Below are 115,343 nucleotides of genomic sequence, written 5' to 3'. Positions count from 1 at the left end.
TGAAGCAAACAGAAAAGTGCGCCGAAACCGATCCATGCTTCTCACTCCGTGGCTGTGGTTGCCATCTATCGCCAAACCATAGCTCGGTGTTCTTCCAAACGGCAATCCGACATTTCAGAAGTGCGATTAGGAGCATGGCTTCTCGCACCCATAAGGCGAGGCGCTGCTGGCGATCACCGCCCTTCAGCGCCAATCAGCGAGTCATGACTCAGCGTCTCCGCGTACTGATTGAGAAAGTAGACCGCCGCGAACAAGCCTTCCGTACATCCCGGCGCGAGCGGCCAGTGGCCGGGGTCGGTGGGTTCGTCATGGGCTTGTGCGTCGCGAAACGCATCGCTGTTGGCGAGCAGGCCAGTGATGACGTTGATCGCCATGGCGATGCCGGCGAGTTTGACGAGAACGTGTTGGCCCGGGTCATCCGTCGTGTCCAGATAGAACGGGCGGCTGAGTGGATTGGTGGGTTTGTTATCGGGGGAGCCCGATGGGCGAGCGGGTGCCGTATGATTTGGCTTAGCCATATCAACTCCATCGTAAGTTGGTTTGGTCAGCGGGTCGTATGAGTGACAGCTCATGCGGCCCGCGCTTCTTTCACTGCATCGCTGCAATGGCCTCCCGCGCAGCCGATGAAAGACGGCGCTGACGACTGCCCGAAAGTAGCAAAGGATGGTGCGGCGATATGTAGGGGTTTACCGCCGCAGAATATGCGGTTTGTGGCGACCACACCCATACCATCGCACCGCGGCTCATCAACGCAACAATGCGCACGAGCTGCACGCCTCCCTCGGCGCGAGCATCGCTGCGCAGGACATTTTTAACGAAGCGGGGCCGCTGGTAGCGCGGCCCCTGTCCTCTCGTTAATCCGTCAATGCAACTTCAGGCTCTTCTCGAAAGCTTTCACTTGTTTCTCGGCCTCGTCTTTGGCGACGCCATAGCGCTCTTGCACACGACCGGAAAGATATTCATGGTTGCCTTCGGCGATCTTGAGATCGTCGTCGGTCAATTTGCCCCACTGCTGTTTGATTTGCCCACCAAGCTGTTTCCACTGACCTTGAATGATGTCTTCGTTCATCAGTTATCGCCTCCGCTGGGTCTCGCTGACGCATCACGATGATGCGCTCGAACGATTCAACGCTTAGCGCGGTGAACTAAGTGTTCCAGGAATGTGTGCGGCAATTAAGGTGGTTCATGGTGGTCAATGGGGTGTCGTTATTTTGTTGGCTGGCCGGAGATGCCCCTATTGCTTGCTCAGGCATGACCTGTCCTATCCTTAAGACATGGACAAGGGGATTCATATGGAGCAGACCGAACTGACGTTCAAAACACTGAACGACCGCATCGATGCGTTGCCTGAGCGACCAGGCGCGTCTTTGCAGCTATCAAGGAAGACCAAACTGGCCTACGCCATCGGCCTCGTCGCCATGGCACTCGGCTTGCTCGCCACCAAGCTACTTCCATCAAATCAGCTATACACAGTGGTGATCGCCTTCGTCATGCTGGTCATTGAGTTGATCAGCTTCGCCATCGCGATCATTCCGCAGCTGCCACTGCGCATGCCTGGCTTTCAACGTGAGCGGCGTGAGTACGCCGAAGAGCTCGACTTTGATATGCCGCACCATCTAGGCCTAGTCCAATGGCTGAGCAATTTCTCACCTGAAGAACTACAGAGGCTCGCCGACTATGCAAACTATCGGCACGAGCGCATGAAGGAGAAGCTGCCCCTACTCACTGGCAGCCTAGAGAAGCTGGGCATACTTCCCGTTGTCATTGCGCTGTACATACAGTTCAAAGGCATGCACTGGCCGCCCCAGCCCAGTTGGCCGGAAATTGTCTTTAGCGGTGTGCTTATCTTTTGCTATTGGGCCTGCATGCTTCAGGTCAGTGTCCGTCTTCGTGTCCAGCTCTTTGAGATCTTGCTGAAGAAGGCGGCGACCAAAGCAGAGCTGCGTGTGCAACAGAACACTCAGGCCTCACCTGCTTAGAAAAGTGATGGCCGACCACCTGATCTCTGCGTCAGAAGATGAAATCCCCAACGGCCAACGCAATCACAGGAGCTACGCACATGAGTGCCGCGATTACCGCGCGACGCTTGGCTGCTGAAAAGCTATAGCCCGAAGCCCACAGTGCGCTGAAAACAATGAGCACACCGAGATAGAACAACAACATCTGCGTTAGCCGCTCTGCTTTCAGCGTAGCGACCGGAATGTCTGGATTCGGGTCGCCCATTTGGCTCGCCACACCAATGAAGCAAAGCACCCAGCCCGCCGGGGCCAGAAGTAGTGCCAAGTTTGATGCCGTTGTCTGCTTCATGCATGGACATCCAGGAAAGAGTCAGTTCGCTCATTCATTAGTAGGCGAACGACCCCTACAAGGCAACGGTGGCCCTGGCATCACACGCCATTCGGCGTAGGCTTTGGCACTTACCGCCAGGAGGTCGAACCATGCTTCGCCGCACCTGCCAACGCCTCGCCCTGCTTGCCACTGCGCTGCTGCTTCCCGCCATCGCCAACGCCGCACCCGCCGCCTCGTCCAGCGACACCACTGCGGCATTGCAGCAAGCCGTCAACGGCGCATGGCGTTCCGACGCCAACAAGGCGCGCGACCGTTACCGCCATCCCGTCGAGACCTTGCAGTTCTTCGGCATCAAGCCGGACATGACGGTGATTGAGCTGTCGCCGGGCGGCGGCTGGTACACCGAAATCCTCGCACCCTTCCTCTATGCGCACGGCCATCTAATCGAAGCCGCGCCGGCTAAGGCGGAGAAGTTCGCCGCCAAGCTCAAGGCCGAGCCGAAGGTCTACGGACACATCGCCAAAGTCATTCCGTTCTCGCCGCCGGCGCAGGTGAGCCTGGGCCCCAGCAACTCGGCCGACATGGTGCTCACCTTCCGCAACACCCACGACTGGCTGATCAACAGCCCCGACACTATCGAGGCCGTATTCAAATCCGCCTTCGACGTACTCAAGCCCGGCGGCGTACTCGGCCTCACCGAACACCGCGCCAAACCTTTCTCCGAACCCGTCACTACCGCCGGCGCGCTGCACCGTATTCCCGAGGACTACCTGATCGCGCTAGCGCTCAAGACCGGGTTTCGATTGAGCGGCGTGTCGCAGATCAACGCCAATCCTGATGACCCGGAAGACATCAACGTGCATCGACTCCCGCCTGATTTGGCGGGGCCGGAGGACGAGCACGCGAAGATGAAGGCGATCGGGGAGTCAGATCGGATGACGTTGAGGTTTGTGAAGCCGCGAGAGCAATGAACGCCCTAGTTAGGATGAAATCGAGCATCATCATTCCTGGACGGCACATAGCCACAGAAGGTGCATAGGCATTCGCCGCATGTATTTTCCTGGCAAAAGAACATAGCTCTCCTCGCCACTCGCAATCACAAAAATAGCCCAATACCTCCTAAAAGCGCGACATGCGATCTTGACGACAAATACATTGCCCGCCACACACAAATCACAATACCCCATTAAAAATCGCAGCAGCTCCAATTAATCATAATAAGCGCAACCTAGATTATTAAATGGCCAATATTTTATGATCAAGCGTGATCAATATCAGCCATTAAAAAAATATTCAAGTCACACTCTTCAGATATGACATAAGAATTGTTGTGCGCAACTTGATACTTCCTGCATCATTTGTATTTCGAGCCATCATGTCAAAATTCGACAACCCATGATCACCCGCAATACCCTCAGCCACTCGCCTTTTGTTTTCTTCGCGAATCCGATTGAATCCAATTAAGGCCTCTCGCAATCCGGCAATAGCGCCCATTCGCCTAACGATCTGATAGTAAACCGTGACTGGACCTTGAGAAGAGAGCAGGGGGTCTTTTTCAACAAAAACACTCGCCATAGCATCCAACGTCACCAACACACGACTTGCGGCCTCATCGAATCCCGGAGATTCAGCAGCAACCCCTTCATCAACTAAGCGATCAATTTGAGTTTTCTTGGTGTCCACATACGTGCCGCGAAATTCAAGTAGAAGCAACTTAGCCGCAACCGCCTTATCTTCTCCACGCTTAGTAGAAAATTTCACGCAGGCACTGAAGAACTTGTGCTTGGCAATCTCCGCAATTAGCTTCGGCACCACCCCTTTCATTGCATTCCTGAACTCAGGCGCAGTAAGCGGCTTACTCGAATTCAAACGAATGAATAAATCATTAATTTTAGCCTCATCATCAGTAATGACACTCATTACATCAAGGTTAAATTGATCCACCTTGTCAGCCACGTCCGCATGACTCTGCTTCAAATCCCTATAATAAAGTCCACCAAGCTCAAGTAGAGGATTTAACTCATATAAAAAGTCCGACCGCAGCGGAAATTTATCCGCCATAAAATCAATAATCGCCTCAAGCCTCTGCTTACCATCAATCACAGCATAGCGACGATTTATTGAATTGAGCGGGCTATTTCCAAAAGAAAAATCCGCCAAATATATCTTTGGAATATCGTAATCATTAATTATTGAATCGATAAGATATGCTTTCGCCCCCTCACCCCAGACATTACCTTTTCGTTGATAGGAGGGCGAAAAATCGATTTCATTACGCCTGGAATTCCACCAGGACACAGTCCGGCGATCATGTGCTTGAACCTTGAACATCACCTCACCTCATAACCAGTTGCGCGACGCAGCTCGCGCGCCAAACCGTCTAAATCCGGATACACAGTGGAATCAAGTATTCCAGCACCTTTAAGCTCATTAAAGACCACATCTTGATATGATCCGCGAATCTCAACCTTCATCAACGCATCCTGCTCGAATGCCCCAGATGTGTAAACTTCCTCCATAGGCTCCACTGAGCTTCCAAAGAAAGTAAAAACACCTCTTTGTGAAACTATCCGAGGGCTATTGTGAACGCCATAAACTGCAACCGGCTTCTGCATCAAAGCGGCTCCATTACCAACCTCAACATACCCGTTGGTCAAGCGCGCATCACCCACAGAAAAAGGCTCTCCACTGTAATTAATATGCGACTGGACAGTTTTATTCCATAAAATCGGCTTCAGAAGCCACACACACGACGCTCCTGTAGAGTTCCCGGCACCATCTTTCCTTGCTCCAGACAACGCAAAAAAAAGTGCAATGAAAGCGTTCTCTGACCAGTCGAGGAGCCTAGTTGGCATGCCATGGTGTTGCATCAGAAAGAGCATTTCGAGCTTATCCTCGGGAAGCGGCCGACCGATCATCGGCTGTGCCCGCTCTCGAAATCTTGTCACCAGCTGATGCTCCAGGACCAGCAGTTCCTCGGACCTGTGAGTGGTTGGATGGCGATAGAGCGAAGGAACTAACGCGTGACCCGTGTCACTCGCTCCGCGAAACCATTTCATATCTGTTGGAGCCTGAGATATCAGTTTCGCGTATCCAGCGAGGCTTCGAACCTCTGACACTATTAAGCCTGGCATTGACATTCCCTTTTTCCTACTAAAGCCGGAGCAACACTAATAGACGCCACGGCATCCAAGGCGATGACAACGGGAATCATTGGTTGACCAATCTGCTGCGACCGACACGGCGTCTTGGGGTCGCTGCCATTGATAGTGTGCAGTGGTCGTTAGCGCCTGCGTAAATCAGAGCGGCTAATAGCCAGCGCTGCATGGTCATCCATTCCCCCCGGAAAGTGTGACGAGGATAACGCAACCGTGGCGTGGCGCAATTGCTTGCGTCATCAGCCCGGATTGCCCGTTACGTCATCAAGGATCGGCCATCCCCGGCCCACCTTGAGGAAACCTACACATGTCATGGCCTAGATTCCGCCCGGCGTGAGCCGGCCTGGCCGGACTTCACCCTGGCGGCCCTGCCCTTTGCGTCGACTCCATAGCGCAAGCGACCGATGCCGGTTGGTTCGTTACGACTACCGATGCATGTGAGGAGGGTACGTTGATGACTCGCACCTCTCGTTTCCTGCGCGCTCGCCAGATCATGGTGGCGCTTCTTGCCATGGTGGTATTGGCGTCTTCTCTGCCGGTGGAGGCGCAGCGCTATCGCCCCGGTAATGGCTATCACCATGGGCGGCCGAAACCACCACCGCCGCGCTATGACAACCGCCGGCGCGGTGGCCGCGATAACAGTGGCGCGGTCATTGTTGGCGCGCTACTGGGCGTGGTGGCCGGCGCGGCCATCGCCAACTCCAGTACGCAGCCGCCGCCAGAGGTGGTGTATCGCACGGCGCCTCCGCCACCACCGCCTGGGGTGGTGTACTACGACAACAGCTATCCGTCCGGCTATTAGCAGGCGCGGTCACGCGCCCTCCCCTGATCGTCGTTGATCCGCCCTTGTGATTCGGAGCATCCCACTATGAAGCCCGTGATTCGCACTCTGGCTGTGCCCGCGCTGTTGGCCTTCGCCACGCTCGCCTCCGCCGCCTGGGCACAGACGTCGCCCGCGCCTGCCACTTCCGCCGCGGCGGCGCCCAAAGCTGCCATGACCAAGACGCGCGCTGAGAAACGCGCGGATGCCGTGGAGCAACGCATCAGCGAGATGCATGGCACCTTGAAGATCACCGACCAGCAATCGAAGCAGTGGGATGCGTTTGCGCAGACCATGCGCGACAACGCCAACCGCGCGGATCAGGCGTTTCGCGATCGTGCGCAGAAGTTAGGCACGATGAATGCGGTGGAGGCGATGAAGTCTTACGCCGATATCACCCAGTTGCATGCGGAGAACATGCAGAAGCTCTCTGCCGCGATGAGCGATCTTTATGCGGTGCTCTCTGATGATCAGAAGCACATTGCGGATGATATGTATCGCAATCAGGGTGGGCGTGGCGGCAAAGGTCGCGAGGGGCCGCGGACGCGTAAGGGCAAGGGGAAGGCACCGGCTAGTGCTTCGTCGTCGGGGGCGGCTAGCGGGGGTTGAGGTGTGTGCGGTTTTCTCCCCCCCTATCGCAGGGGGAGGTTGGGAGGGGGGGCTCTTGTGAAAACCTCTCACCGCGGCGCTTTCTCAAGTACTTACCCCTCCCCAGCCCTCCCCTGCTAGCAGGGGAGGGAGCAGGTCAGCGCTGCTTTGATTACCTGCGTTTGCTGGCCGCAGCGTGCTTCGGTCGGCGAATAGCTGTCACCTTTCCCTTGCCGCCACCCCCGCAGAAGAATTGATCGCCGCCATCGGATTCGAGGCCTGATACGTTGAGGCCGGGCGGCATTTCGATGCGCTCCAGCACTTCGCCGGTTTGCGCGTCGATGTGGCGCACGTCGCTCTCGTCGCCTTCCCAGGTGGCGTGCCAGAGTTCGCCGTCGACCCAGGTGACGCCGGTGACGAAGCGGTTGGATTCGATGGTGCGGAGCACTGCGCCCGTGGCGGGATCGATCTGGTGAATCTTGCGTTGGCGGTACTCGCCGACCCAGAGCGTGCCTTCGGCCCATGCAAGGCCCGAGTCGCCACCGCCGCCCGGTGCGGGGATGGTGGCGAGCACATGGCCGGTATCGGGATCGATTTTCTGGATGCGATCCTCGGCGATCTGGAACAGGTGCTGGCCGTCGAAGGCCGTGCCTGCGTGCGCGGCGATGTCGATGGAGCGCAGCGTCTTGCCGCTCGCGGGGTCGAGGGCGTTCAACTTGTCGCCGCTGGCGAACCAGACGTGCTGGCCGTCATAGGTGACGCCAGCCACTTGCTCCACACCCGGGAAGGGACCGTACTCTCGAATAATTTCTGCGGCTGTTGATTTCATGGCTGCATCCTAATCACTCGGTAGTGGCGCTGGGAGTAACAAAGCGGTCGCGAATCCGGGCACGTGCGGCGTCATCCAGCGACGCGCCCGCCCTTGCCCAAATGACTGCACTTTGCCGGCGGCCGCGAGCGCGTCGAGTGCCCGCTGCACGGTGCGCTGGCTGGCGCCGAGCGCCAGCGCCAGGGCGGAGCTCGACCATGATTCGCCGTCGACGAGGAAGGCGAGCACGGCCGCATGCTTCTCTTCAATCGGTCGTGCAAGCACTACAACGTCGCGTGCACTGTGCGGCGCCAGCGCAAAGCCCCGCGGGGTAGCGCTCACATCGGCCAGCGCTCGAAGCGCTTTGCGAAGCCGCCCCATTTCGACACGCAGGCGCGCGCGATGGGATTCATCGGGATGCTTCGCGCGGAAGGCTCGTGCGATGAGTACATCTCTCGGCACGTCTTCCGGCCATGCTTCGCCCAGTGCGCTGGCAAGCTCAAACAATACGGGGCGCCGTGCGAGCGAGACCACGGTGCCGGCGTTGCACACGACGTAACGGCACGCGTCGACGACCAGCGCTTTCGACGCCAGCAAGGTTTCAACGTCTTCGAGTAGAAGTAGCCGCTCCTCGCCGTGTGCCAGCAGACGCGCTGCGGGTGTATGGAGTGCGAGGGATGCGTTGTCGACTTCCGCTGTCAGCGCAGGGATGCCCGCAAGACGCGCGGCCTGCGCAGCCCGGGCAAGCGCCTCGCGCGCCGCCTTCGCGTGCAGGCGGCGCATGGCGATGCCGGCAACGGCCAGCTCGTGGGCGGCGCCCAAGACGGGCGGAAGGAGTGTGGCGTCGAGCCCGGCTAGTGTGCGCTCGGCCTGGTCGAGATGGCCGATCAAAAGCTGGCGCCGGACGTCGAGATAGCGTGCGTGCGCGGCGTTCACCCGGTCGCCGTGTGCTTCGAGTGTCATCCGCGCGGCGTCGAGCGCTTTTGCGGGCCAGCCCAGGTCGCGCGAGACCAGTGCAATCTCCGCCTCGGCAACCACACACCGCGCGCGGGCCACTGCCTCTTTGGAGCCGAAGGCGCGTGCTGCACTGCGTACCAATACTTTGGCGCGAACGAAATCGCCGAGCTGTGCCATGGCGATGCCGCGAAGCGCGAGTGCGGGGGCGTCGTCGCGCAGGGCCACCCGGTTCAGGGCGCCGAGAGGGTCCCCTGCGGCCAGCGCCCGTGCTGCCGCCGTGATCAGCGAGTCCATCGAATCGAGCTCATCTCAATCGCGCCACACTTGTCACTCCCACCCTCCGGTCGGCCGGTCGCAGTCTATCTCACGACCACTCACCCGCACGCCGTATCGACGCGGTTCGAACGGCACCAGACCCACGGAGAAAGGCCATGACCACACATACCACCGGGACTCGCAAAGAATGGCTGGCAGCGCGCATCGAGCTGCTCAAGGCCGAGAAGGAACATACGCGGCGTGGCGACGCGCTGGCGCAGCAGCGGCAGGCGTTGCCGTGGGTGCGGATCGACAAGGCGTATCAGTTCCAGACCGACGAGGGCAGCGTCTCGCTGGTCGAGCTTTTCCGGGGCTGCTCGCAGCTGATCGTCTACCACTTCATGTTCGGGCCCGACTACACGGCGGGCTGCCCTTCCTGCTCATCGATCGCGGATGGCTTCAACGGCATCGCCGTGCACCTGGCCAACCACGACGTCGCGTTCACCGCAGTATCGCGGGCGCCGCTGACCAAGCTGTGGGCATACAAGCAGCGTATGGGGTGGACGTTCCCGTGGGCGTCCTCGACCGAAAGCGACTTCAACTTTGACTTCGACGTCTCCTTCACCGAAGAGCAGCAGCGCAAGGGACTCATCGAATACAACTACGAGAGCGGTGGCCATGCGATGGATGAGGCCGAGGCGCCGGAGCCCGTCGTGCAAATGGCCGATACCTGCGGAACCGATGTGGCGACATATACGCGCGACCGGCCGGGCATGAGTGCGTTCGTGCTGAAGGATGGCGTGGTTTATCACACCTACTCCACCTACGCGCGTGGGGTGGATGGTATCTGGGGCATGTATCAGTGGCTTGATCGTGCGCCGTTGGGGCGCAATGAGACGGGGATTTGGTGGCGTAGGCATGATGAGTACACGCAGGCTTGAGGCTTAGAGCACGCTGCCTTGCTCGTCATCCCGGCGAAGGCCGGGATCCAGTCCAAACAACCGTGCGAAGCACTCAAAAGCGATTTTCGTGTGCTACGCACGCGCACTTCACTGGATCCCGGCCTCCGCCGGGATGACGGGCAAACCGAGCCACATCGTCACTCTCGTGATGCGACGCACATGACTTCCCAGCAAACCTCTCAACAAGCCTTCCTTGGCATCGCCGCCCTGCTCTTCACCACCAGCGCAGCAATCACCATCGCCTGGTGCTCTTCCATGTCAGCCATGGGCGGCATGCCAATGCCCGGCGACTGGACGATGTCGATGGCGTGGATGCCGATGTGCGGGCAGACCTGGCCCGAAGTCACGCTGACGTTTCTTGGCATGTGGGCCGTGATGATGGTGGCGATGATGCTGCCGTCGCTGGTCCCCATGCTGTGGCGCTATCGCCAGGCTGTTGGCAGTACCGGTGAGATGCGACTCGGCCAGCTCACTGCAGTCGCCGGGTTGGGTTATTTCTTCGTATGGACTGCGTTGGGCATCGCTGCGTTTCCACTAGGCGCCCTGCTTGCAGCGGCCGAGATGCAGCAGCCAGCACTCGCGCGCGCGGTGCCGATCATGGAAGGCATCGTCGTGCTGGTCGCTGGTGTACTTCAGTTCACCGCGTGGAAAGCCCACCACCTTGCGTGCTGTCGGGCGGCACCGGGACATGGCCGCCGATTGCAGGCGAACCTAAGCGCAGCATGGCGACATGGTCTGCGCCTCGGCCTTCATTGCAGTTACTGCTGTGCCGGCCTGACAGCGATCCTTCTGGTCATCGGCATCATGGATCTGCGTGCGATGGCGTTGGTGACGGCCGCCATTACCGCCGAGCGTGTCGTGCCGGGTGGCGAGCGCGTCGCGTGGACGATTGGTGCTGTTGCGATTGTGGCGGGGGTGTTTCTGATCGTGCGTGCGGTCGTGCCCGGATGAGGCATCCATCGGGTGCGTCTACGTCGATCCATGCGCCGTTTCTAATGGGTCGCAAGCCTTCAGCGCTCGGTGCCCCTAGAGATCACGAACGGAACAGCTCGACCAACCCCCAACTCACCAGCACGCCGAAGTAACCAAAAAACCGCCAAACCCCAGTTCCGAGCAAGGGCTCCCCGGTCATCTCCGAGGACGGGCTGAAACGGTTGGCAAAGAAGTCGGGGAATATAAGCAGTGCCGCACTGAGCAGCGGTGCGATCAGGACATAGACCGCGCCGCGCCCTGCACGGTAGATGCCGGACGATGCGGAAACCTCAAGTGCGGGCGTCAGGCGATGCAGATGGAACACCAGCCAGAGCCAAGCCACCAACACCATGCCACCGATGATTCGATGAATCATATGCCCCCTATGCCTCGATGATGAGCAACTGAAAAACGGGTATCTGCCTTACGTACGTGCTGCGTTCCAAGGCATGCCCTCGAAGCCTCAACCACTTCGAGGGCACGACATCAACGACTCAGCCTTCCGCACTCGCCTGCGGCTCCGCCGCCTTGCAATACGGCTTCACATCCTGCGGCCAGATGACCTTGCCGCTGCCGTCCACCAATTGATCCGCACCGCAGTCGGTGTGTTTGACGGTGAATAGCGGCTTGCCTTGCAGGTCGTATGCAGCGCGCATGACGCGCACGGCATCGTCGCCGGTGCCGCGCAGGTCGTAGCCGAGGATGATGTTGCGCTGGGTGTCGATGTGCAGCTCGTGCCACTGCGGCGCGATGAGCTGGTTGCCGTCGAGGTCGAGCAAGGCCTCATGGGGCTGTTCCTCGCCATCGTGCGCGCGCAGATAGCGGCCGCCGCTGTCGAGGCGGATGTCGGCGTACTTCTCGGGTTGCGCCAGCACTTTGCCAGTGGCATCCATCACGCCGAGTGCGGGTACCTGCGATACCTGGCCAAGAATGGAAACGCTGACCAGCGGTGCACCGCTGCCGCTGAACACGAAGCGGTCCGGTGTGAGCATGCCGACCTGCGGGTATCGCGCGGGAATAAGTTCGCGCCCCTGGTTCAGATCGAAGATGCCGGTCTGGTAGCTCAAGGGGCCGGCTTCCTTGAAGACGGAGACGTAACCCTGCTTGTAGTCGAACATGCCGAGTAGCGAGCGGCCGGCTTCGCCGACGGCGTCGTAGCTGGGCTGGACGACCCATGCGCCGCTGCGGTCGATCATGCCGAACTTGTTGTCCGGGTGATCGCCTTCGAGCTGCAGTTTGGCCAGTGCGCCCTTCTTGCCGAAGGCGCCGCATTCGATAAAGCGCGGCTCGATAACGACTTTGCCGGTGTAATCCATGTAGCCGCACGGCTGGCCGGATGTTTCGCGGAAACCGACGAGCCCTTCGCTGGGCTTGCCCATCCACTCGTACTTCATCGGGACCACCAGCGCGCCGTTGGCATCCACCAGACCGCTATGCGCGAAGTCGGGCGATGCTGCGACCATATGGCCGTCGTTGATCTCGCTGAGGCTGCTGTACTCCACCTGTTTCTGCGCGCCATCCTTGAGGTTGATGACCCACTGCTCCTTGCCGCGCTCAGCGGTGACCAGGCTGCCGCGTGTGTCCAGATCCTCGTGCACCACCATGCTGTCGTAGAGCGCATCGGTGAGCTGCTTGCCGTGGATATCGAGCACGCCGGACTTATCGCCGAGCTGGTAGCCGATGTACTGGTGCTCGCCGCCCTCGTACACCTCGTCAAAACGCGGCGCCAGCACTTCCTTGCCCTGGTAGTCCATCAGGCCGATCTTGCCGTCGCGCTCAAAGCCGAAGTAGCCCGGCGTGACGGTGTAGATATCGTTGGAAAGCGTCTTGATCGGCTGGCGCGTCTTGGCATCCAGCAGCTGCCACTGCTCGTCCTTCTGAACCAGCAGCGTGTCCTTCATCAGGAAAGGGCTGAAGTTCTGGTAGTCGTTCTTGAAGGGGATGAGCACGCTGGCGGTCTGATCGATCACGCCGCAGTCGTCGTTGACGCAAATGGCGACGTTGAACGGCGCCGGCGCGGGCGGCTTGGCCTGGGCCGCGGGCTCGGTTGCGGCGGGCTTGTCGCCGGAGGAGCCGCAGGCGCTGAGCAGCAGCGCGGCGACGCTGGCGGCGAGCAGCGAACGAGCGAAGGTGTTGCGAATCGGGGTCATGATGTGGCTCCCATGCCTTGGTTTGAAAATGCTTCCGTGGAGCCGCATGCCCAGCGCCGATAGCGCAAGCAGCGGCCATAAAAAAAGATGCCCCTGTTCCCGAACCAGCGCCGACCCATGCCTTTCCCTGTCGGTGCCGCTACCGGTCCATGAAGCTTACCGCATGATTATTCTCAAACCCTAGGCGGTACGGCTCGCGTCGATGGCGCGCTCGTTCCACGCGTGCCCGAGTGCTTCCGCCATGAAGGCTCGGATCATCTGCTCGCTGATAGGCAACGCCCGATCGACAGCGTTCTCCGCATACCGCTTGGACAAAGCCAGCGACGCCACACAACGCTCGACATCTCCGGCCAGCGCGGCGCGCAGTGCCAGACAGCGTGGCCACAGCGAGGGTGCATGCCACGCTGTCTTGGGTGGCAGCAGGTCGTCAGCCAGCACCGTAGCGTCGCGGGTCACGATGGCTTGGGAAAAAGCGATTTCCGTGCGGATGCAAGCGATGAGGTCGGCCAGTTGCGTCGTCTGTGCCCGATCCATCGACAGCAGCAGTGCCTCCAGCGCGGCCTGCTTGCCGGCGGCCGCCTGCCAATCGCCTTTGTTCTGATCGGCTTTCATCCGATACCAGAGCGCGACGAGCGGCATGGGCAATGCCTGCGCCTCCAGCGCGGCAATGTCATCGTCAGGCAAGCGATCCGCCGTGCAGCCGAAAACGGAGAGCGAAACCAGGCGTGTATAGGATGAGTTATCGATGCGATGCCTTAGCGCCCGCAGCAGCGTGAGACCATCGCTGGGAAACCCGCCCTTGCCCAATCGGGGGACGAGGTTGGCGAGGCCAAGGCAGGCATTCATCGCGGCAAAAACCATCCACGCCCAGCCCGCTCCCTGCGGCGGCGACAGCCAGCCCGCCAGCGCCAGCACGGCGGCAACGGCGAGATTCGCGCCCGGGCCGCCAACCACCAGCGCAATGATCTGCTTGCGCTTGGGTAGTCCAGGATCGGCGAAGGCCAGGACATAGCCGCCGATACGCCACTGCTTTTTTAGCGGACTCCAGCACCAGCGGAATCCCTTGCGCTGCGGGACTATTTCGATGGCGCCCAGCTGCATGCGCAACACCGCCATGCCCGCCCGCCGCGCCCCGAAGTAGTGCCCCAGTTCGTGGACGATCATCGCGGGGTAGTAGAGCGCGCTCCATAGCAGGAGGCCGCCGGCAAGCGCCCCGGCCGAATCGCTGAACGCAGCCATGCCGAAGCCAATGCCGACGATGCTGGCGGCGAGCATTACCAGGATCTGTACGCCACGAGCCAGCCAGGAGATGGCGCTGCCGCGCCATCCCGACCAGCGCAGGGAGAACACTGTCGCCACATGCGGCGGCATCGCTGCGTCGGTTTCGTCGAGCGAAGCAGAACGCTGCCGCACGCTGAGGCGTGGACGCGAAAAGACATACTGGATGATCTGTGCGAGGCGCATTGCCACGCAGCTGCACTTGCTATCCATAGCCGCCCCTTGTTGGCCCGGCGAGCTTACTGCATGTGATGCGTCCCGCTAGAACAGCGGCGGAAAGTGACGGAAATCTCATCAGGCGGCCGATGCCTCTAAAGACCCATGACCCGACTCACACGGTCAACATGGATTCGACATAATGCGCGCCTACCTTGGCGGCCTCAGGTTCCCGCAGGCCCATCCGCAGCACTCAAAGGAAGAGTAATGAACGTGATTCGACATATCTCCCTGGCCTTCCGGGGCGCCCCCGCTTTTGCACTCAGCCTGGCTCTCGGCGTGGCGGCCATGTCGCCGGCACACGCGGATGCGCCGCTGGCGCAGGCCGCTGATCAGTACGCGCAGATGTGCGCCACCCAGGGCACCAGCATTCCGGCGCCCCACGGCGAGTCGGATCTGAAGGACAACCCCAAGCTGGGCGAGTACTGCAAATGCTTCGGCGAGAAATTCGCGAAGCGCGCGCTGGCGTCCATGAACGACAAGGCGGCCCCGTCGCTGGAACAGACCGTCTCGGAAGAACAGGCCATGCGTAATGGCTGCCGCAAGCAAGTTGGCCTGCCGCTGCTGAAATTCTGAGGCGGCCACCGATGAAAAGATTCTCGCTTTGCGCACTCGCTTTCTGCGCCGCCCTGCCCGCCTGGGCCGCCGGCCCTGCGGTGCCGGCTGCCGGCACCGCGACACCGCCGGGTGGCGTGTATGTCGGTTACTACCAGGAAGACCCCGCCACCAATCCCGAAGACCCGACCATGGGCTCGGTGTATCTGAACCTGCCGGCTTCCGACAGCAGCTTCTCCGGCACCATGTACTTCACTTACTTCGGCTGCCAGAGCAGCAACGTGGGCACGGTTTCCGGCATCAAGAAAGCCGCATCGCTGAGCGGCAGCTGGAGCGGCACGCTGGACGGCACGCAACAGAAGGGTTCGCTGGAAGGCGCTTACTCCGCGGCAAAGGGTGCCTATGCAGGCACCTTTACTGTGGCTGGCGGCAAGCAGCACATCGATATTCCGTCGTGCATCAGCTACTACATCGCGCCCAAGGGCACGTTTGAGTTGTTTGCGGTAGGCCAGAACGCGCCGAGCAGTTTCTCCGTCGCCATCGACGGCCACGATGTGCGTTGGACGCCGCCGGGCGGCGCGATGATGACGCTGGTGTTTGTGCTCGATCCGGCGGTCGCCAGTTCTGGCCACGGCAATGCCACGGTGTGGCAGACACTGGTGATGGGCCCTCAGGGCTCGGCCGATTTGAGCGATGTGCAGCTGGTCAGTGGTCGCCCCTATGTGCTCGCCGTGAGCGCCGCCGATAGCAAGTTCCGGCGTCTGGGGTTTGCGAGCAAATCGTTTACTGCGCCCTGAGCGGATAGCTTTGCGGTGCCCAAACCCATCACGCCCCGGCTTGACCGGGGCGTGATGGGGGAGCGGTGGACTAACCGGACTCCGCTGCCATGCGATGAGCGCGTCTCAAATAACTCGTCATCAAGCTCGTCATTCCGGCGAAAGCCGGAGGTGCTTCACAACAGCGAAGCTGGTCATCCAGGGCCTTTGCTCTTCAAAGGCTTAAAGTCGCTGGATCCCGGCTTTCGCCGGGATGACGATCGAGGAGAGGTTATTCGAGGTTGGCGATCAATGAGCATCGCGTTCCCTGCGCACAATCGCGACGCCGTTGGTCGTAGCGCTGTTGATGGTGGCCAGCCCTTTCAAAGCGAAGTTGCCGTCGCCGTCCACATCGAAGATGGATACGTGCGAAGCGCTGCCGTTCGAGTCGATCACGGCGGCGAGTTTGCTTCGATAGGTAATGTCGGTTGGATTGCCGTTGAAGGAAGCAACGACGGCCGCGTCCTGGATGATCTTCTGCCCGTACACCGCATAGCGCGATACGGATTTGCTGGGCGAGTTCGCCGAGAACAGGAATGGCCCGTCCAGCGTCACCCAGCACGGTGCGGATTGCGTACCTGAACTCGTGGTGGTCAATACCTGATCATCGCGAACCAGACTGATCTCGTTGGCGTGGGCAATGGTCACGTAAGCGTTATCGCCACGGGTCGCCAGACCGAACGGTGCGTTGACGTTGGTCGGGATATGGGAAACCGTTTGAGTGGTACCGGTGATAGCACCCTGGCCATCCAGCTTGACGGTTTCGATGACATTGTTCTTTTCGCTCATGATCAGCTCGCCCTGAAGCGTGCCGACCTGCGCGGCGGAGCCATCGCCCAACACCAGCTTGGCCTGGCCGTCCGCGGCCCACGCAACACCGTGACGATCGATCCGGTGCGATTCGATATGCGTGGTGGTGAGGATGTAGAGATGATCATGGCCAAAGGCGACGCTTACCGGATTGGCGACAGCCGGGATGAGGTTTTCGACTCGCAACCCGCCATGCTCAAAATCATTGGCGAATACCGAGACGTTGCCCGATCCAAAATTGACGACGGCGAGCCGCTCGCGATCTTGCGCGATACCGCCCGCGTTGCCGCTGACACCACCGGCCCCGCCGGTCGGTAGTTGCCCGAGCAGATTTCCTGACGGACTGTAGATCATGAGTTTGTTTTGCGTGGTGTTCGACGCGGTTACGATCAAAGGCTGATCATCTCCGGAAAATGCTGCGCCTTGTGCGGCGACAGCGCCGGCGATAAGCAGCGAAAGCAGGCCTATGCCACATGCTGACTTTTTCATGCGTACGCCCTCGAAGCAAACAAAAAGGAATGACGACTTGGAATAAAGTCGCCGCGTGATAACCCCAGGCGACCGATGACATCGGTCTCCTATTCCTTCGTTGCGAATCGAGAGTGGTTACGTGTGTTGCGTCGATGGTTTGACGAATGATCTTGCGATCAAGGGAACGCAAGTTATGCGCACAGTCGCGCTTTCAATGCCCGAAGATCACTCTGCCGTAGCTCCTCGCGCATCTCCCGCGGCGACTTGCCCAATGCCTGCTTGAACGCATCCGTCATGTGGCTGTGGCTGCTGAAGCCCACATCGCAAGCAAGTGCGGCGAGATCTTCTTCACCTTCACCCAGACGCCCGAGTGCTGTACCGAGACGTTGCTGCAAACGGAATTGCCGCAGCGACTGACCGGTGCTTTGACGAAAGATGCGGCAGAGATGGAACGGCGAGCAGCCGGCCAGTTTCGCCAGCCCGTCAATGCCGAGGTTTTCTCCGGCATGGCCGATGATGGCTTCTTCCACCCGCGCGACTTGCCGTGCGGTGCCGGCACTCTTTCGCTTCGGGCGTGCGGGGGCATGGATTTGCAGCAGATGGTCGAGCATGCTCAGCAGCACTTCTTCGGCTTCAAGTTTGTCACCGCCGTTGCGCTGCAGGCCCACCAGCATTTCCACGTGGGTTTTCTGGAACTGCAGGTCGTGGGGGAATACGCGGGAGGACTCTGGAGAAGCGCTGGCGATGCCGAGTGCGTCCAGCATGGCGTCGTCGATCCAGATGTCGGTGCAGCAATCGCAGCCGCACATATCGGGGTGGGAAACACGGTATTCGATGTGCTTGCCCAGCAGGATGGCCTGACCGGGCCGCGCCATAAAGGTCTTGCTGCCCACGGTGATAGCGAAGGAGCCGCGCCGGGTAAAGATGAAGCGTGCGGGTTCGTCACCCTTCCCGTAGCCGCAATTGACGCGCGGGTACCTGCACACCTGGTTGAACACCACGAAGTGCGATGACTGCAAGACAGCCTGCATGATCGACATACGCGCAGCCCCCACGGAGCGCCAGTCCAGCGTCGATCATACGCCTGCCGGCAGTGACAGAACCCCGCAGCAGACGAATAGCAAGTTTCTGGAAGCGCGCAAGGCAGAACTGTGACAGGGCTCGGCGGGTAACCACCCGGCGCGCGGCAGCGAAGAAAGGACTTGCCCCCCAATGACCGCCCGGTCAGGAGCCGCTCTGTGCTCGATCCCCTGGATACACCGCCTTCGCCGCGCCTTGCCTGGCGTTGGATCACCATCGGCGTCACGGTTGGCCTGCTGGCTGCCGCCTTTGCCTATGTCGCAGGCTGGCTGACACCGCGGCGACTCACGCCGGCGCGCATCGTGAATGCCTTGCAGGACAACAGCGGCCTGCATCCGGGCTTTCGCCGCAATCACGCCAAGGGTGTCTGCGTGAGCGGGTATTTCGAGAGCACGGGTGCGGCGGCGCCATATTCCAGCGCCAGCGTGTTCGCGCCGGTGCGCACCCCGGTAGTGGGACGCTTTGCGATTCCCGGCGGCAATCCGTATGCGCCGGATGGCGGCACGCCGATCCGCAGCCTGGCGCTACGCTTCAATCTCGCCGACGGCCAGCAATGGCGCACGGGCATGAATAACTCGCCGGTGTTCGCCGTGGCGACGCCACAGGCGTTTTACGAACAGGTGCTGGCCAGCCGGCCTGACCCGGCCACCGGCAAACCCGATCCTGCAAAGCTGGCGGCGTTCTTCGCCGCGCATCCGGAGACGGCTGCGTTCCGTACCTGGGCCAAGACGGCCAAACCATCGGCGAGCTTCGGCACGGAGAATTATTACGGCCTCAACGCGTTCTACCTGATCGACACGGCTAGCCAGCGTCATGCGGTGCGTTGGCGCGTCGTGCCGGAGGCGCATGACGACAGCCCTTCCGCGCATGCCGCCGATGACAGCGATTATCTGACCCGGGATGTGCAGCAACGCCTTGCCCAAGGCCCACTGCGTTGGCATCTGCTGCTGACCCTGGCCGCACCCGGCGACCCGACCAACGATGCCACCCAGGCGTGGCCAGCGGATCGCACGAGCGTAGACGCTGGCACGCTGGTGATCGAACGCGAACAAGCGCAGGACAGCGGCGATTGCCGCGATATCAACTACGACCCGACCGTACTCCCCCACGGCATCGCGATTTCCGACGACCCGCTGCTGCCTGCCCGCTCGGCGGCGTATGCCGACTCGTATCTGCGCCGCACCAACGAAGAGGCCGGTGCGCCAGGCGCGCCGCATGTCGATGCACACTCAGCGGAGCGCAAGCCATGACCACATCCGCGACCTTCCATCCGCTTGCCCGTTTGCTGCACTGGACCATGGCGTTGCTGATCCTGGCGATGCTGTTTATCGGCGTCGGCATGGTCGGCACGGTGTCGCCGAAACACTCATGGCTGCTGGCGATCCATCGGCCGCTAGGCTTGGCGATTCTTCTGCTGGCTGTCATGCGGCTGACGATACGTTTGCGCAGACGGCCACCTGCATTGCCGGGCGACATGCCGCGCTGGCAATGCTACCTGGCGCATGCCTCGCACTGGCTGCTGTACGGCTTGATGCTGGCGATGCCGCTGATCGGCTGGGCCATGCAGTCGGCGGGCGGCTATCCCATCATGCTGGGCGACGCGTGGCGCGTGCCGGCCATCCTTCCCGAGAACGCCGCGCTGTTTGCGTGGCTGCGCGAGGCGCATCGCTATCTTGCCTATCTGTTTTTGCTGACCATCCTGGGGCATGTGGGTGCGGCGCTGTATCACGCGTTGATCCGGCGTGACGGTGTGTTTCAGAGTATGGCGTTGGGTGTGCGGGATCGTGGCCGGGTTGAGGAAGACACGGACCTGGTTGAAGAAGCCGAAGCAACGACGTCACCGCCTCGGCCTGAATAGAGTCGAATCTCAGCTGTGCGCTGTAGGCTCCCTCCCCTGCTTGCAGGGGAGGGTTGGGGAGGGGTAAGTACTTGAGAAAGCACCTCGATGTAAGGCTTTCGCAAGAGCTCACCCCCTCCCAACCTCCCCCTGCAAGCAGGAGGAGGAGAACGCCGCGCATAGTCGAGGTTCGACACTAATCAGGCGCTCGCCAAGCTTGACCTTCGAGCCTCGAGACGCACGTTTCTGGAAGCGCCCCACCCCCTCCTGACAGAAGCTTTGTCCGCCCCCTCCCGGGGCGTCCCTGCATGAGAAACCACCGTCCCCACGCCTGTGTTTCCCGCTTCTCAAACAACTATGGAGGGTTCTATGTACAAGAAGCTCTGCACTTTGCTCATCGCCTGCGGCGTAATGTCTTCGGCCTTTGCCATGCCGCCGCCCGATGCCGATCACGACGGGAATCCGATGCTTTACGGCAGGCATTCGCGCCCGTTCGACAAGAGCATCTACGGCTGGGCCGACCGCTCCATCCAGTGGCTCTATGCGCAACCGTTCGACAAGAATCCGTTCTTCGATCAGACCGGTGCCAACTGCGGTGTCGGTCAGGATGGCCCGGTGTGGTACCTCGCGCCGATCGCCTCGCCCATGATGTCCGGCAGCCTTACACGCAGCTGCACCATTCCGCGCGACAAGGCCATCCTGCTGATGGTCGGCTTCGTCAGCGATACCTACCCCTGCCCCGATCCGAACTTCGGGCCGGCACCAGGGCAATCGCTGTACGACTTTCTGGTCGCCGACAGCAAGAAGTACATGATGATGATGTCGTTGAACGTGACCCTGGACGGACGGCCGATCCACGACGCGCTGGATTACCAGTACATCTCGGAGAACGTGTTCTCGGTCAAGGGCGACCCGAGCCTGCAATCCTCGTTCGACAGCTGCATCACCACGTCATGGCAGCCGGACTTGAACAACGGCTACTACATGCTGTTCCGACCGCTGTCGCCAGGCCAGCACACCATCGTGCGCACCTCGACGGGCATGATGGGCGGCACGGGTATGATGACCATGACGTATACGTACTATCTGACGATCAAATAGAACGCAGCCACCGGTCGTGAGAGCGCCTTGCCGGTCCGGCGAGGCGCTCCTTTGTGCTGCGGACATGTCGATGCATGCCGGAATGCACTGTTGACGGCGAAGCATGGGCGCTTACCCTTCGAACACTCGACTGGGAAGATGGCCTATGAAACACGCTGCCGTTCGCGCGCTGATCGCTACATTTGCACTCACCACGACGGCCATCGCCTTTGCCGCGACCGCGCCCGATCCGCTGACCAAGCCCATCCCATCGCCCTATGCCGACAAGTGGCTTCGACCGCAGGAGCCCGTGCGCATCTACGGCAACACTTACTACGTGGGTTTTGGCGGCCTGAGCCTGGTGCTGATCAAAACGGATGCCGGCCTGATTCTGATCGATGGCGCACTGCCTCAATCGGTGTCGTCGACCGAGGCGAACATCCGTAAGCTCGGCTTTCGGGTGGAGGACATTAAGTTCATTCTCAATACCGAAGCGCATTTCGATCACTCCGGCGGCATCGCCGCACTGGCGCGCGATAGCGGTGCAACGGTAGTGACCAGCCCGCGCGGTGCGCAGGCACTGCGTGACGGCCACGTTGCCAGCGATGACCCGCAAGCGGGAGAGATCGAAGCCTTCGCTCCGGTCGCGAAGGTGCGCGGCATCGGCGACGGCGAAACCCTGCGCCTGGGCAACACGGCCGTGATCGCGCATTTCACGCCGGGGCATACGCCGGGCAGCACGAGCTGGTCGTGGACATCATGCGAAGGCGACAAATGTCTCGACGTCGTCTTCGCTGCCAGCCTCAACCCCGTCGCCGCCGATGGTTTCCGCTTCAGCGGAGATGCAACGCATGGCGATATCACCGAGGCCTACCGCAAAGGCATACGTGGCTTTGCCAACCTACCCTGCGACATCCTGATCTCGGCACACCCGGACCATTCCGGATTCGACGGTAAATTCGCGCTGCTGCAGGCGAAAACAACGCCGAACCCCTTCATCGACCCGAACGCCTGCCGCACCTACGCCGACAAGTACGAAAAAATTCTCGATGCCCGCGTGGTCAAAGAGAAGCCGGCTGCAAAGCCGGCTCTCTGAGTACACGCAGGTGAGCTACAAGCAACGCTATAGCTTGTAGTTCACGCCGAGCATTACCGTGCGGCCCCAGGTGGTGTAATCCAGCGGACGCGCTACCTGCACGTTGTTGGGCAGGCTGGAGATCTGCTGAGTCTTCTGCTCCGAGTTGGTGAGGTTGTTCACCTGCAGCAGCAGTGACAGGCCATCCCAACGGCCCTCGGAGAAGGCGTAGCCGAGCTGGAAGTCGGTCTGTTTGTCGGCCAGCACTTTGACGTAACCGAGCTGATCGAACAGCGGTACCGCTTCGCCGGTGAACGAAGAACGATAACGTTCGGCGACGCGCACCGACCAACCGTACTTCTCGTAATACACCGCCAGGTTGGCGACCTTGCGCGACAGACCGGGCAAGGTTTTCGGACCCCCGGGAATGGACGAGATCGAATTCACCGGGATCGAGCTGTTGGTCAGCGAGAAGTTGGCCTGTACGCCAAAGCCGTCCAGCACCGGAGCGACCAGCCCGCCTTCGAATGCACCTGACAGCTCGAGACCCTGCATGCGTCCGCCCGTGCCGTTCTCGGGCCGGGTGAACGAACCGATGTTGCTCGTGGGCACCAGCGAGGGGGTGTCGTTGATGAAGCCGGCCTTGGCGAAGTCGAAGTCCAGCACCGTCTTGTTGTAGATGTAATTCAACAGGTTCTTGTTGAACACCGCGACGGCCACATAGCTGGACTTGCCGAAGTACTTCTCCCACGACAGGTCCGTACCCACCGCGATATACGGCCTCAGCTGCGGATTGCCGCCACTGCCGGACCACAACACCTGCCCCGCCGCCGGGCCTTCGGTAACGCGTGCCACGGAGGCCGAGCTGGCTACCTTCTCGTCGTCGATGCGTCCGCGCGCCATGGTCTTGGCCAGACCGAAACGCAGGTATTGGCCATCGGCGATCTGCGCCACCAGGTTCAGGCTGGGCAGCACCTTGTTGTACTTGGCGCCGCCGGTGAGCCGGCCGACCAGCGTGTTGCCGTTGGTCTGCAAGGCGGTGGAGGACTGATCCGTGCGCACGAACTGCACGCCCACGTTGCCGCGCAGCGGAATGTCGGCGATGTGCGTCTCGATATTGAACTTGGCGTATGCGACCGGGACCTTCTCCGTTATCGAGTAGTTGCGGCTCCAGTCGGCCTGCCCGTTGCGCTCGGTGAGATAGAACTGGTTCGCCAGCGCATCCAGCACGTTGTAGTTGAGGATGCCCGGAATGCCGCCGTAGCCCAGCGAGGTCGGCCCGCGCAGGTACGACGAACCGATCGGCGTGCCGAAGGTGGGGTCATAAGGGCCGCGACTGCCATCGTCGCCATTGCCGTTGAGCCAGGCGAAAAACACGTCGGCCTGTTTGGTCTTTTTGCGCTCCGAATAGGCGGCACCCACATTCACACTGCTGAAGATCCAGCCCAGCGGATGGCTCACTTCCAGGCGTGCGGCGCGGATCGTGTCCTTCTGCTTGTCGAACTCCTGGCGGCCGTTGTAGCCGTAATCGTCCGGGTCGGTGAACACGACACGCGACGGATCGCTCAGGTTGACGCCGGGGCGGAAGTACGGGTAGCCATCACCTACTGGCGTGTTGAAAGACACGTCCGTGGTGGGGTTGCCCGCCAGACCGCCGAACAGATAGGCATCGCGCAGCTTTTTCTTGGCGCTGGAATACGACAGGTCGCCGGTGACGACCCAGCCGTTGCCGAAGTCGTACTGGTTGTTCCAGCCCACCGAGAACAGCTTGTCGTGTTCCTTGATGTATTCGTTCTGGAAGATGGGCGCGATGTTGCTCATCGTGCCCGAGGTAACGATGGGATATGGCAGCGCCTGTGCCAAGCCCACGTTGCTATACACCGGCACGCCGTTGTGGTTGTACGGGCTGCTCGACCACTGCACGCCGTTCTTGTATTTGCGCTCGTTGAAGGTGGAGTAGTACAGGTCGAGGGTGGAGTGGAAGTGGTCGCCGGGCGCCCATTCCAACACCGTCATCAGGCCGTTGCGCAGCTGGTTCTCCGACTGCGCGCGCAGCTGCATGCCTTCTTGCGAGAGCACGTTGTCCGGCAGGCCCGGTGTATGCGGACCGCCCCAGTTCTTCTCGATGCCAGCCGAGCCGTTGTCCACGCTCCACCACCAGGCCTGGTACTGCTTCTCCTGGATTGGCGAATCGAGCTGGGCGAAACCCACGGCCAGACCCAGCGTGTGATCGAAGAACTGATCGATGTACGAGAAGCTGGCGCGATGCCCCATGTCGCCCACGCCGGAGCCGGGGTTGAGCTTGCCGTTGCTGGTGTGCTCGCCGCGCAGGTTGATGGCGATGGCGCGCTTGGGCAGGTCCAGCGGGTGAATCGTATGCAGATCGACCGTACCGGAAAGCCCCTGCCCGATCAGACCCGCATCGGGTGTTTTGTAGACGGCCGCGCCGCTGATCAGCTCGGAAGGATACTGGTCGTACTCCACACCACGGTTTTCGCCGATGGTGGCCTGCTCGCGGCCGTTGAGCGTAGTACCGGCGAAATCCGGCGACAGACCGCGAATGGAAATGACATTGGCGCGGCCGTCGAAGCGCTGTGTGGCCAGACCCGGCAGGCGGGCCAGACTTTCGGCGATGCTCGCATCTGGCAACTTGCCGATGTCTTCCGCCGAGATCGCCTCGATGATGTTGTCGGAGTTCCGCTTGGCCTTCAGCGCGCCTTCGATACTGCCGCGGATGCCGGTGACGATGACCGCATCCAGATTGCTGACCGAGCCTTGTGGTGGCTTCTTCTCCGCTTTGGCGGGAGGCTTGGTTGCTTGCGCATCGGCCGGCTTGGCCGGTGGTGGGTTCTGCGCCTCCTGGGCCCATGCCCCACTGGAAGCTATGCCGGCCAGCAAGGCCACCGCACATGCCGCCGCCAATGGCCGACGCGACATACCTGCAAAACTTCCTGCCTTGCCCTGCAACGTGTTGCGACTACTCATGCCATCCCTCCCCAGAGAAAAAGCGCCCCTAGCGCCGGCCAGGCAACACACACCCCTGCGTGCCGCACAACACATGCGACTCGCCCCTGTCAGCGGTGTGCCTGGAAACGGCGGAGAGAATGATCGAGAGAATTTGCTGCGTCATCCTGCGACGCAACAAGAATGAAGCGTAAGGTTCAGGTGGATGAATTAAATGTGCATGCGTCAGTGCTGCAGAATGCGCAGGGAGCATGCATGCTCGGCGGCGGTATGCGTCTACGCGGGCAGCGCTTTGAGATGACGGTGAAGCACGCGAACCCTGGTCGACAAACGGTCATAAAAGGAAATTATTTTCAGCCATGCATCTGGAAGTAGCCTTCAACGAAGAACTCCAAAGGCCGATCACCGCCGAAGAAGCCTACGACCTGTTCTGGGACGGCGTGCTTTCCGACAAGCGGGCGTTTAGCTGTCCGGATGAGCAATGCACGGCGCGAGTGACCTGCGCCAACATGGACAAGCCGGAACAAAGTCTTGGTGTGCAGCCGCATTTCCGGCTGTACCCGCCCCATCGGCCCGACTGCCCTTACGATGTGGCAAAACCGTCGAGTGTGGCCTCTTCCGCCAACGTCGGATCGGACCAGGGAAACACGGTGGGTCCGGATGTTTTTGTCCTGCATCGCCCACCCAGCCATGATGTGCGCCTTGCGGGAATCGCCGACGTTCCGCCGGGAGGCGCACCGCGACGCCACAAGCAGGGGCTGTCCCGCGCCGAGGCGGCCACGACCAGCAGGCAGCTGTTTTCGGTCAGCAGCGTTATCTCCCGATGGCTGAAGTATCGAAAAGCCGATGTGGACACGACCCAGACACTGACAGTCGGCGCCGAGACCGCCATCCCGTTCAACGCCTTCTTCGAGTGCATCTACCCCAAACGCAAGGCGCCCATCGGCCAGAAGCCGAGGATCTATTGGGGCAAGGCCCAGGTTTCGGAACTGAAGCCGGGTGGCGACTATTTGTTGGCGTTTAAGTCCCCGGCCCGCCTGGCCGATGAAGAACAGAACCTGCTCGGGGAAGCGAAGCCGTCCTTCTTCATTCGCAGGGACCTCGTCGAAGGCCATCCCAGGAAAAGAATCGGGGCGCGTCTCGAACAAGCCTTGAAGGAAAGCGGCGAATGCATCGCCTTCATCTATGGCACGCCCACCCTGCGCACCCAGACCAAGGATCAAGGCACGCGCACCTTCATCAATATCGAGCTCGGCGGTATCGACATGGTCTGCCTGCACCCACCGAGCTTCTTCGAGGCCATCAAGCGGGACAAGGTCTCCCGGACTTGACGGCATTCCGTTGCGACCGGAACGCTTTCGCTACCGTGCACTTCCATCCGGCGCCTGTGGCAGGCGACTAGTGTCCGCCGGCTTTGCGACTCATCTTGATGGTCTGTGGCGCGACATCACCCATATCCCAGGTTTTTTGCCCCTGGAAGTAACCCGGCGCATCCGCAACGATCAGGTATCCGGGCTTACGCTCATGAACCAGGTCACCGGCCGTCCACAGTACCCACCGCCGAATGACCGGAATCGTGTAGTGACCGTCCGGCCCCGACTTGGTACCGCGTGACGGAAACTCGCTCAGATAGACATCCGCACCGGTCACCGGCGTCCCGTCGGTCGCATTGACGACAACACCCGACACGCTGGGTGCCACACGCATATAGGCCGGTGCGCAGCCGGCCGACAGCAGGCATGCGGCGAGCAGCAGGATCGATGGGATGAATTTCATAGGCGCTCTCTCAATGGCGGACTTCGCGTCGTAGCTGCGCTGCCACATCACAAGGGGCCTTGCGGCCCCTTGTGTTCTCACATGTTGCGGCGGTACTCACCACCCACGTCATACAGCGCATGGCTGATCTGGCCGAGTGAGTTGTACTTCACCGCTTCCATCAACTGCTCGAAGACGTTCTTGCGATCGCGCGCGGTGTTCTGCAGCACCTTGAGGCTTTCCGGTGCGAGCGCGTTGCGCGCATCGCCGTAGCCTTTGACGTTTGCGATCTGCTGACCCTTCTCTTCTTCTGTGGAGCGGATGAGTTCGATTTCGGTGGCGATTTCGCCGCCGTGGTCCTTGGGCAGGAAGGTGTTGACGCCGATCAGCGGGAGGCTGCCGTCGTGCTTCTTCTGCTCGTAATACATCGACTCTTCCTGGATCTTGCCACGCTGGTACATGGTGTCCATGGCGCCAAGCACGCCGCCGCGCTCGCTGATGGCTTCGAACTCCTTGTAGACGGCTTCTTCCACGATGTCGGTCAGGGCATCGACCACGTGGCTGCCCTGCCACGGGTTCTCGTTGAAATTGAGGCCGAGTTCCTTGTTGATGATCATCTGGATCGCCACGGCACGGCGCACGCTTTCTTCCGTCGGCGTGGTGATGGCTTCGTCGTAGGCATTGGTGTGCAGGCTGTTGCAGTTGTCGAACAGCGCGTACAGCGCCTGCAGCGTGGTGCGGATGTCGTTGAACTGGATTTCCTGCGCGTGCAGCGAACGGCCGGAGGTCTGGATGTGGTACTTCATCATCTGGCTGCGTGCGCTCGCGCCGTAGCGCTCACGCATGGCGCGGGCCCAGATGCGGCGGGCGACGCGGCCGATCACGGTGTACTCCGGGTCCATGCCGTTGGAGAAGAAGAACGACAGGTTGGGCGCGAAGTCGTCGATGTTCATGCCTCGGGCAAGGTAGTACTCGACGATGGTGAAGCCGTTGCTGAGCGTAAAAGCGAGCTGACTGATCGGATTCGCGCCGGCTTCGGCGATGTGATAGCCGGAGATGGAGACCGAATAGAAATTGCGCACCTTGTGGTCGACAAAGTACTGCTGGATGTCGCCCATCATGCGCAGCGCGAATTCGGTGCTGAAGATGCAGGTGTTCTGCGCCTGGTCTTCCTTGAGGATGTCCGCCTGCACGGTGCCGCGCACCGTCTGCAGGGTTTCTTCCTTGATGCGCGCGTAGGTTTCCGCATCAATCAGTTGGTCGCCGGTGACGCCAAGCAAGCCGAGGCCCAGACCTTCGTTGCCCTTGGGCAGCTCGCCGGAATACGTCGGGCGCTTGCCGTTGGCGAACAGTTCGGCGATGCGCTTCTCGGCGGCGGTCCAGCGTGCCGGATCTTCCTTGAGGTACTTCTCCACGTTCTGATCGATCGCGGTGTTCATGAACATCGCGAGGATGATCGGCGCGGGACCGTTAATGGTCATGGAGACCGAGCTGCTGGGCGCGCTGAGGTCGAAGCCGGAGTACAGCTTCTTCATGTCATCCAGCGAGGCGATGTTGACGCCGGAGTTGCCAATCTTGCCGTAGATATCCGGGCGCGGCGCCGGGTCTTCACCGTACAGCGTCACCGAGTCGAACGCGGTGGACAGGCGCGTGGCGGCACCGCCCTGGCTCAGGTAATGGAAGCGGCGATTGGTGCGCTCCGGCGTGCCCTCGCCCGCGAACATGCGGGTGGGATCTTCACCGGTGCGGCGATACGGATACACGCCGCCGGTGTAGGGGTAATGACCCGGCAGGTTTTCGCGCATGAGGAAGCGCAGCAGGTCGCCCCAGTCTTTGGTCTTGGGCGGTGCGACTTTTGGGATCTTCTGGTGGCTGAGCGATTCGCGGTAGTTCTCCACGCGGATCACCTTGTCACGCACCTTGTACTCGTTGACGTCGGCGGTGACGGATTTGTAGCGCGCCGGCCACTCGTGCAGCAGGTGGATGGCTTCGTGGCTGAGTTCTTTCAGCGCTTCGTTGTAGCGTTGGCGCAGCGTGAGCAGGGTGCGGTCGACACCCTCTTCATGCAACGCGGCGGATTCATAGCGCGCTAGCTCGCGCGGCAGATGCGTGTCGCCCAGATCCTTCAGCGACTCGTAGTAATGCTGCGCCTTGCTGGCAAAACCGGCTTCGCGCTCGATCTCGCTGTTGATACCGCGGCCCTGCTCCGCGATCTCGGCGAGATAGCGCACGCGGCTGCCCGGAATGAGCACCGTGGCACGCGGCTCCTTGAGCGTGGTGTCCAGCTCCGGCGTCCACTTGGGCGCGGGGAGCGTGAGCTTGTCGCGCAGCAGGCGGCACAGATTGGAGAACATCCAGGTCACGCCCGGATCGTTGAACTGGCTGGCGATGGTGGGATACACCGGCACCTGCTCGTCGGTGAGCGTGAAGGCAGTACGGTTGCGCTTCCACTGCTTGCGCACGTCGCGCAGCGCGTCTTCGGCACCGCGCTTGTCGAACTTGTTGAGCACCACGAGTTCGGCAAAATCCAGCATGTCGATTTTTTCGAGCTGGCTGGCCGCGCCGTAATCGCTAGTCATTACGTACATCGGGAAATCGACCAGATCGACGATCTCCGAATCGCTCTGGCCGATGCCGGCGGTTTCCACGATCACCAGGTCGTACGGCTGCGCCTTGAGGAAATCGATGCAGTCATGCAACACGATGCTGGTGGCGGCATGCTGGCGGCGCGTGGCCATGGAGCGCATATACACGCGATGGCTGCGCAGCGAGTTCATGCGGATGCGGTCACCCAGCAAGGCGCCACCGCTGCGACGGCGCGTCGGATCGACCGCGAGCACGGCGATGCGCATTTCGGGGAACGCGTGCAGGAAGCGCAGCAGCAGTTCGTCCACCACGGAGGACTTGCCCGCACCGCCGGTACCGGTGACGCCGAGCACCGGCGTCTGCTTGCCGGCCATCTTCCACTGCTTGCGCAGGTGCTCGAGTTCGGCCTCGCTCAGGCCGCCCTCTTCGATGGAGGAAAGCATGTGGCCGATGGAGATCTCGTCGTCGATATCCACCTGCGGCGCCGCGACGGCGCCGTTCGCGCGCTGCTCGGCGGCGGCGCGGGTGCGCTTCATCACGTCCTCGATCATCTCGGTGAGACCGAGCTTCATGCCGTCGTTGGGGTGGTAGATGCGCTCCACGCCGTAGGCCTGCAACTCACGGATTTCTTCCGGGGTGATGGTGCCGCCGCCACCACCGAACACGCGGATGTGCGCGGCGCCATGCTGCTTGAGCATGTCCACCATGTATTTGAAGTACTCGACATGACCACCCTGGTACGAGGACAGCGCGATGGCGTCGGCGTCCTCCTGCAAGGCGGCGCGCACCACGTCCTCCACCGAGCGGTTGTGGCCGAGGTGGATCACCTCCGCGCCCTGCGACTGAATGATGCGGCGCATGATATTGATCGCGGCGTCATGACCGTCGAACAAGCTGGCTGCTGTCACAAACCGCAGAGGACGGGTTTCGTGCACTGCAGCACTGGCGGGGACGTGCTGGGCGGGGGAACTCATGGGAACTCCGACATCGTGTGCTTGATCCCGACAATTCTAGTGGGGATCGCTGTTAAGCGCGCGATGGCGCCGGGCGTACCGGCGCGTACGGGGAAGTCAGCCGATGGCGCGTTGCGCCGCTTTGCGGTGACGCGTGCGCGTCCACCAGAACAGGAAACCGGTGACGGCAAAGAACGCCGGCAGTACGCCGACAACGGCGATCACGAACTGCCAAGTGGAACCGCCGACCGCCCCCGCGTGCAACGGATAGATGTTGTCGCTCCAGCGGTTGCCTCGGCCTTGCTTCTGCGCGTCCTGTACCGCCATGACGTTGGCGGAATACGGATCGACCACCACGACACTGCGGCCGACCACATTCCATTCCTCGGCGCCACGTGCGCGGATGGTCAAGGCAGCGTTCTTCGCGCTGGGCAAGGTGATGCGGTGCAGTTCCGCCTGCGGCAATGCCTCCTGTGCGGCGACGAGCGCGGCGGTCCATTGCACCGGAGCCTCGCGCGGCGCGAGCGTCGGCAACTTCGACGCCATCTGGCGATCGCCGAACAGACCGCTCAGCGCGGCGCGCGTAGTGTCCTTGTAGATCAGCGTGACGCCAGTCAGCGTGCTGAGCAGCAGCAGAGGAAAGGCGATGGCGCCCACACTCTGATGCCAGCTGCGCCAGCGCCGTATCGGCGGCTGCGCATACATGTGTACGGCATGACGCCAATGCCCCTTGCGCGGCCACCACAGCACGAGGCCGATCAGCAGCAGCGACAGCTCGACGATACTGATCACACCCAGCCACAACTCGCCGGTTTTGCCGCCGAGCAGATGCGTATGCAGATAGCGCAGCCACAGCACGGCGTCGTTGTCCGGTGAGCGCAACAGCAACGGCTTGCCGTCGATCGGATCGAGGTAAACGCGCACCTGTCCATCCAGGAACAGCTGCCACACCGGCAAGTCGGCATCCGGCAGATCGACGCTGCGCAGCGGCAAGGGCCAGCGGGTGTCTTGGATGTGTTGCAGTACCACGGCTTGTTGCTCCGCCGTGGGCAAGGCATGCCGGGTGAGTTCGGGATGCCGCCACTTCAGCAGCTCGTCCTGGTAGGCCAGCACCGTGCCAGATAGCGCGAGCACGGCGAACAGCAGACCGATGCTCAGGCCCAGCCATAGATGCAGCTTGCGCAGTACGTCGCGCAACCGCCAGCGGTGGCGGACGGGTGGATGGGAAACGGGTGTCATGCCGCGGAAACCGCGGCGGAGCAAGACCGAAAAAGCTGCATAAGGAAGCGGGCGAAGTGATGCAGGGCCGCGACCTTAGCACAGATTAATGCGAAGCATTCTCATCAAGAGGCACCCCACCTCACCTCGCCATGGCCGACCTGACCCCAACATCCGTAAGCCCCGGGTGGCGCCACATGTCATTGAGCCGTTATGGGGTTCGGCGTAGCCTCGGGCGACTTTTGCGCCCGTCCCTGCCGGGCGGCCTACCCGCATGAATGTGGTTCAACAGCATGCTTGAGCGAGGTGATCGCGATGGTGTCGTTTCAGGTTCGGGGGATTAAGGGACGGCGCACGCATCCAGTGTGGCTGATGGGGTGGCTGCTCTTTGTTTGCCATAGCGCCCTGGCCTTGCAGTCAACGAAAGAGCTTCCGTCCGGGATCTGGCAGACGCAGGGTTACGGCTCCATCTTTCAGGTCGAACCGGGACATATCTCGCTTTTTGATGTGCTCGGTTCGCAATGCCTGCTGCGAGCTCGCGTAACACCAGCGCAATTCAGCGGTGACTATGGCGACTGGATCCGCAATTCACCCGATGCCAGCGCTTCCTGGCATCTGATCGTTTCCGGCATGACCGTCGATCCGCTCGATCGCCTGCCGCCCGCTTGCGCAAACGCATCGCAGCAGCCTGACCGCGATCCGCTGAAGAACTTCGACTATCTGTGGCAGACCTTCGACACGCACTACGCGTTCTTTGGCGCTCATGGCGTGAACTGGCAGGCCGTGCGCGAACAGTACCGCCCCAAGGTGGCCGCGCTACCCAAGGACGGCGATCCCTTTCCGATCTTTGCCGAGATGCTTGCGCTTCTGAAAGACACTCATGTCCGGCTGTCTGATGGGAAGCGCGTTGCGCACGTCAAGAAATTCCCCGTGGTCATCCAAGCTGGGCCAAACGGCCCCGTGCTGCTGGATGACCATTATCTGGAGGCGGGATTGGTCGCTTACCTCAAGGGAGCTGGCACCCCGCTTGAGGCTCCCGCTAAAAGCACGGGTAACGATCAAATCGCGTACGGCCGCCTGAGGAGCAAAAGGGCGGCCGATTCAGGCTATGGGTACATAGCGATCTTCAGCATGGATTGGTTCGGCAAGGGCGAGAACGATAACGTCCCGCTCGATACCCGCGTCCAGTCGTTGCAGACCGCGATGGACGAGGCGATCGCCGCACTTCAAGGCGTCAAGGGAATCGTCGTCGATCTCCGCTACAACGGCGGTGGCGAAGATGCCATCGCGCTCGCCATTGCCGGACGCTTCACCCATGTACCGCGCCCCGCCTGGAGCAAGCGCGCCTACGAGAAAGGCAAAACGCACGCCACGTTTCATATGAGCGTGCAGCCATCGTCAGGGAAGGCATTGCCTGTACCCATCGTGTTGCTGACCAGCGACTTCACCGTAAGCGCGGCGGAAACCGCCACGATGGCGCTACGCGCCTTGCCGGCAACCCTCCAGATCGGTCAGCCAACACGGGGCGTGCTATCTGACCGCCTGGAAAAAATCCTTCCGAATGGCTGGCCGTTCTCCCTGTCCAACGAGATCTACATGGACCCTCATGGCACGGTGTTCGAAGTCAACGGCGTGCCGCCCGATATCGTGACCAAGGCACCCTCGCCCACTGCTCCCGACGAACAGCGCTTTGGTCGTGACATTGCCATGGCGGTGGACAAGCTGGACCAGATGCCGCCGGCGAAATGAATTCGCGGCGGCATCGGTTCCGGCTGCGATGCGCGATCAGGGTTGATGCTTCGCGCCGGTGGCTTTCCCTGCACCGGCATTTTCATCAATCACCGCTTCCACCTGGATGCGCAGTACCACTTCCATCTTGAAGCCGTAATCCTTGCCGGCAGTGAGGCCAAACGCGTCGCGCTGGAAACTGGCGCTGGCGTCGGCGCCGCACCAGTCGCGCTTGAACAAGGGGTGCTGGGTACATTTGAACGAGTTAATGGTGAGATCGAGCGGCCTGGTCACACCGTGCAAGGTCAGTTCGCCCACCACCTTGGTCGGTGCGCCGTTGACGAAGTTCGTGAGTTTGCCCTTGTAGAAAGCCTTGGGGTATTTGGCCACGTCGAACAGCTCCGGTCCGCGCGCCTCCTCGTTCAACTTGTCCAGGCCGAAGTCCGCGCTGGAGGCGTCCACCGTGATTTCGACGCTGCCCGTGCCGGCAGCCTTGTCGAGGATCACCTTGCCGCTGCTGCTATTGAACTTGCCGCGCCAGGTGGATATGCCGCCGAAGTGGTCAGCCTCGAAGCTGGGATAGGTATGCATGGGATCGATGGTGTAGGTGGCCGCGCTTGCATGGACACTACCCATGCTGCCCATGGCGACCGCCATGAATGACGCCATGCCGACGGTATGCAACGCGAAACAGGTTTTGGCAAACATCTTCGACTCCTTGAGCAAGGGGGTGATGGGGGCACCTGCGCCGCCTAGTGAAATGGCTGCGCGTGTCAGGGTTTGAGATGGATGTCCCGGGCAACGGCGACCGCCTTCATGGTTTAGACGAATGGGCGGGGTCGATTTCGACAGACCCTCGGGCCGCCATTTTTGCGCTAGCCACGGCAAAGGGGAGCGCGCGATACTCGGCCGTCCGCCAACACCATCACTCGACAGGGAGAGACGCCGATGAAGCGGTTATGGATAGCAGTGTTGTTTCTGGCGTTTTGCGGGCTGGCTTACGCAGACGGTGTCTATGCCGTACGCAAGCGCGTTGAAGCCAGCATGGTGGTCACCGGCACCATCGTGGTGTCACCGGATGGTGGTGTGCAGTCCTATGAGCTGGACAAGCCCGACCAGTTGCCGCCCGAAGTAGTCAGCCTGATCCGCAAGGCCGCCGCCGAATGGCGTTTCGAGCCCGTAGTGAGAGACGGCAAGGCCGTGGCCGCACGCGCCAAGATGAACCTGCGCGTGGTGGCCAAGCACGACGAAGGCAGTCAGGACTACACGGCGCGAATCGCTGGCGCCACGTTCGGCGATGGCACCTCCGATGAGCAAGTGTCGTTCAAGGACCGCCATGTCGCGCCCCGCTACCCCATCCGCGCCATCGAGGCACGGGTATCCGGCACCGTCTACCTGATCGTGCGCATCGACCGCGATGGCAAGGTAGCCGATGTCTCCGCCGAACAGGTCAATCTTGCCCTGGTCGCCAGCGACAGCGAATTGCGTCGTTGGCGCGAGATCCTTGCCGATGCCAGCATCCAGGCCGCGCGCGAATGGACCTACAACCCGCCGACATCAGGGCCGCACGCGAAAGACGAGTACTGGATCGCACGTCTGCCAGTAGCCTTCAACCTGCACCAGATCGGCAGGCCCGCTACGAACCACTACGGCCAATGGCAAGGCTATGTGCCCGGCCCCAAAGAACCCGTCCCGTGGCTGAGCAAATATCCGCTGGCCAACGACGACAAGGGCAGCGCCGCCGACGCGCTAGCCGATAACAATGTGCATATGCTCGGCAGTGGCCTGCGGCTCGTTACGCCGCTCGACCATTCCTGACGCGGTTATTGCACCAACAACACTTTTGTATCCAAGGGGGAGCAAAGATGAAACGGTTGTGGATGGCACTGCTGTGCCTGGTGTTCTGCGGGCTGGCCTTGGCCGAAGACATAAGCGAGGCGCGCAAGCGGGCGGAGGCCAGCATGCTCGTAACAGGGTGGGTCGTCGTGGGGACCGACGGCCGCGTGCAATCTCATGTACTGGACAAAGTGGAGAAAGTGCCGCCCGAAGTCGTCGACCTGATTCGTCGTGCGTCCGCCACCTGGCGTTTCGAACCAGTGATGGTCGATGGCAAGCCCGTGGTAGCCAAAGCCAAGATGAGCCTGCGCGTGGTCGCCAAAAAAGAGGACGGCAGCAGCAACAAGTTCGTCGTCCGTGTGGCGGGCGCTACTTTTGGTGAGTCGGAGGACGGAGACGACTCGGTGCGCTTTAAAGACAGAAGCGCTCCCAAGTATCCGGAACCCGCCCTCAGGGCGCGTGTATCGGGCACGGTTTATCTCCTGGTGCGTGTCGACCGCAGCGGCAAGACAGCAGACGTTGCCGCAGAGCAAGTGAATCTCGACGTGGTGGACACCGACAAGGGCATGCAGACATGGCGCCGTGTACTAGCCGAAGCCAGCATTAAAGCCGCACGTCAATGGACCTATGACGTGCCGACCTCCGGCCCACATGCCAATGATGATTACTGGATGGTACGAATACCGATCAACTTTAATATGGTGCAAGCCGGGATATCGGAAAATTACTTCTATGGCCGATGGCAGGCCTACGTGCCCGGCCCGAAAGAACCGATTCCGTGGCAGAGCAAATATCCGATAGCCAGCGACGACAAGGACGGCTCAACCGACGCGCTGGCAGACGGCGGCATTCATATGGTCGGCAGTGGCTTGCGGCTGGTTACGCCGCTCGACCATTCCTGACGAAAACCATCGACTTTATGAGCCTCGCGCCTGAAACCGCGCGAGGCCCATAAAGGTCTCGTGCTGATAACGACTCATGCGCAACTGCTCACCCGTGGTGAGCACCACCATGTGGTAACCCTTGAACCAGGGGTGGATCGCCTTGATGCGATCGATGTTGACGATGGCCGAGCGGTGTACCCGCGCAAAGTGGCGCGGGTTGAGCCGTCCCTCCAGGGCCGTCATGGTTTCCCGCAATTCGTAGACCTGCTTACCCATGTGCAGCAGCACGCTATTGCGGTTGGCTTCGATCCAGTCGATATCGGCGACATCAAGCAAGCTCACGCTGCCGTCGACCGGCACCGGAATGCGCCGCGCATAGCTCTGCTCGCGGCGCAGTTCGGCCAGGGCCTGCAGCATTTGTGCGGGCACGGCATGTGCCTCGCCTTCTCCGGCCAGCAGCCGATGCTTGGCGCGCCGCAGCGTAGTGATGAAGCGGTCGCGGCTGAATGGCTTGACCAGGTAGTCAACCGCATTAGCTTCGAAGGCGCGCACCGCGTACTGCTCATAAGCGGTGATAAAAACCGTCGCGGGCAAACGGCCCTCACCCAGGTTGGCGATCACGTCGATGCCGGTCATCTCGGGCATCTGAATGTCGAGGAACACCAGATCCGGTGCGCATCGGCGTATCGCCTCCAGCGCACTGGCTCCATCGCCGTATTCGCCCAGGATGTCGATGTCGGCGTCTTCGCGCAGCAGGCGCACCACGCTATGCCGCGCGATGGGTTCGTCGTCGACCACCAGGGTGCGGATGCTCACGCTGCCACTCCGGCCGCGAAACCGGGCCGCGCCGGCATGGCGCGGAACGGCAGCCGCACGCGACAGACCACACCCTGTGGCGTCAGGGCATCGAGATAGATTGTCGCCGTATCACCGTACAGTTCCTTCAGCCGCAGCCGCGAATTCGACAGCCCCACGCCACGCCCAAACGCCTCTTCCTGCGGCATGTCCAGCGTACTGCCGTGATTGCGCACTTCAAGATAAAGGCTGTCCGCGTCGCGATAGGCAGTGACCTCCACTTGATCGCTGCCGGCGTGCTTGCCGATGCCGTGATGGATCGCATTTTCCACCAGCGGTTGCAGGATCAGGCCGGGCACCGCGCCATCGAGCGCGGAGGCAGCGGCATCCACGCGCGTGGTGAGGCGATCCTTGAAACGGATGCGCTGGATGCCGAGGTAGAGATCAAGCAATTCCAGCTCGCTGGCGAGGGCGATCTCCTGACGGTCGTCGTCGAGATAGGCGCGTAGGAGATCACTGAGCCGCAGCAGCATGTCTTCCGCCACGGCGGCGTCTTCGCGGATCAGCGTCGAGATCGCATGCAGAGTGTTGAACAGGAAATGCGGCTGCAGCTGCATCTTCAGCACCTGCAGGCGCGATTGGGCGAGCTGTGCCTGCAACTGCGCCGACTGCACCGTGCGCCGGTTCTTTTCGCGGTAGAAGCGCCCCGCATGCCAGATGACCAGCAGCACCCAGTACACAAACAGGTCAGTGACGGCGTACTTGCTGATGAACTGCGACAGCTGTTCGGCCACCGGCGGCTGACTGGGCTCAAGGATATGCGCGACCGATGCGGCGAGCAGGACTGCGCAAGCGGTGAACGCCACGCTGGCCAGCACATGCACGGGAAGGAAACGCAAACGCCGTGAAGGTTCGATGGGATAGCGCGCCGCCAGCCAGAACACCGCCGGCGCCAACGCGGCGAGCGTGTACCACTGGATCATCGACCAGCGGATGTAGTCGCTCGCATTCCAGGTAAAGCCGCGCACCGCATCGGTCGCGTATCCCTGCAACGCGAAAAGCACCACCAGGATGGTCCATACCGCCATGTAACGCAGAAATCGCACCGGCATCCCCCAAAGGTCCAGGCCGGCGGAGAACATCGCTGCCGGCGTCCGCATCCTACACAGGCTTTCCGTGTGGCGAATAGCGTTCGTCCATGCCGGCTACGGTTCGTCCTTGGCTGGCTACGATTCGTCACGAAATGCTTTCCTGACGATGGTCGCACCCCTCCAATCCATGCATCCGCGACGTGTCGCGGACACCGTCGATCTCAGGAGGGGACCTTCATGCGTATCGCTATGCTTGTTGTGCTCGCAGCCACACCGGCGCTCGCCGTCGCGCAGACGCGTTATCTCGATCTCTACAACAACGCACCGAGCAGCCTCGCGTCGTTCGCCGTGGCGACGGCCGGCACCAACGACTTCCACGACATCGCGCTGGGAGAACGGCCATTGCCCGGCGGCGGCGATTCGACCACGATCGCGCTGGAGCATGCCGATGGCGGATGCGTTCGCGATTTCCGCATGACCTTCGCGGATGGCCGCGTATGGGTTCGCAGGGGGTTCAATGTATGCCGGTTCCGCAGCTTCCACACCGGCCGTTCCGCGCCGAAGGAATAGCCGCGGCTCAGGCCATGCCGAACGGCAGGTTCGGTGAAGCCACCACGCGTTCGCCTACGACCTCGCCACGCAGGAAAGCAAACGCTGCGTCGAGCACTTCCGGCGCATCCAGCACTTTGTGGTGGCCAAGCCCCTGCGTGGTGAGCAGCCGTGCGCCCGGCCAATAACGCGCGTAACGCTCGCCCTCTTCCCACGGCACGTCGCGATCGTCGAGGTCGTGTACAACGAGGCCCGCTTGACCCAGCGCAGGCAGATGGCGATGCACCTGCAGCTCTTTCACCTGCACGCCGGTGCGCCGCTCGTGCCACGCCAGGAATGCGCCGCGCAGATGATCGCCGAGACGCACAAAGCGCAGGAAGCGCCCAGCCGCGGCTTCCATATCGGCGGCCGGTGCGATCAGGATCAGGCGCTGGGCGAGCCAACTCTCGCTCTGCGCCAAAGCCAGCGCGGCACCGCCGAGCGAATGGCCGACGGCCAGCGCTGCATTGCCAAAGTGGCGCCCTACCGCGCGAATGGTGGTGATGAAATCCGGCAAGGTGCACAGTTTGCCGCTGCTGCGGCCGTGGCCAGGTTGATCGAAGGTGACCACGGCCAGGCCCATCTCGCGCAGCTGCTGCACCCATGGCAGAAAGCGCAGCCCGAAGCTGGACCAGCCATGCACCAGCAAGGCGTAAGGCTGCGTGGAAGGATCGCCCCACACATAGGTCGCGATGGTTTCATCGCCCACCTGCAATGCGCCCTGGCGCATGTCCTGATCCGGTCGCGCCGACTGCGCGCGAATACGGCTGCTGGCAAACGGTGTGGCGAACAGGCGCGCCGCGCGATTCACCGTGCGCTTCGGCGCGAGCCGTCCGCCAAGCGCAAAGCCGGCGCGCACAGCACTGAGTTTCAACATGGCGGTGGTGGAGTGCCGGCGATGGGTGGAGCCTTGCGTGCGCGTTGACATGGGTGTGCTCCTGGGGGATCAGGGCTGATAACTAGCAAACAGGCGATCGACGGCCGCGTCGGTGCGGCGGCGCGCTTCGTCGAAACCGAACAGGCCGGCGTCGTGATGCAGGCCGAGCATCAAGGCGTAGATTTCAAAGGCGAGCTGCGCGGAGTCGGTGTCGGCCTGCAGATGGCCTTCCGCCACGGCCAGCTCGATCGATTTCTGCAGCTCGTCGCGCCAGCCGGCTTGCTGGCGCACTACGCCGTCGTGCAGCACACCGTCGCGGCCGTCGTATTCGCTGGCGGCTGATAGCAGCACGCAGCCGCTCTGATAGACGCGCGCCCATTCGCACCAATGAGTGATCACCGCACGTAAACGCGGCAGGCCGCGCGGCTGCTTCAGCGCGGGCAGCAGCACCTTGGCCATGAAGCGGTGGGCGCCGAGCTCAAGTACGGCCAGTTGCAGGTCTTCGCGGGAACCGAAGTGGGCGAACACGCCGCTCTTGGACATCTCCACCGCCTGCGCCAGCGAGCCGATCGACAGCCCTTCCAGCCCGTCGTTGCAGGCCAGCGCATAGGCCTGGTCGAGGATCAGACGGCGCGTGGCGGCGCGTTTTCCGGTGGTGGCGGTATCGTTCATGGCCGGAAAATAGCACGACCGTTCGTTCTTTTCTATAGGCCGGCGAACACACCCCAATGGCGATCGCAAGGTTATGCTTCGCGCCACGCTTACCAGGGAGGTTTACGCATGAAATTCCGCCATGTGCTGGCGCCGGTGCTGTGCAGCCTGCTGGCCGCCTGCGCTACCTCGCCCACCGGCCGCTCGCAATTGATGATGGTGTCGGACAACGACATGAGCCAGATGGGGCTGACCGCGTTCAACGACATGCGCAAGCAGGGCAAGTTTGTCGACTCGCCGCGCGAACGCGCCTACGCCACCTGCGTTTCCAACGCGCTGATCGCGGTACTGCCGCCGCCGTGGAATACCCAGCAATGGGAAGTGCAGATCATCGACGACAACAGCGCCAATGCCTTCGCCCTGCCCGGCGGCCGCATCGGCGTGAACCGCGGCATGTTCAAGGTGGCCACGGATCAGGATCAGCTCGCCGTGGTGCTCGGCCATGAGCTGTCGCATGTGGTCTCGCGCCACGGCGCCGAGCGCATGTCGGACAACATGGCGACGCAGGCGGCCGTGCTCGCCGGCACCGCGTATGCCGCGACTCGCGGCACCAACGCCGGCTATGCCGCCGCCGCCCTGGGCGTCGGCGCGGAAGTCGGCATCTTGCTGCCGTTCTCACGCACCCAGGAAAGCGAGGCGGATACGCTGGGCCAGCGCTATATGGCGCAGGCCGGTTTCGATCCGCGCGCCGCGGCAGCGCTTTGGCAGAAGATGGGCGCGCAAGGCGGCGCCAAGCCACCCGCGTTCCTTTCCACGCACCCTTCATCGTCGGGCCGCGCACAATCGCTCAGCCAGCAGGCACAGCAGTTGATGCCGGTGTACGAACAGGCGCGCGCCAACGGACACAGCCCGAACTGCCGCCTTTGATGTCCCTGGCGGGTGCGTCACACCCGACCGGCTTCTGAACAAGCTTGCGAGGCGTCGTCAACACGCTGAGCCGCGCCTCGTTTTCTCCACCTGCTAGCCGCACATCGCGGCTGCGCTATTGAAGGAGAGTTCGATGAACCCGCTCGCACGCAAGCTTGCCGTGTTGACTGCCATAGGGCTGGCGCTGGGAAGCACTGCCTATGTACCCGAAGCCGCCGCGCGCACCAGCGTCTCCGTGCAGATCGGCGTCGCTCCACCGCCCGTACGCTACGAACGCGTGCCGCCACCGCGCCGCGGCTATGCCTGGGCTCCGGGTTACTGGCGCTGGGATCCGTATGCACGTCGCCATGTGTGGATCACTGGTCGCTGGGTGCAGGCGCGCCCGGGCTATCGCTACCGCCCTGCTGGCTGGATGCGCCATGGCAACGGCTGGCGTTTCCACGACGGCTACTGGGGCCGCTGAACGCGCAACAACCTGCGATAGATCCGCACGTTTTCCGAAGCCATCGCAAAGGCAGGATGGATGAGAGTGGCACCGCGTGAAGCGCACGCTCTCCATCCAACTATCACCACATCCATCACTGAGGCTTCTACATGTCGACCCGCATTGTTGCTCTTGCCGCACTTACCCTGCTTGCCAGTGGTTGTGTCGAGGAGCGTGTTGTCCACGATCGTCCCGTGGTGGTGGAGCGCCCGATAGTGCGGCGCGAAGTGGTGGAGGAAGTGGTGGTAGCTCCGCAGCCGCCGCCGGTGACTGTGATTGAAGAGGAGCCCATGCCTCGCCCTGGTTATATGTGGGCTCGAGGTTATTGGCGCTGGGATGGCCATGGTTATCAGCCGGTGCGCGGGCATTGGGAGGTTGTTCGTCCCGGTTATCGCTATGTGCATCCGCATTATGAGCGGAGAAATGATGGGTGGCATTTGAATGTGGGTGTGTGGGTTAACGGTTGAGTACTCACGCTCCGTTCGTTTGATGAAAAAGCCCTGCCAGTTGGCAGGGCTTTTTCTTTGCGCCCTTTCCTTCCGGCGCCTCGAAGCTAGTCTCTGTGGGAGAGATATGACTTGTAACACTTGATCTCATCCACGGCTCACCGCAAGGTCGCGTGCTCATGTCTCTTCTGCACGATCAGAGGCATCGCGTATGACGCCACGCATCTAACCAGGGATTCGTTATGCATAGAGTGATTTGGACAATCGCCGCGTTGTGCGCTCTGACCATGCTAAGTAATGCGCATGCAGCCATGGACGACAGCACCCAGCTACGTGCGCAGGTAACGCACAACTATCCCTCGCTGCGGTACGTGGAACGCTACCGCCACGACTTTCCTGAAGAGATCCAGGGCAAGGCTTTCTGGTCGATAGACGCCACCCTGCCTCCCCTTGGCGATGCCAATGCGCTCACCCGAGCGCTGACTGCGTTGCAAGACCAACACGTCGCGCTGGCCGGTACCAAGGCAGGTAAATCCGAAACGTTAGGTGTGCTGTTCCGCACGGCCAGCGACGGCAGCGTCATCATTTGGCGCTTATTCGATACGACCGCCATAAGCGGACTCGTCGCAGAGGGCGATCAGGTACTGGCTATCGATGGCCAGGACGCCCATAGCTGGCTGCAACGCGTAGCGACATTGACCTTTGGTGGCCAGCGCCGCGGTCGTTATGCAGAGGCCGCTACAGAGCTCGGGCTCGCCACGCCGGTAGTCCATCGCGTTGCCGGACTCAAGAACGCAGTCACCTTGCGCTTGCAAGACGCCAAGCACCAAACGAAAACCGTCACGTTGCACTACAAGCCAGTCGATGCGGCATTGGCCAAGTCAATGACTGCCGCGATCAATCGCTCGGACCTTCCACAGCGTTTCACGACCGAAGGTCTGCGTATCGGCACGTTGCGCCTGGGTGCGTTCGCGCCACAGTACGACGACGCCTTTGTGACTGCTTCCGACACGGCCAGCAAACAACCGGATGCCACCGACGATACGGCCATGATCGCCGGCTATTGCGCCGTGGTGCGCAACTTCATCCGCGAAGCCGACGCCGCTGCCCGCGGTGCGGACGTTCTAGTGCTGGATTTGCGCGGCAATCTCGGCGGCTTCGACCGCGAAGCCTGGTTGCTGGCCGACGCACTTCGCACCAGGCCATCGCTCTCCACACTCGACCTGTTCGCCAGCAAGGGAGCGAGCACCGTTCAACTCACGAAGGAACATACCGACCCGAGCTGCGGGCACGTCACCTCCCATGCCCCACTCGTCGTGCTTACCGATGCCGGTACGCGCTCGGCGGGAGAATTTATGGCGAGCTGGTTATGGGCCTCAGGTGCCACCGTGGTGGGGGAACGTACTGTAGGCGCTGGCGGCGGCTTCGAGTTCAATGGTGAGCCGGCCGCCCCACTGCCCGGCTCCGGCTATGCCGTGCGACTCAGCGGCAATTTTTCGGTTTTCGATCCTACGGGCACGCTTACCGATGGGGAGCACGCCGAGGGCGTACTGATCGACATGCTGGCGCAGGATCACTTTGCTCCCAGTCGCACACGGCCCTTTGCGATCCAGTCTGTGGGCTTGCGTCCTGACCGCGCGCTCAGCACCACGCTCACTGACTTGCACGATGGTGGACATGCCAGTCTCGTCAATGTGCTCGCGCAGCTGAAGGCGAAGCACCTGCTCTGATTCATGAATCCTGATCACTCAGCCTTCAGTAGTGATGATCTCGAGAGGCTATGAAGTGACTCTAATCGGCGCAGAGCGACAGATTGGCCGGCGCGTCGCTCGGTTGTTGCGTCTGCGTGCCCTGGTTCGCCTGCCGCGGGCTTCCGAACCGCTGCCGCGGTCCGGGTCACTTTCTCTTTGCTGGCCCAAAGAGAAAGTAACCAAAGAGAAATGGCCTGAAAGCAGGCGGTGGGCTCTGTAGCTACGCCTTTTCCAGTGTCAGGCGTCGGGATGGTTTTCTTCTCGGTCTGATCGTCCAGCCATCACAGCCACGCCGAGCTCTTGCTCCCTCCCCTGCTTGCGACGCGAAGCTAGTCCCGTGGGACAGGGGAGGGTTGGGGAGGGGTGAGTACTTGAGAAAGCGTTTCGGGAGAGGTTTTCTCAAGGGCTTACCCCCTCCCTGCCTCCCCTGTCCCACGGGACTAGCTTCGCGTCGCGAGCAGGGGGAGGAGAAAATCGAGCGTAGCTGAGACACGACGCTAGTCAGGACCACACAAGGGACTCGCAGATCAAAACAAAAGTATACGGAGCATCGGGCAGCGCCCTTGCTCTGGCTTAGCGTGTACTGCTTTCACGCTTTTCTTTCGTACTTGCCGTGGTCATCGCACGGTAGTCCCTTGGAGTCATGCCTACTGTTGCCTTGAATTGCCTTGCGAAGGCGCTTTGGTCGGCGAAGCCGCAGGCGAGGCCGATGGCGGCGATGCTTTGGGCGCCGGTGAGGAGGCGCATGGCGGCTTCGATGCGTAGTTTGGTCTGGACTTGTTGGGGGGTGAGTTGGAAGACGCGGCGGAAGTGGCGTTCTAACTGGGCGACGGAGACGTCGGCGAGTTCGGCGAGTTTGGCCACGCGTACGCTTTCGGCGTAGTGCTCTTGCAGGTAAGCGAGGACGCGGCGCAGGCGGACGTAGGTGGGGTGGCGGCCGTCGGGTTTGCCGAGGTCGCGGGAGATGCCGACGATGCCGCGCACTTCGCCGCGCTGGCGCAGGGGACGTTTACAGGTGAGGCACCAGCCGGCGACGCGGTTGGCGAACATATGGACTTCGAGCTGGTTTTCGATCACTTCGCCTTCCAGCACGCGGCGGTCCTGCGAGGCGTAGGATCCACCGAGTGACGCGGGAAAGAGTTCGGTGACGCTGCGGCCAATGACATCGGCGCGATGCTTGAGGCCGAGGCGGCGCACCAAGGTGAGGTTGGCATGGGTGTAGCGGCCGTTGCCGTCTTTGACGAAGAACACTACGTCGGGCAGTGCGTCGAAGAGTGCTTCGAGCTCATCGGCCGAAATCTTCATTTCCATCGAACCCCCATCGCTATGTGCCATGCCTTTTTTGCACTTGCAGCATAGGATGCGCAAGTGTTTTCGCATTGTGCCGATTTCCGCACCGCCGGATGCCAAGCGTTTCTAGACGTTCAATCGCCGGCAAAGCGAGCATAGGCGCCATGCATACCATAGACGTGATCGACTCCCATACCGGCGGCGAACCGACCCGTGTCGTCATCGCCGGCTTCCCCGACCTGGGCACCGGCAGCCTGATGGAACAGCGCGAGCGCTTCCGCCGCGAGTTCGACCGCTGGCGCAGCGCCATCGCCTGTGAGCCGCGCGGTTCGTCCACCGTGGTTGGCGCGCTGTTGCTGCCACCGCAGTCGGCGGACGCCTGCGCGGGGGTGATCTTCTTCAACAATGTCAGCTATCTCGGCATGTGCGGCCACGGCACCATCGGCGTGGTGCGCACGCTGCAACACATGGGCCGCATCGGCCCCGGCTTGCATCGCATCGAGACGCCGGTCGGCACCGTGGGCGCGGAGCTGCACGAAGACGGTCGCGTCTCCATCGACAACGTGGAGAGCTACCGCCACGCCAGCCACGTGCGCGTCGACGTACCGGGCTACGGCACGGTGCACGGCGACATCGCGTGGGGTGGCAACTGGTTCTTCATCACCAAGGACACGCCGCTGCCGCTGGAGATCCATCACCAGCGCGAGCTCACCGTCTATACCGAAGCGGTGCGGCGCGCGCTGGAAGCCCATGGCATCGCCGGCGCGGACAACGGCGAGATCGACCATATCGAGATCAATGCCGACTCGCCGGTCGCCGGTATGGACGGGCGCAACTTCGTGCTCTGCCCCGGCCTTGCCTACGACCGCTCGCCTTGCGGCACCGGCACCAGCGCCAAGCTGGCCTGCCTCGCCGCCGACGGCAAGCTGGCGCCGGGCGATACATGGCGACAGGAAAGCATTCTCGGTAGCGTGTTTGAGGGGCGCTACACGCCGGGCACACGCGGTGTGCTGCCGCGGATCACTGGCACCGCTTATGTGGTGGCGCGCTCCACGCTGTTGTTCGACGAAGCCGATGCCTTTACCTGGGGCAGCGGCGCGGAATGAAGGCGGCTGCCGCCAGCTATGACCTGATCGTGGTCGGTGCCGGCATCGTTGGCGCCGCCTGTGCCGATGCGGCGAGCGCGGACGGTTTGCGTGTCGCCATCGTGGAGCCCGGCCCGATCGGCGGCGGCGCTACGGCGGCGGCGATGGGCCATCTGGTGGCAATGGATGACGATCCGGCCGAGCTGGCGCTGTCGCGCTATTCGCTGCAGCAGTGGGAAGCTTTTGCCGATCTGAAAGAAGCGGAGTTCAGTCGCTGCGGCACGCTGTGGGTAGCGCGCGGCGACGCCGAACTGGCCGCCGCATCGACACGTGCCACCCGCCTCGCCGCGGCCGGTGTGGAAGCGCATGTGCTCGATGCCAACACCCTCTACGAACTGGAGCCGGCACTCGCGCCCGGCATGAGCGGCGGCATGCTGGTGCCGCGCGAGGCCGTGGTGTATCCGCCGCGCGTCGCTCGTTACCTGGTGCAGCGTGCGCAATCGCGTGGCGCGCAGCTTTATGCCGGCCGTCGCGTGAATGCGCTACCGCGCGGTGGCGCGCAGCTCGACGATGGCAGCACTCTCAGCGGCCCCGTGCTGGTCGCCACCGGCTGCGCCCTGCCCGCCCTGCTACCGCAGTTGCCGATGCGCGGACGCAAAGGGCATCTGGTGATCACCGAGCGTTATCCGAACCTGCTACGCCATCAATTGCTCGAACTTGGTTATGCGGACAGCGCGCACGGCGATGCCGACAGCAGCGTCGCCTTCAACGTGCAGCCACGCCCCACCGGACAGATCCTGATCGGATCGTCGCGCGAGTTCAGCGCCACCGACGCCGCGGTTTCACCAGCGATGCTGCAGCGCATGCTGGAACGCTGCTTCGCTTTCATTCCCACCCTGCGCCAGTTGCAGGCCGTGCGCGCGTGGACCGGTTTCCGTCCGACCACGCCGGATGGACGCCCTTATCTTGGTGCCGTACCTGGCGGCACCAACCAATGGGTCGCGGCCGGCCATGAAGGTCTCGGCGTGACGACCGCCCTGGGCAGCGCGCGGCTGTTGCTGGATCTGATCCAGGGCCGCGAGCCCGCGATCGATCCAACGCCCTATGCGCCATCGAGGATGGCCGCATGAGCGACATCGTTCGCCTCAGCATCGATGGGCAGGACGTAGAGGTGCCGACTGGCGCCAGCGTGGCCGCTGCCATCGCGCACGTCGGCCTGCATTTCCGCAGTTCGGTGAGTGGCGCGCCACGTGCGCCGCTATGCGGCATGGGCGTGTGCTTCGAATGCCGCGTGCGGATCGATGGCGTGATGCATGTGCGCGCATGCATGACCGTGGCATGCGAAGGCATGCAGGTGCACTGCCATGACTGAGCGCTACGACGTCCTGATCGTCGGCGCCGGCCCTGCCGGTCTTGCCGCCGCGCAGACGGCCGCCAGCCGCGGTGCACGCGTTGGCCTGATCGACGCGCAGGCGCGCGCAGGCGGACAGGTATGGCGCCATGACGTGCGCCGCACCGCACCACGTGCCGCGCGCGAGGCTATCGCGGCATTGCGTAGCGTCGAGTTGCTGACCAACCATCAAGTTGTCGCCGCCGAGCCATCCGCGCTGCGCGTGGAAACGCAACAGGGCAGCTCACTGCTTTCGTACACCTCGCTAATTCTCGCCACCGGCGCACGCGAACTGTTGCTGCCCTTCCCCGGCTGGACCTTGCCGGGCGTGACGGGTGCCGGCGGCATGCAGGCGCTGGTGAAACAGGGCTGGCCGATCGCCGGCAAGCGCGTAGTGATCGCCGGCAGCGGTCCGCTGCTGTTGGCCGCGGCAGCGACCCTGCGCGCGCACGGCGCGCGATTGCAGGGCATTTACGAACAGGCGCCAGTCGCGCGCGTGCATGCCTTTGCGCGACAGCTATTACGCTGGCCGGCTCGCGCGACTCAAGCGGTTGCGCTTCGTGCGCAACTGGCCGGCGTGCCGTATCGCTTTGGCACATTCGTCCGTAGCGCGCATGGCGAAGCCGCGTTGCGCACGGTGGATATCGAAGGGCCGCATGGCACGACCCGCCTCGACTGCGATCTGCTCGCGGTCGGCTATGGCCTAGTGCCCAATGTGGAACTGGCACAGCTGCTGGGATGCGCGACAGTGCAGCGCAGCGCGCATCCGCAGGTGCAAGTCGATCCGTCGCTGCGCACCAGCGTCGCTGGCATCTACGCCGCGGGCGAAGCCAACGGCATCGGCGGACTCGCGGTGGCACGACTGGAAGGCGCCATCGCCGGCCATATGGCTGTTGGCGATACCGCCGCGGCCAACCTGCTGTTGCCGCGCCGCGACAAGGCGCGTGGCTTCGCCGAACTGCTTGCCACCCATTTTTCGCTCGACCCGCGCCTGCATCAGCTCGCTGATGCGCAAACGCTGATCTGCCGCTGCGAAGACGTCACGCTCGGTGAGCTGGACGGCTTCAGCGATGCCCGCGCCGCCAAGCTGGCCACGCGCTGCGGCATGGGCGCATGCCAGGGCCGCATCTGCGGCACCGTGCTGGCCGAGCTCGGCCGATTCTCCCGCAGCGGCAGCCGCCCGCCCCTGTTTCCCGCACGCCTCGCCACCTTGGCGGGCGCGGCGACTTTTCCCCTTCCGACGATAAGTACCGAGGTAGCCGATCATGAGTAACGCTTCCATCTGGCGCGGTGTGATTCCCGCCATCACCACGCCGTTCACCGCCGATGGCCAGGTCGACCACGCCTTCCTCGCTGAACACGCCCGCACGCTGATCGACAGCGGCTGTACCGGCATCGTGCCGCTCGGCTCACTTGGCGAAGCGGCCACGCTGAGCTTCGATGAAAAGCTGGCGATCATCCGCACCTTGGTGAGAGCACTCGACGGCCGCGCGCCGGTGATCCCGGGCATCGCCGCACTGTCCACTGACGAAGCCGTGCGCCTGGCGCGCGAAGCGAAAGCGCTCGGCTGCTCCGGCCTGATGGTGCTGCCGCCCTACGTGTACTCCACCGACTGGCGCGAAATGGGTGCGCACCTGCGCGCGGTGATCGCCGCCACCGATCTGCCGTGCATGCTCTACAACAACCCCATCGCCTACAAGACCGATTTTTCGCCAGAGCAGATCGCCGAACTCGCGCACGAATTCCCCAATGTGCAGGCGGTGAAGGAATCCTCCGGCGATGTACGCCGTTTCGCCGCCATCCGCTCGCTGCTCGGCAATCGCCTTGAACTGCTGGTAGGCATGGACGATGCCATTGTCGAAGGCGTCGCCATGGGCGCGCGCGGCTGGATCGCCGGCCTGGTCAACGCCTATCCGAAGGAGTCGGTGAAGTTGTTCGAGCTGGCCCGCGACGGCGGCGCCGACGCGGCGGCCGAACTCTATGCATGGTTCCTGCCGCTGCTGCGCCTGGATACCGTGCCCAAGTTTGTGCAGCTGATCAAACTCGTGCAGGACAAAGTCGGCCTGGGCAACGAGCGTGTGCGCGCACCGCGCTTGGCCATCACCGGCGCCGAACGCGAGGCCGCGCTGAAAGTGATCGACCACGCCATCGCCAATACCCCGGCGCTTTGACATGGACGTGCAGCCCCTGCTGATCGAGGGCGACTGGCGCTTGCCACGCGAGCTAGTCGGGACGCTTCGCGCCGAAGATCCCAACACCGGCGAAGCGATCGGCCCGGCGTTCCCCGTGGTCGGCGCAGCCGACGTGGAAGCCGCGCTGCGCGCGGCGGTAGCGGTGGCGGATGAACTCGCCGCCACACCACCGGAGCGCATCGCCGCCTTCCTCGAAGCCTATGCCGATGGCATCGAAGCCGATGCCGAAGCGCTGGTCGCACTCGCGCATGCCGAGACGGCGCTGCCGAAACAGCCGCGCCTGGCTGCCGTGGAATTGCCGCGCACCACCGGCCAGCTGCGCCAGGCCGCCAAGGCGGTGCGCAGCTACGCGTGGACATCGCCGGTGATCGATACCGCTGCCGATCTGCGTTCGCATCACGCGCCGCTGTCCAAGCCCGTGCTGGTGTTCGGGCCGAACAATTTCCCGTTCGCCTTCAACGCCATCGCGGGCAGCGATTTCGCCTCGGCCATCGCCGCGCGCAATCCGGTGATCGCCAAGGCGCATCCCTCGCATCCCGCCACCAGCGAACGGTTGGCGCGCGTGGCGCAGGCCGCCTTGCACAAGGCCGGCCTGCCGGCTGCGTCGGTGCAGCTGCTGTATCACTTCGACCACCGCCTCGGCGCGCAACTCGCGGGCGATGCGCGCCTCGGCGCGATCGGCTTCACCGGCAGCCGTGCGGGTGGCCTCGCACTGAAAGCCGCAGCCGACGCAGCGGGTGTTCCTGCCTACGTTGAGCTGTCCAGCGTCAATCCGGTATTTCTGTTGCCCGGCGCGCTGGCCGAACGCGGCATCGCGTTGGCGCAGGAGTTCTTCGCTTCCTGCACGATGGGCAGCGGTCAGTTCTGCACCAACCCCGGCGTGGTGATCGTGCCGCGCAGCGAAACGGGCGATGCGTTCGTGGCTGCCGCCACCGCGCACTTCGCCGCCGCTGCGCCGAATGTGCTGTTCTCGCGCGGCGTGCTGGAGCATTTGCAAAACGGCATCGCCGGCCTGCGCGCTGCCGGAGCTCACGTCCTCGCTGGCGGTGAAGCCGCGACGCCGGGCTATCGCCATGCACCGACCCTGCTGAGCGTGGATGCGGAACAGTTCCTGCGCAAGCCGAACGCGTTACAGACCGAAGCCTTTGGCCCGGCCAGCCTGCTGGTGCGCGTGAACGACGTCGCGCAGATGGCGCTGGTGGCCGCGGCCTTCGAAGGCAACCTCACTGGCACGCTTTACTCCGCCACCGACGGCAGCGACGAGGAAACCTGGTCCGTGGTCGCCCATGCCCTGCGTCCGCGCGTCGGCCGCCTGATCGGCAATCGCATGCCGACCGGCGTGGCAGTGAGCCCGGCCATGAATCACGGCGGCCCTTATCCCAGCACCGGCCACCCGGGCTTTACCGCGGTCGGCATGCCGTCGGCGATCCGCCGCTTCACCGCCCTGCATTGCTATGACCACGTACCCGACCAGCAACTACCGGCGGAGCTGCGCGACCACAATCCGGGCGGCGTCGCGCGCTGCATCGACGGCTGCTGGTGCATCGACGATCTCGATCATGGAGCCAAGGCATGACATCCAGCCGGCAGATCGGCGGCCTCGATATCGCACAGGCCCAAGCCAGCCTGAAACCCTGGTCCACGCCCGCGCCAGTCATCGGCGCCGATGAATACCTGCGGCGGCTGGAACGCGCCCGCGCATTGCTGCGCGAGCAACGCGTCGACGCCGTGCTGATCACCGCCGGCACCTCGCTGCGCTATTTCACCGGTGTGGCCTGGGGCGCCAGCGAACGCCTGGTCGGCATGCTGCTCACCGCCAGCGGCGATCCGATAGTGATCTGCCCCGGCTTTGAGGCGGGCTCGCTCGCCGCCGTGCTGCGTATCCCCGCGGACGTGCGCTTGTGGGAAGAACACGAGAACCCGCAGCAACTGGTAGCCGATGCATTGCGCGAACGCGGCGCCGGCAGCCTCGCGCTCGATCCCGCCGCGCCCTATGTGGTCGCCGAGCGGCTGCGCACTGTGCTGGGCGGCAAACCGTTGAGCGATGCGAGCGCCATCGTCGATGGCTGCCGCATGTGCAAGTCGCAAAGCGAACTGGCGCTGATGAAACAGGCCACCGCGATGACCCTGCAGGTACATCGGCTGGCCGCTGGCCTCATGCGCGAAGGCATCAGCCGTACCGAGCTGGTGCGCTTCATCGACGATGCCCATCGGGCCATGGGCGCCGACAACGGCTCCACTTTTTGCATCGTGCAGTTCGGCCATGTCACTGCTTTTCCGCACGGCATCCCCGGCGAGCAGTACCTGGCCGAGAACGAGTTGGTGCTGATCGACACCGGCTGCACGGTGCAGGGTTACCACTCTGACATCACGCGCACTTATATCTTCGGCCAGGCGGATGCGGAGCAGGCACGTATCTGGGAACTGGAACAGGCGGCGCAACGCGCGGCGTTCGAAGCCATCCGCCCCGGCGTCACGTGCGAAAGCGTGGATGCCGCTGCGCGTGCCGTGGTCGAACGCGCGGGCCTGGGTCCCGACTATCGACTCCCGGGCATCCCGCATCGCACCGGCCACGGCTGCGGCCTGAGCATCCATGAAACGCCATACCTGGTGCGCGGCGACCAGACCGCGCTGCAACCCGGCATGTGCTGCAGCAACGAACCGATGATCGTGGTGCCAGATCGCTTCGGCGTGCGCCTGGAAGACCACTTCTATGTCACCGAGGACGGCGCCGCCTGGTTCACGCCGCCCTCGCCCGCCATCGACCAGCCCTTCGCCTGAGAGAACCCATGTAGGAGCCCACCGTGTGGGCGACACCTCCCCACCTCCATCGCGCACAGGGTGCGCTCCTACGCGAGATTGGACGCGCCATGAACAAGTTGATTGTCAGCCTGGGCTGTACCGCCTGCCTCGCCATCGCCTCCCTGCAGGCGCACGCAGCCGACGATGCCGGCACCCGCTTCCGCGCCGTCTATACACAGGAATGGGCATGGCGCCAGGTGCAGTTCAAAGGCGAGGATGACGAAGACAGCCAGGGCGAAGCTGCTGATCATCTGCCCAAGGTCGACGCGGCCACGCAGGCGGAACGCGAGCGCTACTGGACCGAGGTGCTGAAGAAACTCGATGCGATTTCGCCGGCCCAGCTGCATGGCGATGATCCCGTCAACTACGCGGTCTATCGGAATCAGATCGAAACCCTGCTGGCCGACCAGCACTTCCATACCTGGGAAATGCCGTTCAACAGCGACACCGCGTTCTGGACCAACCTCGGCTTCACCGCACGGCATCCGCTGCGCACTGCAGACGAATACCGGCGCTACATTCGGCAGTTGAACGATATCCCACGCTACTTCGACGAACAGATCGCGAACATGCGCGCAGGCCTCACTCGCGGCTTCAGCGTGCCGCGCGTGACGCTGACCGGCCGCGATCAATCGATTGCCGATGTGGTCGATGCCAAGGGCGACGACAACCTGTTCTACACCCCGTTCCGCCGCATGCCGGAGCAGATCCCGGCCAACGTGCAGGCGCAATTGCGCGCACAGGGCCGAGAAACGATCCAGCGTTCGGTCATACCCGCCTACGCCAAACTGCTCGACTTCATGCGTAACACCTACATGAAGCAGGCGCGCAACACCCTTGCCGCCGAATCGATGCCGGACGGCAAAGCGTTCTACCGTGCGCAGATCCGCGAGTTCACCACGCTGGATATGAGCCCCGAGGCCATCCACCAGCTCGGGCTGAAAGAAGTCGCGCGCATCCGCCAGGAGATGGACCAGACCATCCACGACAGCGGCTTCAAAGGCAGCTTCCCGGAATTCCTGCATTACCTTCGCACCGACCCGAAGTTCTATCCGAAGAGCGGCGAGGAACTACTCAAGGATGCGGCATGGATCGCCAAGCGCGTAGACGGCAAGATCGGCCGCTATATCGGCCGCCTGCCGCGCCAGCGCTTCGCGATCGAACCGGTGCCCGCGGATCTAGCGCCGTTTTATACCGGCGGCCGCGGCGGTCCCGGCATCTATCTCGTGAACACCTACGACCTGCCCTCGCGCCCGCTGTATTCGCTGACCGCGCTCACCTTGCATGAATCCGCGCCCGGCCACGCCATGCAGATGCCGCTTGCCGCCGAACACGAAGGCCTGCCCGATTTCCGTCGCTACACCTACATCTCCGCCTATGGCGAAGGTTGGGCGCTGTATGCCGAGCGCCTGGGCGTGGAGATGGAGATGTACGACACGCCGTACGACCGCTTCGGTTATCTGAGTTACCAGATGTGGCGCGCCTGCCGGCTGGTGGTGGATACCGGCATCCATCACCTCGGTTGGACGCGCGAACAGGCGCAGGCCTATATGCGCGATCACACCGCGCTGAGCGAACACGAGATCGAGACCGAAGTGGATCGCTACATCGCGTGGCCCGGCCAGGCGCTGTCCTATTACCTCGGCGAGCTGGCCATCGTCGACGCGCGCGCCAGAGCCGAAAAAGCGCTGGGCGAACGCTTCGACATCCGCGCCTTCCACGACACCGTGCTGTCGCTGGGCTCGGTGCCACTGCCGGTGTTGCAGCAACAGGTGGACAAGTTCATCGCGGATGGCGGCAAGTCGCCGTACGCGCAGGAGAAATAAGCAGCTTCAGGGAACACAACGACAAAACTACACGCTGTTCCGGGGAGGAACCGATGGGCCTGATCAACGACATGGCACGGCGCAAGCCGGTGGAAACCTTGCAGGGCGAGGCTGCGAAAGGCGGCAGCGGATTGCGCCGTGTGCTCGGCCTGTGGCAGCTCACCGCCATCGGATTGGGCGGCATTATCGGCGTCGGCATCTTCGTGCTGACCGGTACCGTCGCCGCGACGCAAGCCGGGCCAGCGGTGCTGATCTCATTCCTGATCGCCGGCATTGCCAGCGCGGCCGCCGCACTCTGCTACGCCGAGTTCGCCGGATTGATCCCGGTTTCCGGCAGTGCCTACACCTATGGCTATGCGGTGCTCGGCGAATTCGCCGGATGGATCATCGGCTGGGATCTATTGCTGGAATACGCGTTGATCGCGGCGGTGGTAGCCGTTGGCTGGTCGGGCTATGCGCAGGCGTTGCTGGATGCTTTCGGCATTCCTTTGCCGGTATGGGCGCGAGGGGCATGGGGTAGCGCGCCGGGATGCGTGGTGAATCTGCCCGCGATCCTGATCTCGCTTGCCATTACTGCCCTGCTTGCCATGCGCATGGAATGGGGCGCGCGCTTCAACACCTTGATTGTCGCGATCAAGATCGCCGGCGCCGCACTAATCGTGATCGCTGGTGCGGCTTATGTGAAACCGGAACGCTGGCATCCCTTCATGCCGTTCGGCATGCACGGCGTGGTGACCGGCGCGGCCGTGGTGTTCTTCGCAGTGTTTGGCTACGACATGCTGACCACGGCCGCCGAGGAATCGCGCAACCCGCAGCGCGATCTGCCGCGCGCGGTGCTGCTCTCGCTGGGTATCGCCATGCTGTTGTATTTCGCCATCTGCCTGGTGCTTACCGGCATCGTGCCGTACACCACGCTGGACAATGCGGCACCGGTGGCTGGTGCCTTTATCCAGATTGGCCTGCCGTGGGTGATGGTGGTGATCTCGCTGGCTTCGGTCTGCGGTATCACCAGCGTGATCTTCGCCAATCTGATGGCGGGTGCGCGCATCGGTTTCAGTCTGGGACGTGATGGGCTGTTGCCGGCGTGGTTCGCCGGGGTGCATCCGCGCTGGCGGACGCCGCATCGTTCGACGGTGTTGCTTGGGGGAGTTACGGCGGTGGCTTCGGGGTTGTTTCCGCTGAATGAGTTGGCGAAGTTGGTGAATATCGGTGTGTTGGGGGCGTTTATCGTGATTTGTACGGCGGTGGCGGTGTTGCGGTGGCGGCAGCCGGCGTTGCATAGGCCGTTTCGGACACCTTGGGTGCCGGTGATTCCGATGATTGGGGTGGGGTTTTCGTGTTGGTTGATTTGGGGGTTGCCTACGATTACCTATGTGCGGTTTATGGTTTGGTTGTTGTTGGGGTGTGTGCTGTATTTCGCTTATGGGCGGCGTAATAGCAGGCTTGCTATCGGCACTATTTGATACGCGGTTCTTGCGACGCCACTACCTACTTCGTCATTCCGGCGCAGGCCGGAATCCAGTGCCTTATCGCTCGGTTGTCGCGTCTGCGTGCCCTGGCTCGCCTGCCGCGGGCTTTCGAACCGCTGCCGCGGTCCGAGTCACTTTCTCTTTGCTGGCCCAAAGAGAAAGTAACCAAAGAGAAATGGCCTGAGAGCAAGCGGTGCGCTTCGTAGCTGCGTCCTTTCCAGTGTCAGGCGTCGGGATCGTTTTCTTCTAGGGCTGATGGTCCAGTCCTCACCGCCACACAGGGGTCTGGAGGGCGCGTTCAAGAGTCACCGACCCCTTCACCACGACTGTGCGGGATTCCGCATGTTGGTGGTTGGATCGATGCAAGACCGCGTGTTCGCTGCGTGGGAATCTGGGCTTCGGCCCGCGTACGAAAGCCACCTCCCCCTCTTCCGCCTGTGCTTTCAGGCGCGTACGCGGGCTTTCTTCTTTGGATGTAGCGCGATGGAGCGGCGCGATCGTTACAGGGGTTATCAGCTGATGGATCGACGCCGTTTTCTGCAGGGGCTTGCCGCTACCGGCGTGATTGCCAGCGTGGTGCGTTGGACGCCAATCCAGGCTGGTGAGTTTCAGGTACCGAGGCGCGATGTACCGCTTGCCGCGCCGCCGCGGTTGCCGGTTTCTGCGATATCGACGGCTGGGCAGGTTCGCCTCGGCGGCTTCGAGATCGAGGGGGTCGGCTGGAGTGTGTTTGAGGATCTGCGCGATCCGGATGGCGCCATCACCTTGCTCGGTCCCGACGGCGGTTGTGTGCTTGGTAAGCGTACTGAGGCTTGCCACGCTTCAGATGAGCCGCCCTATCTCGGCATGACGCTGGCGCAGGTGGCGCTGGCGGATGCGGATCTGCTGGCCGACCGTCTGCTGAGTCGTGGCGAACCCGACCCAGAGCAAGTTCGTATGGCTGCGCCGCCATTGGCATCGAAGCTCGATCCCAAGGATTACGCGGGCCGGCTGCCGTGGACCACCTTCGTCGGTACGGTGCAGGCGGCGGATACGATGCCGGTGTTTCCCAATGGCCGTACGCGCACCTTCCATCCGGAACAGGACATGGCGGCGTTACGCGACGATGCGCTCGCTACACGCCGCCGTGAAGGTTTGCTCGGTGGCTGGCTGCCGGCGGTGCACAAAGTGTTCCCTTTGGGCGAGGGCCGCTGGTACGACGTGCTGGTGTTTGCCGATGTCGATGCCGGCGACCGTTTCGTGGTGCAGACCTGGCATCGCACGGCACTGATCGAACACGGCCGTGTCAGCAAGGTGCATTACGGGCATAGCTATCCGGCGTATCCGCCGCGCCGCGTGGAGCCTTCCGCCGCGACGTTCTATCGTGCACTGCTGCGCTTTCACGACAACTGGCAGCAGCATCTCGGTGATATGTGCCCCATCGCGTTGCCCGATGCCAGCTGGACGGATATGGCGCGCTTCGCGTTCGCGCGCGAGCTGGTGGTACGGCCAGGTGGCAGTTATCCGAAATATGGCGCGGTGGACCGCGACTACTACGGCAATGAGTACGACGGCTTCCAGGACACCTTCACCAGCTCGCTCTACGCCAACCTCGAATGGGGCCGCTACACGCAGGCGGCGACGGTGCTGGACGGTTACTTCACCGACTTCGTGCAGCCCGACGGCATGATCAATATGCGCGGGGCGGAAACCGGGCAGTTCGGCCTTACGCTCTCGCTGCTGGCGCGCTATCTGCAGTACACCGGCGATGTCGCTCTGCTGCGCAAGCATCGCGAAAAGATCGCCGCGACGGCGCAGATCCTGCTGGAGCTGCACGATGCCAGCCTGCAACTGCCACCCGGTAATCCGGGTTACGGCCTGATCCACGGCTGGAACGAATCCGACGCCTGCCTGTTCCCCGATCCGCAATTGTGGTGGAAGCCGTACTACGCCAATAGCGCGCTCGCTGCGCGTGGCCTGCAGGATATGGCAGTCGTGTGGCCGCAGATCGCGGATGGCGAGAACGGCACCACACGGCGCTGGCGCGAACGCGCCGAACGATTGACCACGCAAGTCGTGCGCAGCCTACGCGCCAATATCCGCCGCGATCTCAAACCGCCCTATATCGGCCCACTGCCCGGCACGAAGCTCACCTTCCGCGAATCGCTGTTGAAGGAAAAGCCCAGCGAGCAGCAATGGCCGCATCGCGCCTATGCCGAGTTGTTGCAGGCCGATGTGCTGCCGGACGATCTCGCGCATCTGGTAATCGACTGCATGCGCGGCCACGGCGCTACCAGCCTGGGCGTGGTCGCCAATGTGGCGCCACCGAGCGCGGAGAACCGGGACATCCTCGGCTTCATTTCCTATGGCTATGCGCAGCAGCTGCTGCGTCTCGGCCGTATCGACGAGTACCTGCTGTTTCTTTACGCGCATCGTTACCACGCCCATACGCCGGGCAGCTGGACCGCCGGCGAAGTCTCGGACCTCAGCGGCGGCATGCCGCTGTTCTGTATCCCGGCGCAGCTCACCATTCCACTACTGCTGCGCTGGATGCTGGTATTCGACGACAGCGCGGGCGAAACGCTCTATCTCGCCCGCGCGGTGCCGCGACGCTGGATGGCGGGTGCTGCGCCCATCGCCATCACCGATGCCCCCACGCGCTGGGGCCGCGCCAGCTTGCGATTGCAGCCCGATGGGAGTGGCAGCATCACGGCGGAGGCGGTGCTTCCGGCGACTTCCGCACCCAAGGCCGTGTGGCTCAGCCTTCGCGCGCCGGAAGGCAAACGGCTGAGCGCCGTGATGATCGACGGCGCGCCGGTCAGCATTAATGACCTGAAGGACGACGCGGTTCGCCTGCGCGGCCAACCTGGCCAGCGACTGCGCATCACCGCCAATTTCATCTGACACCGTTTCTGCCTGACACCGCTCCGACATGGTCATTGCGGGCATATAGACGTCTAAATTTTCAGTGACTGCGCGCCACGTTCATGTTGAAAACAGGCACTGTGCGGAATTCCGCATTTCATGGTCGCAAATGACACAAGACGGCTTGCTTATGTGACGGCAGGATGAAAGCGTGCATCGGGGGATGTATGTGTTGTACCAGTGCCACGCGTCGGGGACGAGGCCACACGAACGGGGAGTAAGGCATGCCGCAAGGCGTTGACCATCGCAGGCGATTTCTCAAACGCGCTACCGCCGCGCTGGCTTCGCTCACGGTCATCCCGAAAGTGTTTGCGCTGGCGCCCGACCTGGCTGATACCAGCACGCCCGCCGACACGGCGCTCGGCCTTGGCGCGCGCGAACAGCCGGTGCGTCGCATGCAGGCCTTCGCCCTGAACCAGGTGCGCTTGCTGGACAGCGACTTCTCGCGTGCCGCCGCGATCAACCTGCGTTACTTGCATAGCCTGCCGGTGGACCGCCTGGCGCACAGTTTCCGCATACAGGCCGGCGTCGCCTCCTCTGCCAAGCCGCTGGGTGGCTGGGAGAAGCCCGACTGCGAGCTGCGCGGCCATTTCAGCGGCGGCCATTATTTGTCGGCGGCAGCGCTGGCCTACGCCAGCATGGGCGACCAGGTGCTGAAGCAGCGCGGCGACGAACTGGTGGCGGCATTGGCCGCCTGCCAGCGGCCCAATGGATATCTGAGCGCCTTCCCCGAAAGCTTCTTTGATCGCCTCAGCAGCGGACAGAAGGTGTGGGCGCCGTTCTATACCATCCACAAGATTCTCGTCGGCATGCTGGATATGTATACGCATACTGGTAACGCGCAGGCGTTGCAGGTAGCGATGGGTATCGGCAACTGGACCGTGCGCTGGCTCAACGGCTTCTCCGACAGCGAGATCGCGCACATCCTGAAGACCGAGTACGGCGGCATGAACGATGCGTTGTACGAGCTCTACGCCATCACCGGCAACGAGCGCTACCGCGAGGCCGCCCACCGCTTCGACCAGGCGTCACTGTTCGAACCGCTGGCCGCGCATCGCGACGAACTGCAGGGCCTGCACAGCAATACGCAGATTCCCAAGGTGCTGGGCGCGGCGCGCCGTTATGAACTCACGGGCGAACCACGCTACCGCCGCATCAGCGAATTCTTCTGGGAAACGGTGACCGAGAACCGCACCTATGCCACCGGCGGCTCCAGTAACGACGAATTCTGGAAAACCGCACCCGGCGATCTCAAGAACCAGCTCGGCCTGTACAGCGCCGAATGCTGCGTGGCCTACAACCTGCTCAAGCTGACCCGCCACGTGTATGCGTGGAACGGCGACCCTCGTGCCTTCGACTATTACGAACGCACGCTCTACAACGCACGCCTCGGCACCCAGGACGCCGATGGCATGAAGTTGTACTACTACCCGCTGCAACCCGGCGCCGCGAAGTTCTACAACTCGCCCACCGATTCGTTCTGGTGCTGCACCGGTTCGGGCGCGGAAGAATTCGCGCGCTTCAACGACAGCATCTACTTTCGCGACGGCAGCGATCTGTACGTCAATCTATTTATTCCGTCCGAACTCGACTGGCCGCAACAGAAGCTGCAACTACGCCAGGAAACCGCGTTCCCGCGCGAAGCGCAGACCCGTTTCCGCATGAAACTCGCCGCGCCCGCGACGCTTGCCCTGAACCTACGTATTCCCCGCTGGATCGCGCCCGGTGCGCGCCTGCGCCTCAATGGCCAGACACTCGATGTGTTCGCCTCGCCTGGCAGCTACCTCACCCTGAAGCGCGAATGGCACGACGGCGACAGCGTCGAGCTTGATCTGCCGATGCAGCTCTACACCGAAACGTTGCCCGGCGATGACGATCAACGCGCCCTGCTCTATGGCCCGCTGGTACTCGCAGCACGGCTCGGCAGCCATGGCCTGACCCACGACATGCAGTACTGCGGCTATGACGCCGCACCGAAGCCCGAGCCCAAGCTACAGCCTGCGCCGCGAGTGACTGCGGCGAAGACTGCCGAACCCACGTGGCTGCGCATGCTGTCCGCGCAAGAACTCCGCTTCGAGGCCACCACCCGCGACGGCAGCGTCGCGGTGGTGCCACTGAATCAAGTGCATGGCGAACGCTACGCCGTGTACTGGCTAGTCGAACCCGGCGCGCCCAGCAGCGGCTGAGCACGCAACGTCCGTCGCCGCTGCGACGGATGCCCATGGACGGCTGCCGGCGCTCGCGCCGGCAGCCGTCACCCAGTGAACGCAAAGCCGGCCCTGGCCCGGCACGGCTCACTGTTGCCCACGGAAAGGGAAACGCCCGTCGCAGGGCTCGCTTCAACAGCAGCACCGCCCGATACCACCTGCCGCCCACGCGAGGAATCCCATGCTTCCGATATCCCGACTGTCTACCGCCTACCGATCCTGTCGACCTTCCACGCCACTTGCCCAACGCGTACTCAGCTGCACCGTTAAGCTCGCCCTGAGTTCCGCGCTGCTTGGCGCAGCCGCTCACGCCTACGCGCAGGACGCCAGCGTCAACAGCGAGGGCTCGAATCCGGAGTCCGCCAAGAATCTGGAAGGCGTCACCGTCACCGGCTCACGCATTCGCCGCGTCGATGTGGAAACCGCCAACCCGGTGGTGACCATCGACCGCGCACAGATCGCCGCCACCGGCAAAGCCGCGCTCGGCGATCTGGTACAAGACCTGCCCTCGATCGCCGGCAATGCCACTAACGCCAGCACCAACAGCGGTGGCGGCACCGGCGCGGCAACCATTTCGCTGCGCGGCCTGGGCGACAAGCGCACGTTGATCCTGGTCAACGGCGTGCGCCTTGCCTACAACGACGTCAACAGCATTCCGTCCAACATGATCGACCGCGTCGAAGTGCTGAGCGACGGCGCCTCGGCGATCTACGGCTCGGACGCCATCGGTGGCGTGGTGAACTTCATCCTGCGCGATCGTTTTGACGGTGTGCAATTCACTACCGATTTCGCCGAAAGCCGGCATGGCGACGGCTTCCGCCGCAACTTCAGCCTGACCGCGGGCCACACCGGCGCCAACGGCAGCATCGTGGCTGGCCTCAGTCATCACAGCATCGATGCGGTGCAAGCGGGCAGCCGCGATTTCTCTCGCGACGCGCTGAACCTCACCGATGGCCAGGTCGTCTACAGCGGCTCGTCGGCAAACCCGGCGGGTTCGATCACTCTGCCCAGCGCACTCGCCGGCCAGCTTGGCTGCAGTTCGCGCGTATCGCTCAACCCGGGTGTCACCGGCGCCACCTCGCTCAACGACTATCACTGCTATTCGCGTGCAGACACGTACAACTACCAGCGCGACAATATTCTGCAGACGCCGCAGCAACGCGACAATTTCTTTGTGCTCGGCAAGTACAAGGTAGCCGACCACCTCGAAGCCTACGTCAACCTCTACTACACCAAGACCCAATCGGATTCAGAACTGGCACCGATCCCGATCTTCGCCAATGGCGACAACTTCCTGGTCTCGGCGGACAACTACTACAACCCGTTCGGCGTCAACTTCGGCACCGACCGCGCCACCGGCAACAGCTACGGCAACTACAACACGCGCATCACCACGCTGGGCCGCCGCCGCTACGTCTACAAGACGTACAACACGCAGATCAATCCCGGCCTGCGCGGCAGTTTCGGCGACAGCTCATGGCAGTGGGATGCCGACATCAACTACGGCAACATGCGGCAGAAGTCGATCAACTACGGCTTTCTCGACTACGCCAAGCTGCAGCAGGCGCTGGGGCCGTCGTTCTTGAACAGTAGCGGCGTGGTGACTTGCGGTACAGCCGCCAACCCCATCACGGGTTGTACGCCGATCAACATCTTCAACGTCAACGATCCGTCGACCATCGCTGCGCTGAAAGCGACCCAGGTCAATCCGATGGCCACCACCAACTACACGGTGAAGCAGTTCGAGGCCAACGCCAACGGCGATCTGTTTGCCCTGCCCGCGGGCACGGTGAATCTGGCGGTCGGCATGTCTTACCGCAAGGAAAGCACGTCGACCCGCACCGACCCCGGCGCCGTCGCCGATCTCAACGGTCTGTGTGGCGTAGTGGAGTTCTGCACCACGGTGTTGTCCGGCAGTTTCAATGTGAAAGAAGCCTATGCCGAAACCCTGATTCCGCTGCTGGCCGACAAGCCGTGGGCGCATGCCTTGAATCTGACCATCGGCACCCGCTATTCCGACTACAGCAGCGCCGGCAACACCACCAACAGCAAAGTCGCGCTGGAATGGCGGCCGATCGAGAACCTGCTGTTGCGCGGTACGGTTTCACAAGTATTCCGCGCGCCGAATATCAATGAGCTTTACGCCGGCATCGGCGGCGATTCGCCGACGGTCAACGATCCGTGCAACTTCTACACAGGCGGTCATGCCAGCGCCTGCGCCAACGTGCCCACCAACGGCAGCTATCAACAGGCCAATCCGCAGGTCGGCGCCAAGACCTCGGGTGCGATCGCGGCCGGCTATAAGCTGAAGCCCGAAAAGGGCAAGTCGTTCGACTTCGGCGTGGTGTACGACCCACAGTGGCTACCGGGCCTGTCGCTGAGCGCGGATGTGTGGCGCATCAACCTCAACGACACGATTACCTCGATCTCGGCACAGACCGTGCTCAACCAGTGCTATGCCAACGCAGGCAGCCCGTTCTGCAGCTTTATCCATCGCCTCAACACCGGCGACATCGACTATGTCGCCGAGCCCACGGTCAACCTGGGTGCGCTGTCGACCAAGGGCGTGGACAGCAGCATTGCCTATCGCTTCGACCAGACGCGCTTCGGCCGCTTCAATGTCAGCCTCAACAATACGTACGTGGCTCGCTACGACATCAACCCCAATCCCGCCGATCCGTCCTCAGTGACCATCCACAACGCCGGCAAGTACACCTACGCCTACGGTGATTTCCCGCGCTGGCGCAGCCTGGCCACGTTGAACTGGAATCTCGGTCCGTGGAGTGCGAGCTGGCGCGTCCGCTACATCGGCCGCACCCAGATCGGCAGTGCCGACGAGAATCAGCAGCTGTCGGCCGATACGGACCGGTCGGCAGTGGTGCGCCGCATCGGCGCGTATACCTATCACAGCGTGCAGGCCGGCTATAACTTCGAGAAGTGGCATACGCGGCTGGATCTGGGCATCGACAACATTGCCGACAAGAAGCCGCCGCTGTTCTATCAGAACAACGTGACCAACTCGAACACCGACGTGGCTACCTATGACGTGATGGGTCGCTACTACTGGGTGCGCGCCACGCTCACGTTCTGAAGCCTGCCTCCGGGCCCGCACCTGGCAGGCCACGCGGCCGGCCAGGTGCGGGAGACCATCGCAGGAACTTATGGGCCGCTCCGTGGAAGTGCCCGCCCCCGCTGCGTTTGTTGCGTCGCAGTGTGGAGGTTTCCGATCAGGTACTAGACTACGCCGTCCCAATCACACCCCCGGCCCGTTCCGGGGGTGTTGATTTGAAGGTTTTTCAGTGCCTTGGCTGGGTCACTCCCCTCAACCCGGCATCCTTCCCACGGAGTCAAGCGTTCCATGATTTTCGAAACCATCGCCAATACGGGCCACGAAGAAGTCGTCTTTTGCCATAACAAAGACGCAGGCCTCAAAGCCATCATCGCGATCCACAACACGGTGCTGGGCCCGTCCCTGGGCGGCCTGCGCATGTGGCCGTACAAGACTGAGCAGGATGCCGTGAACGACGTGCTGCGCCTGTCGCGCGGCATGACCTACAAGAACGCTGTGGCCGGCCTGAACCTGGGCGGCGGCAAAGCGGTGATCATCGGCGATCCGTCGAAGGACAAGTCAGAGGCGCTGTTCCGCGCGTTCGGCCGCTTCGTCAATTCGCTCAACGGCCGCTACATCACGGCTGAGGACGTCGGCATCGACGTCAACGACATGGAATACGTGTTCCGCGAAACCGAATACGTGACCGGCGTGCACCAGGTGCACGGCGGTTCGGGCGACCCGTCGCCGTTCACCGCGTTCGGCACCCTGCAGGGCCTGATGGCCGCGCTGCAGGTCAAGCACGGCAACGAAGACGTGGGCAAGTACAGCTACGCCGTGCAGGGCTGCGGCCACGTGGGCAGCGAGTTCATCAAGCTGCTGCGCGAACAGGGCGCCAAGGTGTTCGTCACCGACATCAACAAAGATGCGGTGCAGCGCTGCGTGGACGAGTTGGGCTGCGAAGCCGTGGGCCTGGACGAGATCTACGACGTCGACGCCGACGTGTACTCGCCGTGCGCACTGGGCGGCACGCTTAACGAGCAGACCATCGACCGCATCAAGGCCAAGATCATCTGCGGCGCGGCCAACAACCAGCTGGCCACCGATTCCATCGGCGACGAGCTGACCCGTCGCGGCGTGCTGTACGCGCCGGACTATGCCGTCAACGCCGGTGGCGTGATGAACGTGTCGCTGGAAATCGACGGCTACAACCGCGAGCGCGCCATGCGCATGATGCGCACCATCTACTACAACCTGGGCCGCATCTTCGAGATCAGCAAGACCGAGAATGTGCCGACCTACAAGGCCGCCGACCGTCTGGCCGAAGAGCGCATCAGCTCGATCGGCAAGATCAAGCTGCCGCACATGGGTAACGGTGCGCCGCGTTTTGCGGGTCGCATGCGCGGTCAGTAATTGAGCGCCACCCATGCCCGCACGCAAGGCATGATGATCAGTCAGAAGCAAATAAAAAGGTCCGCCAATGGCGGACCTTTTTATTTGCAGACATAGCATTGATCGTCACCCTGAGAAATGGCGAGACCCGGGATCATCCCTTCCGACTCTTGGCCTGGCACAGTTGGGATGCCCCCTGAGGCTCCGTCACTGAGTCGATACGCAGGCGGTCGGAACCGTCACTTCCTGGGAAAAATCATCGCAATTCGTGCCGGCAGACACCGTGCCACTGATGGGCTGGTCCTCTTTTGCGCACCGAAAACAAGTTTTTATTGATACCTCGCTGACCGGCCGATACCCGACAGCACATGTCTTTACTGGCTTCTCACTTTGACAGACCAGGATGGCCCCGCCCTCATATCTGACGGTTTTCATTTTTTCTTCCATCACGCCATCCGTAGCGTGAGCAAGCATAGGCATGGGCAGCAGGGCCAGACCCAATAAAGCAACTGCCACTTTCGTCTTCATTCCACTCTCCATTGTTGAATGGTCAGGCAGGCTCTTTCAGGGGCAATGCAACTTCACCCGCCTCACCTGCCGCGCCCGTCGCTCGAAATCCTTGGCCAGCGCGGCCAGCGTAATACCCTCGAAGCGCTTGAGCAGCGAGGTCTTGGCTTCACGCAACTCGCTTTCGAGCGCGGCGTTGACGGCCTGCTCCACCAGACAGCGCGGCGTGTCCTCCGACATGCTGAGCGCGAAGATGGCCGGTTCGTCGATTGCGCGGTAAACATCGAGCAGGTTGATCTGGTCGAGGTCGCGGGTAAGGCTCCAGCCGCCGCCATGACCGCGATCGGAGCGCACGAAACCCTTGTCCCTCAGCCCCGCCATGGTCCGTCGTACCACCACCGGATTGGTGTCGAGCATCTGCGCCAGCCGCTCCGAGGTGGCCGGGCCTTCTTCCTGGCCCAGGTGGATCAGCACATGGAGCATGCGGGACAGCCGGTTGTCGCCTCTCATCGCGGGTCTCGGGCCTGGAAGGTCAATTAGTAACTTCTAATGTTGCATAGAAAGGCAGGCCACGCTACTTTGTAACTTCTAAAGATACTTAAGAGGAAACTCGGCATGTCTTACGAAGTGATCGTGGTCGGCGGCAGCTTCGCCGGCCTCGCTGCCGCACTGCAGCTCGCCCGCGCACGGCGCCGGGTGCTGGTGATCGACGCGGGTGTGCCACGCAACCGGTTCGCACGCCACGCCCATGGCTTTCTCGGTCACGACGGCAAACCGCCTAGCCAGATCACCGGCGAATCAGTGCAGCAGTTGCTGCGCTATCCCACTGCGGAGCTGCGACAGGGCCTCGCGGTTTCCGCACAGCGAGATCCCGATGGTTTTCGCCTCACGCTCGATGACGGCACGGCCGTCACCGCCCAACGCCTGTTGCTCGCCACCGGTGTGCGTGACGAATTGCCGCCGTTGCGCGGCCTGCAGGAGCGCTGGGGCGAGACCGTGATCCACTGCCCTTACTGCCACGGCTACGAGATCGACGGCGCACTGGGTGTGCTGGGCTGGCATCCGGCCGCGCTGCATCAGGCGATGCTGGTACCGGACTGGGGCCCCACCACGCTGTTCACCCAGGGCGTGCTCGAACTGGACGAAACACAGCGCGCCGATCTGGCTGCGCGCGGCGTGCAGATCGAACGCGAGCCCGTGCTCGAGCTGCTCGGCGACGCACCGCAACTGGAAGGGGTACGGCTGGCCGACGATCGCGTCGTACCTTTGGGTGGCCTGTTCGTTGCGCCAAAAACACATATGGCGAGTCCGCTGGCCGAACAGCTCGGCTGCGCTTTCGAGGAAGCTCCGCTGGGCACGGTGATCCGTGCCGACGACGTGGGGCGGACCAGCGTTCCGGGCGTGTTCGCGGCGGGCGATGCCACCACGCTCTTCACCAATGCCACGCGCGCGGCGGCCAGCGGCGTGATGGCGGGCGTCGCTGCGCATCGCTCACTTTTCATGGGCGAAGCGGCCTGACGCTTTTCCGTGTGTCACGCCCCGCATCGTATGCTGGTGGCGTGACAACGCCATCTTCTCCCCTGCTCGACCGTTGGCGCCGCCTGCGCGGCTCCGACCGCTTCGCCGAATGCCTGCGCGTCTTTCTCGCGCTGGGCGGCGTGACCCTGTATTGCCTCGCGGCAAGCCGCTTTGTCGATGCGATTCCGGCACTGCTGGGCGTGATCGCCTGCGCCCTCGCGGAAACCGAGGATCACTGGCGCAGCCGGCTGGGCACCCTGCTGATCACCCTGGTGTGCTTCACCGTTGCCGCATTCGCGGTGCAATGGCTGCTGCCGTATCCGCCGCTGTTCGCGCTGGGCCTGCCGCTGGCGACGTTCGGTATGGTCATGCTCGGCGCGGTCAGCGGCCGCTATGCGACGATTGCCGGCGCGACCCTGCTGCTTTCGGTCTACACCATGATCGGCACCGACGCCGAAACGCATCCCGGCAGCCTGCGCGAGCCGGCGCTACTGCTGGCCGGCGCCGCGTGGTACGGCGTGCTGTCGTTGCTGTGGAGCGCGCTGTCGCCGCAACATGCGGTGCGGCATGCGCTGGCACGCACCTTCGATGCGCTGGCGAACTATCTGGAAGAGAAAGCGGCGCTGTTCGCGCCGGTGCGCGGAGTCGATCGCGAGGCCCTGCAGCCCGGGCTGGCCATGCGCAACGAGAAAGTGGTGCAGGCCCTGAACGAAACGCGGCTGGTGCTGATTGACCGCATCGGTCCGCGCCGTCCGCGCGGCTCCACTGCCGCCCGGCTGCGCCTGTATTTCGCCGCGCAGGATATCCATGAGCGGGTGAGCTCCTCGCACTATCCCTACGACGCGCTCGCCGAGGCGTTCTTCCACAGCGACGTACTGTTTCGCTGCGAGCATCTGCTGCGCCTGCATGCCGGGCTGTGCCGGCGCCGCGCCGAGGCACTGCGCCAGCGCGTGCAGTTCAAGGGTGACAAAAGTGCTGGCGCGGCACTGGAAGATGTACGCACCTCGCTGGAAGCGCTGTATCGACAGGCCCAGCCACCGGCCGCGCATCTGCTGCGCTCGCTCGATGCACTGGTGCGCAACATGAGTGCGATCCAGCAACTGCTTGCACATGAGACCCCGCTGGCTGCACCGGCCGAGGGCACGGAAAGCGCTTTGCAGGATCCCGGCCCGCAACATCTGGGCGAGGCGTGGGAACGCATCCGTATCCAGTTCACCGCGCGTTCGTTCCGCTTTCGCCACGCGCTGCGCCTGGCCCTGGCGCTGCTAGCCGGCTACGGGGTGCTGCACCTGGTGCATCCGCGCAATGGCTACTGGATTCTGCTGACCACCTTGCTGGTCTGCCAACCGAGTTACGGCGCTACGCGGCGCCGGCTGCTACAACGCGTGGCCGGTACGCTGGTCGGCCTGCTCGCAGGCTGGGCGGCGCTGCGCCTGCTGCCGTTCGGCCCGGCCCAGGTGCCGTTGCTGATCGTTACCGGCGTGGGCTTCTTCGCCATGCGCCATCGCCAATACACCACTGCCACCGCCGCGATCACGCTGTTCGTGGTGCTGTGCTTCAACCAGGTCGGCCGGGGCTACGAAGTGATGTGGCCGCGCCTGCTGGATACCTTGATCGGCGCGGGCATCGCGGCGCTCGCGATCCATGTGATCCTGCCCGACTGGCAGGGACGGCGCTTCAATCAGGTGCTGGCCGACACACTGCGCTGCGACGCGCGTTACTTGGCGCGCATCCTCGATCAGTACACCAGCGGCAAGCGCGATGACCTCGATTACCGCATCGCCCGCCGCGACGCGCACAACGCCGACGCCACGCTGAGTGGCGTGCTCTCCAACATGCTGCGCGAGCCGGGGCGGCACCGCCAGGGCAGCGAAGCCTTGCTGCGTTTTCTCGGCACCGCGCACACCCTGCTCGGTCATCTCTCAGCGCTGGGCGCCAACCGGCAGGCGCTGACGCCGGGAGCGGCGCACGACGTCGTCACCCGGACCGGCGAGCAGACGATCGATGCGCTGGACCGGCTCGCACATGCCCTCGCCACGCGCGGCACCGCGATGCCGAACCAACACGAACACACCTTGGCCGAGGCATTCGGCGCCATCGACACGGACGACGAAACCGCGCGCCTGGTGCTGGGCCAGTTGGCCCTGGTGCTCGCCCAATGCGACCGCCTCGCCGCGCTGGCTAAAGAACTTCCGGCCGAATAGACACCGCACGAAAGACCCCCATTCGCCTGCGGCGATACCCAACCGATGGCCTCCCCGGGCTCGCCGGCAGCTCAGTTCTGCTAGAATCCATAAGAGAAGTTGGAAAATGTAAGGCTTTGCCTACAAAGGCAAAGTGGAACAGGGGACCCGCCTGGCGGGTAAGAGATTCAACGGGCTTTCGATCACGGCTACGTCCTGCCGGACGCCGTCGCGTCTCCGTGTTGTTCGCACAGGAGCGGCCGGCGGGGAACAGTACGACGCGACACGGACGTAGCGGGCGCACGGGACTAGGGACTTATGAGCACGACCATGGCAAGCGACATCAGCGACGAGGACATCCTGGCCCGTCTCCAGCAGGTGCTGCATGACACCTTCGAGATCGAGCCGGCCCGCGTGACACCGTCCGCCCATCTTTTTACCGACCTCGAGCTAGACAGCATCGATGCCGTCGACCTGGCTATCCAGGTGCAAGACATGACCGGCACGCGCATCAAGCCGGAAGATTTCAAGAGCGTGCGTACGGTGGGTGATGTGGTCGCCACCGTTAAAGCGCTGCTCGACCGCTGATCCGCGACTTCGCCCATGCAAACGCGTGCAGCCGCAGCCGCCGGGGCGTTCCTGCCCTGCGCGCTGATTCCCATCTATAACCATAAGGACACCATCGCGCGCACAGTGCAGTCGCTGCGCGCCCACGGCCTACCGGTGGTGATCGTCGACGACGGCAGCAACGCGGCCACGCGCGAGGTGCTCGACGCGCTCGTACTCAACCAGTCGGATCTGCGCCTACTGCGCCTGCCGCACAACCAGGGCAAAGGCCGCGCGCTCACCGCCGGGCTGCTGGCGGCCAACGAACTGGGTTACACCCACGCGCTGCAGATCGATGCCGATGGTCAGCACGATGTAGCCGACGTGCCGCGATTTCTCGCCGAGAGCCGCGCCGATCTGCGCGCACTGGTCTGCGGCAAGCCGGTCTACGACGACAGCGTACCGCGTGCGCGTTTGTATGGCCGCTACGTCACACACGTGTTCGTGTGGATCGAAACGCTGTCGCTGGCGATCCAGGATTCGATGTGCGGTTATCGCCTGTATCCGCTAGAGCCCACCTGCGCCGAGATCGCGCGCAAGCCGCTGCCGGCGCGAATGGATTTCGACACCGAGATTGCGGTGCGCCTGATTTGGCGCGGCCTGCCGGTGCGCAACCTGCCGACGCGGGTGATCTATCCAGAGAACGGGCTGTCGCATTTCCGCATGTGGCGCGACAACCTGCGCATCTCGGCGATGCATACCCGCCTGCTACTCGGCATGTTGCCGCGCATTCCATTACTGCTATGGCGCCGCCTGCATCACCGGGAGGCGCCATGCGCGATATGAATGAGGGCCGGCATCCCTGCCGGCGAAAGTCAAAAAGCGGCCATCCATGGCCGCACTTCTCAATGACTGCCCTGCTTTGTTGGATTGCACTCTGTTGTACGACGCTGGGCGCACAGGCACAGGACTCGGGCCTGCTGCAGCAGATTCTCGACGAACTGGGCGGGCATACCAGCGTGCGCGCCGCGTTTACCCAAAGCCGCGAGAATCCCGCGCTGGCGCAGCCGCAGGTAAGTCGCGGCCAGCTGCTGTTCGTGGTGGGCCGCGGCATGCTGTGGCAGGTCGACGAACCGTTTCGCGAAACGCTCGCGCTCACCGGCGGGCGCACCGCGCGGGTCGATGAGCAAGGCCACGCGCAACCGGTGCGCGGCGGCGACCGCGGCGTAGCGCAGGTCTCGCAGATGCTGCAGTCCATGCTGTCCGGCAAGCCGGAAGACGCTTTGCGCCAGTTCGATGTCCAGGCCGAAGGCAGCACCGCACGCTGGACGCTGCACTTCACACCGCGGCAGGAGCGCATGGCGCGCGTACTTCGGCGCATCGATCTGGATGGCGACCGTTTCCTGCAAGGCATCCGCGTGGAATTGCAGGGCGGTGAGAGCACGCAGATCCGGTTCGCCGACACCCGCGATGCCGGCGAGTTGAGTCCGCTGGAAAAACGCGCGCTGGGTATGCCTCCGTGAGCCGGCTCACCCCGTCTCTACGCGCTGCGCTGTTCAGTGTCTTTGCATTGCTGGTGACCGGCCTCGGCGCGTGGTTGTTGTTCGGACGCGGGACATCACCGATCCAGACCGACCTGCTGGCCATGCTGCCAGCCACCGAGCGCCATCCGCTGGCCGAGGCCGCAGTGGAACGCCTGGCGCATGCCAATGGCGATCGCATGGTGCTGCTGGTGGAGCATGCCAATGACGCCACCGCGAAAGATGCCGCACGCGAGCTGGGCAAGCGGCTCGCTGCCGATCCCGCGTTCGCCGCGGTCACCGCCGAGTTGCCGCCGTTCGATCTGGACCAGCTGATCGCGCCGTATCTCACGCATCGCTTCCATCTGCTGACCGACGCCGACCGCGCGACGCTCACTCAGACTGGCTATGACGCGGAGCAGGCATTGAAGCGCCGCCTCAACGAGCCGTTTCTCGCCGGCATTGGCGTGAAGCTGCAGGACGATCCCTTCGGCTGGCTGCAGCATTGGCTGGATCAGCAGCCGTGGAGCCGCTCACCGCTGCTGCCCGAAGATGACCTGCTTACCGCGCATCGCGACGACCGCACCTATGTGATGGTGATCGCCACCTTGCGCGGCTCTTCTTACGACGATCAGGTGCAGCGTGCCGCGCTGGCGGCGCTGGCGCGGGCCGAACAGACCGTAAAGCACGATCATCCCGGCATACAGCTGCTGCGCGCCGGTGCGGTGTTCCATGCCGCCGAGGCGCGCGCGGGCGCCGAGCGCGATGTGCACGTGGTGGGCCTCGCCTCGACGCTTGGTATCGCCGTGCTGCTGTTGTGGACCTTCCGCTCGCCGCGCCCGCTGCTGGTGGCCTTTCTCTCCACTGCGATCGGCGTGATCTGCGCGCTCACCGCTACCGTGCTGCTGTTCGGCCAGGCGTATCTGCTGACCCTGGTGTTCGGCGCGGCCCTGCTGGGCGAGGCGGTGGACTACTCCATCCAGTATCTGTGTGCGCGCGCCAACGCCGGCCCTCGCTGGCAGGCGATGCAGGGCGTGCGTCAGGTACGCCCTGCCCTGTTGCTGGCTCTGGCCACCTCGCTGCTCGGCTATGCCTTGCTCGGCCTGATGCCGTTCCCCGCATTGCGCCAGATGGCCTGCTTCGCGATGGTGGGCATGCTTGCCGCCTGCCTCAGCGTGTTCTGGCTGCTGCCCGCACTGTTGACCGCACCGGCCACGAAGCCGTTGTCGCCGATGGTGGTACGCGGCGCACTTGCTTTGCAGACCCTGGCCGGCCGCATCGGCAGCGGTCGGCGCAGCCTGCTGGCTATCGCGCTGTTGCTGCTTGTCGCGGCGCCGGGCTGGTGGCGGCTGGGCCATGACGACGACATCCATCTGCTGATCTCACCGCCGGCCGAACTGAGCCGCCAGGAAGCGCGCATCCGCGACATCGCCGGCATCGGCAACGGCAGCCAGTTCTATCTGGTGCATGGCGACGACGCCGAACAGGTGTTGCAGCGCGAGGAAGCATTGGAGACACACCTGCAATCGTTGGTGCAGAACGGACAGCTGGAAAGCTGGACCGGCGTGGCCGGCATGTTGCCCTCAGCGCAACGCCAGCAGGAGAACCACGCCGCTCTCGCGCCGCTATTCGCTTCGCGTGCGCAGCTGGAAGCACAGCTGCAGCAGGCCGGACTCCGCGCCGATGTCGCCACGGCGTATCTCGACGCCTGGCCCGGCCAGCCGCTCACGCTGGCGGCATGGTTGGCGCTGCCGGTATCTACGCCGTTCCGTTATCTATGGATGGATCAGGGCAAGGATGGCATCGGTTCGATCGTGCTGCCGCAGGGGCAGGACGATGTCGCCGTGCTGCGCGCAGCTGCCGAAGGCCTGCCCGGCGTGGAACTGGTCGACAAGCCGGCCAGCATCTCCACGCTGTTCGGCCGTTATCGCGAATACGCCAGTGTCTGGCTGCTTGCTGCGTTCGTGCTGGTCGCGCTGGTGTTTGTGTGGCGCTACGGCCGCGCCGCGCCGCGTGTCATGGCACCGCCGCTGCTGGGCATCGGCCTCACCCTCGCGGCGCTGGGCTATCTCGGCCAGCCGCTGACGCTGTTCCACTGGATGGCGCTGATGCTGGTGCTCGGCGTGGGTGCCAACTACGCGGTGTTCCTGCACGAAGGCGAACCGCACGCGGCGCATCTGCCCGGCGCGACTTACGCTGGCGTGCTGTTGTCGGCGGTCACCGCCCTGCTCTCTTTCGGTCTGCTAGCGTTGAGTTCGATGCCGGCGCTGCAACACTTTGGCATCACCTTGTTATTGGGTATCGGCTTCACGGCACTGCTGGTGCCGGCGGCGCGATCAGCTCGCGAGTATGTATCCGTATGAACATGTTTTCTTTCCCGCAGGACGCACGCCGATGAAGCGCGTCGTCGTTACCGGCATCGGCGGCGTCACGCCGCTCGGCCATGACTGGCCCACCATCGCCGCGCGTCTGCGCGAGTACCGCAATGCGGTCCGGCGCATGCCGGAGTGGGATTACTTCGACGCCCTCAACGGGCGCCTTGGCTGCCCGGTAGACGATTTCCAACTGCCGAACTGGCCGCGCAAACAGGTGCGTTCGATGGGCCGCGTAGCGCAGCTCGCCGTGGCGGCCAGCGAACGCGCGCTGCATGATGCGGGGCTGCACGGCAGCGAAGACATCCGCGACGGCCGCATGGGCGTGGCTTATGGCTCGTCCGGCGGCAGCGTGGAACCGATTCGCGCGATGGGCCACATGCTTACCACCGGCTCCATGCAGGGCGTAACCGCTACCAGCTATATCCAGATGATGGCGCACACCACGGCGGTGAATATCGGTGTGTTCTTTGGCCTCAAGGGCCGCATCGTGCCGACCTCCAGCGCCTGCACCTCGGGCAGCCAGGCCATCGGCTATGGCTATGAGGCGATCCAGCAGGGCAAGCAAACGCTGATGCTGTGCGGCGGCGCCGAAGAACTCTCCGGCCCCGGCGCAGCAGTGTTCGACACCCTGTTCGCCACCAGCACGCGCAACGACGATCCGCAGCTTACCCCGCGCCCGTTCGACCGCGCGCGCGATGGCCTGGTGGTGGGCGAAGGTGCCACCACGCTGGTGCTGGAGGAATACGAACATGCGTGCGCACGCGGTGCGCGCATCTACGCGGAGATCGTCGGCTTCGGCTGCAACTCCGACGGCAGCCACATCACCCAGCCCACCAGCGACACCATGGCGGTGGCGATGCGCATGGCCCTGAGCGATGCCACGCTGGTGCCGGAAGCGATCGGCTATGTCAGCGCGCACGGCACCGCCACTGACCGCGGCGATGTGGCCGAAAGCCATGCCACCGCCAGCGTGCTCGGCACCGGTGTACCGGTGAGTTCCATGAAGAGTTATGTCGGCCACACGCTTGGTGCCTGCGGCGCGCTGGAGTCGTGGTGGGCGATCGAGATGATGCGCGACGGCTGGTTCGCGCCCACCATCAACCTGCAGCAGCCCGATCCGGAATGCGCCGCGCTCGATTACATCGTGGGCGAAGGCCGCCACATCGACACGTCGTACGTGATGAACAACAACTTCGCGTTCGGCGGCATCAATACCTCGCTGATCTTCAAGGCCGTCACTGCATGAGCAGTGCCGGCGCATATCGCCAGCAACCGCGCGTCGTGGTGACGGGTATGGGTTCGGTGTCCTGCGTGGGCGCCGGCAACACGGCCCTGCTCGATGCGCTGCGCCACGCGCGTAGCGGCATCCGTTACATGGAAAGTCTTGCCGCGCTCGGCATGCGCTGCCAGGTTGGCGGCCCGGTGGACGCAGCCACGCTGGTGGAACCGCCGCGCAAGCTGCGCCGTTTTCTGCCGGCTACCACCTGGTATGCCTGGCAGGCCATGGGTGAAGCCATCGCACAGGCCGGACTCGCTTCCACCGATCTGCAATCGACCGGCTGCGGCCTGGTGATGGGTGGCGGTGCCGCCCTGAGCGAACACGAGATCGCGCTCGCCAGTTTTCGCGACCGCGGCGCCGGCAAGCTGTCGCCCTTCATCGTGCCGCGGGGTATGAGCAGTGCGCTCGCGGCCGGTCTAGCGCATGCCTTCGATATCGGCGGTCGCAGCCATGTGATCAGCTCGGCCTGCACCAGCGGCGCGCATGCCATCGGCCATGCGATGGAGCTGATCCAGCTGGGCAAGCAGGACGTCGTGGTCTGTGGCGGCAGCGAAGAACTGCACGACACTACCGCCTTGTGGTTCGACGCGATGGGTGCGCTGTCAGTCAACAGCAATCATCAACCGACGTCGGCCTCACGTCCCTACGACGCTCAGCGCGACGGCATCGTGCTGGCGGCTGGCGCCGGCGTGCTGGTACTCGAATCGCTGGAACACGCCCGCACACGCGGCGCGCACATCCTCGCCGAGCTGTGCGGCTATGGCGCCAGCACCGATGCACAAAGCATGGTCGGCCCCGGTGCGGCGGGCATTGCACGTTCGATGCGCCAGGCGCTGGCCGACAATGAGCACCCCGACTACATCAACGCACACGCCTGCTCCACGCCGCTGGGCGATCTCGCCGAATGGCAGGCGATCGGCACAGTGTTCGCCGAGCGTGGCGCCACACCGCCGCCGATGTCGTCGATCAAGGGACTGATCGGGCACGCGCCCGGCGCAGCTGGCGCACTGGATGCCATCGCCAGCTTGTTGATGATGGAACATAGTTTTATGGCGGCAGGCAGTGCGATCGACACTGCCGACCCCGATTTTGCCGATGCGCCGCTAGTGACTGAGCTGACCGAGCGGCGCGTCGGTAGCGTGCTCTCCAACAACTTCGGCTTCGGCGGCAGCTGCGCCTCGCTGCTGTTCCGCGCATTCGACGGAGCCCACGCATGATCAACCTGCGCATCGCTCAATGGCGTGCCTGGGCGCCCTCGCTGCACAGCTATGAAGACTGGCAGGCTTGGGCGAAATCGCCATGGACGCCGGCCGACCAGGGTGAGCAGCCTGACTGTGCCTTCCTGCCACCGATGCAGCGCCGTCGCCTGAGTCGCATGGCGCGCATGGCGATGGACGTCGCCTGGCCGCTGTGTGGCAAGGACGAACAACTACCACTGGTGTTCGCCTCCCGCCATGGCGAAATCCAGCGCACTTACGGCCTGCTCGGCGATGTCGCCGACCAGCAGCCGCTGTCGCCAACGCAATTCGGACTGTCGGTGCACAACGCCATCGCGGGCCAATGGTCGATCCTGCGCGGTCAGCGTGGGGAGGCCAGCGCGATTGCCGGCGAAGCGGACACCTTCGAACACGCGATGCTGGAAGCCGCCACCCTGCTCGATCAGGGCGCACCCGCCGTGATCATGGTGATCGCTGAGGAACGGCCGCCCTCGGCCTACGATGCATGGATTGATGACGTGCCCTTCTCCTACGCGCTGGCACTGCGCGTGGGAGAGCCACAACCGGGGCAGGATGCCTCGTCCACTTCCCGATGGCAGCTTCAACTTACTCGGAACATCGCCGATACAAACAACGCCGATAAAAGCCAGGCTTCTACTCCGCATAGCGCGTGGCCGCATGCGCTCGACTTTCTGCGCGCGCTGCACGAGCCGGGCGCGTCTCTGGAACACGCCTTTTTGGAACACGCATGGAAAACGCGTCGATGGATCTGGCAGCGACTCCCTTGAAACGTCGCCGCGGCGACGTCTATCCCTGGCGGCTGGTGGCCACCGGCCTGAGCTTTCTGTTGTTCGGCATCGGCGGCATCGTGTTGCGCGTATTGGTGTTTCCATTGCTCTCCATGCTCCCAGGCGGCAGGCTCGAGCATCGCCGCCGTGTACGTGCGGCGATCCGTCGGGCGTTCTGGCTGCATGTGCAGTTCATGTATCGCACTGGGGTGCTTACCTTCGAAGTGAACGGTGCAGAGCGCCTGGGCCAGCCCGGCCAAATGATCATCGCCAATCATCCGTCGCTGATCGACGTGGTGTTTCTGGTGTCGCAGATCCGCGATGCTAACTGCGTGGTCAAGCAAGGCTTGTGGCGCAATCCGTGCATGCGCGGACCAATCAGCACGGCCGAGTACATCAGCAATAACGGCAGCCCGGAGATGCTGGAACAGGCTGCCGATGTGCTGCGCGAAGGACAAACGCTGATCGTCTTTCCCGAAGGCACGCGCACCACGCCGGGACAGGCACCGGTGTTCCATCGCGGCGCGGCGGCCATTGCGCTGCGCGGGGCGCGCATCATCACACCCGTCTTCATCTCGGTGAAGCCGACCACCCTGACTAAGGCCGAACCCTGGTACAGCATTCCGGATCGTCGTATGCACGTGCGCCTGCGAGTAGGTCAGGATATCGACCCTGCGGCATTCAATGCCGAAGCACCGATGCCGATAGCGTCACGCCGACTCAACGAACATCTGCACCACCTCTACCTCAAGGAACTGGCTTCGTCATGAATGCACTGCAACAGGACATTGCACAACTGATCATCGATACCTTGAACCTGGAAGATCTCCAGCCCAGCGATATCCCGCCCGAGCAGCCGCTGTTTGGCCAAGGGCTGGGACTGGATTCGGTGGATGCGCTGGAGCTCGCGCTGGCATTGCAAAAGCGCTATGAGATCCAGATCGCATCCGATTCGCGCGATGCGCGCCAGCATTTCGCCACGGTGGCGAGTCTGGCTACGTTCGTTGAGGCACAACGGGCCGCATGCGCAAACTGACACCACTTCTGCTCCCGGTTATCGGACTGCTGTATCCGTTCCTTGTCTACTTTGGAATGGAACATGTGTCCACGCCGATATTCGCGCTGGTACTCGGCGCGATCTGGCTGATCCGTGCGCCAGGGTTGTTGAAACAACCCGGCGGGCGCTGGATGGTCGGCGCTGCGCTAGCCTATTGCACCCTGCTCGCCTTCAGTGGCGAAGCGGCCATGCTGCGCTGGTATCCCACCTTGATAAGCGCGCTGCTGCTATTCGTCTTCGGCATCAGCCTCAAGTACGGGCCGACGATGGTGGAACGCATCGCGCGCGTGCGCGAGCCGAACCTGCCGGCCAAAGCGATTCCCTACACGCGCAAGGTCACCTGGGTGTGGGTAGGTTTTTTTGTATTCAACGGCCTGATGTCGACCGCGCTCACGCTTTGGGCGCCATTGAGCTGGTGGACGCTCTATAACGGGCTGATCGCGTACTTCATCATGGGCGTGCTGTTCGCCGGTGAATGGCTGCTGCGCCGACGGCTGCGGATAGCATCATGAATACCTCAGCGGCATCGCCTCCCACGCATCCCGTGTTGCTGTCCGAACACGAACAAGACGGCCGCCACACGTTGTCGCTGCAGCTGCCGCTTGACCTCCACTACTTCGAGGGCCATTTCCCGCAACTACCGGTGCTGCCCGGCCTGGTGCAGATCGCGTGGGCGCTGGAGTTCGCATCAGTGCGTCTGGATACGCCGACGCACTGTCGCCGCATGGAGATGCTGAAGTTCCAGCAGTTGCTCCGTCCCGGCGATCGCATCGATCTCATCCTTGAATACGAAGCTGCGCGCAACCGGCTGCACTTTACTTACCGCCGGGATGGCGCCGATGTCTCGTCCGGCCGCATGGTCTGGGAGGGCGCGCATGACTGAGCCGCTCACCCAGGAGCGCCACTGGGCCGTGCAGAAGGAGCGCGGCAGCTTCATCCTGATGAAGTTCACCGCCACGGTGGCGCGCCGTCTTGGCCGTCGCGCGCTGGCGCCGCTGTTGTATCTGATCGTGCTGTATTTCTTCGTCTCCGGCCGCCGTGCCCGCCACAGCGTGCAGCAGTATCAGACGCGCCTGGCGGCGTGGAGCAACCGCCCCACGTTGCGCCCGCGACTACGTTCGGTATTCGGCCAGTTCATGGCCTTCGCCGACTGCCTGCTCGACCGGCTGGATGTGTGGAACGGCAAGTTGCGCCTGGAGCAGGTGGAACTGCACGACCCGTCGGGTGTGCGCGAACAACTGCTGCAAAGCCAGAGCAGTGGTCGCGGGCAGATCCTGGTTTGCACGCACCTGGGCAATCTGGATGTCTGTCGCGCGATGGCCGAGTTGGGCGAACAGGTTCCGCTCAACGTCCTGGTGCATACCCATCATGTCGGCCGCTTCAATCGCCTGCTCGGCGAAGCAGGCGAACATCGCATGCGTCTGATCCAGGTCAGCGAGCTGGATACGGCGCTGATGCTGGACTTGTCGCAACGCATCGATCGCGGCGAATGGCTGGCGATTGCCGGCGACCGCGTGCCGCTGCATGGCGGACGCTGCGTCACGGTTAATTTCCTGGGCCATGCCGCACCGTTCCCGCAAGGCCCCTGGCTGATGGCCGGACTGCTGCGTTGTCCTGTGAACCTGATCTGCTGCCTGAAAGTGGATGGCAGTTACCGCATCCATCTCGAACCGTTCCTCGATACACCAACCTGGGAACGCGGACAACGCGACGCGGCCATCCAGGGTTGGGTACAGCGATACGCTGACCGGCTGGCCCAGCGTTGCCTGGAGGCGCCCCAGCAGTGGTTCAACTTCTATCCGTTCTGGCAGACACCGAACGCGGAGACTGAAGATGCGCGCTAAAGGTGTATTGAGCGTCGATACGGACGTATTGGTGCCGTTCTTCGATGTGGATTCGATGGACGTGGTCTGGCATGGGCATTACGTGAAATACCTGGAGATCGCCCGTTGCGCGCTGCTCGACGATATCGGCCACAACTACACGCAGATGAAAGCGGCCGGTTACGTGTGGCCGGTCATCGATATCCAGCTGCGCTATGTGCGTGCGGCGCGTTTCGGCCAACGACTGAACGTGCGCGCCGAACTGATCGAATGGCGCAACCGGCTCAAAGTCCATTACCTGATCAGCGATGCGCAAACCGGCGAGCGCATGACGCGTGCCAGCACCATACAAGTCGCCGTGACGACCGCCGGAGAACTGCAACTGCTTTCGCCACAGGTGTTTACCGACGCCGTGGAACAACGACTGGCGCGCCTGACCACGGCCCAGACCTTACCTGCGTCGCCGGCCAGCGCCGAGGACCTTCAACCGATGATCGTTTGCCCATGAACTACGCCAGCCCAACTTATGTGGAAGAAACACGCATCGGCTTCCAGTTCCTGCGCACGCATACCTGGCAGCACCATGTGCTGCGCGTGGCGATCAACGATCTCAAGCGGCTGATCGGCGAACCGCTGCCGCAGGGCGGCGCCTTGCTCGATGTCGGTTGCGGCCAAGGCAAATCATTCCGCCTGCTGCGCGATGCGTTCCGGTTCGATCGCCTGATTGGTCTCGATGCCGATCCGCACAGCGTGGAGCTATCGCGGGCTGAAGCGCAGCACGAACGCATCGATGCGGAACTGCTCATCGGCGATTGCGCGCAGATCGAACTGCCCGACGCCAGCGTCGATATCGTGTTCTGCCACCAGACCTTCCATCATCTGGTGGAACAGGAGCGCGCGCTGGCCGAATTCTGGCGCGTGCTGAAACCGGGTGGGCTGCTGTTGTTCGCCGAGTCGACCAAGGCGTATATCGATACCTGGGTGATCCGCTGGTTCTTCCGTCACCCGATGGAAGTGCAGAAGAGCGCGGACGAATATCTCGCGATGCTGCGCAAACAGGGTTTCGAGTTCGAGAACCGGCACGTGTCCCTGCCCTATCTGTGGTGGAGCCGCTCGCGCGACTTCGGTCTGCTGGAACGCTGGGGCCTGCGCACTCCGCCGCCGCCCGGCCAGCGCGAGGAAACCCTGGTCAACGTCGCGGCGCGCAAGCCGCTTGCAGACACATGAACACCTATCTCAACGAACTCGGCGTGGTATGCACGCTGGGCGCCGGCAAAGCCGCCGTCGCCGAGGCGCTGTTTGCCGGCGATGACAGCGGCATTCGCCAGGAGGCCGGCTGGCTGCCGGACCGCACACTGCCGCTGGGTGCGGTGCGAATGGAACTGCCGACCGTGCCTGCCACGCTGGCTGGGCATCGCGACAACCGCAACAACCGCCTGTTGCTTGCCGCCGCGCTGGAGATCGAGGCACCGATCCGCGCCGCCATCGCGCGCTATGGCAGCGAGCGTATCGGCGTGATCATCGGCACCAGTACCACCGGCATCGACGAAGCTTGCCACGGCATTGCCGCGTATCGCCGCGATGGCGTATGGCCGGCAGACTATCGCTATGCGCACCAGGAGCTGGGCGCGCCTGCCGAGTTTCTCGCCGAATGGCTGGATCTGGCCGGCCCCTGCTACGGCATCTCCACCGCCTGTACCTCTGGCGCACGCGCGCTGCTCAGTGCGCGGCGCCTGCTGCGCATGGGTGTGTGCGATGCCGTGCTGTGCGGCGGTGTCGACACGCTGGCTGGCCTGCCGACCAACGGCTTCCATGCGCTGGAGGCACTCGATAGCGAGCGTTGCCAGCCGTTCTCGCGCCATCGCCGCGGCATTAATATCGGCGAAGCGGCCGCGCTGTTCCTGATGACGCGCGAACCCGGCCCGGTGGCATTGCTGGGCGGCGGTGCCAGCTCCGACGCCTATCACATGTCATCGCCCGATCCGCAGGGACTCGGCGCGCAGCAGGCCATGCGCGAGGCATTACGCGATGCGGGATTGGATGCTGCGCAGATCGACTACCTCAACCTGCACGGCACCGCCACCGAACATAACGACGCCATGGAAAGCCAGGCCGTAGTGGCGGTGTTCGCGCAGGGCGTGCCATGTTCATCCACCAAGTCGATGACCGGCCACACGCTGGGTGCGGCCGGCGCGCTGGAAGCCGCATTCTGCTGGCTCAGCCTGCGCGACCAGGACGACGAGCGTCGCCTGCCGCCGCAGGTGTGGGATGGCGTGGCCGACCCCGCCTTGCCGGCTCTGACTTTTACCAAGACAGGCAGCCGTCTACCCAGCAGCGGTCCGCGCCGCCTGATGAGCAACTCCTTCGCTTTTGGCGGCAACAACACCTGCGTGGTGCTGGGAGACGCAACATGACCTTGCGGCCCATCGCCGAAGTGCTGCCACATACCGGTGACATGATCCTGCTCGATCGCGTGATCGAACTGGAAGCCGAACGCATCGTGTGCACGCGCACCGTGCACGCCGGGGGCGCCTTCGTCGAACACGATGGCACCTTGCCGGCATGGATCGGCATCGAGCTGATGGCGCAGACCATCGCAGCCTGGGCGGGCTGTCATGCATTGGCGGCTGGTGAACCGATCCGTCTCGGCTTTCTACTCGGCGCGCGGCAATATCAGTGCGACGTGGATGCTTTCCCTGCCGGCAGCGAGCTGCGCATCGAAGCCGTGCGCCATTTCAACGACGAGGATGGCATGGGCGTATTCGCCTGCCGTATCGACGCAACCGGCGCGCATGCCGAAGCGCGCCTCACTGTCTTCAGCCCACCGAATGCAGCTACCTTCGCCGCATCCGAAGCACAGGAATTCCGCTCATGACCGACACCATCCTGGTCACCGGCTCCAGCCGCGGCATCGGCCGCGCCATCGCCATGCGCCTGGCCGCCGCCGGCTACGACCTGGTGCTGCATTGCCGCTCGCGCCGCGACGAGGCCGAAACGGTGCAGGCCAGCATCCATGCGCTGGGCAAGCAGGCGCGCATCCTGCAATTCGACATCGCCGACCGCGCCGCCTGTGCCGCCGAGCTTGAAGCGGACGTGGGCGAGCACGGCGCGTACTACGGCGTGGTCTGCAATGCTGGCCTGACCCGCGACGGCGCCTTCCCCGCGCTTACCGGCGACGACTGGGACCAAGTGCTGCGTACCAATCTGGATGGTTTCTACAACGTGCTGCATCCGCTGATCATGCCAATGATCCGCCGCCGCGCACCGGGCCGCGTGGTGTGCATCACCTCGGTCTCCGGCCTGATCGGCAATCGCGGACAGGTGAACTACAGCGCGTCGAAAGCCGGCGTGATCGGCGCCGCCAAGGCGCTCGCGATCGAACTGGCCAAGCGCAAGATCACAGTGAACTGCGTGGCCCCCGGCCTGATCGACACCGACATGCTCGATGCCGAACTGCCGCTGGAAGAGATCCTCGCGATGATCCCGATGCAGCGCATGGGTACGCCCGATGAAGTCGCCGCCGCCGTGCAGTTCCTGGTGAGCCCGGAGGCCGGCTACATCACCCGACAAGTCTTGGCCGTGAATGGCGGCTTGTGCTGAAAGCGAAGGAACCCTCCCTCGCCGTTGTTGTTCCATCTACTCAAGGAGATCGACCCGCATGAAAGCAAAACATCTCAGCCTAAGCGCCCTGTTCCTGCTCGCCCTGCCCGCCGCGAGCATGGCGGCCGACCGCGTCGTGCACCTGCCGTTCGAGCAGGTCGTGGCCGAAGCGCAGAAGAGCGGCAAGCTCGACGGCAGCGTGAAGTTCTACCTGGCCGGCAACGCAGCAGCCAGCAAGGCGACGGTGATCAAAGATGTCGACATCAGCCGCAAGACCAATGCGTTCGGCAAGAAAGACGACGTGTCCTGCGGCTGGGTGCTGCAGACCGTGCTGATCAGCCTGCAGGACCAGGCCAAGGCGGCCGGCGCCAATGCGGTGGTGGACATTGTGAGCGACTACAACGGCGCGACCTATCGCGACAGCCAGAATTACGAATGTCACGCCGGCTTCCTGATGTCAGGTGTGGAGTTGAAGGGCAAGCTGGCGAAGCTGCCGTAAAGCCAGCTCGCTGTAGGAGCGCACCCCCGGATCGAGTCCGGGGGTGCGCTCTTACGAAAGAGGGGGAGTGGCAACGGTCACCAGTGGGTGATCGTGAATGGATGCCACTTCTGTCTCAAGAACATGTGGCCGGCGCCTCTTCATAAGGCGACTCGGGATCGAACCGCTCCGGCGTTTCATAGGAGACCTGGCAGCGGGGCGCTCCTGACGACTCAAGATAGACCGGCTTGCCAATATCGGCATTGGTCAAAATCAGGTTGCCCTCACCGATCACCGTGCCCATGAAATCACCATCGCTGTTGAGCACACTGCTGCCCACTCGGGCAAACGAGCCATTGGGCATGCGCACCTGCAGCATCAGCTGGCGAATCTCGGTGGCGCCGATCGTCTGGGTCATCACGCTGCCGCGTGCGAGGTTCAACTCGATCGCCGTTGTCTCCAGGCGATAGTTCAGCGGCAGACTCTTGCCGTCCACTTGGATACGCGAGGGGTGATAGGGATAGATAGTCGGCACCAACGCCGTGCCCCAGGCGGACGTGCGGACACCGCTACCGGACCCGGTCAATCGCAGGCCACTCAAATCCGGCACCTTGACTACAGCAAAGGTGTCGCTGACTTTGCCAGCGCCCATCGCCACCGTGCGGTCGTCTGTCACCACCATGCTGCCGGTGGCAGAGCCATACATCGAGCGCGAACCCTGACTGGATTGCGAAACACCGCCCGACCATTGGGCATAGGCAGCCTGCGCTGCCACGGAGGCGCTCAGACTCCGCTCGTTGCCGGTGCCCGACGCGTCCAGCTGATACCCCACATCGGAAGAAAGCTTGCCTTGATAATTGGCCGCCACCCTATGGGCGCCGGTGTTGCGGTGATAGAGGCGCGTACTAAGACGATCTCGGCCGAGCGGCATGGTCACGCTCAGGTAGGCCGCTTTGTAACTCTGTACGCCTTTTTGCAGTGAGAGATTGACGTGGGCTCGACCGAGCTTTCTACCGGCATTCAACGAATGCGTTATGTAACTTCCCGTCACGTCGCGCGTGTGCGACACGCTGTAACCAAAGCTGCCCCACATCATGCTTGACCAGCCAAGCGACGCGCTTAGCGATTGCAGAAACGGGGCGACATAACCCTCACCGTCATATCGGTAGATGGTGTCTTCCAGCACGGAAAATTTGCGCGTGCGCGACTGCCACGACAACCCAGCCGAGACATTGCCCCCCAGCGACGTCGAGCCCTGCACCTGCCATTCGTAACCCACTCCTTTTGGAGCAGATCGAGATACACGCAGATTGGCTCCCACCCATGCGCTACTTTCAGTAGACAGGGAAGCCTGCGCGGATAGACCCTGGTAACGCTTGGCCAGAAGTGCCGACTGGATCAAACGCAGATTGGGCCGCACATTGAAAGCGTAGTCGCCGTAAACCAGCCACGGCGCTGCCGTGATGGCCGACGCATCGTAGGCACCCAACCGATAGCGGCCCACGCCAAGATGATAGATCGGCGGCGCTGAAACGGTAGCTGCCGACATAGGGGCCGGCACGGAAAAGCGCGTTGTGCGCCCGTCCTCCTCCATGACCACCACATCGATATCGGCATGCCCCGCCACCGCACCGATATCACTGAGCGAAAACGGGCCTGGCGCCACCACGGTGCGATAGATCACCTGACCACGTTGACGCAGCTCGATCACGGCCTGGGTCTCCGCGATGCCCTGGATGGGCACGGCCAAAGCACCGGTACCTATCTGCGCATTATCGGAATAGATTTGCGCCCCGATGATCGGCATGCCGCCAAAGCCATCCGACGCCGCATTAATCTGCCCTGCCTGCAGCAGCGACTGCATGGACTCAATACCGCGCTGGACATACGCCGCTTGGTGCTGATAACCCGCACTGAACTTCGCACGCGTGTAGGTTCCCTGACTCCGAAATGCCCAGTTGTCTACATTGAGACCCGATTCCAGCTGTGCCTGAAAATAATCGCCTCCGCTGCCACCGCCCTGGAGCCGCCGCGCGAAAACACTGTAGTTGAGCAACGCCGCACGGCCGCCCCGCCGATATGCGCTTTCGCGTGCCGCGGGATCAAAGGCGTCCTCCGGTACGATCAGGTTGACCCTGGCTATGCCCGGCTTCAGATCCACCCGCATGGCCGGAAACACTTCTTTGGAATCAAGACATGCATCGCCCTCAGGCGTCTCTGGCACACGCATGCCCAACTGATGCAACAAGGCACGCTCAAAACATACCTGCCCTTCGCCATCAAAGCGTACCTCGCGAAGCTGTCCGCGGCCTGCATTGACAGTCACCGTCACCTGCTTCTGGCCAGGAAGAAAGCGCGCTTCGCGAGAGAAGAAGCGAGCAACTTCTTCTGAATAACCGCGATTGGCCAGCAGTTTGGTGTCGAACAAAATCTCTGCAGAACCGGCTGCCGTATCGACGGCCGACGCATGGATGTCGGTTCCGAACAAGCTGGCACCCAGGCCCATGCTGATACAGGCGGCCAGTGTCAGTTGTCGACAAACTCCAGACATGATGAGCCCTCCTGCGCCAACGTGAGTTGGCACATTCCGCACAGCCGTAAAATTCGAATCGATGAGAGAAGCGGGGCAGCACCAGCCGCCCCGCACAAGGAACTTAGAGTCCGAACGAATAGCTGATGACCACCTTGCCTTTCAGGTTTACATCGGAATTCACCGGGCCTCCCATCACCGCGGAACTTGCCAGGTACGGCTGAACTGTCATATCTACAACGAAGACTTTGCCAGCCATCAACGGCGAAGGCGTAACTCCCGTACCGGCCGCGGAGGTGACCCAGCCATGCGAAAAACCATGCGCCATATATTTGGCGTCCTGACCAACGCCATTGCTGTCGTTGGGCTTGCCTATGAACAAGTAGGCTCTTTGAAGCCCTTTGCCATCGCCAGCATCAACCTTGGGATTCGTCATGTAGACGGTGTAGTAGCCGATCTTGCCATTGCCGTTGATATTGCCCAGACCAAAATTGGTATCGCCGCCCAGGCTGGCTGAGTCGTGCTCTACGTCAACCGCCCCGAAGGTAAGGTACGTCAACGCATCGCACGTGACAGTCCAAGTTTTCGTCTGTGGATCTAGTGGCTTATCTCCTGTAGCTGGGATCAATGCCGACCCTAGCGCGCCGTAGTGATACTCAACATCACCGTCCGGATTGGCACCCTGCACCTGGCAACCTGGCACCGTGATTGTGCCCTTCACCGCCAGCTTCGACGGCCCCGTGATTTCCGCTGCTGCAGTTGTGCTGCCCGTAGCCAGCGCCAGCATCAAACTGGCGTATATCGTGATCTTAGTCATTGCCCCTCTCCTTACTGCAGACCTAAGGAGAAGGTCAGCGCAGCCAGACCATCGAGCTCGACGTTTGCAGTCACCGGACCACCCATGACACCACTGGTCGCCAGGTACGGTGTCACCGTCAGCTTGGCCTCGAAGTAGTCGCCAGCTGCCAATGTATTGTTCGCGGTCGCCCAGCCCATCTGGTAAGTGGCGCTGTTGTTCTTATTGAGTAACACGGTGGGCGATGCGGTAAATGTCGTGGTGGTCGTGGCGAACACATTGGTGGTGACCGGCGGCACCACCGGCGTAGCCAACAGGCTCCCCACCTTGGCGTCGGACATGTTCACCGTGTAAAAACCCAGCTTGCCGGTGCCGTTGATGTTGCCCAGACCAAAGCGTGTGCTATTGGTAATGCCGGGCACGCTCACTGTGTCATTACGCTCATCATTGATCTTGAACGTCAGGTACGTTCTGCCGGTGCAGGTGACGGTCCACGTCTTCCCTATGCCGGGCAACTCGGTCGTGTCGGTCGCGGAACTACCCGAACCCGGCTTGATCTGGTTCGGGTTGATATTGGCCGTACGGTATTCCACGGTGTCGCCGGTGGCACCTTCAGCGCTGATCGTGCAACCCGGCACTTCCAGCGAGCCGGTGACTTTCAGGTTGGCGGTGGGGAAGGCGGCATAGGCCTGACCACCGATCAGCAATGCCAATGCGCCGGCCAGGGCCGTGAGGGGGAGTTTCTTGATCATGGGGTAACTCCTTGGCTTTGGGTTGGCAACGGCCACCAAAGGCGATGGTCGCTGTATAGCCCTGACGGCGATCGTCAAGGCAGCAGCCCCACTCAGCGCGATACATCCAGCGTGGCAGTTGCCTGCACGAGGCCATAGCGGCTCAGCGGGGTGATCGTGATCTGTGTCGCTGCCGCAGCACCTTCTGCGGTAGCGCTCATGCTTTGGCCCGGCATGATGTAGGCGTGTGCAAGCGGAATCTCGACGCCGGAAGGCTGCAGCCTGATAGCGGGCCCCAGACGCACTACACGCTTGCTCGGATTGGCCAGCGTGATCTGATTGCCCTCCACGCGCACGTTGAGCGCTTTCCACGGCGTGGCATCCGCCGGCATGGACTTGGGCTGCGCAATGAAGCCAATTTCCTGCCGAATCGGCATTCGCGTGCCGCCCTTGGCTTTTTGCGTCACGCCTTCGAACGATGCTTTGAGCAGGTACTCGCGATCCAGCGAAACTCCTTTCTTCAACGCGAAGTTCACCAGCTGGCTCTGGCCCGGATCGATGCGCGTGACAGCGGGCGTAACCAGGATGCTTTTGGCGAAATCCTTATCATCGAGATCGCTCAGCTTGCTCAACAACAGGATCGGTTCTCCGCCGGTATTCTCGACATTGAAGCTAGTACGCCTGTCGCTCTCATCCATGATTACGGTGGTGCTTTGCAGTCGAAAGGTGGACGCCATCGCCGGCATTCCAGCAAAGCTCGCAAGGGCAAGACTGGTGAGGGACAAAATCCGGGTGCACGCTGCCACGCGCGGCTTCAAGCGAAGTGCGTTCATGGGAAATTCCTTATTAGATAGGCGAAGTACCAACCTAAGCGTGAGTTCACTCAGGGGAGTCGCACTGATTTTTGAAGGTGTCCTTGATGCCCGTACATCGGCAATGCGCGTACTACATAGCTCGGTCCAGAAGATTTTTGGATCAACCGAGTGGTCAAGTCGCAGCCGAATTATCCGAAGCGAGGCCGCCGCCCGCCTATAGAAGACGTCTCAAAAATTTGGCACGCGCTAAGCACACGGAGAAGGATGTCAAGGCGCGCTGGACGCAGAAACATGGCAAGAGCTACTACGGCTACACGTTGCACGCGAACACGAATCGACGCTGGATTTTCATCCGCCGTGCGCAAGTGACTGCGGCGTCCGAAGGGTGGCCCGTCGGGGCCTCCAACGTGGCAGGTTTACGCAGTTTGACGCGCCGTGTGGCCGAGATAGACCGGAAAACCACGCATGGCTTGTTCCAGCTCCTCACCGAAGCGCGTGAGCTGTCCATGCGTCACCAGGAACAATGCACTGTTACGCGTGCGGCACTCATCGGCCTGGCGTTCCGCCGCAGCAAAAATCTGCGGATCCAGCAGTACGACCGTCACCGCCGTCATGTCATCGCGCAGCGGTCGCTGCAGATACAACCCCACGCAATCGCCATCGGCGCACAGATGCAACTCGGTACGCTCGCCCGCCAGAAATGCTGGCAACTTGCCGTGCCAGGCCTGCAGATCCACCGCGGAAAGCAACGCACCCTTCGCGCGCAATTCGCGTTGCTCGGCGATGCAATGGGCATCCGCCATCAACGCATTGCGACACCAGGCATTCGACGCGGCCGGTGCATGACGCTGCAGCAGGGTCAGCCGCAGGCCACCCAGTTCAAGCGTCATCGGTAGCACGGAATCTATCCCAGGCGCCGGGCTTTGCCGTCGGCGCAGGACCATCCACACGAACAAGCCTCCGAGCAGTGCCGGAAGCACGAAAAGACCCCTCACATCCATAGCCCCCGAACTGCCCCTACCGCTTATGTGGCGCCACTTTGAGCCAGTCAGGGGCAATCCGCAATCAGACGATTTCCGACCCACCGTGATGCGCTGCGCCAAAGCCCGGCGGCCCGCCTGAGCTACCATTTTCTATTCCCCGCCCCCTTGCCCTTGCCGGAGTCTGCGATGCGCCCGTTCCCCCTCGGTGAAGATATCGACCTGTTGCGCGAAAGCGTTCATGCCTTCGCGGAAAAGGAGATCGCACCGCGCGCCACGCAGATCGATCATGAGAACGTTTTCCCCGCCGACCTGTGGCGCAAGTTTGGCGAAATGGGTCTGCTCGGCGTAACCATTCCTGAAGCTTACGGCGGCACTGGCATGGGCTTCCTGGCGCACATGGTGGCGATGGAGGAAATCTCCCGCGCCTCGGGCTCGGTGGGCCTGTCCTACGGTGCGCACTCCAATCTGTGCGTGCAGAACATCTTTCATAACGGCAACGAAGCACAGCGCCGCAAGTACATTCCCAAACTGTGCAGCGGCGAATACGTCGGTGCGCTGGCGATGAGCGAGCCCGGCGCCGGCTCCGACGTGGTCGGCTCGATGAGCTGCAAGGCCGAGCAGAAGGGCGATGTGTGGGTCGCCAACGGCTCCAAGATGTGGATCACCAACGGCCCCGACGCCGACGTGCTGCTGGTGTACATGCGCACCGCACCGCGCCCTGCCGGCAGCCGCTGCATGACCGCTTTCATCGTCGAGAAAGGCATGAAGGGTTTCAGCACCGCGCAGAAGTTGGACAAGCTCGGCATGCGCGGCTCCAACACCTGCGAGCTGGTGTTCGAGGATTGCGAGATTCCCGCCGAGAACATTGTGGGCGAAGTGAACGAAGGCGTGCGCGTGCTGATGAGCGGCCTCGACACCGAGCGCCTGGTGCTTTCCGGCGGCCCCATCGGCCTGATGCAGGCGGCGATGGATCTCACCCTGCCCTACGTACGCGAGCGCAAGCAGTTCAATGCGCCCATCGGCACCTTCGGCCTGATGCAGGGCAAGGTGGCCGACATGTATACCGCGCTGCAGTCATCGCGCGGCTTCGCTTATATGGTGGCGCAGCAGTTCGACAGCGGCTCCAAATCGCGCATCGATCCTGCCGCCTGCTTGCTCAATGCTTCGCAGAATGCGGTAAAGGTCGCCCTCGAAGCGATCCAGGCGCTGGGCGGCAACGGTTATATCAACGAGTTCCCCGCCGGCCGCCTGCTGCGCGACGCCAAGCTCTACGAGATCGGCGCGGGCACCAACGAAATCCGCCGCATGCTGATTGGCCGCGAGCTGTTTCACGGCAAGTCGTAAGACGGCACCTGCCGCGCCGGTTATTCCGGCGCGGTACCGCCTTCTTCCCCGGAAGCCGCCAGTGCAGGTGCTGGCCACACCGTCAGCCACACCCCACGAAACGGCTGAATGTAGACCGCGTTGTTGCGATCGGCAGCGGTCAGCTGACGCGGATAAGTCACGATCAACCCATCGGGATGCGCCGCGGCCCAGGCCTTGATCGCCGGCTCGCCGCGCAGCGGTGTGATGGGCCGGGTCAGACGCCCGAGGAAGTTGAACTGGCCATCGTTCGAGCCAATGTTCGCTACCGGCTGGCCGTGGCGCTCGGCGTTGCCGATCAAGGTCGCGACATGAGCAAAGTCGTACGCGGGCCACAGGGTCAGAGTGAACAGACCGTTCGCCGCGACCACGCCGATCAAGCCGGCGCAGGCAATGCGATAAAGCCCGTTCTTTCCCGGCACCAGCAAGAGTGCGCCGAGCAAAAGGTAAAGCACGCCGAAGGCGGCGCTATGCGGTGCGATCGTCGTCAGCTGGGCGTTGTTGATGGCGCCGCTCCGAACCCAGTACGGCAACAGGATCAAGGCGAGCCCGAATCCCACCCCCAGCAAACCCAACGGCCATGGTCCAAGCCATGCGCTGTCCACCCATGCTAGGTGACGCTGGCGCAGCAGCAACAACGCTGCCGCAATAAGCAGGGCGAATGCTGCGTATTCGGGCAAGAGATAGTAAGGCTGCTTGCCGCTGATGATCGAAAAACCAAGCAATACCGGCCCCAACCAGCAGAACACGAAGCGCAGGCCAGGTTCGAAGGGGCGCCGCAATATGCCCACCGCCACCCATAACCGAGGCCACAGCGCGAAGGGAAAGATAAGCACTGGCAGCAGCGGCACGTACCACCAGAATGGCGCGGCATGCGCGAAAGCATCCACCACGCGCCCGGCGGTCTGATGAAACAGCAACTGATTGCGATAGGCTTCGCCACCCACCCATGCCGCAGTCAGCGCCCAGGCCAGCAACAGGCCAAGGCCGGCCAGCATGGCCAGCGCCCCCTGCCCGTACCAGCGGCGGCGCTCGCGTTGTGCCCAATCGCTCCAAAGCGGACCAAGCAGCCAGGGAAAGGCCACATGCAGCAGCATGACCGGCCCTTTCGCCAACAAGCCCAACCCCATCGCCAACGCAAACCAGGCGAAACGAGGCGCCTCCCTGCGCGGACTCGGCACCAGAGCCAGCAGGGCAGCAAGCACACAGACCGAGAGCAACACTTCGTACATGATCTGCAGGCCGAACAGAAAGCCATAGGTCAAAGCCAGCAACACCCACGGCGTCGTGCGCGCAATCTCGGGACGCTCCGGAAACAGTCTTCGCGCCAGCGTCGCCACCAGCACGAGCTGGGTACCGCCGAGCGCCACTTCGAGCAAGCGCGGCCAGACATCGTTGACGACGCCGACCGCCCAGCCAAGATGGATCAACCAGAACAGCAAGGGCACCTTGTCGCTGTACGGTGCGCCATTGAGATAAGGCACCATGAAACTATGCCGATGCCACATCTCCCAGGCCACCGACAGTGCACGGGTGGAATGCATGGGCATTGGCCCATGCTGGAACATCGCAACCAGGGCCATCGCCACCCATAGCGGCAACCACGCCCATGTCGCGCCGAGCGTTCCGATACGACCGTGAGGAAATTGCCACCGGCGGGATTGGCTTTGCAAAAATGTCACCTGGAGAATCTCAAGCCCTTGAATGAAGGTGACACGCACGCAGGCCAGCCAGCGTTCGAACCACTCGCACCGATGGTATCCGGCGCGTCTAACGAAGACACGACTGAGCCGGTCGCAGCTCTGGTTTCAACCATCGCAACGCGCAACCAAGCCTCTGCGAGGAAGCGGGAGCCACCCCTGAAAAAAAACTTCGCGCTATCGATCACACGGGGTCGCGAATCAATGAGACTTGGTGACTTGACTGGAACACGATACCGGCCCGCCATCCGTCTGCCCAACATTATCCTTCGCATCATCGCTCGGCATCGCTACCGCCAATCCGGGCTGTGCGTCGGCAGAACCAACCAATACGTTCCGATAAACCTGCACGACACGTCCAGCTGCTTCCGCGGCTGTCAGCCCTTGGGTTAGCAGCGGGTTGTTTCCCGGACCGTAGGGCTCGTAGACCGATGCATCCGTCACGCAGAACATGCCAACGGTGGGCACCTTGGAGGCGACGGCGAGATGCATCACACCGCAGTCCGCGCTAATCATCAAATCCACACCAGCCATCACCGCCCCCATACGCCGAATGTTCGACGAGTAGTAGCCAGGCCATTCGGAGCCCAACATCGATTTCCCGTGCATGGGAATGATCTCGATGATGCGGCTATCCGGACAGGCCTCCTTGAGCGCGCGGATGAAGTCGTTCCACCATGCGGCTGGATAGCGCTTGGCGCCTGTCGCGTTGGCGAAAATACCGATCACGGGGCCCGTTTCCGCCTTGGGATACGTCGCCAACAAATCATGGAGCAGCGACCGGCCTAGCGCGCGTTCGCTGTCGGTCAGACGGATATCCAGCGGGAAGAAATGCTCCGCATCCTGCGCTTGGGGCGGCATGCCCCAGCGAAGGAGGTTTACCGGACGCTTGGCCATGTGCCGCATCGCCACTGAGTTCGACACCAGATGCGTCAAACCCGGATGCGTGACAGGATCACCAAACCCAAGCTTGTATTGTCCCTTGAAGAAGCGGGTCAGCACGCGACTGAAATTAGATCCCCCGCAGGGATCGATGATCAGGTCGTAACGCGTCCTGCGCACCTGCAGGAGCATCGACAGAAAAGACCAGGGATGTTTGAACCCGCGCTTCGGCAGGCAGTAAATGTGATTGACCCTCGGGAACGCAGAAAACACGTCGGCGGCGATACCACCTTCCGCGACGATATCGATCTCGGCGCCCCGATAAAGACTCTCGAGCTCCTCGATCAGAGGCGTAAGCAGAATGGTATTGCCCAGCCGGTGGTTCGGACGGCATACGAGGATGCGATAAATTCCTTTTCGCGGTATGGCTTCCTTGCCAGCACGATCAAAAGAGACACTCAAGAAGTCACCGGCTGTGCAATGGTTTACTAACATTGCATCCATGCACGCGGGACCCACCCAACGCTACGGGTGGTGATACATGGTAAGTATCGTCACCGCTATGTCTTTGGCGGTGCTTAGCAGCACCGCGCTCCCTTCATAAACCGCACAACAGGAATGACTCCTGTACCGATCGCATCGCTTCTTGGCGAACGAAGAACCTGGTGAATCTCACCAGGTGTATTGATAAGCCAGTGTTGCCATCTTGGCTTGATCGCGTTGACCGAAGTACTGGTCGTAACCGATCTGCAAACTGGCGCGGGACGAGAACCGCCAGTCCAGCGCCGTGCCCACGATCCCCGAGTAACGCGCCAGTCCGATGCCGCCCAGCGGCGCCCACTGGTTCAATCCGCTAAAGCTCGCATCGAACACATCGCCGCGAGTCGCAAAAGCTTGCTGCCATAGCAGCCTTGCCTGCAGGCCGATACTGCCGCCGCTCGCCAATGACCAGCGCTGCGAGGCACGCAGGCCGGCACCGGCCTGCCAGCGTTCGATGGTCTGCGCGCTGGCCTTCAGCCCAAAACCATCGCCACCCAGCTCATTGAATCCATCGCGCTGGATACGGGTGTATTGCAGATTCACGTAAGGGATCAGCTGCATGCCGCCGAGCGACCAGCGGTAACCGCTTTCGCCGTAGGCGACGCCGTAGCGTCCATGGTTGTCGCTGGCGACCGCGCTCGACTGGCTGCCAAGACGCAGATAGCGACGCATGTTCTCCTGGTAGTCGCCTACACCGAGGCGCCCCATCGCATACCACGCATTGCGGATCACACCGCCGTACGCCATGCCTTCCACCGCGCGGCTGCGTCCCTGGTCGGCGCTATCGGTGAGACGTCCGAGGCCTTGCACCTGACTTACCGCGTAGCCAGCGATGCCGTTGCCGCCCAGGCGATGATCCTGCCCCACCATCCAGCCGCTGAGATCGAGGCCGACATTGCCGTAACCGTTGCGCGCCATCGCGCCCTGATACCCCAACCCTTGCGCCCAGCCACCACCGACGGGTGCGTTAAGCAGTTGATCAAAGCGATCGGATAGCGCGCGCGTGCCGGCGTCGATCGCCTGCAACGTCATCGCCGCACTGGCCGCATGCAACTGACCCGACAGACTCTCCAGTGATTGCTGTGCTGCTGCCACCGAGGGAGATTGCTGCAACTTCGCCGCGCCTTCGATAAAGCTTGCGGATACCGGCTGGCCGCTGGCGGCCCCTTGCGTCAGCTGTGTGTTGATCTGCCCGAAGGCGGTATCGACGCGCTGCGCCGCGCCCATCGAGGCGGCGGTATAACTCATGCCCTGCACAGCCGTCACCTGCACCTGCTGCACGTTGAGCCACGCACTGCTGGCGTCGTAATTGAGTGTGGCGGTGAGGAGAACGTTGGAGGCTTTGTTCAAGGCGGAGAAAGTCCCGGTCAACCCACCGTTCGCTACCAGCACATTGGTGTGCGAGTTGACCTGGTAAGTGGAGCCCGCACCGATCACGTACAGATCGCCACCGGTAAGACTGGCCGCGCCCGTTACGCGCAGTGCCGAACCGAGTTCAAGCGCCAGCCGACCCGCGCCGTTCTGGTTGTAGTTGCCGCCCACGGCGACGTCGCCGCCACGCACTGTCAGCACACCGGCATTGCTCACGCTGCCGCCGATGCTTGGCGTATCACTCAATGTGCCGCCTGCACTGATATTGACGCTGGATGCCAGCGCCTTGGCGGTGAGCACGCCGGCCTGCACCTGAGTCAGTCCGGTAAAGCTGGCCGGCTGAGTGAGGTTGAGCGTGCCGCTACCCTGCTTGATCAGGCCGCCGGCGCCGGAGATCGCGTTGTTCCAGTTGGAGCTGCCGCTGAAGTTCACCGTGACATCGCCCCAGTCGAACTTTGCCGGGCCGTTCACCGCCTTGCCGACGTTGAGCAGGCCGTAGCCAAACACCGCATCCGGTCCGGCCGCACCGATATCGGTGGCAGTGCCGAGCAGGGTCTGCCGCACCAGGTCATTGCTGAAATACGGATAGGCCTGCCACACCAGCGCAGCTGCGCCGGAGACTTGCGGCGCCGCGAACGAGGTGCCCTTGACCACCCAGTACCGCGTGTCGGCCGGCGCGTTCTTGTCACTGACTATGACGTCGCCCGGCGCCGCCAGGCAATAGTTCATGGCGATACCACAAGCGTTGGAATAACTCGCCAGCTGACTGGGATTATTGCTGTCCACCGCGACCACGGCGAGCCAGCCACGGGCGAGGTCCGGCGCGCGGCTCGGCAAGGCGGCCACGTCGCTTGGATTGGCTTTGGAGTCGTTGCCCGCGGCGAATACCACCAGGCCGCCCCAGTTATTGATGAACTTGTTATAGGCGTCGTGGAAACTCTGAGTGGTCGCCGTGGCAGTGGCACTCCAATACAGACCGCCCCAGGAGTTGTTCATCACCTTGACGCCGTTGGCGATCAGGTCGTCATTGATCTGACCGAGCGGGTCGGCCGTGGTGACCTGGTTGCCCATGCCAGAACCATCGTCCTTCGGCGCGACGTCGCTGATGATGCGTGCCGAGATCAGGCTCGCACCGGGCGCGATGCCGCCAGAAAACTGCGCGTAGGTCTGGCCGGCGGCGATCTGGGATACCCAGGTGCCATGGCCGACTACGTCGTCGACCGCCGTATTATTGGTCGTCGGATCCACATAGATCAGATCCTTCAGCACCCGTCCGGCCAGCGCCGGGTGATTGCGCATCACGCCACTGTCGACTACGCCGATAGTGACGCCCTGCCCGGTGTAGCCCTGGTTATGCGCGGCATACGTATTAGTAAGGCTGAGCTGCGCATCGCCCGGCGGCTGCGCCGTAGTGGGCGGCGGCGGTGCTGAGGGCGTGACCGGTGGTGGAGCGGGCGACGTGCTGGCTCTGACATTGCTGTTGCCGCCACCTCCCCCGCAGGCACTCAGACTCAATGCCATGACAATGGCAACAGCCGCTTCGCGGCGCTTCAAATACAGCATCCCCGTGATCATGCTCGCATCCCCTCGCGTTGCCCGGCTCCCTGTAGATACTTGCCGGCCTCATGGGTATTTATGGTCGCACAACGCTGGCGTAACTAGCTGCGCGGTATGTCGTAAAACCTGTGCATCGCCAGCGGTTTGCCGGCAGTGGTAGGCGGCTGCGATAATCCGCCGGTTAGCTACCGGGTACCCACGCCCACAAGTCCTTTGCGGAGATCCCCATGTCGGACGTCAGTGTTGTTATCGCCGGTGCCAAGCGCACCGCCATCGGCTCTTTCCTCGGCCAGTTCACCGGTGTGCCTTCGCCCACGCTGGGCGCCACGGCCATCCGGGCGGCGCTGGAACAGGCGGGGGTCGCCGCACAGGATGTCCAGGAAGTATTGATGGGCTGCGTGCTGCCCGCCAACCTCGGCCAGGCACCGGCCCGCCAGGCCGCGTTGCAAGCCGGGCTGCCGCCCGCCGCCGGTTGCACCACTGTCAATAAGGTGTGCGGCTCGGGCATGAAGACCATCATGATCGGCCACGACCTGATCAAGGCCGGCTCGGCCGCCATCGTGGTGGCCGGCGGCATGGAGTCGATGACCAATGCACCGCACATGGTCAACGCCCGCACCGGCATCCGCTACGGCGACGGCCAGCTGGTCGACCACATGGCCTGGGACGGCCTGACCAATCCATACGACGGCAAGGCCATGGGCGTGTTCGGCGAGCTGTGCGCTGACAAGTACCACTTCACCCGCGAGGAGCAGGACGCGTTCGCCATCGAGTCGGTCAAGCGCGCCCAGGCCGCGCAGCAGAACGGTGCCTTCGCCGGCGAGATCGTTCCGGTCACCGTGGTCGGCCGCAAGGGCGAGGTGAAGGTGGATACCGACGAGCAGCCCGGCCGCTCCGACATCGCCAAGGTCCCGACGCTGAAGCCGGCCTTCCGCAAGGAGAACGGCACCATCACTGCCGCAAGTTCTTCAAGCATTTCCGACGGTGCCGCAGCTGTGGTGCTGCTCTCGGCCGACGACGCCAAAGCGCGTGGCATCAAGCCGCTGGCCCGCATCGTGGCCCACGCCACCCACTCGCAGGAACCGGAGTGGTTCACCACCGCCCCGGTCAGCGCCCTCAAGAAGGTGCTGGACAAGGCCGGCTGGAAGGTTGAGGACGTGGATCTGTTCGAGATCAACGAGGCCTTCGCCGTGGTGGCCATGGCACCGATGCGCGAGCTGGGCATCCCGCACGACAAGCTCAACGTCAACGGCGGTGCCTGCGCTCTCGGCCATCCAATCGGCGCCAGCGGCAGCCGTCTGGTGGTGACCCTGCTTAACGCCCTGAAGGTACGCGGCCTGAAGCGCGGCATCGCCTCCCTGTGCATCGGCGGCGGCGAAGCCACCGCCATCGCGGTGGAATGCATCGACTGAGAATCGTCCCAAACCGCTTATCCCCCGCCGATGAAAGGGGGATAACCGGGGGCGGCCTTGTTAAATAAAGATGTGGCGCAAATTCCGCGAAAGCGTTATTAATACGCCCGCCAAACGGCATTCCACGGCAAAGGAGATTCAACAATGAAGTTCACGCGTACCCTACTCGCCTCCGCGCTCGTCGCGCTGCTGGCGGCTTGCAGCAACGGCGCGCAGGATTCCGCGCAGGACGCCCAGAAGTCGGCTGACCAGGCTCAGCAGTCCGCTGACCAGGCTCAGAAGGCTGCTGCTGAGGCTCCGGCCGCTGCTCCGGCTTCCACCGCTGCCGCCCCGGCTGCTGCTCCGGCTTCGACCGCTGCTGCTCCGGCCTCCACCGCTGCCGCTCCGGCCAGCGCCATGGAGCAGGCCAAGGACGCTGCCACCAACGCTGCTGACGCTGCCGGTAAGGCTGCTGATTCGGCTAAGGACGCTGCTGGCGCCGCTAAGGACGCTGCAGACAAGGCCAAGGATGCGATGAAGGGTCACTAATCCCCTTCGCTGTACCTAGAAAACCGGCCGCCTCGCGCGGCCGGTTTTTTTTTCGCCCGCGGGAAATCATCCCGCACCGCACATTTCAGCGGCGATACCGTGGCCGTTATGATCACGGACTTCCCATCGACGGCAGTCCAGCCTCATGAGCGTCATCGCTTCGCAGATCGACACCCGTTCGCCCGAGTTTCAGGCCAGCAGCGCGCAGCTGCGCGGACTGGTCGATAACCTGCATCGCGAACTGGCGCGGGGCGCGGAAGGCGGCGGCGAGAAAGCGCGCGACAAGCACACTGCACGCGGCAAGCTGCTGCCACGCGAGCGTATCCGCGCCCTGCTCGACCCAGGCTCCCCCTTTCTTGAACTGTCGCCGCTCGCCGCGCACGGCATGTATGACGATGCCGCGCCCGCCGCGGGCATCATTACCGGCATTGGCCGCGTCAACGGCATCGAAGTGGTGGTGGTCGCCAACGATGCCACCGTGAAGGGCGGCACCTACTTCCCGATGACGGTGAAGAAGCATCTGCGCGCACAGGAAGTGGCACTGGAGAACCGCCTACCCTGCGTCTACCTGGTCGACTCCGGCGGTGCTTTCCTGCCGCTGCAGGACGAGGTGTTTCCGGACAAGGAGCACTTCGGCCGCATCTTCTACAACCAGGCACGCATGTCCGGCCTGGGTATTCCGCAGATCGCCGTGGTCATGGGCTCGTGCACCGCCGGCGGCGCCTACGTGCCGGCCATGAGCGATGAAACCATCATCGTGCGCGAACAGGGCACCATCTTCCTCGGCGGCCCGCCGCTGGTGAAGGCCGCCACCGGTGAGGTGGTGGATGCGGAAGCGCTGGGCGGCGCGGACGTCCATACATCCGTCTCCGGCGTGGCCGATCATTTCGCGGAAAACGACGCGCACGCGCTATCGATCGCACGCGACATCGTCGCCAGCCTTAACCGCAAGAAAGACATGCCGCTGGCACTGCGCCAGCCGTTGGAACCGCGCTACCCGGCGGAGGATTTGTACGGCGTGATCCCGCAGGACACCCGCCGGCCCTTCGACATCCGCGAAGTCATCGCACGCATCGTCGATGGCTCGGAGCTCCACGAATTCAAGGCGCGCTACGGCAAGACCCTGGTCTGCGGTTTCGCGCACATCCACGGCTACCCGGTCGGCATCATCGCCAACAACGGCATTCTGTTCTCCGAGAGCGCGCTCAAGGGCGCGCACTTCATCGAGCTGTGCAACCAGCGCAATGTGCCGCTGGTGTTCCTGCAAAACATCACCGGCTTCATGGTCGGCAAGAAGTATGAAAATGCCGGCATCGCCAAAGACGGCGCCAAGATGGTTACCGCTGTCGCCTGCTCGCACGTGCCAAAATTTACTGTGGTGATCGGCGGCAGCTTCGGCGCCGGCAACTACGCCATGTGCGGCCGCGCCTACGGCGCCCGCTTCCTGTGGATGTGGCCGAACGCGCGCATCAGCGTGATGGGCGGCGAACAGGCCGCCTCCGTGCTCGCCACCGTACGCCGCGACGGCATCGAAGCCGCCGGCAAGCAGTGGAGCGCGGAAGAGGAAGAGGCCTTCAAAGCTCCCATCCGCGACCAATACGAACACCAGGGCCACCCCTACTACGCCAGCGCGCGGCTATGGGACGACGGCATCATCGATCCGGCCGACACGCGCCGCGTGCTGGGCCTGGCCATCTCGGCCTCGCTCAATGCGCCGATCGAGCCACAACGCTATGGCGTGTTCCGTATGTAGGAGCGCACCCTGTGCGCGAAACGGCCCGACAGGGCCGTGTTCTTCAGCAAGCCAGGGAAAGCCAGCCTTGCAAGGCAGGGTCGGTGCATTTAAGACCACGGCCCTGTCGGGCCGTTTCGCGCACAAGGTGCGCTCCTACAAAGACGCCTGCTCAGCGCGAGCGCGAACGAAACTCCAGCGGCTGCACATCCCGCTTCGCCGCAGCCGGCGGTTGCGGCCCGCAACTGCCGCAGGTGCCGCAACCATCGCCGCAATTGCCGGTGGCCTGCGCAGGCTGCATCCAACGCCCCACCGCGCGCAGCCAGGGCTTGCGCCATGGCTTGTTGAGCGAAGCGGAAGCGGTCGCCATCCAGCGCGTGCTCACACCGGGCAGCAGTTTGCGAAGGGCGTAGACGGCGCTGAAAGCAACCAGCACACCGATGATCAGGCCCTGGATCAGCGCGAACGTGCTCATGTCAGTGCCACCGCGACTTGATAGGTAATCAGCGAGGCCAGATAAGCCAACCCAAACAGATAGCCCGCGGTGATCGCCACATTGCGCCACGAGTTGGTCTCGCGGCGAATCACCGCCAGCGTCGACATGCACTGCGGCGCGAACACGTACCAAGCCAGCAGCGATAGCGCGGTGGCCAGCGACCACTGATGCGCGATCACCGGACCGAGCTGGCTGGCGACTGCCTCATCCGCACCAGACATCGCATACACCGTGCCCAGCGCGGACACCGCCACTTCGCGCGCAGCCAGACCCGGAATCAGCGCGATGCAGATCTGCCAGTTGAAACCGATCGGTGCGAACACGTAGTGCAACGCGTGACCCAGGCGACCGGCCAGGCTGTAGTCGATGACCGGCTGCGTCGCGCCTGCCGGCGGTGCCGGGAAGCTGGAAAGGAACCACAACAGCACGGTGAGCGCGAGAATGATGCCGCCCACGCGCTTGAGGAAGATCTTGGCGCGCTCCCACAAACCCAGCGCCACGTCGCGCACATGCGGCAAGCGATACGACGGCAACTCCATTAGCAACGCATGCTCGCTCTTGTCCTTGCGGAAGCGCTTGATCACGAACGCCACGGTAAGCGCGCTGACGATGCCGACAACATACAGCGTGAACAGCACCACGCCCTGCAGATTGAACACGCCCCACACCGTGCGTTGCGGAATAAACGCGGCGATCAGCAGCGTATACACCGGCAGGCGCGCCGAGCAGGTCATCAGCGGCGCTACCAGAATGGTGGTGAGACGGTCGCGCGGATCGGTGATGCTGCGCGTGGCCATGATGCCGGGAATGGCGCAGGCGAAGCTCGATAGCAGCGGAATGAATGCGCGCCCGGTCAGGCCCGCCTTGAACATCAGCTTGTCCAGCAGGAACGCCGCGCGCGGCAGATAGCCGGACTCCTCAAGGATGAGGATGAACAAAAACAGGATCAGGATCTGCGGCAGAAACACCAGCACCGCGCCGAGGCCGGCGAAGATGCCGTCGTTGAGCAGGCTGTGCAGCGCGCTGTCCGCCGGCAGTGCCTGCGTCATCCATGCACCCAGTACCGTAATACCTTCCTGGATGCCGTCCATCAGCGGCTTGGCCCAGGAGAACACCGCCTGGAAGATCAGGAACATCAGCACCGCGAGAATGCCCAGGCCGAACACCGGATGCAGCGCCCAGCGATCGAGCGCATCATCGATGGCGTCGGTGCTGCGCGGCATGGTGACGGCCGCCGCAAGCAAGGCGCGCACCTCTGCGTGCAGATCGGCGCGACTGGCAGCGTCATCCGGCTGCGCTGGCGCGGCCACCGGCACTTCGCCATCCACACGTTCGATCAACGCCCTCGCACCGCCGCGCTTCACCGCGATGGTTTCCACCACGGGCAAACCGAGCCGTCGCTGCAGTTCCGGCACATCGATCACGATGCCGCGACGACGTGCGGTATCCATCATGTTCAGCGCCAGCACCACGGGGCGGCCAAGGCGCTTCACTTCCAGCACGAAACGCAGATGCAGGCGCAAGTTGGTGGCATCCGCCACGCAGACGATCAAATCAGGCGCGGGCTCACCGGGATAAATACCTTCGCAGACATCGCGGGTGATCTGTTCGTCCGGGCTGTTCGCGTCGAAACTGTAGGTGCCCGGCAGATCGAGCAGATGCAGCACGCGCCCGGAAGGTGCGGTGAAACGGCCTTCCTTGCGCTCCACCGTCACACCGGCGTAGTTCGCCACTTTCTGGCGGCCACCGGTGAGCTGATTGAACAACGCGGTCTTGCCGCAATTGGGATTGCCAACCAGGGCAATGCGCAGTGTGCTCGCGCTCATGCCACCTCCATCCGCACGGTGACGCGCTCTGCCTCGGTGCGTCGCAGGGCAAAGCGCGTGGAGCCGATCTGGATCAACAGCGGATCGGCACCCAGCGGCCCGCGGGCAACCACGCGAACCGGCTCGCCTTCAACGAAACCCAGGTCGCGCAATCGCTGCGCAATCGGGTCGGAAGCATGAGCATCGTCCACTCGGTCCACCACGGCAGGCGCCCCTTTCGGCAGGTCGGACAGTCGCACGGCAACCACTCAAATAAGAATGGTTCGCATTGTACAGTAAAGCGGTTCGATAGGTGATGCGTTAGCTAAGGAGTACCGGGGCCCCACCCGGCATCCCTTAACATGCGGCTCTCGACCGAGAGAGATCCTCATGTACGCCAGCCTCCAGATCGCCGACCGCGCCGCTGTCCGCACCATCACGCTCAATCGTCCGCAGCTGCACAACGCCTTCGACGACGGATTGATCGCCGAGCTCACCACGGCACTGGAAGAAGCCGGCAACGACGCCGCCGTGCGCGTTGTGGTGTTGACCGGCGCAGGCGCAAGTTTTTCCGCCGGCGCCGATCTCAACTGGATGCGCGGCATGGCCAAGGCCAGCGAAGCGGAAAACCGCGAAGACTCACTGCGCCTGGCGCGCCTGATGCGCACCCTGCAATTCCTGCCCAAGCCCACCGTGGCGCGTATCAACGGCGCGGCCTATGGCGGCGGCGTAGGACTGGTGGCCTGCTGCGATATCGCTATCAGCGTGGACAGCGCCAAGTTCGGACTGACCGAAGTCAAACTCGGCCTGGTACCTGCCGTGATCTCGCCCTACGTGATCCACGCCATCGGCCTGCGCCAAGCGCGCCGACTGTTTCTCACCGGCGAACTGTTCGACGCCGTAACTGCGCAACGCATCGGCCTGCTGCATCAATGCGTCGCCGCAGACGCGCTGGATGAAACCGTGGAAGCCACCGTGAGCGCACTCGCCAAAGCCGGCCCCATCGCCCAGGCCGAAGCCAAGCAACTGGCCCTGCGCGTCGCCGGCATTAACGAAGCGGAAGCCGAACAGATCGACCGCGACAACGCCGCACTGATCGCGCGCCTGCGCGTATCGGCTGAAGGCCAGGAAGGTCTCGGCGCCTTCCTCGACAAACGCACTCCCCGCTGGCACAAGCCGGCGTAATACGTTTGGTGCATGATTCCGCTCCACCTCACCGCGGAGCGGCATCATGCTCGACCATATCGGTGTACGCATTTCCGACTACGCGCTCAGCAAGGCGTTCTACACCAAGGTACTGGCTCCGCTCGGCGCCACCTTGATCATGGAAGTCACCGCCGAAGCCACCGGCGACCGCTCGCACGCAGGCTTCGGCACGGAAGGCAAACCCAGTTTCTGGATCAGCGCCGACCCGATCGCGCCACTGTCGAACATGCACGTCGCCTTCGTGGCGCCCACCCGTGCCGCAGTGAACGCCTTCCATCGCGCCGCCATCGCGGCAGGCGCCACCGACAACGGCCCACCTGGCCCGCGCCCGCACTATCACACCAACTACTACGCCGCGTTCGTGCTCGACCCCGACGGCCACAACATCGAAGCCGTCTGCCACCTGCCCGAATAAATCCAGCCAGTCCCCAAAGGACCCGCCATGCCCCACCCCATCGTCAACATCGCCGCCCTCGACCCACAGCCCCTGCCTCCCGGCTTCGCCGCATCGGGCGCCGCCGCCGAACGCTACGGCCCGCACGTGGCGCGCATCTCGCAAAACCTGGGCGCGCAGAAACTCGGCTACAACCTCACCGTGCTCCCGCCCGGCAAACGCGGCTTTCCCTTACATAACCACCGCTTCAACGAAGAAATGTTCTTCATCCTCGAAGGTGAAGGCGAAATCCGCATTGGCAACGACCGCTACCCCATCCGCACCGGCGACATCATCGCCTGCCCACCCGGCGGCCCCGAAACCGCCCACCAGATCATCAACACCAGCAACGCAGAACTGCGCTACCTCAGCATCAGCACCAAACAAACTCCGGAAGTTTGTGAGTATCCCGACAGCGGCAAATACGGCGTCATCGCGGAGTTCGCGCCAGCAGCCGACGGCACGCCGCAAGTCTTCCGCACCGTGGGGAGAAGGGGAGAGTCGGTGGATTATTGGGAAGGCGAATAAAGCGCGGAAAGCCTTAGACAAAAGCCAAGCGGCCAACGACGCTATCTCGAGCACCCACACCCCTCCCCAACCCTCCCCTGCAAGCAGGGGAGGGAGCAATGGCTCAGCGCGGCGGTGAGTACTGGACGATCAGGCCGAGAAGAAAACCATCCAGATGCCTGACCCTGGAAAAGGCGCAGCTACAAAGCACACCGCCTGCTCTCAGGCCATTTCTCTTTGGTTACTTTTCTCTTTGGGCCAGCAAAGAGAAAGTGACCCGGCTCGCGGCAGCGAGTCGGAAGCCCGCGGCAGGCGAGCCAGGGCACTCAGACGCGACAACCGAAGCGACAACGCCACTGGATGACCAGCTTCGCTGTTGAAGTGCGCCTCCGGCCTGCGCCGGAATGACGAAGTAGGTGAGTGCGTCGCAAGCACCGCCCCTCCCCTCTCCCATAGCGACTATCTACGGCTCATCAAAGGGAAAACCGAGCAAAACCCACCCCTGATTGCTGCGCCGCGCATCGGCTACACCTCCCCCATCTGCTAGCGTTATGCACTTTGCATAACACCCCCGGATCCCCCGCATGTTCAACCGCGTCCTCATAGCCAACCGAGGCGAAATCGCCTGCCGCGTGATCCGCACCTGCCGGCGCCTGGGCATCCACACCATCGCCGTCTACTCCGAAGCAGATGCCGACGCCCAACACGTGCGCCTCGCTGACGAAGCGTGGCCCATCGGTGGCGCGCGCCCGGCCGACTCCTACCTGCGCAGCGACGCCATCCTCGACGTGGCCAAACGCTCCGGCGCACAGGCCATCCATCCGGGCTACGGTTTCCTCTCCGAAAACACCGCTTTCGCACGCGCCTGCACCGAGGCCGGCATCGCCTTTATCGGCCCACGCCCGGAAAGCATCGACGCGATGGGTTCCAAGGCCGCCGCCAAGGCGCTGATGGAACAACATGCCGTGCCGCTGGTGCCCGGCTATCACGGCGAGAACCAGGACGCCGGCTTTCTCGCCGAACAGGCGCGGCACACGGGCTTCCCGCTGATGATCAAAGCGGCGGCCGGCGGCGGCGGCAAGGGCATGCGCATCGTGCGCAGCGAGAAGGAGTTCGCCGACGCACTCGCTTCCGCGCAGCGCGAAGCCGCCAATGCCTTTGGCGATACGCGAGTGATCCTGGAGCGCTACGTGGAGCATCCGCGCCACATCGAATTCCAGGTGTTCGGCGACAGCCACGGCAACATGATCCATCTCAACGAGCGCGAATGCTCGGCGCAGCGCCGCTACCAGAAGGTGCTCGAGGAAACGCCCTCGCCCTTCCTCACGCCCGAGCGGCGTAAGGCCATGGGCGACGCCGCCGTGGCGGCCGCCCAAGCGGTGAACTACGTCGGTGCCGGCACGGTGGAATTCATCGTGGCCCAGGACGGCGAATTCTTTTTTATGGAAATGAATACACGCCTGCAGGTGGAGCATCCGGTCACCGAGGAAACACTCGGCCTCGATCTGGTCGAATGGCAACTGCGTATCGCCTTCGGCGAACCGTTGCCGCTGCGACAAGAGCAGGTCCATGCCCACGGCCACGCCATCGAAGTGCGCCTCTACGCCGAGGATCCCGACCAAAACTTCCTGCCGGGCTCCGGCAAGCTGCTTCGCCTTCAACTTCCTACACCATCGCGCCACGTACGCATCGACGGTGGCGTGATCGAAGGCGACACCGTCACCATTTTCTACGATCCGATGATCGCCAAGCTCATCGTGTACGACCGGGATCGCACGCAGGCGTTGCAGCGTCTGCGCGAAGCACTGGCTGCATGCGAGATCGCCGGCCCGAAATCGAACATCGCCTTCCTCGAACGTCTTGCCAGCCATCCGGCAGTGGTCGAAGGCCGCATCGATACCGGCTACCTTGACCGTCACCTGGACGAATTCCTCGCCGGCGACGCGGCGCCGTCCAATACCGTGCTGTTCGCCGCCGCGACGGCAGCACTGCTGCATGACGAGTGCGCCGTGGTCACCGGCACCCGGCACAGCACTGACCCATTCTCTCCGTGGGGCAGCGCAGACGCATGGCGCGTCGGCCATGCCGGCAAACGCATCATCGCGTTGTCGCTGCGCGAGCAGCGCTACGAGATCGAAGCGCACGGCCATGACGGCCGCTATCAGCTGCACCATGGCGACGCCACATGTGACGTACACGGCGCACGCCACGACGGCGAAACCCTGAGCGCCCGCTTCAACGGCGAAGCCCTGCGCCTGCCACTGCATGCCGATGCCCAGCGCGTACTGCTGCATGACGCCAACGGCCATCGCCATAGCTTTGCGCGCGCCACCGCCTTCGCCTGGGAATCCAAGCAAGGCAGCGGCGGCAATCAGATCATCGCGCCCATGCCCGGACGCATCGTGCTGGTGAAAGCCAAACCCGGCGATGCAGTGGAGGAAGGCCAGGAACTGCTGGTGATGGAAGCCATGAAGATGGAGCTGGCATTGAAAGCCCCTCGCGCCGGCACCATCGAAACCGTGAGCGCGGCGCAAGGCGATTTCGTCGAGGCCGACACCGTGCTGGTGCGCTTCGCGCAATGAATTGATGCCACACGTCATATCAGGCTCGCCATCATGACCGCTACCAACAACCACGTACGTATCGTCGAAGTCGGCGCCCGCGACGGCCTGCAGAACGAAAAGACCCTGCTGCCAACCGATGTAAAGATCGCGCTGATCGACCGCCTCTCCTCTACCGGCCTGCAGACCATCGAAGCCACCAGCTTCGTCAGCCCAAAATGGGTGCCGCAACTGGCCGACGCCGCCGACGTCTTCCGCGGCATCCGCAAGGTGCCGGGCGTGAGCTACCCGGTGCTGGTGCCCAACGAGCAGGGCTACCAGCGCGCACGCGAGGTCGGCGCCAGCGAGATCGCCGTGTTCACCGCCGCGTCGGAAGCCTTCAACCGCAAGAACATCAACGCCTCGATCGACGAATCCATCGAGCGTTTCATGCCAGTGCTTGAGCGTGCGAAAACCGACGGCGTGAAAGTGCGCGGTTATGTTTCCACCGTGCTCGGCTGCCCCTATCAGGGCGAGGTCCCCGTTGCCGACGTGGTGCGCGTTGCGCATCGCCTGCATCAGCTCGGCTGCTATGAAGTTTCGCTGGGCGACACCATCGGCGTGGGCACGCCCGCCAAGGCGCGCGCCATGCTGAAGGCGGTTGCGCAGGAAGTGCCGATGAGCGCCCTCGCCGTCCACTTCCACGACACCTACGGCCAGGCCCTCGCCAACATCCTCGCCTGCCTCGAAGAAGGCGTTCGCGTTGTCGACAGTGCCGTCTCCGGCACCGGCGGCTGCCCGTATGCCAAGGGAGCCACCGGCAATGTCGCCAGCGAAGATGTGGTCTACATGCTGCACGGCATGGGCATCCATACCGGCGTCGACCTTGACCTGCTCATCGCTACCGGCGCCTGGCTCGCCGCCCAGCTGCATAAAGAGACCGCCAGCCGGGTGACCAAGGCGCGCACGGCGGTCTAATACGCAGCCGGAGTTCGCTCGCGTCGTCCCAGCGGAAACTTTCGTCGTCGCAGCCGCACCGGCTGCCATCGGCCGCTTGCTATATTCCGGGCCTTGCGCCGGCACCGCATCAGCGGCAGCCGCACTCATCATCCAAGGAAATTAGGAGTTCAAGGAATGAATCTGCCGCGCCGCATTCTGCCCGCCGCCATCCTCGCCGCCTGCACCCTGCTCGGCGCCTGCCATCGCGACAAGACTCCCAGTGCCGATGCCGGCGCGATCAGCCGCGCGCAGGAACAGCTTTCGCAACCGGCCTGGCTGCGCCAGCACCTGCCCGCGCGCACGGTAGGCTATCTGCGCATTCCCACGCCGTGGGGGCTGCTCGGCGCCGTCCCGAACGGGCGCCCGCTCGACGCTGCTTTGGCCAGCGAGCAACACCTCAAGGCAGTCGCCGCACTGCGCGAAGCCATCGCCAAGGACAAGCTGCTGGCCGATGCCGGCGCCGCGCCCTTCATGCTGGCCCTGCTGTCGGATCTGCGCGCGCCGATGGAAATCGTGGCGGTCGATCCGCTGGGCATGCCCTCGCCCGGCAGCATGCTGCTGGCCAGTACGCAACTGGAGCAGCGCGACGTCGCCAAGCTCAACGCCCGTTTCGCGCAACTCGGCAACACGCTCCGCCTGAGCACTCCGCTGGACGCCAAGGGCGATGGCGCCCTGGCCTCCGGCGAATTGCTGCATTTCGACGCTGCCAACGGCCGCTTGTTTGTGCTTATGGCGCGTTCCGCACAAAACGCCGGAGCCGTCGATCGCGGCACGCTGAACGCGCTGTTGGATGAAGTGAAGAATCCCAAGGCCGCTGATGTAGTAGCCAAGGTGGCCGAGCAGGAGCAGCAAATCGACGCGTCGGGCCAGGGCTTGTTCGGCTGGGTCAGCACGCACGGCATCGGCGGCGTCGCCGCCAGCTCGATTCCCGCCGACAACGTTGGCACTCTGCCCGGCGATTTCACCGCCAAGACCGATAGCATCGCCTTCGGCTGGGGCACGGCGGGCGGCCATGGCCAGTTGCAACTGCGTCTGCATGCGCCGCAAGCCCGCCTGCTGGGCTACCTGGCGCCGAAGCAATTCGCCCCTGACTTCAACGTCGCGGGCAAACCTTCCTGGGCGGTGAGCCTGGCTCTGCCAGGCACCGAACAGATCAAAACATTCGAAGACAACCTCACGCTGGATTTCGGCGCCGAGCGCGCTGCCGCCTACCGCAAAGCCATGGCGGAGTTCAAACAAAGCGTGGGCTTCGACTTGGCCGAGCTGAGCCAATGGGTGGGGCCCGAGCTGGTCGGTTACGAAGATGATGCCGGCACCTATACCGCCATGCGCGTGCGCGACCGCCAGGCCCTGTACACGCGGTTGCAGGAACTCGCCAAAACCAAGCACTGGGCCTACCAGGTAGCCACCATGGAAGGTGCTCAGGTGCACTCGCTGTGGATCCCCAATCAGATCGGCGAACACTTGCGCGAGAGCGCAGGCAGCCAGTCCTCGGATACCACACCGCAGCAGCGTGCCCTGCTCGAACTGCTGGGCCGCCTCGGCACGCATCTGTATTGGGTCGAGGACGGCGACTATCTGATTTTCGGCAAGCTGCCCCAGGCGCTCGCCGATCGCGCCGCCGCCAAACTGGATACGCGCATGGACACCTGGCTGAAGGCTCAGGCCCACCCTGGCGCGCAAAGCCTGCTCGGCTTCGTCTCCACCTCGCGCAACGCGCAGCGCAAGGCTTATTACAGCTACCTGCAATTGCTGCAATACCTCGACGACGCCAGCGGCGGCGCGGTAGACCTGCAGTCGTTGCCGGCAGCGCACACACTCAACCTGCCGCGCGATGGCGTGATCGGCATGAGCCTCAACGCTAGCCAGGACGATCTCTCGCTGGGCCTGACCTACGAGCAGAGTCCGCTCGAAATGCTGACCAGTGGCTCCAACAGCATGATGGCCGTCGCCACCGCCGGTGTGCTGGCCGCGGTGGCGGTTCCCGCTTACCAGGACTACAAACTGCGCAGCCAGGTCGTTCAGGCCATCGCCAGTGCGGCCCCGGCCAAGACCGCCATACTCGAATTCCATCAGCGCAAGGGCCGCTGGCCGAAGAATGACAAGGAGGCCGGGCTGGACGCGAATGGGTCCGGCACGCTGGCCATCGGCGAAGGCACGATCGAACTCAGCCTTGCCGATACAGGCAGCGCCAAACTGGCTGGCGGCACCGTGGTGCTGGCGCCCGAGCGAGCGGTCGAGGGATGGGCCTGGCGCTGCCACGCCGTGGGCGTCGAGGACAAATACCTGCCAACTGAGTGCCGGCACGGCGACGGCAAAGCCGCGGATGCTGTGGACGAGCACAAAGGCCCCGGCTATCAGGTCGAGGACGCCAAGCCGGCCAAGTAAGGGCCGCGGACAGACCGGCCAGAGACTTCCCCATCCGACCTGCCCTGCAGCGGATGGGAGTCCAGGAGCAGAAGTCGTTTCGCTCCTTTTCCACGAGAAGCCCCTGATTCAAGCAAGCTGTCACATTAATCCGTATAATCGTCCGATTCGCCCTTGAGAAAACCACGCGACGGCCCTTCGGCCGCCCGAGCCCATCCCATGTCCATCGAAAATCTGCGCAATATCGCCATCGTCGCCCACGTCGACCACGGCAAAACCACGCTCGTCGACCAGCTGCTGAAGCAGTCCGGCACGCTCTCCGAGCGCACCGTGCTGGCCGAACGCGTGATGGACAGCAATGACCAGGAAAAGGAGCGTGGCATCACGATCCTGGCCAAGAACACGGCCATCACCTGGCAGGGCAACCGCATCAACATCGTCGACACCCCCGGACACGCCGACTTCGGCGGCGAGGTGGAGCGCGTGCTGTCGATGGTGGACACCGTGCTGATCCTGGTCGACGCGATGGACGGCCCGATGCCGCAGACGCGCTTCGTGACGCAGAAGGCGTTCGCGATGGGCTTCAAGCCGATCGTCGTCATCAACAAGATCGACCGCCCGGGCGCTCGTCCGCAGTGGGTCGTCGACCAAGTGTGGGATCTGTTCGATCGCCTCGGCGCTACCGCTGAGCAGATGGACTTCCCGATCGTTTACGCCTCGGCACTGAACGGCTACGCCAGCCTCGACGACGCTGCGCGCGAAGGCGACATGACCCCGCTGTACCAGGCCATCATGGACCACGCGCCCAAGCCGGAAGTGGATCCGGATGGCCCGTTCCAGATGCGCATCAGCCAGCTGGACTACAACAACTTCGTCGGCGTCATCGGCATCGGCCGCATCCAGCGCGGCACGCTGAAGAAGAACATGCCGGTCGCGATCATCAATCGCGAAGGCAAGAAGCGCCAGGGCAAGGTGCTGCAGGTGCTTGGCTTCCTCGGTCTCGAGCGCATCGAGCAGGACAGCGCCGAAGCGGGTGACATCGTCGCCATCTCCGGCATCTCCGAGCTGACCATTTCCGACACCATCTGCTCGCTGGACACGCCGGAAGCGCTGCCGGCCCTGACCGTCGACGAACCGATGATCAGCATGACCTTCCAGGTCAACAATTCGCCGTTCGCCGGCAACAAGGACCTCTCGGGTGGCAAGTTCCTGACCAGCCGCCAGATCCGCGACCGTCTTGAGCGCGAGCAGGTGCACAACGTCGCCCTGCGCGTCGAAGAAGGCTCCGACGCCGACAAATTCCTCGTCTCGGGCCGCGGCGAACTGCATCTCTCGGTGCTGATCGAAAACATGCGCCGTGAAGGCTATGAGCTCGCCGTGTCGCGTCCGGAAGTCATCATCAAGGAGATCGAAGGCCAGAAGATGGAGCCGATCGAGCAGCTGGTGGTCGACGTCGAAGAAAATCACCAGGGTCCGGTGATGGAGCGCCTCGGCATCCGCAAGGGCCAGCTCAAGAACATGGAGCCGGACGGCAAAGGTCGCGTGCGCCTTGAGTACTTGATCCCGGCGCGCGGCCTGATCGGCTTCCAGAACCAGTTCAAGACCCTCACCCAGGGTTCGGGCCTGCTGTTCCACGTGTTCGACCATTACGGCCCGAAGGAAGATGGCCAGATCGCCAAGCGCCTCAACGGCGTGATGATCGCCAATGCCGGCGGCACCACCCCCGCCTACTCGCTCGGCCCACTGCAGGACCGCGGCAAGCTGTTCGCGGCGGAAGGCGACTCGGTCTATGAAGGCCAGCTGGTCGGCATCCACGCCAAGGACAACGACCTCACGGTCAATGCGATCAAGCCCAAGCCGCTGACCAATATGCGCGCCTCGGGCAAGGACGATGCGATCCAGCTGACCCCGGCCATCAAGTTCTCGCTGGAACAGGCACTGGACTTCATCGACGACGATGAGCTGGTCGAGATCACCCCCAAGGAGATCCGCCTGCGCAAGAAGCACCTCACCGAGAACGATCGTAAGAGGGCTTCGCGCGGCGGCTAAGCCATCGCAGCTGTCATGTGATTGAGACAAAAGGTCGCCATCGTGCGGCCTTTTGTTTGGCCAATATTAAAGTGAACCGGATGAAGAAGTTCGCCACGCTGACGTTGCCTGCCCTGCTCGCCCTGATGGGCGCGGCAAAAGCTGACGAAACGCCCTTGTTCGTGCCGCAGTGGCTGGGTGCGCAATACACCTTCGTCGACCAGCATCAAGACAGCCTGCACTCGCCCTACGCCGGCGAGCAGAGCCTGCGCGCGCGCAGCGACACAGCGCGCTCGCACACTTTCGGCGCGTACTTTGGCGTGGCGCTGCCGGCGCATCTGCAGTTCTATTTCGACGTGGAGATGTTCAAGGGCGAAGGTGTCAGCCATGCCACCGGCCTGGGTGGCCTGACCAACGGCGACGTCATTCGCTCCGGCACAGCCAGTCTCGGCAAAACACCCTACGTCGCGCGCCGCTATCTGCGCTGGGCGCTGCCGCTCGGTGATGAAACCGCCGATGTCGAGCGCGCACAGGATCAGCTGCCGGGCAAGGAGGCGTCACGCCGCATCGAAGTAAAGATCGGCAAGATGGCCGTCAACGACGACTTCGACAAGAACCGCTACGCCGACAGCACGCGCACCCAGTTCATGAACTGGGCGCTATTCAACAACACCACCTGGGACTTCGCCGCCGACACGCGCGGCTATACCGAAGGCGTGATGATTGGCTGGATCAACCCAGGCTGGAGCCTGCGCTACGGCATCTATCGCATGCCCTACGAAGCCAACGGCCAGAAGCTGGAAAGCTCGCTGCGCCACGCGCGCGGCCAGCAGATCGAACTGACCCTGCAGCCACAGGCGGACGGCTGGGCACTGCGATTGCTCGCTTTCCAGAACCAGGCGCGCATGGGCATCTACCGTGAAGCCATCGCCAAGGCCCTGGCCAGCGGCAGCCCGCCGGATATCCGCGTCGACGACCGGCCAGGCCGGCACAAATACGGCTTCGCCATCAACGGCGAACTGCCACTGGCCGATCATGGTGACACCGGCCTGTTCCTGCGCGCAGGCTGGAACGATGGACGCAATGAATCGTTTGCCTTTACCGAAGTGGATCGCACCCTGACCGGCGGCTTCCAGCTCTCCGGTGTGCACTGGGGGCGTGGCGAAGACCATCTGAGTATCGGCGTCGCGATCAACGAACTCTCCTCTGTCCACCGCGACTATCTCGCCATGGGCGGCAATGGATTCGTATTGGGCGACGGCGCACTTCGCTATGGCCGCGAGCAGATCCTGGAGGCTTATTACAGCTTCGCCGTGTGCAAACACTTCATCCTGAGCCCCGACCTCCAGCTGATACACAACCCCGGCTACAACCGTGATCGTGGCCCCGCGCGCTTCGTCGCCCTACGCGCGCACGTCGAACTGTAGGAGCGCACCCTGTGCGCGAAAGGGCTGCACAGTGGCCCCGCTTTTTGTCGCGCACAGGGTGCGTTCCTACAACGATGTGCTGTTAGCCATGTAGGTGTTCAAAGCCTCGGATCGAAGCCACCTCTGTGCGATGCAGATCGAACACCAGCACCTCATTGTCCCCCGCCTTGAACCACGACGCCGGGCAATACAAACGCTGCTGCGGGCCGATACGCCAATAGCGGCCGAGCAAATGGCCGTTGACCCACACGTAGCCCTTGTCCCAGGCGCTCATGTCGATATAGCTGTCGGCGACCCGATCCAGCGTAACCGTCGCCTTGAAGAACACGCCGGGTCGCGACGGTTTGATCTGTAGCGGTTTCAAACCCGCAACGTAATGCTCGTCCAGC

At 63.0% G+C, this 115,343-nt stretch carries 103 protein-coding genes (2 of these 103 cut by a window edge); 66 read left to right on the top strand and 37 right to left on the bottom strand.

What is annotated here, in order from left to right; translation table 11 throughout:
• The 3 genes from BM338_RS19085 to BM338_RS19075 form a co-directional block, all read right to left on the bottom strand.
• Positions 1-36: the 5' end (the start) of a DUF4189 domain-containing protein gene (locus tag BM338_RS19085; protein ID WP_090453829.1), read on the bottom strand. Its footprint begins 882 nt before the window's first position; only the first 36 of its 918 coding nucleotides appear in the window; the start codon lies at positions 34-36; its stop codon lies off the left edge, out of view.
• 137 nt (positions 37-173) lie between these two features.
• Complete coding sequence (locus BM338_RS19080) at positions 174-518, bottom strand: hypothetical protein (RefSeq protein WP_090453827.1); 345 nt, start codon at positions 516-518, stop codon at positions 174-176.
• Between the two features lie 344 nt (positions 519-862).
• Positions 863-1,069, bottom strand: a complete 207-nt coding sequence (locus BM338_RS19075) for a CsbD family protein (RefSeq protein WP_090453825.1) — start codon at positions 1,067-1,069, stop codon at positions 863-865.
• Positions 1,070-1,292: 223 nt separating this feature from the next.
• Between BM338_RS19075 and BM338_RS19070 the strand changes: the two genes are divergently transcribed.
• Entirely contained in the window at positions 1,293-1,979 is a 687-nt protein-coding gene (locus BM338_RS19070; RefSeq protein ID WP_143109347.1) for a hypothetical protein, read from the top strand.
• 31 nt (positions 1,980-2,010) lie between these two features.
• Here BM338_RS19070 and BM338_RS19065 read toward each other — a convergent pair whose 3' ends face one another.
• Positions 2,011-2,307 carry a hypothetical protein gene (locus BM338_RS19065; protein WP_090453821.1) on the bottom strand — a complete coding sequence of 99 codons (297 nt, stop codon included), beginning with the start codon at positions 2,305-2,307 and terminating at the stop codon, positions 2,011-2,013.
• A 131-nt stretch (positions 2,308-2,438) separates the two neighbouring features.
• On the opposite strand from BM338_RS19065, the gene BM338_RS19060 reads away from it, so the two are divergent.
• On the top strand, positions 2,439-3,260 hold the full coding sequence (locus tag BM338_RS19060) for a class I SAM-dependent methyltransferase (RefSeq protein WP_090453819.1): 822 nt from the start codon (positions 2,439-2,441) through the stop codon (positions 3,258-3,260).
• A gap of 322 nt (positions 3,261-3,582) precedes the next feature.
• Here BM338_RS19060 and BM338_RS19055 read toward each other — a convergent pair whose 3' ends face one another.
• Positions 3,583-4,620: a DUF262 domain-containing protein gene (locus BM338_RS19055; RefSeq protein WP_090453817.1), complete on the bottom strand. Its 1,038-nt coding sequence runs from the start codon at positions 4,618-4,620 to the stop codon at positions 3,583-3,585.
• Positions 4,620-5,348 (bottom strand): FRG domain-containing protein, encoded by a 729-nt coding sequence (locus BM338_RS19050; RefSeq protein WP_177229417.1) that lies wholly within the window; start codon positions 5,346-5,348, stop codon positions 4,620-4,622. Before BM338_RS19050 ends, BM338_RS19055 begins: the two co-directional genes overlap by 1 nt.
• Positions 5,349-5,901: 553 nt before the next feature.
• Here BM338_RS19050 and BM338_RS19045 point away from each other — a divergent pair.
• Both BM338_RS19045 and BM338_RS19040 read left to right on the top strand, forming a co-directional pair.
• Positions 5,902-6,249 carry a hypothetical protein gene (locus BM338_RS19045; protein ID WP_090453813.1) on the top strand — a complete coding sequence of 116 codons (348 nt, stop codon included), beginning with the start codon at positions 5,902-5,904 and terminating at the stop codon, positions 6,247-6,249.
• A gap of 66 nt (positions 6,250-6,315) precedes the next feature.
• On the top strand, positions 6,316-6,876 hold the full coding sequence (locus tag BM338_RS19040; protein WP_090453811.1) for a Spy/CpxP family protein refolding chaperone: 561 nt from the start codon (positions 6,316-6,318) through the stop codon (positions 6,874-6,876).
• 151 nt (positions 6,877-7,027) lie between these two features.
• On the opposite strand, the gene BM338_RS19035 is transcribed toward BM338_RS19040, so the two are convergent.
• Positions 7,028-7,684 (bottom strand): Vgb family protein, encoded by a 657-nt coding sequence (locus BM338_RS19035; RefSeq protein ID WP_090453808.1) that lies wholly within the window; start codon positions 7,682-7,684, stop codon positions 7,028-7,030.
• A 9-nt stretch (positions 7,685-7,693) separates the two neighbouring features.
• Positions 7,694-8,914, bottom strand: a complete 1,221-nt coding sequence (locus BM338_RS19030; protein WP_090453806.1) for a helix-turn-helix domain-containing protein — start codon at positions 8,912-8,914, stop codon at positions 7,694-7,696.
• Positions 8,915-9,051: 137 nt separating this feature from the next.
• Between BM338_RS19030 and BM338_RS19025 the strand changes: the two genes are divergently transcribed.
• A complete protein-coding gene (locus BM338_RS19025) occupies positions 9,052-9,816 on the top strand; it encodes a DUF899 domain-containing protein (protein ID WP_090453804.1) in 765 nt (254 codons plus the stop codon).
• A 180-nt stretch (positions 9,817-9,996) separates the two neighbouring features.
• Positions 9,997-10,788 (top strand): DUF2182 domain-containing protein, encoded by a 792-nt coding sequence (locus tag BM338_RS19020; RefSeq protein ID WP_090453802.1) that lies wholly within the window; start codon positions 9,997-9,999, stop codon positions 10,786-10,788.
• Between the two features lie 82 nt (positions 10,789-10,870).
• Here the strand turns inward: BM338_RS19020 and BM338_RS19015 are convergent, their stop codons facing one another.
• From BM338_RS19015 to BM338_RS19005, 3 genes are all read right to left on the bottom strand, one after another.
• Positions 10,871-11,185: a hypothetical protein gene (locus BM338_RS19015; protein ID WP_090453800.1), complete on the bottom strand. Its 315-nt coding sequence runs from the start codon at positions 11,183-11,185 to the stop codon at positions 10,871-10,873.
• A gap of 118 nt (positions 11,186-11,303) precedes the next feature.
• A complete protein-coding gene (locus tag BM338_RS19010; RefSeq protein ID WP_143109346.1) occupies positions 11,304-12,959 on the bottom strand; it encodes a WG repeat-containing protein in 1,656 nt (551 codons plus the stop codon).
• Between the two features lie 180 nt (positions 12,960-13,139).
• Complete coding sequence (locus tag BM338_RS19005) at positions 13,140-14,450, bottom strand: site-2 protease family protein (RefSeq protein ID WP_143109345.1); 1,311 nt, start codon at positions 14,448-14,450, stop codon at positions 13,140-13,142.
• Between the two features lie 210 nt (positions 14,451-14,660).
• Here BM338_RS19005 and BM338_RS19000 point away from each other — a divergent pair, with 210 nt between their 5' ends.
• Positions 14,661-15,029, top strand: coding sequence for a hypothetical protein (locus BM338_RS19000; RefSeq protein ID WP_090453794.1), 369 nt, complete (start codon positions 14,661-14,663; stop codon positions 15,027-15,029).
• Between the two features lie 11 nt (positions 15,030-15,040).
• A complete protein-coding gene (locus BM338_RS18995) occupies positions 15,041-15,805 on the top strand; it encodes a hypothetical protein (RefSeq protein ID WP_090453792.1) in 765 nt (254 codons plus the stop codon).
• Positions 15,806-16,072: 267 nt separating this feature from the next.
• Here BM338_RS18995 and BM338_RS18990 read toward each other — a convergent pair whose 3' ends face one another.
• Positions 16,073-17,122 carry a hypothetical protein gene (locus BM338_RS18990; RefSeq protein WP_090453790.1) on the bottom strand — a complete coding sequence of 350 codons (1,050 nt, stop codon included), beginning with the start codon at positions 17,120-17,122 and terminating at the stop codon, positions 16,073-16,075.
• A gap of 173 nt (positions 17,123-17,295) precedes the next feature.
• Positions 17,296-18,144, bottom strand: coding sequence for a helix-turn-helix domain-containing protein (locus tag BM338_RS18985; protein ID WP_090453788.1), 849 nt, complete (start codon positions 18,142-18,144; stop codon positions 17,296-17,298).
• Between the two features lie 198 nt (positions 18,145-18,342).
• Here BM338_RS18985 and BM338_RS18980 point away from each other — a divergent pair, with 198 nt between their 5' ends.
• The 4 genes from BM338_RS18980 (at position 18,343) to bla (ending at position 22,197) form a co-directional block, all read left to right on the top strand.
• Complete coding sequence (locus BM338_RS18980) at positions 18,343-19,434, top strand: catalase family peroxidase (RefSeq protein ID WP_090453784.1); 1,092 nt, start codon at positions 18,343-18,345, stop codon at positions 19,432-19,434.
• Positions 19,431-20,042 (top strand): cytochrome b, encoded by a 612-nt coding sequence (locus BM338_RS18975; RefSeq protein ID WP_090453781.1) that lies wholly within the window; start codon positions 19,431-19,433, stop codon positions 20,040-20,042. Before BM338_RS18980 ends, BM338_RS18975 begins: the two co-directional genes overlap by 4 nt.
• Positions 20,043-20,390: 348 nt before the next feature.
• Positions 20,391-21,122: a hypothetical protein gene (locus BM338_RS18970; RefSeq protein ID WP_090453779.1), complete on the top strand. Its 732-nt coding sequence runs from the start codon at positions 20,391-20,393 to the stop codon at positions 21,120-21,122.
• A 145-nt stretch (positions 21,123-21,267) separates the two neighbouring features.
• Entirely contained in the window at positions 21,268-22,197 is a 930-nt protein-coding gene (gene bla, locus BM338_RS18965; RefSeq protein ID WP_090453777.1) for a subclass B3 metallo-beta-lactamase, read from the top strand.
• A gap of 27 nt (positions 22,198-22,224) precedes the next feature.
• Here bla and BM338_RS18960 read toward each other — a convergent pair whose 3' ends face one another.
• Positions 22,225-25,161 (bottom strand): TonB-dependent receptor, encoded by a 2,937-nt coding sequence (locus BM338_RS18960; protein ID WP_090453774.1) that lies wholly within the window; start codon positions 25,159-25,161, stop codon positions 22,225-22,227.
• Positions 25,162-25,499: 338 nt separating this feature from the next.
• Here BM338_RS18960 and BM338_RS18955 point away from each other — a divergent pair, with 338 nt between their 5' ends.
• Positions 25,500-26,471 (top strand): hypothetical protein, encoded by a 972-nt coding sequence (locus BM338_RS18955; protein WP_090453772.1) that lies wholly within the window; start codon positions 25,500-25,502, stop codon positions 26,469-26,471.
• 67 nt (positions 26,472-26,538) lie between these two features.
• Here the strand turns inward: BM338_RS18955 and BM338_RS18950 are convergent, their stop codons facing one another.
• The 3 genes from BM338_RS18950 to BM338_RS18940 all read right to left on the bottom strand — a co-directional run bounded on the left by BM338_RS18950 (position 26,539) and on the right by BM338_RS18940 (position 31,673).
• Positions 26,539-26,916: a carboxypeptidase-like regulatory domain-containing protein gene (locus BM338_RS18950; RefSeq protein ID WP_090453770.1), complete on the bottom strand. Its 378-nt coding sequence runs from the start codon at positions 26,914-26,916 to the stop codon at positions 26,539-26,541.
• A 77-nt stretch (positions 26,917-26,993) separates the two neighbouring features.
• Entirely contained in the window at positions 26,994-30,455 is a 3,462-nt protein-coding gene (locus BM338_RS18945; protein ID WP_090453768.1) for a methylmalonyl-CoA mutase family protein, read from the bottom strand.
• A gap of 96 nt (positions 30,456-30,551) precedes the next feature.
• A complete protein-coding gene (locus BM338_RS18940) occupies positions 30,552-31,673 on the bottom strand; it encodes a PepSY-associated TM helix domain-containing protein (RefSeq protein WP_090454172.1) in 1,122 nt (373 codons plus the stop codon).
• Between the two features lie 285 nt (positions 31,674-31,958).
• Between BM338_RS18940 and BM338_RS18935 the strand changes: the two genes are divergently transcribed.
• Entirely contained in the window at positions 31,959-33,401 is a 1,443-nt protein-coding gene (locus tag BM338_RS18935; RefSeq protein ID WP_255367394.1) for a S41 family peptidase, read from the top strand.
• Between the two features lie 36 nt (positions 33,402-33,437).
• On the opposite strand, the gene BM338_RS18930 is transcribed toward BM338_RS18935, so the two are convergent.
• Complete coding sequence (locus tag BM338_RS18930; RefSeq protein WP_090453764.1) at positions 33,438-34,088, bottom strand: YceI family protein; 651 nt, start codon at positions 34,086-34,088, stop codon at positions 33,438-33,440.
• A gap of 240 nt (positions 34,089-34,328) precedes the next feature.
• Here BM338_RS18930 and BM338_RS18925 point away from each other — a divergent pair, with 240 nt between their 5' ends.
• Complete coding sequence (locus BM338_RS18925) at positions 34,329-35,198, top strand: energy transducer TonB (protein ID WP_090453762.1); 870 nt, start codon at positions 34,329-34,331, stop codon at positions 35,196-35,198.
• Positions 35,199-35,245: 47 nt separating this feature from the next.
• Complete coding sequence (locus tag BM338_RS18920; RefSeq protein WP_090453760.1) at positions 35,246-36,118, top strand: energy transducer TonB; 873 nt, start codon at positions 35,246-35,248, stop codon at positions 36,116-36,118.
• 15 nt (positions 36,119-36,133) lie between these two features.
• On the opposite strand, the gene BM338_RS18915 is transcribed toward BM338_RS18920, so the two are convergent.
• Complete coding sequence (locus tag BM338_RS18915) at positions 36,134-36,916, bottom strand: LytR/AlgR family response regulator transcription factor (RefSeq protein WP_090453758.1); 783 nt, start codon at positions 36,914-36,916, stop codon at positions 36,134-36,136.
• A complete protein-coding gene (locus tag BM338_RS18910; RefSeq protein ID WP_090454171.1) occupies positions 36,913-38,007 on the bottom strand; it encodes a sensor histidine kinase in 1,095 nt (364 codons plus the stop codon). The genes BM338_RS18915 and BM338_RS18910 overlap by 4 nt, the downstream gene beginning before the upstream one ends.
• 216 nt (positions 38,008-38,223) lie before the next feature.
• Between BM338_RS18910 and BM338_RS18905 the strand changes: the two genes are divergently transcribed.
• Positions 38,224-38,556 (top strand): hypothetical protein, encoded by a 333-nt coding sequence (locus tag BM338_RS18905; RefSeq protein WP_090453756.1) that lies wholly within the window; start codon positions 38,224-38,226, stop codon positions 38,554-38,556.
• Positions 38,557-38,563: 7 nt separating this feature from the next.
• Here BM338_RS18905 and BM338_RS18900 read toward each other — a convergent pair whose 3' ends face one another.
• Both BM338_RS18900 and BM338_RS18895 read right to left on the bottom strand, forming a co-directional pair.
• The gene (locus tag BM338_RS18900) at positions 38,564-39,502 is read right to left on the bottom strand and encodes an alpha/beta hydrolase (protein ID WP_090453754.1); all 939 of its coding nucleotides are present in this window, start codon (positions 39,500-39,502) and stop codon (positions 38,564-38,566) included.
• 18 nt (positions 39,503-39,520) lie between these two features.
• Complete coding sequence (locus tag BM338_RS18895; RefSeq protein WP_090453752.1) at positions 39,521-40,123, bottom strand: TetR/AcrR family transcriptional regulator; 603 nt, start codon at positions 40,121-40,123, stop codon at positions 39,521-39,523.
• A gap of 108 nt (positions 40,124-40,231) precedes the next feature.
• On the opposite strand from BM338_RS18895, the gene BM338_RS18890 reads away from it, so the two are divergent.
• The 4 genes from BM338_RS18890 to BM338_RS18875 all read left to right on the top strand — a co-directional run bounded on the left by BM338_RS18890 (position 40,232) and on the right by BM338_RS18875 (position 43,689).
• Positions 40,232-41,029: a M48 family metallopeptidase gene (locus BM338_RS18890; protein WP_090453749.1), complete on the top strand. Its 798-nt coding sequence runs from the start codon at positions 40,232-40,234 to the stop codon at positions 41,027-41,029.
• A 133-nt stretch (positions 41,030-41,162) separates the two neighbouring features.
• Positions 41,163-41,492, top strand: coding sequence for a YXWGXW repeat-containing protein (locus tag BM338_RS18885; protein WP_090453747.1), 330 nt, complete (start codon positions 41,163-41,165; stop codon positions 41,490-41,492).
• Between the two features lie 131 nt (positions 41,493-41,623).
• The gene (locus BM338_RS18880) at positions 41,624-41,980 is read left to right on the top strand and encodes a YXWGXW repeat-containing protein (protein WP_090453745.1); all 357 of its coding nucleotides are present in this window, start codon (positions 41,624-41,626) and stop codon (positions 41,978-41,980) included.
• A gap of 290 nt (positions 41,981-42,270) precedes the next feature.
• On the top strand, positions 42,271-43,689 hold the full coding sequence (locus BM338_RS18875) for a S41 family peptidase (protein ID WP_218156392.1): 1,419 nt from the start codon (positions 42,271-42,273) through the stop codon (positions 43,687-43,689).
• A gap of 594 nt (positions 43,690-44,283) precedes the next feature.
• Here the strand turns inward: BM338_RS18875 and BM338_RS18870 are convergent.
• Complete coding sequence (locus BM338_RS18870) at positions 44,284-45,021, bottom strand: AraC family transcriptional regulator (protein ID WP_090453741.1); 738 nt, start codon at positions 45,019-45,021, stop codon at positions 44,284-44,286.
• Between the two features lie 143 nt (positions 45,022-45,164).
• Between BM338_RS18870 and BM338_RS18865 the strand changes: the two genes are divergently transcribed.
• The 13 genes from BM338_RS18865 (at position 45,165) to BM338_RS18805 (ending at position 65,337) form a co-directional block, all read left to right on the top strand.
• Complete coding sequence (locus tag BM338_RS18865) at positions 45,165-46,106, top strand: 4-hydroxyproline epimerase (RefSeq protein ID WP_090453739.1); 942 nt, start codon at positions 45,165-45,167, stop codon at positions 46,104-46,106.
• The gene (locus BM338_RS18860; protein ID WP_090453737.1) at positions 46,103-47,215 is read left to right on the top strand and encodes an NAD(P)/FAD-dependent oxidoreductase; all 1,113 of its coding nucleotides are present in this window, start codon (positions 46,103-46,105) and stop codon (positions 47,213-47,215) included. Before BM338_RS18865 ends, BM338_RS18860 begins: the two co-directional genes overlap by 4 nt.
• The gene (locus tag BM338_RS18855; protein ID WP_090453735.1) at positions 47,212-47,457 is read left to right on the top strand and encodes a (2Fe-2S)-binding protein; all 246 of its coding nucleotides are present in this window, start codon (positions 47,212-47,214) and stop codon (positions 47,455-47,457) included. Before BM338_RS18860 ends, BM338_RS18855 begins: the two co-directional genes overlap by 4 nt.
• The gene (locus BM338_RS18850; protein ID WP_090453733.1) at positions 47,450-48,748 is read left to right on the top strand and encodes an NAD(P)/FAD-dependent oxidoreductase; all 1,299 of its coding nucleotides are present in this window, start codon (positions 47,450-47,452) and stop codon (positions 48,746-48,748) included. Before BM338_RS18855 ends, BM338_RS18850 begins: the two co-directional genes overlap by 8 nt.
• Positions 48,741-49,646 carry a dihydrodipicolinate synthase family protein gene (locus tag BM338_RS18845; RefSeq protein ID WP_090453731.1) on the top strand — a complete coding sequence of 302 codons (906 nt, stop codon included), beginning with the start codon at positions 48,741-48,743 and terminating at the stop codon, positions 49,644-49,646. The genes BM338_RS18850 and BM338_RS18845 overlap by 8 nt, the downstream gene beginning before the upstream one ends.
• Position 49,647: 1 nt before the next feature.
• The gene (locus BM338_RS18840; protein ID WP_090453729.1) at positions 49,648-51,243 is read left to right on the top strand and encodes an aldehyde dehydrogenase family protein; all 1,596 of its coding nucleotides are present in this window, start codon (positions 49,648-49,650) and stop codon (positions 51,241-51,243) included.
• Positions 51,240-52,448 carry a M24 family metallopeptidase gene (locus tag BM338_RS18835; protein WP_090453727.1) on the top strand — a complete coding sequence of 403 codons (1,209 nt, stop codon included), beginning with the start codon at positions 51,240-51,242 and terminating at the stop codon, positions 52,446-52,448. Before BM338_RS18840 ends, BM338_RS18835 begins: the two co-directional genes overlap by 4 nt.
• 89 nt (positions 52,449-52,537) lie before the next feature.
• Positions 52,538-54,295: a DUF885 domain-containing protein gene (locus BM338_RS18830; protein ID WP_090453725.1), complete on the top strand. Its 1,758-nt coding sequence runs from the start codon at positions 52,538-52,540 to the stop codon at positions 54,293-54,295.
• A gap of 53 nt (positions 54,296-54,348) precedes the next feature.
• The gene (locus BM338_RS18825) at positions 54,349-55,758 is read left to right on the top strand and encodes an amino acid permease (RefSeq protein WP_090453723.1); all 1,410 of its coding nucleotides are present in this window, start codon (positions 54,349-54,351) and stop codon (positions 55,756-55,758) included.
• A 525-nt stretch (positions 55,759-56,283) separates the two neighbouring features.
• Positions 56,284-58,647, top strand: coding sequence for a Tat pathway signal protein (locus BM338_RS18820; RefSeq protein ID WP_255367379.1), 2,364 nt, complete (start codon positions 56,284-56,286; stop codon positions 58,645-58,647).
• A 245-nt stretch (positions 58,648-58,892) separates the two neighbouring features.
• Entirely contained in the window at positions 58,893-60,854 is a 1,962-nt protein-coding gene (locus BM338_RS18815; protein WP_090453721.1) for a glycoside hydrolase family 127 protein, read from the top strand.
• A gap of 202 nt (positions 60,855-61,056) precedes the next feature.
• A complete protein-coding gene (locus tag BM338_RS18810; protein ID WP_090453719.1) occupies positions 61,057-63,966 on the top strand; it encodes a TonB-dependent receptor in 2,910 nt (969 codons plus the stop codon).
• A 267-nt stretch (positions 63,967-64,233) separates the two neighbouring features.
• Positions 64,234-65,337: a Glu/Leu/Phe/Val dehydrogenase dimerization domain-containing protein gene (locus tag BM338_RS18805; RefSeq protein ID WP_090453717.1), complete on the top strand. Its 1,104-nt coding sequence runs from the start codon at positions 64,234-64,236 to the stop codon at positions 65,335-65,337.
• Between the two features lie 186 nt (positions 65,338-65,523).
• On the opposite strand, the gene BM338_RS18800 is transcribed toward BM338_RS18805, so the two are convergent.
• The gene (locus tag BM338_RS18800; protein WP_090453715.1) at positions 65,524-65,844 is read right to left on the bottom strand and encodes a hypothetical protein; all 321 of its coding nucleotides are present in this window, start codon (positions 65,842-65,844) and stop codon (positions 65,524-65,526) included.
• A gap of 36 nt (positions 65,845-65,880) precedes the next feature.
• Positions 65,881-66,333: an Rrf2 family transcriptional regulator gene (locus tag BM338_RS18795; protein ID WP_090453713.1), complete on the bottom strand. Its 453-nt coding sequence runs from the start codon at positions 66,331-66,333 to the stop codon at positions 65,881-65,883.
• A 105-nt stretch (positions 66,334-66,438) separates the two neighbouring features.
• Here BM338_RS18795 and BM338_RS18790 point away from each other — a divergent pair, with 105 nt between their 5' ends.
• From BM338_RS18790 to BM338_RS18695, 20 genes are all read left to right on the top strand, one after another.
• Entirely contained in the window at positions 66,439-67,341 is a 903-nt protein-coding gene (locus tag BM338_RS18790) for an NAD(P)/FAD-dependent oxidoreductase (RefSeq protein WP_090453711.1), read from the top strand.
• A gap of 41 nt (positions 67,342-67,382) precedes the next feature.
• On the top strand, positions 67,383-69,545 hold the full coding sequence (yccS, locus tag BM338_RS18785) for a YccS family putative transporter (RefSeq protein WP_090453709.1): 2,163 nt from the start codon (positions 67,383-67,385) through the stop codon (positions 69,543-69,545).
• Positions 69,546-69,842: 297 nt separating this feature from the next.
• Positions 69,843-70,112, top strand: a complete 270-nt coding sequence (locus tag BM338_RS18780; RefSeq protein ID WP_218156391.1) for an acyl carrier protein — start codon at positions 69,843-69,845, stop codon at positions 70,110-70,112.
• A gap of 15 nt (positions 70,113-70,127) precedes the next feature.
• A complete protein-coding gene (locus BM338_RS18775; protein WP_090453707.1) occupies positions 70,128-70,916 on the top strand; it encodes a glycosyltransferase family 2 protein in 789 nt (262 codons plus the stop codon).
• 62 nt (positions 70,917-70,978) lie between these two features.
• Positions 70,979-71,593 carry a LolA family protein gene (locus BM338_RS18770; protein ID WP_090453705.1) on the top strand — a complete coding sequence of 205 codons (615 nt, stop codon included), beginning with the start codon at positions 70,979-70,981 and terminating at the stop codon, positions 71,591-71,593.
• Complete coding sequence (locus tag BM338_RS18765) at positions 71,590-73,953, top strand: MMPL family transporter (RefSeq protein WP_090453703.1); 2,364 nt, start codon at positions 71,590-71,592, stop codon at positions 73,951-73,953. The genes BM338_RS18770 and BM338_RS18765 overlap by 4 nt, the downstream gene beginning before the upstream one ends.
• Before the next feature lie 31 nt (positions 73,954-73,984).
• Positions 73,985-75,211, top strand: a complete 1,227-nt coding sequence (locus BM338_RS18760; RefSeq protein WP_090453701.1) for a beta-ketoacyl-ACP synthase — start codon at positions 73,985-73,987, stop codon at positions 75,209-75,211.
• Positions 75,208-76,461: a beta-ketoacyl synthase N-terminal-like domain-containing protein gene (locus BM338_RS18755; RefSeq protein ID WP_090453699.1), complete on the top strand. Its 1,254-nt coding sequence runs from the start codon at positions 75,208-75,210 to the stop codon at positions 76,459-76,461. Before BM338_RS18760 ends, BM338_RS18755 begins: the two co-directional genes overlap by 4 nt.
• The gene (locus tag BM338_RS18750; protein ID WP_090453692.1) at positions 76,458-77,249 is read left to right on the top strand and encodes a beta-ketoacyl synthase chain length factor; all 792 of its coding nucleotides are present in this window, start codon (positions 76,458-76,460) and stop codon (positions 77,247-77,249) included. Before BM338_RS18755 ends, BM338_RS18750 begins: the two co-directional genes overlap by 4 nt.
• The gene (locus BM338_RS18745; protein ID WP_255367378.1) at positions 77,246-78,019 is read left to right on the top strand and encodes a lysophospholipid acyltransferase family protein; all 774 of its coding nucleotides are present in this window, start codon (positions 77,246-77,248) and stop codon (positions 78,017-78,019) included. Before BM338_RS18750 ends, BM338_RS18745 begins: the two co-directional genes overlap by 4 nt.
• A complete protein-coding gene (locus BM338_RS18740; protein WP_090453688.1) occupies positions 78,016-78,285 on the top strand; it encodes a phosphopantetheine-binding protein in 270 nt (89 codons plus the stop codon). Before BM338_RS18745 ends, BM338_RS18740 begins: the two co-directional genes overlap by 4 nt.
• A 56-nt stretch (positions 78,286-78,341) precedes the next feature.
• Positions 78,342-78,818: a COG4648 family protein gene (locus BM338_RS18735; protein WP_255367393.1), complete on the top strand. Its 477-nt coding sequence runs from the start codon at positions 78,342-78,344 to the stop codon at positions 78,816-78,818.
• Positions 78,815-79,189 (top strand): ApeI family dehydratase, encoded by a 375-nt coding sequence (locus BM338_RS18730; protein ID WP_090453684.1) that lies wholly within the window; start codon positions 78,815-78,817, stop codon positions 79,187-79,189. Before BM338_RS18735 ends, BM338_RS18730 begins: the two co-directional genes overlap by 4 nt.
• Positions 79,182-80,150 carry an LpxL/LpxP family acyltransferase gene (locus BM338_RS18725; RefSeq protein ID WP_090453682.1) on the top strand — a complete coding sequence of 323 codons (969 nt, stop codon included), beginning with the start codon at positions 79,182-79,184 and terminating at the stop codon, positions 80,148-80,150. Before BM338_RS18730 ends, BM338_RS18725 begins: the two co-directional genes overlap by 8 nt.
• A complete protein-coding gene (locus BM338_RS18720; protein ID WP_090453680.1) occupies positions 80,140-80,637 on the top strand; it encodes an acyl-CoA thioesterase in 498 nt (165 codons plus the stop codon). The genes BM338_RS18725 and BM338_RS18720 overlap by 11 nt, the downstream gene beginning before the upstream one ends.
• Entirely contained in the window at positions 80,634-81,356 is a 723-nt protein-coding gene (locus tag BM338_RS18715) for a class I SAM-dependent methyltransferase (RefSeq protein ID WP_090453678.1), read from the top strand. The genes BM338_RS18720 and BM338_RS18715 overlap by 4 nt, the downstream gene beginning before the upstream one ends.
• Positions 81,353-82,543: a beta-ketoacyl-[acyl-carrier-protein] synthase family protein gene (locus tag BM338_RS18710; protein ID WP_090453676.1), complete on the top strand. Its 1,191-nt coding sequence runs from the start codon at positions 81,353-81,355 to the stop codon at positions 82,541-82,543. Before BM338_RS18715 ends, BM338_RS18710 begins: the two co-directional genes overlap by 4 nt.
• Positions 82,540-83,004: a hotdog family protein gene (locus BM338_RS18705; protein ID WP_090453674.1), complete on the top strand. Its 465-nt coding sequence runs from the start codon at positions 82,540-82,542 to the stop codon at positions 83,002-83,004. The genes BM338_RS18710 and BM338_RS18705 overlap by 4 nt, the downstream gene beginning before the upstream one ends.
• Positions 83,001-83,729: a 3-oxoacyl-ACP reductase FabG gene (fabG, locus tag BM338_RS18700; RefSeq protein WP_090453672.1), complete on the top strand. Its 729-nt coding sequence runs from the start codon at positions 83,001-83,003 to the stop codon at positions 83,727-83,729. Before BM338_RS18705 ends, fabG begins: the two co-directional genes overlap by 4 nt.
• A gap of 58 nt (positions 83,730-83,787) precedes the next feature.
• On the top strand, positions 83,788-84,228 hold the full coding sequence (locus BM338_RS18695; RefSeq protein ID WP_090453670.1) for an excinuclease: 441 nt from the start codon (positions 83,788-83,790) through the stop codon (positions 84,226-84,228).
• A 115-nt stretch (positions 84,229-84,343) separates the two neighbouring features.
• On the opposite strand, the gene BM338_RS18690 is transcribed toward BM338_RS18695, so the two are convergent.
• The 5 genes from BM338_RS18690 to BM338_RS18670 form a co-directional block, all read right to left on the bottom strand.
• Positions 84,344-86,800, bottom strand: coding sequence for a fimbria/pilus outer membrane usher protein (locus BM338_RS18690; protein ID WP_143109344.1), 2,457 nt, complete (start codon positions 86,798-86,800; stop codon positions 84,344-84,346).
• Between the two features lie 61 nt (positions 86,801-86,861).
• A complete protein-coding gene (locus BM338_RS18685; protein ID WP_090453666.1) occupies positions 86,862-87,554 on the bottom strand; it encodes a DUF1120 domain-containing protein in 693 nt (230 codons plus the stop codon).
• 11 nt (positions 87,555-87,565) lie between these two features.
• Positions 87,566-88,285, bottom strand: a complete 720-nt coding sequence (locus BM338_RS18680; RefSeq protein ID WP_090453664.1) for a hypothetical protein — start codon at positions 88,283-88,285, stop codon at positions 87,566-87,568.
• 92 nt (positions 88,286-88,377) lie between these two features.
• A complete protein-coding gene (locus BM338_RS18675; protein WP_218156390.1) occupies positions 88,378-89,082 on the bottom strand; it encodes a fimbria/pilus chaperone family protein in 705 nt (234 codons plus the stop codon).
• A gap of 413 nt (positions 89,083-89,495) precedes the next feature.
• Positions 89,496-89,969: a hypothetical protein gene (locus BM338_RS18670; RefSeq protein WP_090453660.1), complete on the bottom strand. Its 474-nt coding sequence runs from the start codon at positions 89,967-89,969 to the stop codon at positions 89,496-89,498.
• A 279-nt stretch (positions 89,970-90,248) separates the two neighbouring features.
• Between BM338_RS18670 and BM338_RS18665 the strand changes: the two genes are divergently transcribed.
• Positions 90,249-91,406, top strand: a complete 1,158-nt coding sequence (locus BM338_RS18665) for an isovaleryl-CoA dehydrogenase (RefSeq protein WP_090453658.1) — start codon at positions 90,249-90,251, stop codon at positions 91,404-91,406.
• 20 nt (positions 91,407-91,426) lie between these two features.
• Here BM338_RS18665 and BM338_RS18660 read toward each other — a convergent pair whose 3' ends face one another.
• The 3 genes from BM338_RS18660 to BM338_RS18650 form a co-directional block, all read right to left on the bottom strand.
• A complete protein-coding gene (locus BM338_RS18660; protein ID WP_255367377.1) occupies positions 91,427-92,968 on the bottom strand; it encodes an ArnT family glycosyltransferase in 1,542 nt (513 codons plus the stop codon).
• A 357-nt stretch (positions 92,969-93,325) separates the two neighbouring features.
• Entirely contained in the window at positions 93,326-94,468 is a 1,143-nt protein-coding gene (locus BM338_RS18655; RefSeq protein WP_177229414.1) for a glycosyltransferase family 9 protein, read from the bottom strand.
• A 210-nt stretch (positions 94,469-94,678) separates the two neighbouring features.
• On the bottom strand, positions 94,679-97,492 hold the full coding sequence (locus BM338_RS18650) for a S8 family serine peptidase (protein ID WP_255367376.1): 2,814 nt from the start codon (positions 97,490-97,492) through the stop codon (positions 94,679-94,681).
• 209 nt (positions 97,493-97,701) lie between these two features.
• Here BM338_RS18650 and BM338_RS18645 point away from each other — a divergent pair, with 209 nt between their 5' ends.
• From BM338_RS18645 to BM338_RS18635, 3 genes are all read left to right on the top strand, one after another.
• Positions 97,702-98,886 (top strand): thiolase family protein, encoded by a 1,185-nt coding sequence (locus BM338_RS18645; RefSeq protein WP_090453650.1) that lies wholly within the window; start codon positions 97,702-97,704, stop codon positions 98,884-98,886.
• Positions 98,887-99,030: 144 nt separating this feature from the next.
• Complete coding sequence (locus BM338_RS18640) at positions 99,031-99,414, top strand: hypothetical protein (RefSeq protein ID WP_090453648.1); 384 nt, start codon at positions 99,031-99,033, stop codon at positions 99,412-99,414.
• A gap of 145 nt (positions 99,415-99,559) precedes the next feature.
• Positions 99,560-101,167, top strand: a complete 1,608-nt coding sequence (locus BM338_RS18635) for a carboxyl transferase domain-containing protein (RefSeq protein WP_090453645.1) — start codon at positions 99,560-99,562, stop codon at positions 101,165-101,167.
• 151 nt (positions 101,168-101,318) lie between these two features.
• Here BM338_RS18635 and BM338_RS18630 read toward each other — a convergent pair whose 3' ends face one another.
• The 3 genes from BM338_RS18630 to BM338_RS18620 are packed head-to-tail and all read right to left on the bottom strand — an operon-like array spanning position 101,319 to position 103,707.
• Positions 101,319-101,621, bottom strand: a complete 303-nt coding sequence (locus BM338_RS18630; protein ID WP_090453643.1) for a DUF6587 family protein — start codon at positions 101,619-101,621, stop codon at positions 101,319-101,321.
• Positions 101,618-103,468, bottom strand: a complete 1,851-nt coding sequence (feoB, locus tag BM338_RS18625) for a ferrous iron transport protein B (protein ID WP_090453641.1) — start codon at positions 103,466-103,468, stop codon at positions 101,618-101,620. The genes BM338_RS18630 and feoB overlap by 4 nt, the downstream gene beginning before the upstream one ends.
• Positions 103,465-103,707, bottom strand: coding sequence for a FeoA family protein (locus BM338_RS18620; protein WP_090453639.1), 243 nt, complete (start codon positions 103,705-103,707; stop codon positions 103,465-103,467). The genes feoB and BM338_RS18620 overlap by 4 nt, the downstream gene beginning before the upstream one ends.
• Positions 103,708-103,837: 130 nt before the next feature.
• Between BM338_RS18620 and BM338_RS18615 the strand changes: the two genes are divergently transcribed.
• The 8 genes from BM338_RS18615 (at position 103,838) to BM338_RS18580 (ending at position 114,954) form a co-directional block, all read left to right on the top strand.
• Positions 103,838-104,632, top strand: a complete 795-nt coding sequence (locus BM338_RS18615; protein ID WP_090453637.1) for an enoyl-CoA hydratase/isomerase family protein — start codon at positions 103,838-103,840, stop codon at positions 104,630-104,632.
• A 46-nt stretch (positions 104,633-104,678) separates the two neighbouring features.
• Positions 104,679-105,068, top strand: a complete 390-nt coding sequence (locus tag BM338_RS18610) for a VOC family protein (RefSeq protein WP_090453635.1) — start codon at positions 104,679-104,681, stop codon at positions 105,066-105,068.
• Between the two features lie 27 nt (positions 105,069-105,095).
• A complete protein-coding gene (locus BM338_RS18605; RefSeq protein WP_090453633.1) occupies positions 105,096-105,614 on the top strand; it encodes a cupin domain-containing protein in 519 nt (172 codons plus the stop codon).
• 563 nt (positions 105,615-106,177) lie between these two features.
• A complete protein-coding gene (locus BM338_RS18600; RefSeq protein WP_090453631.1) occupies positions 106,178-108,175 on the top strand; it encodes an acetyl/propionyl/methylcrotonyl-CoA carboxylase subunit alpha in 1,998 nt (665 codons plus the stop codon).
• Positions 108,176-108,208: 33 nt separating this feature from the next.
• Positions 108,209-109,111, top strand: coding sequence for a hydroxymethylglutaryl-CoA lyase (locus tag BM338_RS18595; RefSeq protein WP_090453629.1), 903 nt, complete (start codon positions 108,209-108,211; stop codon positions 109,109-109,111).
• 156 nt (positions 109,112-109,267) lie between these two features.
• Complete coding sequence (locus BM338_RS18590) at positions 109,268-111,520, top strand: pilin (RefSeq protein WP_090453627.1); 2,253 nt, start codon at positions 109,268-109,270, stop codon at positions 111,518-111,520.
• A gap of 198 nt (positions 111,521-111,718) precedes the next feature.
• Positions 111,719-113,548 carry a translational GTPase TypA gene (typA, locus tag BM338_RS18585; protein WP_090453625.1) on the top strand — a complete coding sequence of 610 codons (1,830 nt, stop codon included), beginning with the start codon at positions 111,719-111,721 and terminating at the stop codon, positions 113,546-113,548.
• 80 nt (positions 113,549-113,628) lie between these two features.
• Positions 113,629-114,954 carry a carbohydrate porin gene (locus BM338_RS18580; RefSeq protein WP_090453623.1) on the top strand — a complete coding sequence of 442 codons (1,326 nt, stop codon included), beginning with the start codon at positions 113,629-113,631 and terminating at the stop codon, positions 114,952-114,954.
• Positions 114,955-115,036: 82 nt separating this feature from the next.
• Here the strand turns inward: BM338_RS18580 and BM338_RS18575 are convergent, their stop codons facing one another.
• Positions 115,037-115,343, bottom strand: partial view of a beta-galactosidase gene (locus BM338_RS18575; protein ID WP_090453621.1) — the end only. It continues 1,562 nt past the right edge of the window; the window shows 307 of its 1,869 coding nt (coding positions 1,563-1,869); the start codon falls outside the window, past its right edge; its stop codon occupies positions 115,037-115,039.

Source organism: Dyella sp. OK004 (assembly GCF_900114495.1).
GTDB lineage: Bacteria > Pseudomonadota > Gammaproteobacteria > Xanthomonadales > Rhodanobacteraceae > Dyella_D.
The sequence above is the reverse complement of the archived record's forward strand: the minus strand, read 5'-3'. Positions and strand labels throughout refer to the sequence as shown.

Bases quoted from the DNA above. Each gene is read 5' to 3' on its own strand.
- BM338_RS19080 (WP_090453827.1), bottom strand. From the start codon at position 518: ATGGCTAAGCCAAATCATACGGCACCCGCTCGCCCATCGGGCTCCCCC.
- BM338_RS19075 (WP_090453825.1), bottom strand. From the start codon at position 1,069: ATGAACGAAGACATCATTCAAGGTCAGTGGAAACAGCTTGGTGGGCAA.
- BM338_RS19070 (WP_143109347.1), top strand. From the start codon at position 1,293: ATGGAGCAGACCGAACTGACGTTCAAAACACTGAACGACCGCATCGAT.
- BM338_RS19065 (WP_090453821.1), bottom strand. From the start codon at position 2,307: ATGAAGCAGACAACGGCATCAAACTTGGCACTACTTCTGGCCCCGGCG.
- BM338_RS19060 (WP_090453819.1), top strand. From the start codon at position 2,439: ATGCTTCGCCGCACCTGCCAACGCCTCGCCCTGCTTGCCACTGCGCTG.
- BM338_RS19055 (WP_090453817.1), bottom strand. From the start codon at position 4,620: ATGTTCAAGGTTCAAGCACATGATCGCCGGACTGTGTCCTGGTGGAAT.
- BM338_RS19050 (WP_177229417.1), bottom strand. From the start codon at position 5,348: ATGAAATGGTTTCGCGGAGCGAGTGACACGGGTCACGCGTTAGTTCCT.
- BM338_RS19045 (WP_090453813.1), top strand. From the start codon at position 5,902: ATGACTCGCACCTCTCGTTTCCTGCGCGCTCGCCAGATCATGGTGGCG.
- BM338_RS19040 (WP_090453811.1), top strand. From the start codon at position 6,316: ATGAAGCCCGTGATTCGCACTCTGGCTGTGCCCGCGCTGTTGGCCTTC.
- BM338_RS19035 (WP_090453808.1), bottom strand. From the start codon at position 7,684: ATGAAATCAACAGCCGCAGAAATTATTCGAGAGTACGGTCCCTTCCCG.
- BM338_RS19030 (WP_090453806.1), bottom strand. From the start codon at position 8,914: ATGGACTCGCTGATCACGGCGGCAGCACGGGCGCTGGCCGCAGGGGAC.
- BM338_RS19025 (WP_090453804.1), top strand. From the start codon at position 9,052: ATGACCACACATACCACCGGGACTCGCAAAGAATGGCTGGCAGCGCGC.
- BM338_RS19020 (WP_090453802.1), top strand. From the start codon at position 9,997: ATGACTTCCCAGCAAACCTCTCAACAAGCCTTCCTTGGCATCGCCGCC.
- BM338_RS19015 (WP_090453800.1), bottom strand. From the start codon at position 11,185: ATGATTCATCGAATCATCGGTGGCATGGTGTTGGTGGCTTGGCTCTGG.
- BM338_RS19010 (WP_143109346.1), bottom strand. From the start codon at position 12,959: ATGACCCCGATTCGCAACACCTTCGCTCGTTCGCTGCTCGCCGCCAGC.
- BM338_RS19005 (WP_143109345.1), bottom strand. From the start codon at position 14,450: ATGGATAGCAAGTGCAGCTGCGTGGCAATGCGCCTCGCACAGATCATC.
- BM338_RS19000 (WP_090453794.1), top strand. From the start codon at position 14,661: ATGAACGTGATTCGACATATCTCCCTGGCCTTCCGGGGCGCCCCCGCT.
- BM338_RS18995 (WP_090453792.1), top strand. From the start codon at position 15,041: ATGAAAAGATTCTCGCTTTGCGCACTCGCTTTCTGCGCCGCCCTGCCC.
- BM338_RS18990 (WP_090453790.1), bottom strand. From the start codon at position 17,122: ATGAAAAAGTCAGCATGTGGCATAGGCCTGCTTTCGCTGCTTATCGCC.
- BM338_RS18985 (WP_090453788.1), bottom strand. From the start codon at position 18,144: ATGTCGATCATGCAGGCTGTCTTGCAGTCATCGCACTTCGTGGTGTTC.
- BM338_RS18975 (WP_090453781.1), top strand. From the start codon at position 19,431: ATGACCACATCCGCGACCTTCCATCCGCTTGCCCGTTTGCTGCACTGG.
- BM338_RS18970 (WP_090453779.1), top strand. From the start codon at position 20,391: ATGTACAAGAAGCTCTGCACTTTGCTCATCGCCTGCGGCGTAATGTCT.
- bla (WP_090453777.1), top strand. From the start codon at position 21,268: ATGAAACACGCTGCCGTTCGCGCGCTGATCGCTACATTTGCACTCACC.
- BM338_RS18960 (WP_090453774.1), bottom strand. From the start codon at position 25,161: ATGAGTAGTCGCAACACGTTGCAGGGCAAGGCAGGAAGTTTTGCAGGT.
- BM338_RS18955 (WP_090453772.1), top strand. From the start codon at position 25,500: ATGCATCTGGAAGTAGCCTTCAACGAAGAACTCCAAAGGCCGATCACC.
- BM338_RS18950 (WP_090453770.1), bottom strand. From the start codon at position 26,916: ATGAAATTCATCCCATCGATCCTGCTGCTCGCCGCATGCCTGCTGTCG.
- BM338_RS18945 (WP_090453768.1), bottom strand. From the start codon at position 30,455: ATGAGTTCCCCCGCCCAGCACGTCCCCGCCAGTGCTGCAGTGCACGAA.
- BM338_RS18940 (WP_090454172.1), bottom strand. From the start codon at position 31,673: ATGACACCCGTTTCCCATCCACCCGTCCGCCACCGCTGGCGGTTGCGC.
- BM338_RS18930 (WP_090453764.1), bottom strand. From the start codon at position 34,088: ATGTTTGCCAAAACCTGTTTCGCGTTGCATACCGTCGGCATGGCGTCA.
- BM338_RS18925 (WP_090453762.1), top strand. From the start codon at position 34,329: ATGAAGCGGTTATGGATAGCAGTGTTGTTTCTGGCGTTTTGCGGGCTG.
- BM338_RS18920 (WP_090453760.1), top strand. From the start codon at position 35,246: ATGAAACGGTTGTGGATGGCACTGCTGTGCCTGGTGTTCTGCGGGCTG.
- BM338_RS18910 (WP_090454171.1), bottom strand. From the start codon at position 38,007: ATGCCGGTGCGATTTCTGCGTTACATGGCGGTATGGACCATCCTGGTG.
- BM338_RS18905 (WP_090453756.1), top strand. From the start codon at position 38,224: ATGCGTATCGCTATGCTTGTTGTGCTCGCAGCCACACCGGCGCTCGCC.
- BM338_RS18900 (WP_090453754.1), bottom strand. From the start codon at position 39,502: ATGTCAACGCGCACGCAAGGCTCCACCCATCGCCGGCACTCCACCACC.
- BM338_RS18895 (WP_090453752.1), bottom strand. From the start codon at position 40,123: ATGAACGATACCGCCACCACCGGAAAACGCGCCGCCACGCGCCGTCTG.
- BM338_RS18890 (WP_090453749.1), top strand. From the start codon at position 40,232: ATGAAATTCCGCCATGTGCTGGCGCCGGTGCTGTGCAGCCTGCTGGCC.
- BM338_RS18885 (WP_090453747.1), top strand. From the start codon at position 41,163: ATGAACCCGCTCGCACGCAAGCTTGCCGTGTTGACTGCCATAGGGCTG.
- BM338_RS18880 (WP_090453745.1), top strand. From the start codon at position 41,624: ATGTCGACCCGCATTGTTGCTCTTGCCGCACTTACCCTGCTTGCCAGT.
- BM338_RS18875 (WP_218156392.1), top strand. From the start codon at position 42,271: ATGGACGACAGCACCCAGCTACGTGCGCAGGTAACGCACAACTATCCC.
- BM338_RS18870 (WP_090453741.1), bottom strand. From the start codon at position 45,021: ATGGAAATGAAGATTTCGGCCGATGAGCTCGAAGCACTCTTCGACGCA.
- BM338_RS18865 (WP_090453739.1), top strand. From the start codon at position 45,165: ATGCATACCATAGACGTGATCGACTCCCATACCGGCGGCGAACCGACC.
- BM338_RS18860 (WP_090453737.1), top strand. From the start codon at position 46,103: ATGAAGGCGGCTGCCGCCAGCTATGACCTGATCGTGGTCGGTGCCGGC.
- BM338_RS18855 (WP_090453735.1), top strand. From the start codon at position 47,212: ATGAGCGACATCGTTCGCCTCAGCATCGATGGGCAGGACGTAGAGGTG.
- BM338_RS18850 (WP_090453733.1), top strand. From the start codon at position 47,450: ATGACTGAGCGCTACGACGTCCTGATCGTCGGCGCCGGCCCTGCCGGT.
- BM338_RS18845 (WP_090453731.1), top strand. From the start codon at position 48,741: ATGAGTAACGCTTCCATCTGGCGCGGTGTGATTCCCGCCATCACCACG.
- BM338_RS18840 (WP_090453729.1), top strand. From the start codon at position 49,648: ATGGACGTGCAGCCCCTGCTGATCGAGGGCGACTGGCGCTTGCCACGC.
- BM338_RS18835 (WP_090453727.1), top strand. From the start codon at position 51,240: ATGACATCCAGCCGGCAGATCGGCGGCCTCGATATCGCACAGGCCCAA.
- BM338_RS18830 (WP_090453725.1), top strand. From the start codon at position 52,538: ATGAACAAGTTGATTGTCAGCCTGGGCTGTACCGCCTGCCTCGCCATC.
- BM338_RS18825 (WP_090453723.1), top strand. From the start codon at position 54,349: ATGGGCCTGATCAACGACATGGCACGGCGCAAGCCGGTGGAAACCTTG.
- BM338_RS18820 (WP_255367379.1), top strand. From the start codon at position 56,284: ATGGATCGACGCCGTTTTCTGCAGGGGCTTGCCGCTACCGGCGTGATT.
- BM338_RS18815 (WP_090453721.1), top strand. From the start codon at position 58,893: ATGCCGCAAGGCGTTGACCATCGCAGGCGATTTCTCAAACGCGCTACC.
- BM338_RS18810 (WP_090453719.1), top strand. From the start codon at position 61,057: ATGCTTCCGATATCCCGACTGTCTACCGCCTACCGATCCTGTCGACCT.
- BM338_RS18805 (WP_090453717.1), top strand. From the start codon at position 64,234: ATGATTTTCGAAACCATCGCCAATACGGGCCACGAAGAAGTCGTCTTT.
- BM338_RS18800 (WP_090453715.1), bottom strand. From the start codon at position 65,844: ATGAAGACGAAAGTGGCAGTTGCTTTATTGGGTCTGGCCCTGCTGCCC.
- BM338_RS18795 (WP_090453713.1), bottom strand. From the start codon at position 66,333: ATGAGAGGCGACAACCGGCTGTCCCGCATGCTCCATGTGCTGATCCAC.
- BM338_RS18790 (WP_090453711.1), top strand. From the start codon at position 66,439: ATGTCTTACGAAGTGATCGTGGTCGGCGGCAGCTTCGCCGGCCTCGCT.
- BM338_RS18780 (WP_218156391.1), top strand. From the start codon at position 69,843: ATGAGCACGACCATGGCAAGCGACATCAGCGACGAGGACATCCTGGCC.
- BM338_RS18775 (WP_090453707.1), top strand. From the start codon at position 70,128: ATGCAAACGCGTGCAGCCGCAGCCGCCGGGGCGTTCCTGCCCTGCGCG.
- BM338_RS18770 (WP_090453705.1), top strand. From the start codon at position 70,979: ATGACTGCCCTGCTTTGTTGGATTGCACTCTGTTGTACGACGCTGGGC.
- BM338_RS18760 (WP_090453701.1), top strand. From the start codon at position 73,985: ATGAAGCGCGTCGTCGTTACCGGCATCGGCGGCGTCACGCCGCTCGGC.
- BM338_RS18755 (WP_090453699.1), top strand. From the start codon at position 75,208: ATGAGCAGTGCCGGCGCATATCGCCAGCAACCGCGCGTCGTGGTGACG.
- BM338_RS18750 (WP_090453692.1), top strand. From the start codon at position 76,458: ATGATCAACCTGCGCATCGCTCAATGGCGTGCCTGGGCGCCCTCGCTG.
- BM338_RS18740 (WP_090453688.1), top strand. From the start codon at position 78,016: ATGAATGCACTGCAACAGGACATTGCACAACTGATCATCGATACCTTG.
- BM338_RS18735 (WP_255367393.1), top strand. From the start codon at position 78,342: ATGGAACATGTGTCCACGCCGATATTCGCGCTGGTACTCGGCGCGATC.
- BM338_RS18730 (WP_090453684.1), top strand. From the start codon at position 78,815: ATGAATACCTCAGCGGCATCGCCTCCCACGCATCCCGTGTTGCTGTCC.
- BM338_RS18725 (WP_090453682.1), top strand. From the start codon at position 79,182: ATGACTGAGCCGCTCACCCAGGAGCGCCACTGGGCCGTGCAGAAGGAG.
- BM338_RS18720 (WP_090453680.1), top strand. From the start codon at position 80,140: ATGCGCGCTAAAGGTGTATTGAGCGTCGATACGGACGTATTGGTGCCG.
- BM338_RS18715 (WP_090453678.1), top strand. From the start codon at position 80,634: ATGAACTACGCCAGCCCAACTTATGTGGAAGAAACACGCATCGGCTTC.
- BM338_RS18710 (WP_090453676.1), top strand. From the start codon at position 81,353: ATGAACACCTATCTCAACGAACTCGGCGTGGTATGCACGCTGGGCGCC.
- BM338_RS18705 (WP_090453674.1), top strand. From the start codon at position 82,540: ATGACCTTGCGGCCCATCGCCGAAGTGCTGCCACATACCGGTGACATG.
- fabG (WP_090453672.1), top strand. From the start codon at position 83,001: ATGACCGACACCATCCTGGTCACCGGCTCCAGCCGCGGCATCGGCCGC.
- BM338_RS18695 (WP_090453670.1), top strand. From the start codon at position 83,788: ATGAAAGCAAAACATCTCAGCCTAAGCGCCCTGTTCCTGCTCGCCCTG.
- BM338_RS18685 (WP_090453666.1), bottom strand. From the start codon at position 87,554: ATGACTAAGATCACGATATACGCCAGTTTGATGCTGGCGCTGGCTACG.
- BM338_RS18680 (WP_090453664.1), bottom strand. From the start codon at position 88,285: ATGATCAAGAAACTCCCCCTCACGGCCCTGGCCGGCGCATTGGCATTG.
- BM338_RS18670 (WP_090453660.1), bottom strand. From the start codon at position 89,969: ATGACGCTTGAACTGGGTGGCCTGCGGCTGACCCTGCTGCAGCGTCAT.
- BM338_RS18665 (WP_090453658.1), top strand. From the start codon at position 90,249: ATGCGCCCGTTCCCCCTCGGTGAAGATATCGACCTGTTGCGCGAAAGC.
- BM338_RS18660 (WP_255367377.1), bottom strand. From the start codon at position 92,968: ATGCATTCCACCCGTGCACTGTCGGTGGCCTGGGAGATGTGGCATCGG.
- BM338_RS18650 (WP_255367376.1), bottom strand. From the start codon at position 97,492: ATGATCACGGGGATGCTGTATTTGAAGCGCCGCGAAGCGGCTGTTGCC.
- BM338_RS18645 (WP_090453650.1), top strand. From the start codon at position 97,702: ATGTCGGACGTCAGTGTTGTTATCGCCGGTGCCAAGCGCACCGCCATC.
- BM338_RS18640 (WP_090453648.1), top strand. From the start codon at position 99,031: ATGAAGTTCACGCGTACCCTACTCGCCTCCGCGCTCGTCGCGCTGCTG.
- BM338_RS18635 (WP_090453645.1), top strand. From the start codon at position 99,560: ATGAGCGTCATCGCTTCGCAGATCGACACCCGTTCGCCCGAGTTTCAG.
- BM338_RS18630 (WP_090453643.1), bottom strand. From the start codon at position 101,621: ATGAGCACGTTCGCGCTGATCCAGGGCCTGATCATCGGTGTGCTGGTT.
- feoB (WP_090453641.1), bottom strand. From the start codon at position 103,468: ATGAGCGCGAGCACACTGCGCATTGCCCTGGTTGGCAATCCCAATTGC.
- BM338_RS18615 (WP_090453637.1), top strand. From the start codon at position 103,838: ATGTACGCCAGCCTCCAGATCGCCGACCGCGCCGCTGTCCGCACCATC.
- BM338_RS18610 (WP_090453635.1), top strand. From the start codon at position 104,679: ATGCTCGACCATATCGGTGTACGCATTTCCGACTACGCGCTCAGCAAG.
- BM338_RS18605 (WP_090453633.1), top strand. From the start codon at position 105,096: ATGCCCCACCCCATCGTCAACATCGCCGCCCTCGACCCACAGCCCCTG.
- BM338_RS18600 (WP_090453631.1), top strand. From the start codon at position 106,178: ATGTTCAACCGCGTCCTCATAGCCAACCGAGGCGAAATCGCCTGCCGC.
- BM338_RS18595 (WP_090453629.1), top strand. From the start codon at position 108,209: ATGACCGCTACCAACAACCACGTACGTATCGTCGAAGTCGGCGCCCGC.
- BM338_RS18590 (WP_090453627.1), top strand. From the start codon at position 109,268: ATGAATCTGCCGCGCCGCATTCTGCCCGCCGCCATCCTCGCCGCCTGC.
- typA (WP_090453625.1), top strand. From the start codon at position 111,719: ATGTCCATCGAAAATCTGCGCAATATCGCCATCGTCGCCCACGTCGAC.
- BM338_RS18580 (WP_090453623.1), top strand. From the start codon at position 113,629: ATGAAGAAGTTCGCCACGCTGACGTTGCCTGCCCTGCTCGCCCTGATG.